The following is a 115,343-nucleotide window of genomic DNA, read 5'->3' on the forward strand; positions in this document are numbered from 1 at the left end:
GAGTACGCCCGGACGATCTCAGGACGCTGCAGATCGGCCACCACGATCGGCCCCACCGCACCGGCGCCGGTCTGAGCCAACGCCCGCACCGCCAGCTCCGGCGCCAGACCACCGCGCATACCGGCAGCCATCCCCGCCCCGGCCCAGGCTCCCCAGGCCACCGAAACGACCGGCAGCCCGGCCGCCCGCCGACGCTCGGCCACCGCATCCAGCACGGCGTTCGCGGCCGCATAACTGGCCTGCCCCGGATTGCCCAGCACTCCGGCCACCGACGAGAACACCACGAAGGCGGTCAGCAGGCGATCGCGGGTCAGCTCATCCAGGACGACGGTCGAGGCCACCTTGGACGCGAAAACCCCGGCGAAGCGCTCCGGCGTCAAACCGTCGAGAACCCCGTCGTCCAGAACACCGGCGGTATGCACCACCGACGTCACCTCGTAGTCGTCCAGCACGCGGCTCATCCGCTCGCGGTCGCCCGCATCGGCGGCCACCAGCTCGACCGCCGGGCCCAGCTCGTCCCGCAGCGCGGTGGCGCCGGGCGCGGCGTCGCCCCGGCGGCTCAGCAGAACCACCCGCGCTGCCCCGGCCCCGACGGCCCACCGAGCCACGAGCGAGCCCAGAGCACCGGTGCCGCCGGTGATCAGAACCGTCTCGCCCAAGGGCTCCCAAGCGTTGTCCGGACGAACGGGGGCCGGGGCCAGTCGATGAGCCAGGACGCCGCTCGGACGTACCGCGAGCTCCCCGTCCAGCCGGCGGGCCAGGATCGAACGCAGGCTGTTCAGGACTCGCTCGTCCACCCGCCGCGGCAGGTCGATGAGGCCGCCCCAGCGATCGACGTGCTCCAGAGCCGCAACCCGGCCCAGTCCCCAGACCGCCGCCTGTGACAGCGAACCGACCTCGTCCGAGCGGCTGACCGAGATGCCCTGGCGGGTGAGCACCCAGGCCCGGGCGCCTATCCCGGCATCGCCCAGCCCCTGCAACATCGCGGCGACCCAGGCGGAGTCCTCGGCGAGCGTGAGCGTGGGCTCCCCGGGCTCCCCGGGCTCCCCGGGCGCCTCGGCGCCCCCACCCCCGTCCGCGGCAGCCACGGCACCCGCCAACACCAGGACACCCGCCCACGTGGTGCCCGCCACCTCGGACAAGCCAGAGCGATCAACAGCCGCAACCACCGTGACATCGCCCATCCCAGCGACCAGCTCATCACGCCACCGGTCGGCCGAGGCCGTGCCAGGCACCAGAACCAGCCACCGCCCGTCCGGGGTGCCCGTTGTCCCTTGCCCGCTCCCAGCTTCCGTCTCGTCCAGCGCGCGCCACACGGATCGGTATCGCCAACCATCCAGCACGGCCTCGTCCCGGCGGCCCTTCCGCCAGGCCGCCAGCGCGGGCAGGAGGTCACGCACGGCCTCTTCATCCACCGCCAGCACCTCGGCCACCGCGCCCGCATCGCCGGCCTCGGCCGCAGACCAGAAAGCCGCGTCATCCACCGATGCGCCGCCTGAGGACCTGAGGGCCGCAGCGGCGGCCGGCCAGAACCGTTCCCGCTGAAAAGCATAGGTGGGCAGATCGATCCGCCGCCCCCGCGTCCAGGTCAGCGCAGCCTGCCAGTCGACGGAAACACCGCGCAGATGCAGTCGGGTCAGGGCTTCCAGGGCGGCCTCAGGTTCGTTGCGGTCGCCCACCGACAAGGGGACGGCGGTGGTCGCCGGACGTACCTCAGCCACCATCGTGGTGGCCACCGAGTCGGGCCCCAGTTCCAGGTGGACGTCGGCAGCGCCCGCCTGGACGGCGTCCGCAAACCGAACCGGTGCCATGACGTGCCGAACCCAGTAGTCGGCGCAGGCCACATCGGCCCCTGCCTCGACCGAGGACTCGAGCGCAACCGTGGGCGAGGCAAACTGCACCCGCCCGACCACGGACGCGAACTCGTCCATCATCGGTGCCATCAGCGGCGAGTGGAACGCATGTGAGACCCTCAGCCGCCGAGTCTTCGCAAACCGCCCGGCCACCCGCAGGACCGCATCCTCAACCCCCGACAACACCACCGACGACGAACCATTCACCGCCGCAATCGACACCTCGGCCTCAAGACCGGCCAGCAGCGGCAGCACCTCGTCTTCCGACGCCGCCACCGCCACCATCACCCCACCCGAAGGCAACGCCTCCATCAGCCGAGCCCGCGCACCCACCAGCACACACGCGTCCTCAAGCGAAAACACCCCAGCCACATGCGCAGCCGCAATCTCCCCCACCGAATGCCCCACCAACACATCCGGACGCACAGCCCACGACTCCAACAACCGGAACTGCGCCACCTGCAACGCAAACAACGCCGGCTGAACATCGCCGGTACGACTCAGACCACCCACCACCAGATCGCTCAACGGCAGGCCCAGGTGCTCGGCGATCTCGTCCCAGGCCTCGGCGAAGACCGGGAACCGCTGGTAGAGCTCGCGGCCCATGCCACTGCGCTGCCCGCCCTGACCGGAGAAGACGAACGCCAGTCGGCCGCGTGAAGCGATGTCCTGCCGGACCAAGGGCGAAGGCAGCGCCTCGGCCACAGCCTCCAGGCCTGCCCGCACCTGTTCCAGGTCCGCGGCCATCACGGCACAGCGGTGCTCCATGGCGGTGCGGGAGGTGGCCGCCGACCAGGCCAGATCCACCAAAGCAGTTTCATCGGAGAGCGTTTCCAGCAGACGGGCGGCCTGGGCCCGCAACGCCTCGGGCGAGCGGCCGGACAGCAGTACCGGAAGTGGGTGCTCGACCGGGGGCGCGGCCGGCGCCGATTCCTCGGCCGGGGGCTGCTCCAGGATCAGGTGGGCGTTGGTCCCACTGAGACCGAACGACGAGATGCCCGCCCGCCGGGGGCGTTCCTGAACCGCGGGCCAGGGCACCGGTGCCGTGAGCAGCGACACGGCCCCGGCCGACCAGTCGACGTGGGTCGAGGGCTGGTGGGCGTGCAGAGTGCGCGGCAGTTCCTCGTGTCGCAGCGCCTGGACCATCTTGATCACACCGGCCACCCCAGCAGCGGCCTGGGTGTGGCCGATATTGGACTTCAGGGAGCCCAGCCACAGAGGGTTCTCACGATCCTGCCCATAGGTGGCCAACAGGGCCTGAGCCTCGATCGGGTCACCCAGAGTCGTGCCGGTGCCGTGGCCCTCCACCACGTCCACGTCGGCGCCGGACAACCCGGCCGACTCCAGCGCGGCCCGGATCACCCGCTGCTGCGCCGGGCCGTTGGGCGCGGTCAGGCCACTGGAGGCGCCGTCCTGGTTCACCGCCGAGCCACGAATCACCGCGTGTACCCGGTGACCGTTGCGCTGCGCCGCCGAAAGCCGTTCCAGCACTAGGAGACCGGCTCCCTCTCCCCAGCCGACTCCGTCGGCCCCGTCCGCGAAGGCCCGGCACCGCCCGTCCGAAGAAAGCCCACCCTGACGGCTGAACTCCACGAACCCACCCGGCGTGGACATCACCGTGACCCCACCGGCCAGGGCCAGCCCGCACTCGTCGTTGTGCAGCGCCTGGATCGCCAGATGGATCGCCACCATCGAGGAGGAGCACGCCGTGTCCACCGTCACCGCAGGCCCTTCCAGGCCCATCGTGTACGACAGCCGTCCGGAGGCCGCACCCCCACCGGTCCCCGTCCCCACGTCCCCCGAGACGTCGTCCAGCGAGCGCAAGGTCAGGAACGAGTAGTCCTGCCCGCTCATCCCCACGAACACCCCGGTCCGGCTGCCCCGCAGGGTGCGCGGGTCCAGCCCGGTGTGCTCGAAGGCCTCCCAGCCGACCTCGAGCAGCAGCCGCTGCTGCGGGTCCATGCCCAGGGCCTCGCGTGGGGAGATGCCGAAGAACGCGGCGTCGAAGGCGCCTGCCTGGTGCAGGAATCCACCGCGCAGCCCGGCCCGGCCGAGCACGTCCGGGTCCCAGCCGCGGTCGGCCGGGGCGTCGCCGATCGCCTCGCCGCCGGCCTCCAGCAGCTGCCACAACTGCTCCGGATCGCTGATGCCGCCGGGGAACCGGCAGGCCAGACCGACGATCGCGATCGGCTCGGTGGCGGCGGTGACGAGTTGCCGATTCTGCCTGCGCAACCGATCGGCGTCTCGCAGGGAGGTCCGGAGGGCTTCGAGAACCTTGGTGTCGTCCACCGACGAAGTAGAACCGGCGATCCACCGCGTAAAACCCTAGACCTGAGTCCCGGGCCTTCTAGGGAATCCCCTGTGCCGGCCCGGCCTAGCCTCCCGGGCGGGAGCCCTCGTCCGGACGGCCCGACCAGGAAGGTGCGCTGCGATGGACCCAGGCCGCAGACCGATCATGTTCGTCAGCATGCCGGAGGCTGGTCTGGCCAATCCGCTCATGGTCGTGGCCGGCGAACTGGCCCGCCGCGGGGTGCCGGACCTGTGGTTCGCCACCGACGAGCCGATGCGGGCCGAGGTCGAGGCGCTGAGTGCGGCCGCCCCGGTGCGTTTCGGCTCGCTGGGCCCGGTGATCAGTGAGTTCTCGGCCAAGACGTGGGACGACCGGACCTTCCGCAAGGTCACCCAGCGATCGCGCTGGCGGGCCCACCGGGCGGTGGTCCGGCACACCTACGACCTGCGGTTGCGCTACCCGAAGTTCCGCGCCCTGGACGCCCTGGTCGAGCAGGTGAAGCCGGCCCTGATGGTGATCGAGAGCATGAGCACCTACGCGGTCGAGGTGGCCGTCACCCGGAACATCCCCTACGTGCTCAGCTCGCCGTTCATGCCGAGCACGTTGATGGTTCTGCAGATGGGGCTGGACTTCCCGATGCTGCACACCGGGCTGCCCCGGCGGATGAACCGCCGGCAGAAGCTCTACAACGCCTACTTCCGGGCCCGCGCCGGGCTGATGTTCCTGCATCCGGCCGTCCAGATCACGCTGCGCAAGTCCATCCCCGGGCGCACCGAGATGGGCATCCCGGCCGAGACGCTGTTTCCCCGGGCCAAGGTCGACCATGCCGAACTGGTGCTGTGCTACTCGGTCTTCGGCCTGGAGTACGAGTTCGACGTCCCCGAGAAGCTGCGCATGCTGGGGGCCGTGGTGCCGCCCCTGCCGGAGGCCGAGCCCGACCCGGACCTGAACGCCTGGCTGGACGCCCACGAGTCGGTGGTGCTGGTCGCGTTCGGCACCCTGACCCGGCTCACCCGGCCGCAGGTGCACAACATGGTCGAGGTGGCCCGCCGGCTCGGCGACCGGCACCAGGTGCTCTGGAAGCTCAGCCGCGAGCAGCAGCACCTGCTGCCACCGCGCGAGCAGTGGCCGGCCAACCTGCGGGTGGAGAGCTGGCTGCCCTCGCAGCTGGACGCGCTGGCTCACCCGCACGTGCGGGTGTTCTTCACCCACGCCGGCGGCAACAGCTTCCACGAGGGCATCTACTTCGGCAAGCCGCTGGTGAACCGGCCGCTCTGGGTGGACTGCTACGACCAGGCGGTCCGCGGGGTGGACGCCGGGGTGAGCCTGACCCTGGACCGCCCGCACGACCTGCGGGTGGCGGACGTGCTGGACAAGCTCACCCGGGTGCTGGACGAGCCGTCGTTCACCGAACGCGCCCAGTTCTTCGCGGCCCAGCAGCGGGCGGCCGGAGGCCGTGCGGCGGCGGCCGACCTGATTCTCAGCACCCTGAGCGGGAGGACCCCCGATGACGACCAGACCGATCGAGTTCCCGGCTCGCGCGCGGGGTGAACTGGGCCCGCCGGCCGAGTACGCGCACCTGCGCCAGACCCCCGGGCTGGTGCGCTCGGCCCTGCCTGGCGGCACCGACGTCTGGCTGGTGGCCCGCTACGAGGACGTGCGCACCGTGCTCACCGACCCGCGGATCAGTTCCAACCCGATGCATCCGGGCTTCCCGCAGATCGGCACCAACGGCACGGTGCCGCTGCGGGACTCGGTGCCCGGCTGGTTCGTCGGCTACGACCCGCCGGAGCACTCGCGCTTCCGCAAGGCGCTGATCCCGGAGTTCACCGTGCGCCGGATCGCCGAGCTGCGCAAGGCGATCCGGCGGGTGGTCAACCGCCGGATCGAGGCACTGCTGGCCGGACCGCCGCGGGCCGACCTGGTGCCCACCTTCGCCCTGCCGGTGCCTTCGCTGGTGATCTGCGAACTGCTGGGGGTGCCGTACACCGACCACGACCTGTTCGAGAGCCGGACCCAGGTGCTGGTGCGTTACTCGGCCACCGACGCCGAGCGCGAGGAGGCGGCCGGTGAACTGCTGGAGTACATGACCAAGCTGATCTCCAGCAAGCGCCGCTTCCCGGGCCGGGACCTGCTCAGCCGGCTGGTCGCCAAGGACGTGCTCACCGGGCCGGAACTGTCCGGAGTTGCGCTGTTGCTGCTGATCGCCGGGCACGAGACCACGGCCAACAGCATCGGGCTCGGGGTGGTGGTGCAGCTGACCAACCCCGAATGGATCGGTGCGCCGGGCGTGGTCGAGGAGGTGTTGCGCTACCTGTCGGTGGCCGACCGGGTGGCGCTGCGGGTGGCGGTGGAGGACGTCGAGATCGGTGGGCAGCTGATCCGGGCCGGTGAGGGGATCGTCCCGCTCGGCGCCTCGGCCAACCACGACGAGACGACCTTCGAGCGGGCCGGGCAGTTCGATCCGAGCCGCTCGGCCCGACACCACGTGGCCTTCGGCTACGGGGTGCACCAGTGCCTGGGGCAGCACCTGGTGCGGGCCGAGCTCGACATCGCCTTCGGCGCGCTGTTCTCGCGGCTGCCGAACCTACGGCTGGACGTGGCCCCGGAGGATCTGGCGATCAAGTACGACGGCGTGCTCTTCGGCCTGCACGAGCTCCCGGTGCGCTGGGACTGACTCTTCTCTGACCACGACGAAGCCCTCGACCCGTAAGGGCCGGGGGCTTCGTCCGTTCAGTCCTCGTTCTGCAGAGCCACCCGCACCAGCTCGTCCAGGTCCATCTGGTCGAGACCGTCAGAGGATCCGTTGCTGTGGCCGTTGCTCGACGCCTCGGCCTCGGGCGCGTCGGCCAGCTGCAGCAGGGTGTCCAGCAGCCCGCTGCGCCGCAACTGGGCCAGGCTGAGCGTGGCCAGCAGCTCCCGCACCCGGCTCTCCTCGTCCGGCTGCTCCTCGGGCATCAGCTGGCCGAGGACGTGCCGGGCCAGGGCCTGGGCCGAGGGATGGTCGAAGACCAGGGTGGCCGGCAGGGTCAGCCCGGTCGCCGCGTTCAGCCGGTTGCGCAGCTCGATCGCGCTGACCGAGTCGAACCCGAGGTCGCCGAAACTGGTCGTGGTCTCCACCTGTCCCGGCCCGGAGTAGCCGAGCACGGCCGCCACCTGAGTGCAGACCACGTCCAGCACCAGCCCCGGCCTTTCCCCCGAAGGACGCGACAACAGTCGTCCCCGAAGGTCCGCCACTACCTCGGTCGGCTCCTGGGGAGCGATGTCGAGAGCCTGGTACTCGGGCAGGTCCGCGAGCAGACGGTCGGGCCGCGGTCGGCTGAAGGCGTTGCGGGCGAATCGTTCCCGGTCGATGTCGGCCACGATCACGGCCGGCGCGGAACCGGCGCAGACCCGGTCGAGAGCCTGGGCCGCCAGTGCCGGATCCATCGGGCGCACCCCCATCCGTACCGAACCCTGCACCGCACGGTCACCGACCATGCCCGCACCTGGCGCCGCATCGCCCCACGTACCCCAGGCGATCGACACACCCGCTCGGCCCGCCACCCGGCGCCGTTCGGCCAGCGCGTCCAGCACCGCGTTCGCCGCGGCATAACTGCCCTGCCCCGGGCTGCCGAACACCGCAGCAGCCGAGGAGAAGAGCACGAACGCAGACAGGTCGGCCTCGCTCAGCAACTCGTCCAGGAGCACCGCTGAATCGGCCTTGGCCTGCCTGACCTCGGCGAATCGTTCGGGGGTCAAGGTGCTCACCACCCCGTCGTCCAGCACGCCGGCCGCGTGCAGCACCGCTCGCGGCGGGAACTGGGTCAGCACCTGGGAAAGGGCCTCTCGGTCCGAGACATCGCAACTCACCACATCGACCGTGGTCCCCTGCGCCCCCAGTTCCTTCTTCAAATCATGGACGCCCGGAGCCTCCAGTCCGCGTCGTCCCGCCAACACCAGGTGCCTGGCTCCCCGTCCGGCCAGATGCCGGGCCAGGTACTGGCCCAGGGCGCCGGTACCACCGGTGATCAGAACGGTGCCGTCCGGCCGCCACTCCGGGCCCAACTCCTGTTCATTGGCCGAGCCGGTCAGCAGGCGACGCACCAGAATCTCGTCGTCCCGAACGGCGAACTGGTCCTCCGGAGTCTCGGCGGTGAGAACGGCCGACAACGTATGCCCCTCGACCGTCTCGGGCAGGTCGATCAGGCCGCCCCAGGTTTCGGGCTGTTCCACGGCCAGAACCCGGCCCAGCCCCCAGACCCCGGCCTGCCAGACATCAGGCCCGGCCTGGAAACCACCCGCAGAGGTGGCGGCGCGGGTCAGGCACCACAGCGGCGCCCGCAGGCCGGCCTGCTGCAGGGCCTGGCTCAGAACTGCGGTCAGCGCTGGGCCCTCGCGCCCGGCCAGGGCCAGGAGGGAGACGACGGCCTCGGCGGCCTGCGGCAGGCGGTCGGCGAGGTGCTGCGGGTTTGGCTGGGCGACTCTGAGCACTTCTGCCGTTCCAGGAAGAGCGGCCGCGACGGCCAGGGCCCACGGATCGTCGGCGTGCGCGGCCGGAACCACGACCAGCCACCTCTTTCCGGCGACAGGTTCCGTCGGCCCCGTCGTTCCGGGCCGACCGGCCACCTCGGTCGGCGCCCAGGGCTGCCAGCCGGTCCGGTACTGCCAGGAATTCAGCACCGACGTGGTCTTCTGCCGCTGGTGCCATCCGGCCAGGGCCGGCAGCACCGCGTCCAGCGAGTCGCTGGGCAGGCCCAGACGCTCAGCCAGGGCATCGGTGTCGCCCTCACTCACCTCGGCCCAGAACTCTCCGTCCGCAGTGGTCGGGGCAACCTCGTGACGGGGCTCGGCGTCGGGCCAGAACCGCTGGCGGTCGAAGGCGTAGGTGGGCAGGGCCACCCGGTGCGCCCCCGGGTACAGGGCCGACCAGTCCGGGCTGATACCGGCCACGTGCAGGCGAGCCACCGCGGTGAGGAGGGCCTGCGCTTCCGAGGTCCCCGCCTTCTGCGCCGACACCACCACGCTGTCGTCGGACAGCGACATCTCGGCCTGACTACCGAGCACGGAATCCGGACCCACCTCGAGGAACCGGCTCACCCCCGCCGCCGCGAGCGATGCCACCGCGGCACTGAACCGGACGGGACGGCGCACCTGCTGCACCCAGTACTCGGGCGTGCAGAACTGTTCGGTGTCGACCGGTTCACCGGTGACCGTCGAGACCAGTGCGAGCGTAGGCGGCCGATAGGTCAGCCTCTCGGCCACGGACCGGAATTCCTCCAGCATCGGATCCATCAGGGACGAGTGGAAGGCGTGCGAGACCCTCAGCCGGCGCACCTTGCCCGGCAGTTGCCCGGCGAGGGCCAGGACGTCTGTCTCAGCCCCCGACAGCACGACCGAGCCCGGCGCGTTCACCGCGGCCAAGGACACGCGATTGTTGGTCAGCAGCGGCAGCACGTCCTTCTCGTCTGCCCGCACGGCCAGCATCACTCCGCCGGGCGGCAGCTGGGCCATCAGCCGACCGCGGGCGGCGACCAGCGCACAGGCGTCGGGCAGGTTGAGCATCCCGGCCAGGTACGCGGCGGCCAGTTCTCCGATCGAGTGCCCGGCCAGCACATCCGGGCGCAGCCCCCAGCTCTCCAGCAGCCGGAACAACGCGACTTCGGTGGCGAACAGGGCCGGTTGCGCCCAGTCCGTGCGGTCCAGCCGGTCCGGGTCGCCGCCGAACTGCACGTCGGCCAGCGGTTCCGGCAAGTGGCGGCCGAACTCTTCGAACACCTCGGCCAGGGCCTGGTCGAAGACCGGGAACCGGGAGCGCAACTCGCTGCCCATACCGAGATGCTGAGCCCCCTGCCCGGAGAACAGGAAGGCCAGCTTGCCCGAGCCGGCCCGGCCCTGCACCGCCGGGGCTTCCGCTTCACCGTTCGCCAAAGCGTCCAGCGCGACGAGCAACTGCCTCCGGTCGGCGGCCACCAGCCCGGCTCGCAACGGCAGCGCGGACCGCGTGGTCGCCAGCGAGAAGGCCACATCGGTCAGCGTCTGCTCCGGCTGCGACTCCAGGTGGGTCAGCAGACGTCGCGCCTGCCCTCGCAGAGCCGGGCCGGTGCGCGCAGCGAGCGGCACGAGCAGCGGCCACCGCTCGGATTTGGGCGCAAGCGGCTGCGGCTCAACATTTTCCAGGATGACGTGCGCGTTGGTCCCGGTCGCCCCGAACGACGACACACCGGCGCGGAAGGGACGTCCGGAGTCGGGCCAGGGCCGGGCCTCGTCCAGCAGGTGCAGGGTTCCGGACCGCCAGTCGACGTGCGACGAGGGTTGCGCGGCGTGCAGGGTGGCGGGGGCGACACCGTGCCGCATCGCGAGCACCGCCTTGATCACGCCGGCCACCCCGGCCGCGGCCTGGGTGTGCCCGATGTTGGACTTCACCGACCCGAGCAGGACCGGCTGCTCGCGGTCCCGGCCGTAGACCGCCATCAGCGCCTGCGCCTCGATCGGGTCGCCCAGGGCGGTGCCGGTGCCGTGCGCCTCGATCACGTCCACGTCTGCGGGCCGCAGTCCGGCGCTGTCCAGAGCCCGCCGCAGAACCTTCTGCTGGGCAGGCCCGTTGGGTGCGGTGAAGCCGTTGGAGGCGCCATCCTGGTTGACCGCCGACCCCCGCAGAACCGCAAGGATCTCGTGGCCCTGGCGGCGGGCGTCCGACATTCGTTCCAGCATCAGCATTCCGGCGCCTTCGGACCAGCCGGTGCCGTTGGCCCCGTCGGCGAAGGCGCGGCAGCGCCCGTCCGGCGAGAGGGCGCCCAGTTCGCCGAACTCGACGAAGGCGACCGGCGTGGACATCACGGCCACACCGCCGGCCAGGGCCATCGTGCACTCCCCCGAACGCAGCGCCTGCGCGGCCAGGTGCAGCGCGACGAGCGAGGAGGAGCAGGCCGTGTCCACGGTGACGGCCGGTCCCTGCAGCCCGAACGAGTACGACACCCGCCCGGCGATCACCGCCGCCGCCTGGGCGGTCTGCACCTGCCCACGGCTGGTTCGCGGGGGCCGGTAGTCGCCGCCGGTAGCACCGACGTAGACCCCCACTTCCGAGCCGCGAGCACTGCGCGGGTCGATTCCGGCCTGTTCGAAGGCCTCCCAGGCGACCTCCAGCACAAGCCTCTGCTGCGGATCCATGACCAGCGCCTCGGCCGGTGAGACACCGAACAAGGACGGGTCGAAGTCGGCTGCGTTGTCGAGGAATCCGCCCCGCCGCAAGCTGGTCGCGGCCGGGTCCCAGCCCCGGTCGGAGGGGAAGTCGCCGGTGGCGTCGGTGCCGTTCTCCAGCAACTGCCAGAGCTCTTCGGGCGAGTTCGCCCCACCCGGGAATCGGCACGCCATCCCGACGATCACGATCGGGTCGGTGGTCTCGGCCGAGGCGGCCGGGCCGTCCTGCGTCTCGAGGCCGCCGAGCAGTTCGGCGGTCAGGTGGGCGGCGAGTTCGCGGGCGGTCGGGTGGTCGAAGGCCAGGGTGGCCGGCAGATCTGGACCAAAGGACGGGGTGAGCTGGTCTCGTAGGTCGACTGCGGTCAGGGAGTCCAAGCCGTGGTCGCGGAAGGGCACGTCGGGATCGACCGAGGCGGCACCGGAGTGTCCGAGCACCAGGGCAACCCGCTCCAGCACCTCCGCCAGCACCTCCGCCTCCCGCTCGGCCCTCGGCAGACCACGCAGGTGTTCGCCGAGGTCGGATTCGCGGGTCTTCGAGCGGGCTGCCTCGGCGGCGGCCTTCCGGGCTGGGGGCAGATCGTTCAGCTGGGTGGTGGCGCGGCCGGCGAACAAGCTGGGCGCAACCGTGGTCCAGTCGATATCTGCGATCAAGGGCTCGGGTTCGCCGCCTCCGAGGACTCGCGCCAGTGCCCGTAGCGCCGGAGCTGAACTCATGGGAGGAAGTCCGTTCAGCCGCTGATGCCTGGCCTCGGATGCGGCGCCGGACTCGAAGGCCGCCAGGGAGACCGACACCGCCACCCGGTCCGGGCCCGTCATCTGCTGTACAAGCGCATCCCAGGCTCCGTAGCTCGCGGCATCCAGCGCCCGGCCGGTCAGGCCCCAACTTGCCGGCAACCCCGACAACACGGCCACCAGCTTCGGCTCGTGACCGGCCAAGGCTGCCTCGAACGCCGCCACCTCGGCCAACTCCTGTTCCACCTGCTCCGGCAAGAGCTCACCCAAGGCCCCGGGAGCGCCCGGTGCCACCGTGTGCAGCACCGCCTTGGGAGCGAACTCCGCCATCACCTGGCCCAGATCGGCGAAGGGCCGGCGGATCAGGCCCTCGGCCGGGGCAGCTCCAACCGGGCCTGCCTCACCCACGGGGCCTGCCTCACCCACGGGGCCTGCCTCACCCACGGGGCCTGCCTCACTCACCAGGCCTGCCGAGCCCACCGAGCCCACCGAGCCCACCGAGCCCGCCTCGCCCACCGAACTCGCCGAACCCACGGAGCTCACCGGACCTTCCTGGCTCACCGAGCGCGTCGGAACGGCCGGGTCCGTCAGGTCGCCCGGACCGGTCACCACCACCCGCTCCGCCCCCGACTCCAGCAACCACCGCACCAGCGGCCCAGCCACATCAGCGGCGTCCCCGCTGACCACGACCGTGCCTTGCGGCCGCCAAACGTCCCGGGCAGAAGCGGCGGTCCGGACCAGACGGCGTCCGAGCACCTTGCCCGCCCGGATCGCCGTCTGCTCCTCTCCCGCCCGCCCCTGTGCGAGCAGGCTCTGTAGCCGGGCGCGCCCGGCCTCATCCAATTCGGCCGGCAGATCGACCAGCCCACCCCAGCGATCGGCATGCTCCCGAGCCGCCACCCGCCCGAGGCCCCACACCGCGGCCCCGGCTCGCGGCCCGGACGGAGCGGAAGCCCCCGCGACGACCGCCTCCCGGGTCAGGCACCACAGTGGCGCGTCCAGGCCCGCGTCATCCATGGCCCGAAGCAGGGTCAGCAACGTGCCTGGGTCGGCAGCGCGCGGCAGCAACAGCACACCAACCGCGTCAGCGTGATCCCCCATCTGCTCGGTCAACGAGCCGAGTTCAACTCGCACCGCACCCGCCGGAACGGGAACGTCCGCATCACCGTCACGGCTGACAACAAGCCACTTACCCGCGGGAGTCGCCATCGTTGGCGTGGGCAGAGCGCTCCACCGCCAGGCATGGCACCACTCCTGCGCCGCCTGCACCTGGTCACGCTCGCGGCGCCAACTGCTCAGCGCCGGCAGCACGTCCTGCAAGGCCTCGGCGGGCAACCCGACCAGCTCGGCGACGGCTGGGGCGTCGGTCTGCTCCACCGCGTCCCAGAAGGCCGCATCGCGCGGATCGGCCTTGGCGGCAGCAGGCTCCGGCCAGTACCGCCGGTGCTGGAACGGGTAGGTGGGCAGCTGTCCCCAGTCCGCGGTGATGCCCGGGTAGAAGCTGCTCCACCGCACCGGGACCCCGGCCGTCCACAGGTTGGCGACGCCGGTCAGGACCGCCTCGACCTCGCCCACCTCGCGTCGCAGCAACGGCGTGACCAGGGACCGGCGGCCCGAAGAGCTCTCGTCCTCGATGACCAGTCGGGTGGAAGCAGCCAGCGCTCCCCCGGGCCCGACCTCCACGAACCAGGTGGCTCCCTGTTCGCGCAGCGTCCGGACCGCATCGGCGAAGCGGACCGTCTGCCGGGCGTGCCGCACCCAGTAGGCCGGATCGCAGATCTCATCCGTGATCCGTGATCCGGTGACCGTGGAGACCAGGTCCAGTTCCGGCGTCCTCAAATCCAGTTCGGCCACCACAGCGTGAAGTTCGTCCAGCACCGGATCGATCAGCGGCGAATGGAAGGCGTGGCTGACCGACAGCCAGGTCGCCCGGTACTGCGGCGCCGCCCAGGCCAGCGCCAGAGGTTCCAGATCTTCGCGCGGCCCGGCCAGAACCACCGACCGTGGCCCGTTCACCGCCGCCAGGCCCACCTCGGGCCGGTCAGCCAGTTCGTCGAGTGCCTCCTGCTCGCTCACCCGCACCGAAAGCATCGCTCCCCCTGAGGGAAGCGCCTGCATGAGCCGGCCCCGGGCTGCCACCAGGCGGCAGGCGTCTTCCAGCGAGAACACCCCGGCCACGTGAGCGGCCGCGATCTCCCCCACCGAGTGCCCGGCAACCGCGTCCGGGCGGACGCCCCAGGACTCCAGCAGCCGGAAAAGCGCCACCTCGAAGGCGAACAGCGCGGGCTGGGCCCACTCGGTGCGTTCCAGCACCGCCGCGTCCTCGCCCAGAATTACCTCACGCAGCCCAGGACCGAACTTGGCCAGCACCTCGTTCCACGCCGCAGCGAAGGCCGGGAAAGCTTCGGCCAGCTCTCGGCCCATGCCGGGACGCTGGCCGCCCTGACCGCCGAAGAGGTAGGCCAGACGGCCGTTCTCCACAGCACCGGCGCGGGCGACCTCGAGAACACCGTCCGGGCCGGCCAGCAGCACCGCGCGCTGAGGCAGCACCGCCCGCCGGGCCAGTCCCGCGCCCGTCTCGGCTGCCGTTTGCGGCGAACTGGTCAGCCGCTCGATCTGTTCGGCCAGCGCGGCCTCCGAACGGGCCGAGACCACCCAGGGCAACGTCCCACTCAACGGGCCGCTGTCCACGGTCGGTGCGGGAGAGTCGTCCTCAATCTGTTCGAGAATGACGTGTGCATTGGTGCCGCTGACCCCGAACGCAGAAACCCCTGCTCGCCGCGGTCTCTGATCAGAGGCCCAACCCTGCGCCTCGGTCAGCAACCGGACGGCACCCCTCGTCCAGTCCACGTGCGGCGTGGGCTGATCCACGTGCACGGTCGCCGGAAGCACGCCGTGCCGCATGGCCAGCACCATCTTCATCACCCCGGCGGCCCCGGCCGCAGCCTGGGTGTGCCCGAGATTGGACTTCACCGAGCCCAGCCAGAGCGGACGTTCCGGCGCCCGGTCCTGCCCGTAGGTGGTCAGCAGGGCGCGGGCCTCGATCGGGTCGCCGAGTTCGGTCCCGGTGCCGTGCGCCTCGACCACGTCCACATCGCCCGGTGTGAGCCCGGCGTTGGCCAGGGCCTGGCGGATCACCCGCTCCTGCGACGGGCCGTTCGGTGCGGTCAGACCGTTGGAGGCGCCGTCCTGGTTGACCGCCGACCCCTTGACCACGGCCAGCACCGGGTGGCCGAGCCGACGCGCGTCCGAAAGCCGCTCCAGTACGAGCATTCCCGAACCTTCGGACCAGGACGTTCCGTCGGCCCCGGCCGCGAAGGACTTGCAGCGGCCGTCGGCTGCCAGTCCGCCCTGGGCGCTGAACTCCACGAACGAGTCCGGGCTGGACATCACCGAAACGCCGCCGGCCAGGGCCAGGGAGCACTCACCCGAGCGCAGCGCCTGGGCGGCCAGGTGCATGGCCACCAGCGCGGCCGAGCAGGCGGTGTCCACCGTGATGGCCGGGCCGGTCAGCCCCAGGGAGTAGGCCAGTCGGCCCGAGAGCACGCTGGCCGTGGTGCCGGTGGCGGCATGACCTCGAACGTCCTCGGTGCCCGAGCGGAGCAGACCGCCGTAGTCCTGGCCGTTGGTGCCGACGAACACCCCGGCCTGGTCCCCACGCAACGCCAGGGGGTCGATCCCGGCGCGTTCCAGCGCCTCCCAGGCGGTTTCCAGCACGAGGCGCTGCTGCGGGTCCATGGCCAGGGCCTCGCGCGGTGAGATGCCGAAGAATTCAGCGTCGAAACCGGCCACTTCGTGGAGGAATCCGCCCTCGCGGGTGATCGACAACCCATCAGCCAGGGCGTTCAGGTCCCATCCCCGGTCGGCCGGGAAGGCCGAGATCGCGTCCTGCTTCTCGACCAGCAACTGCCACAGCTGATCCGGGCCGGTGATGCCGCCCGGGAACCGGCAGCCCATACCGACGATCACCACCGGGTCGTCGTCCACCGGGCGGACCGCGGTCGACGTCACCGTATGGTCGGTGTCGTACGAGGTGCCGGTCAGCGTGTCCTGCAGCATCTGGGCCAGGTCACGCGGAGTCGGGTAGTCGAAGATCACCGTGGCGGGCAAGCTCAGACCGGTGGCCGCGGACAGCGCGTTGCTCAGCTCCAGTGCGGTCAGCGAGGTGAACCCCAGCTCTGCGAAGGGACGATCGGCGGAGACCGGTACGCTGTCGTCGTGCCCGAGCACGGCGGCGGACTGGGTGCGCACCAGATCCAGCAGGTGCTCGGCGCGTCCGGAAACCGGGACGGGATCGGCCGCTGCGGTCACCGTGCGGTTCGGCGGGGCGATCTCGATGAGGGACGGGTTCGGCCGGGAAACGCTGTAAGCGGCGGCAAATCGCGGTTCGTCCAGATCGGCGACGACGACCGTGGGCTGGCCGCTGCTGATTGCTTCCCCCAGCGCGGCCACTGCGGCGGCCGGCGCCAACGGACGCAGACCACCGCGCCGCAGCCGGTCGCCGACGCCCTCACCGGCGGCCATCCCGTCGCCGGCCCAGGGCCCCCAGGCGATCGACGTGGCGGGCAGACCCAACCCGTGCCGGTGTTCGGCCAGGGCGTCGAGCATGGCGTTGGCCGCGCTGTAGCCGGCCTGGCCGGCTGAGCCGACGACACCGGAGGTCGAGGCGAACAGGACGAAGACCTCGAGGTCGGCCGTGCGGGTGAGCTCGTGCAGCAGCCAGGCCGAGGCGACCTTGGCCCTCAGCACTGGCTCCAGTCGCTCCGGGGTGAGACCGTCCAGCACGCCATCGTCCAGCACCCCGGCCGCGTGAATCACCGCCTGCAAGGGGCCGATCCGATCCAGTAGGGCTGTGAGCGCCTCCCGGTCGGACACGTCGCAGGCCACGATCTCGACCGCCGCGCCCAGCTCCTGCGCCAGTTCCTCAGCGCCGGGGGCAGCGAGCCCGCGTCGCCCGGCGAGCACGACCCGCGCCGCGCCCAGACCGGTCAGCCAGCGGGCCACCTCCTTGCCCAGGGCTCCGGTGCCACCGGTGACGAGCACGGTCCCGTTCGGCCGGAAGTCCCGACCGGAACGCGTCTGCGGCGAGCGCACCAGCCGACGGACGAACACCCCCGCCCGCCGCACCGCGATCTGGTCTTCGTCCCCGCCCAGCGCGAGGGCTTCCGAAAGCCTTTTCAGGACGGTGGGGTCGAGTTCGGTGGGCAGGTCGAGCAGTCCGCCCCAGGCCGTGGGCCGTTCGAGGGCGATGGTGCGGCCGAGGCCCCACACACCCGCCTGAATCGGGGACGACGGGGGTTGCGCGGTGTCGGTGCTGACCGCCCCTCGGGTCAGGCACCACACCGGCGCGCCGAGACCAGCGTCACCGAGGGCCTGCACCAGCGCGAGGGTGGCGAGCAGACCCTCCGACGTGTCGCTGAGGGCCAGGAAAGACACGATCTGGCCGGGAGAAGCGGCCGAGCGCAACTGCTCGGCCAGCGCCGCCCGGTCGATCTGGGCAACGGGCAGGACCGTCACGTCACCGAGCGCTGCGAGCACCGCGCCGATCCAGGGATCGTCCTGAAGAGCAGCCGGGACCAGTGCCAGCCGACGGCCTGAGGACGCCGGAACGTCGCCGTTCACGGCCGGATGCCAGCGCACCTGATAGCGCCCGGCCGAGATGAGCGTACTGGCCGGGGTCTTGGGCCAGTAGCGGCGCCGCTGGAAGGGATAGGTGGGCAGGTCGATCCGCCGGGCGCCGGTGCCGCGGTAGAACTCGGCCCAGTCCACAGCGAAGCCGCGCACGTGCAGGCCGGCCAGCGCGGTGAGCAGCGCTTCGGCCTCGCTGCGGTCGCGGCGCAGGGCCGGTAGCACCGTCAGGTCCGGATCCGGCCCGAGCGTCTCGCCGACCATCGGGGTCAGCACCGCGTCGGCCCCGACTTCCAGGAAGTCCTTCACTCCGCTGGCTGCCAGAGCGTTCACCACATCGGCGAAACGAACGGTGCCACGGGCATGCTGTACCCAGTAGCCCCGCGCGCTCAGGGTTTCCGGGGTTGCGACCTGACCGGTGACCCCGGAGACCAGAGGAAGCATCGGCGGACGGTGATCCAGTTCGGCCGCGACCGTGGCGAGCTCGTCGAGCATCGGCTGCATCAACGGCGAATGGAAGGCGTGCGAGACCGACAGCCGGCGAGTCCGGCGTCCTTCTGCGGAGAACGCCTGGGCCAGCGACACAGCCTCACCCGCGTCGCCGGAAATCACCACCGAGCGCGGGCCGTTGACCGCGGCTACCGACACCAGTCCTTCCAGTCGGGCCGAGACCTCCGCCTCGGTGGCCTGGATCGCGATCATGGCTCCGCCCTCGGGCAGGGCCTGCATGAGCCGGGCCCGGGCACTGACCAGGCGGCCGGCGTCCTCCAGCGAGAGCACCCCGGCCACGTGCGCCGCCGCGATCTCGCCCACCGAGTGCCCGGCGACCGCATCCGGCTGAACACCCCACGACTCCAGCAGACGGAAAAGCGCCACCTCCAAGGCGAACAGCGCGGGCTGCGTCCACCCGGTCTGCTCCAGGGTGGCCGCGTCGTCTCCGTGCACCACCTGTCGCAGTCCGGGATCGAGCTGGGCCAGGACCTCGTCCCAGGCCGCGGAGAACACCGGATACGTCTCGGCGAGCTCGCGCCCCATACCGAGCCGCTGTCCTCCTTGGCCCCCGAAGACGAAGGCCAGGCGGGACGACTTGGCGGTGCCCCGGAGGATGGCCCGATCCGGCGTGCCGGACGCCAGGTGGGTGAGCGCCGACAGCACCTGGTCGCGGTCCGAGGCCAGGATCGCCGCCCGCTCGGTGTGTGCGGTTCGGGTGGCGGCCAGGGAGTAGGCCAGATCCAGAGGTTCGTCCAGCAGGCGGTCCGCGGCGGACACCAGGCGAGCGGCCCCGGCGCGCAGGGCGGACTCGTCCCGCCCCGACAGCAGAATCGGAAGCGTCTGAGGGCCAACCAGTTCGCGCTCGGTGGGCGTTTCGGACGGAGCTTCCTCCAGCACCGTGTGAGCGTTGGTACCGCTGAGCCCGAAGGAGGAGACCGCTGCCCGCATCGGCCGGCCGGTCCGGGGCCACGGCTGCTCAGAAGTGAGCACCTCCACCGCGCCGGCCGACCAGTCCACGTGCGAACTGGGGGTGTCGGCGTGCAGGGTGCGCGGGGCGGTCCGATGACGCATGGCCAGCACCGCCTTGATGACCCCGGCGATGCCGGAGGCCATCTGGGTGTGCCCGATGTTCGACTTGACCGACCCCAGCAACAGAGGACGCTCGCGGTCGCCTCCGTAGGTGGCCAGCAGTGCCCGCGCCTCGATCGGGTCCCCGAGCCGGGTCCCGGTGCCGTGCCCCTCCACCAGGTCGACCTCGGCCGGGGCGAGACCGGCGTTGGCCAGGGCCTGCCGGATCACCCGTTCCTGGGCGGGCCCGCTGGGGGCGGTCAGGCCGTTGGAGGCGCCGTCCTGGTTGATCGCCGATCCCCGGACCAGCGCCAGCACCGGGTGGCCGTTGCGCCGGGCGTCGGACAGCCGCTCGAGCATGACCAGTCCGGCGCCCTCGGCCAGGCTCATCCCGTCGGCGTCGTCGGAGTAGGCCTTGCAGCGCCCGTCCGGGGCCATCGCCCGCTGCCGGCTGAAGCCGACGAAGGCGGCCGGGGTGGACATCACGGCGACGCCTCCGGCCAGGGCCAGGGAGCTCTCGCCGGAGCGCAGCGACTGGCAGGCCAGGTGCAGTGCGACCAGTGAGGACGAGCAGGCGGTGTCCACGCTGAGGGCGGGGCCCTCCAGCCCCAGCAGGTAGGCGATCCGCCCGGAAGCGATGCTCGGGATGGCCCCGGTGATCTCGTGACCGTCGGCGCCACCGCCCTCACCGGCGTAGTCCTGGTAGCTGGCGCCGACGAACACCCCGGTGCGGCTGCCCCGCATGCTGCCCGGTTCGATCCCGGCCCGCTCGAAGGTCTCCCAGGCCACTTCCAGCAGCAGGCGTTGCTGCGGGTCCATGGCCAGGGCCTCCCGCGGCGAGACGCCGAAGAAGCCCGCGTCGAAGGCGGCCGCCTCGTGCAGGAAGCCGCCGTTGACCGAGTAGGTGTGCCCGGGCCGGTCCGGGTCGGGGTCGTACAGCGTCTGGGCGTCCCAGCCCCGGTCGGCCGGGAAGGTGGAGATGGCGTCCACCCCGTCGCGGATCAGGTCCCACAGCTGTTCCGGTGAGTCCGCGCCGCCGGGGTAGCGGCAGGCCATCGAGACGATCGCGATCGGTTCTTCGGAGTCGGCCTCGGCCGGGACCACGGCCGAGCCTCCCCCGGCGCCCGGGGTCAGCAGGGTGAGCAGGTGGGCGCTGAGTGCCCCGGCGGTGGGGTGGTCGAAGACCAGGGTGGTGGGCAGGGTCGTGCCGGTCGCCGTGGCCAGTCGGGTGCGCAGGTCCACGGCGGTGAGGGAGTCGAAACCGATGTCGCGGAAGGCCTTGGTGGGTGGGACCGCCTCGGGACCGGAGTGGCCGAGCACGCTGGCCGCCTGCGCGCGCACCAGGTCCAGGACGAGCCGCTCGCGCTCGCGTTCGGGCACCTGTCGCAACCTGGTCGCGAACTCGCCCTCGACCTGGGCCGGCGCCTCCTGCGCAGCCGTGGTCAGCAGGCGCACCGCTGGTAGCTCGCTGAACAGGCGGGTGTCGCGCCCCGAAGTGAAGACCGGGTAATAGCGTTCCCAGTCCACGGCGGCCACCGTCAGCGCCACCTCGTCGTCGGTGAGCGCCCGCCGCAGCGCCGCAAGGGCCTGGGCCGCGGGCATGAAGTCCAGCCCACTGCGCCGGATCTGCTCCGGATCCACCCGGCCCAGCGCCCGGTCGTCGGACCAGATGCCCCAGGCCACCGCGGTCGCCGGCAGCCCTTGGCCGCGACGCTGTTCGGCGAGCGCGGTCAGGTAGGCGTTACCGGCCGCGTAGGCCCCGTGAGCGCCGCTGCCCCACATGCCGACCGTCGAGGAGTAGAGCACGAACCGGTCCAGGATCTCCGGGTCGAGCAGATCGGCCAGGTGCCGGGCGCCGTCGACCTTGGCCGCAAGCACCGCGGCGAACTCTTCGGGGGTGGTCTCGGCCAGCGGACGCAGTTCGATCTGGGCGGCAGCGTGCACGGCGGTGCGCACCGCCCGGCCCTCGCCGGCCAGGTGCTGCAGCAGCCGGGCCACGGCGTCGCGGTCGCTGACGTCGCAGGCGACCACCTCGGCCCGGGCGCCGGCCCGGGTCAGGTCGGCCACCAGGTCGGCAGCACCAGGCGCCTGGTCGCCGCGGCGGCTGGTGAGCACGATGTCGGTGGCGCCGAGACCGGCCAGCCAGCGGGCCACGTGCGGGGCGATGGTCCCGGTGCCGCCGGTGATCAGTACCGTGCCCTGCGGCGTCCACTCAGGCGCCGCGCTGCGGGGTGACGGAGCAGCCACCAGACGCCGGGCCAGCAGCCCACCCGGTCGCACGGCCAGCTGGTCCTCGCCCGAGCTCCCACCCAGGGCCGCCGCCAACGAACGCGCGGTTCTGGGGCCCAGATCGGCGGGCAGGTCGATCAGCCCGCCCCAACGCTGAGGATGCTCCAGGGCCGCGGTCCGCCCCAGCCCCAGGATCTGCGCCTGTTCGGGCGCGGTGAGCAGGTCGTTGCGCCCGGTGCTGACCGCGCCCTGAGTGAGACACCACAGCGGCGCGTCCAGGCTCAGATCGCCCAGTGCCTGCACCAGGCCGAGGGTTGCGGCCAGACCGTGCGGCGCGAGTCCCAGCACCGACACCACTGCCCGCAGGTCCAGTGCCTGGTCGGCCAGGGCTTCGGCGACCGCGGCCCGGCCGGTCTGTTCCGGGCCGATCGGCACCAGGCGGACAGTGGCTCCGTGATCGCGCAGCGCGGCTTCGACTGCGTCGGCCACCGCGCAGTCTTCGGCGGAGCGCACCAGCAGCCAGTTCCCTTCGAGGGGGCGCAGGTCCTCGGCGAGCGGACGCCAGACCTCCCGGTAGCGCCACGACTCGGTGAGCGAGCGTTCCCCGGCGGCGCGCCGCCAGCCGGACAGGGCCGGAAGCACCGCGGCCAGTGCGTCCGGTTCCACGTCCAGCCCGGCCGTCAGCTCGTCCAGGTCGGCCCGCTCGACTGCGGACCAGAACCGCTCGCTGTCCGGATCGGCTGCCGCAGCATTCTTCTCGACCGGCAGCGCCCAGTAGCTCTCGTGCTGGAAGGCGTAGGTGGGCAGGTCGATGCGCTGCCCGGCCGGCAGCACGGTGTTCCAGTCAACGGGCAGGCCCCGAACCCAGGCCTCGGCCAGAGTGGTCAGCACCCGGGTCTGGTCGTCCTGGTCCCGTCGCAGGGTCCCGAGCACCACGGTCGGCACGTCCACATTCGTCGGGCCGTCCTCCAGGGTCGCCTGGATGCCGACGGTCAGTACCGGGTGCGGGCTGATCTCGACGAAGGCGTGGTGACCGCCGTCCAGCAGCGAGCGCACGGCCGGTTCGAGCTGCACCGGCGAGCGCAGGTTCTGGTACCAGTAACGAGCGTCCAGCTCCGTGCCGTCGAGCCACTGCCCGGTCACGGTGGAGAGCATCGCGATCTCGGTCCGACCCGGCCGGACCCGCGAAAGTGCTCTCTGCAGCGAATCTTCCAGGGCCTCGACCTGGGCCGAGTGCGAGGCGTAGTCCACCGCGATCCGCCGGGCCCGCACCTGCTGCCCGGCCAGCTCGGCCAGCAGTTCGTCCATCGGCTCCACGTCGCCGGAGACCACCACCGACGCCGGGCCGTTGACGGCCGCCACCGAGAGCCGGCCGCCCCAGGCCGTCAGGCGCTCCTGCACCTGAGCCACCGGCAACTGCACCGACGCCATGGCTCCGGCCCCGGCCAGCGTCGCCGCGATGGCCTGACTGCGCCGGGCCACCACCCGGGCCGCGTCGTCCAGGCTCAGGGCCCCGGCCACGCAGGCGGCCGCGATCTCCCCCTGCGAGTGGCCGATCACGGCGTCCGGCTGCACGCCGTGCGAGCGCCACAGCGCCGCCAGCGACACCATCACCGCGAACGAACTGCACTGCACCACGTCCACGCGTTCCAGGGCCGGGGCCTGCGGCGCACCCCGCAGCACGTCCAGCACTGAGAAGTCCACGTACTGGGCCAGGGCGAGCGAACACTCGGCCAGGCGCTCGGCGAACACCGGCGACGCGTCCAGGAGCCGGGCCCCCATCCCGACCCACTGCGCGCCCTGGCCGGGGAAGACGAACACGACCCGGCCCGAGACGTCCGCAATTCCCTCCACGACCCCAGCTGAAGGCGCCGCCTCAGCGACCGCCCGCAACCCCGTCCAAAGCTCTTCCCGCTCACCGGCGACCACCACGGCCCGGTGCTCGTGGCGAGCCCGCGCCGTGGCCAGCGACCAGGCCAGGTCGGGGCGTTCGACGCCGGGGACGACCGCGGCCAGCCGGCCCGCGTTGGCCCGCACGGCCGGCCGCCCTCGACCCGAGATCAGGAACGGCAGGACGCCCGGTTCTGGCGCCTCGTCCGCCACACCGGTGTCGGCTGGGCTCTGTTCCAGGACGACGTGGGCGTTGGTCCCGCTGATCCCGAACGACGACACCGCAGCCCGCCGCGGGCGACCGGTCACCGGCCAGTCCTGTTCATCGGTGAGCAGGTGCACCGCTGCGTCGGCCCAGCGCACCCGCGAGGACGGCTCGCTGACGTGCAGGGTGCGCGGCAGCCGAGCGTGCTGCAGCGCCTGGACCATCTTGATCACGCTGGCCACCCCGGCGGCCGACTGGGTGTGCCCGATGTTGGACTTGACCGAGCCCACCCGCAGCGGCTGCCGCCGATCCGGCCCGTAGGCGGCCTGCAGGGCCTGCACCTCGATCGGGTCGCCCAGCGCCGTTCCGGTGCCGTGCGCGTCCACCGCGTCCACCTCGGCAGCGGTGAGTCCGGCGGCGGTCAGGGCGTCGCGGATGACCTGTTCCTGGGCCGGGCCGTTGGGCGCGGTCAGGCCGTTGGAGGCTCCGTCCTGGTTGACCGCCGATCCCCGCACCACCGCCAGTACCTGGTGGCCATTGCGCTGGGCGTCGGACAGCCGCTCGACCAGCAGCAGGCCGACCCCTTCGGCGAGGGCCATGCCGTCGGCGCCCTCGGCGAAGGCCTTGCACCGGCCGTCGGCGGCCAGGGCCCGCTGCCGGCTGAACGCCACGAACGCGGCCGGGGTCGTCATCACCGTGACCCCGCCGGCCAGCGCCAGCGTGCTCTCCCCGCTGCGCAGCGACTGCACGGCCAGGTGCAGCGCCACCAGCGACGACGAGCAGGCGGTGTCGACCATGACCGCCGGCCCGCGCAGCCCGAGGGCGTAGGACAGACGACCCGCCAGCACGCTGGGCAGGGTGCCGGTGACCAGATGACCTTCGGCGCCCTCACCCGCCCCGGCGCCGTACTCCTGGGCGCTGGAACCGACGAACACGCCGGTCCGGCTGCCCCGCAGCGCATCGGGGTCCAGACCGGCCCGTTCCAGAGTCTCCCAGGCGGTCTCCAGCAGCAGACGCTGCTGCGGGTCCATCGCCTGCGCCTCACGGGGCGAGATCCCGAAGAAGGCGGCGTCGAACTGGTCGGCCTCGTGCAGGAATCCGCCTTCGAGCGTGTACGTGTGCCCGCTGCGGTCCGGATCCGGGTCGTACAGCGCCTCCGGGTCCCAGCCGCGTCCGGCCGGGAAGCCCGAGATGGCGTCGCCGCCCTCGAGCACCAGATCCCACAGGTCTTCCGGGGATGCGACGCCGCCGGGCAGGCGGCAGGCCATCCCGACGATGGCGATCGGCTCCTGCGAGGCGGTGGCCGGACCGGAGGCGATCGGTGTCCGGGCCCGGCCGTTGAGCCGCGACTGCAGGAACTGCACCAGGTCGGCCGGGTTCGGGTGGTCGAAGACCAGCGTCGTGGGCAGGTCCAGACCGGTGACCGAGACCAGACGCTGGCGTAGCTCGACCGCGGTGAGCGAGTCGAAGCCCAGTTCCTGGAACGCTTTCCGCTCCCCGACCGCGGCGCCGGAGCTGTGCCCGAGCACGGCGGCCACCTCACTGCGCACCAGATCCAGCAGAGTGCGGCGGCGTTCGGACTCGCTCATGGTGCTCAGACGCTCGGCCCACTCACCCGTGGGGGCGCTCTCGGCCGGGGCCTGCAGTTCGCTGAAGAACGCGGACGGCCGTCCCGAGGTGTAGACCGGCAGGAACCGGTCCCATTCGACGTCCGCGACGACCACCTGCGGCTGCCCGGAGGAGATGGCGCGGCCTAGTTCGGCCACCGCCTCGTCGGGCGGCAGCAGGCCCAGGCCCCGCCGCCGGATCTGCTGGGCGAAGACGTCGTCGGCCGCCAGCCCTTCTCCGCCCCAGGCTCCCCAGGCGATCGAGGTGGCCGGCAAGCCGCGGGCGTGACGGTCGGCGGCCAGCGCGTCGAGCGCGGCGTTGGCCGCCACGTACGCGCCCTGCCCGGCTCCGCCCCAGACCCCGGCCACCGATCCGAACAGCACGAAGAACTGAAGGGCCCGGTCGGCCAGCAGTTCGTCGAGATGCCGGGCGCCGTCCACCTTGGCCTGCACGATCTCGGCGAAACGGTCCGGGGACATCCCGGCCAGCGGCTCGTCGGCCTGTCCCAGCCCGGCGGCATGGATCACCGCATCAACCGGATGCTCGGCCAGAACTGCGGCCAGCGCCTGCCGGTTGCTCAGGTCGCAGGCCACCACCTCGACCTGGACACCGTTCCCGCTCAGCTCGGCGGCAAAATCCACGGCACCCGGCGCCTGCGGGCCCCGGCGGGACAGCAGCACCAGTTTCTGCGCCCCGCGGGCAGCCAGCCAGCGCGCCACCTGGCGGCCCAGGGCACCGGTTCCGCCGGTCACCAGCACCGTGCCGGAGACGGTGAAGTCGGACGCGGCCGGAGCCGGGTCGGCCTTGCGCAGCCGGCGGCCCTCGGTCTTTTGCTCGGTGATCCGGAACTGGTCCTCCTCACCACCGCGGTGCAGGGCGGCGACCAGCCGGGTGGCGACGGCCTCGGTCAGCGGGCCGGTCAGGTCGATCTGCCCGCCCCAGCTGCGCGGGCCTTCGAGCCCGGCCACCCGGCCCAGCCCGGCCACTTGGGCGGCTGTGGGATCGGTGGTCGCCCGCCTGGTCACCAACCACAAGGGGACGTCCTCGAGGCCGGCCACGTGTCGGCTTACCAGATCGAGGGTCGGGGCCACCGGGTCCTCGCCCAGCCCGTGCAGCGAAAGTATCCCGTCGGCCGCCTCAGCAACCGTCGTGAGCTGCGCTCCGGTCGTCGCGAAAGCAGCTTCCAGAAGGGCTATTTCCTCGGGTGGCACTTGGTCCGCACCCAGCACGGCCCAGGTCTTCCCAGTGGCGTCGGTCAACCCGGCCTCGGACAGTTGGGCCCACCCGACCTGGTAGCGGCGCGTGTCGCTGACCACGTCACGCTGCCGCCAGGCCGCCAGCGCGTTCAGCATGTCGGTGGCGGCGGCCAGGTCGGACAGATTCAGCAGGGCCTGCAGCCGGGCTGCATCACCCTCGTCCACCGCTGCCCACAGCGGACCGTCCTGCCCCGAGGCCGACGCCTGCGGCCAGAAAGTCTGATGCTGAAAGGCGTAGGTCGGCAATGCCTCGTCCGGTCGACGGACCGGAACGAGCGCCGTCCAGTCCACGGTGACGCCCCGGGTGTGCAGGCGGGCCAGCGCGGAGAGGGCCGCCGTGGTCTCGTCCCGGTCCTTGCGCAGTAGCGGCACCAGCAGGGCATCGGCGGGCAGGCTGTCCTGCGCCAGGCCGGTCAGCACGCCGTCGGGGCCCAGCTCGAGCAGGCCCTGCACGCCGGATTCGGCCAAGGCCCGCACCCCGTCGGCGAATCGGACGGCCACTCGAACATGACGGACCCAGTAGTCCGGGTCGCCCCACTCGGCCTCGGTGGCCAGTTGTCCGGTGACGTTCGAGATGAGCGGAATCCGGGGCTCATGGAAGGTGAGACCCGCTGCCACGTGGCGGAAAGCGTCCATCATCGGTTCCATCAGCGCCGAGTGGAACGCGTGCGAGACCGAAAGTCGGCGGCGGCGCGGGAACTGGGCCGTGAACTCGAGCACTGCCGATTCGTCGCCGGAAAGTACCACGGAAGAGGGCCCGTTGACCGCTGCCAGGCTGACTCCGGTTGGCAGCTCACCCAGCTCACCCTCGCTCACCGGGAGAGCCACCATCGCCCCACCCTTGGGCAGTGCCTGCATCAACTCGGCGCGCGCTCGCACCAGCACGGCCGCATCGGGCAGTGAGAGCACTCCGGCCACGTGGGCCGCCGCGATCTCGCCCACCGAGTGCCCGATCAGCGCCGCCGGCCGCACCCCCCACGACCTGACCAGAGCGAACAGGGCGACCTCGAGGGCGAAGAGCGCGGGCTGGGTGGTCCCGGTGCGATCCAGTTGCTCGGCATCCGCCAGCGCCCGGCGATCCAGTCCGACCGCGGTCAGGGCCTCGTCCAGAGCCTGCGCGAAGACCGGGAACTGTTCGTACAGGCCAAGTCCCATACCTGCACGCTGAGCACCTTGGCCGCTGAAGGCGAAGGCGATGCGCGGGGCCGGGCCCTCGGCCGGGCCGGTGATCAGGTGGGGTGAAGCCTGCCCGGCGATGAGGTTCTGCAGCGCCCCGATCGCCGTGTGGCCTTGGTCGGCCAGGATCACGGCCCGGTGTTCCAGGTCGGCACGGGTGGTCACCAGCGCATGGGCGATGTCGGTCGGCTGGGCGCCGGTGCGGTCGAGATACGCGGCCAGTCGGGCCGCCTGGGAGCGGAGTGCGGGCTCGGTGTGGGCCGAAACCAGCAGAGGGACGATCGGCCCAGGTCCGGTGACGGTGGCGGGCTCGGTGGCTTCGACGGACGGAACCGGTGCGCTGGGCGCCTCCAGCACGACATGGGCATTCGTGCCGCTGATCCCGAAGGACGAGACTGCGGCCCGGCGCGGACGGCCGGCCTCGGGCCAGAGTTCCTCCCGGGCCAGCAACTGCACGGCCCCGTCGTTCCAGTCCACCTTGCCCGAGGGCTGCCCGGCGTGCAGACTGCGCGGCAGCACACCGTGCCGCATGGCCAGAACCATCTTGATCACCCCGGCCACCCCGGCCGCGGCCTGGGTGTGCCCAAGGTTCGACTTGACCGACCCCAGCCACAGCGGCCGCTCGGCCGGCCGCTCCTGACCGTAGGTGGCCAGCAGCGCCTGGGCCTCGATCGGGTCTCCGAGGGTGGTGCCGGTGCCGTGCCCGTCCACGGCGTCCACGTCGCTCGGAGTCAGGCCCGCCGCGGTGAGCGCCTGACGGATGACGCGTTGCTGGGAGGGACCGTTGGGCGCGGTCAGGCCGTTGGAGGCGCCGTCCTGGTTCACCGCCGATCCGCGCAGGACGGCCAGTACCTCGTGACCGTTGCGCTCGGCGTCCGAAAGCCGCTCCAGCACGAGCATGCCCACACCCTCGGACCAGCCCACGCCGTCCGCGTCGTCGGCGAACGACCGGCACCGTCCGTCCGGGGACAGCCCGCGCTGCCTGGAGAACTCCACGAAGGCGCCGGGGGTGGCCATCACCGTCACCCCGCCCGCCAGGGCGAGCGAGCACTCGCCGGTGCGCAGCGCCTGGGCGGCCAGGTGCAGGGCGACCAGGGACGAGGAACAGGCGGTGTCCACCGTGACGGCCGGGCCCTCCAGACCCAGCGCATACGAGATCCGCCCCGAAGCGACACTCCCGGCGCTTCCGGTTCCCCGGTAGCCCTCGAACTCCGCGCCGGTCAACAGGTTCGCGTAGTCGCTGTACATGACTCCGGCGAACACCCCGGTCCGGCTGCCCCGCAACGCCGCCGGATTCATGCCGGCGCGTTCCAGCGCCTCCCAGGACGTTTCCAGCAGCAACCGTTGCTGCGCGTCCGTGGCGAATGCCTCGCGCGGGCTGAGCCCGAAGAACTCCGCATCGAAACCACCGGCATCGGCGAGGAAACCACCGTGGCGGGTGTAGGACGTCCCTGATTGGTCGGGATCCGGATGGTAGAGGGCGGCCAGGTCCCAGCCTCGGTCGGCCGGGAACGGACCGATTCCCTCCCGCCCGTCGCGCAGCAGCTGCCACAGGTCCTCGGGCGACTGCACCCCACCTGGGTACCGGCAGGCCATGCCCACCAGCACCACTGGATCCTCCGGCGAATCGGTCTTCGCCGCGGTGGAAATCACTTCCGGGTGTTCGTCCAGCAGTTCGGCAAGAAGGAACTCGGCCAGGCCGGTGGGCGTCGGGTAGTCGAAGACGACGGTGACCGGCAGCTTCAGGCCGGTGGTGGTGCCCAGCCGGTTGCGCAGCTCGACCGCGGTCAGAGAGTCGAAGCCCAGGTCACGGAACTCGCGGCGCGGATCGACCCCGGCCGACGAGGCGTGCCCGAGCACGGTGACCACCTCGGCCCTTACCAGCTCGACCAGGTACGACTGCCGGTCCGCGGCCTCGATCCGGGCCAGCTTGCGGGCGAGAGAGCCGTCGCCTCCGCGAGCTGAGGAGGCCGGCGCGCGGCGGGTGGAGCGGACCAGTGCGCGCAGGGCTGCGGGCACGGCTCCGGAGCTGCGGAAGGCGGCCAGATCCAGCCTCGCCGCGGTGATCGCGGCGGATTGCCCACGCAGTGCCGCGTCGAGCAGGGCCAGCCCTTGGGTCTCGCCGAGGGCCGGAGTTCCTGCCCGCGCCAGACGTTCTCGGTCTTTCATGGTCAGGGTGCCGGCCATCCCTGCGTCCGCGGCCCACGGGCCCCAGGCGAGAGTCAGGGCCGGAAGTCCGTTGGCTCTGCGGTGCTGGGCGAGGGCGTCGAGGAAGGCGTTGGCGGCCGAGTAGCCGGCCTGGCCGGGTGCTCCGAGCACCCCGGCCAGCGACCCGAAGAGCACGAACGCCTGCAGGTTCAGGTCACGGGTCAGTTCGTGCAGGTTCCAGGCCCCGTCGACCTTGGGACGCAGCACCGCGGCCAGCCGCTCGGGGTTCTGGCCGGTCAGGACCCCGTCGTCGAGAACGCCTGCGGTGTGGACCACAGCGGTCAGCGGGTGTTGCGGTGGAACAGTTTTCAGGACAGCGGCCAGCTGGGCGCGGTCGGCGACGTCGCAGGGGACGATGGACACCTCAGCACCCAGCGCGGATAGCTCTTCGCGCAGTGCTTCGGCCCTGGGGGCCTGGGCGCCGCGTCGGCTGGTCAGCAGCAGGCGGCGCACACCGTGAGCGGTCACCAGGTGCCGGGCCGTCAGTGCGCCCAGGCCGCCGGTGCCGCCGGTGATCAGCACGGTTCCCTCGGTGGGCCAGGCCGGCACCTGGTCGGTCAGGACCGCTCCCGCCGCCTGATCTGCCTGGCCTGCCTGGCCCGCCTGGCCCGCCTGATCCCGCGAGGCGGTGAGCCGCACCAGCCGGGGAGCCAGCAGCGCACCCGACCGGACCGCCACCTGCGGTTCGTCACTGGCCAGCACAGCGGCCCACGGCACCTCGGTACCCGGCACCGCATCCACCAGCACGATCCGGCCGGGATGCTCAGCCTGGGCGGTACGTACCAGACCGGCCACCGCGGCACCCGCCAGGTCCCGCACCGCCTCCTCACCCGAGACCGCCACCGCGCCCCTGGTGAGCACGGCCAACCGGGCATCATCAGGCTGTTCGCCCGCCAGCCAGTCCTGCAGACCGGCCAGCACCTGGGCGCCCGCGGCGTGGACCGAGGCAACCACATCGTCACCCGGCCCGGCCGTGGTGATCACGTGCAGAGTGTCCGACTCCGGCACAGACCCGTTCTGCGGCAGCGTGGCCCAGCTGGTCTCGAACAGCGCATCCCGCACGACCGGGTCCTGCCCAGCCGTCAGCGCAGACGCCTCCCGCAGCACCAGCCCTTCGACCGTCAGCACCGGGTTCCCGGCGACGTCGAGGGCCAGTAGGTCGATGTTGTCCGGGCCGGTGCGCCTCAGCCGGACCTGTAGCTCCCGAGCACCCGCGGACCAGAGCACCACGTTGTTCCAGGAAAAGGGCAGGCGTCCGCCCGGAACGGGCTCCAGCCCGGCCCACGGGGTGGCTTGCAGGGCAGCGTCGAGCAGCGCCGGGTGCACTCCGTAGGCGCTGGCACCGGTCAACTGGGCCGGCAGCTCGACCTGCGCGAAGACCTCACCTTCGCCGACCCACACCGCTCGCAGCCCGGTGAAGGCCTCGCCGTAGGTGACGCCCAGCCCGGCCAACTGCTGCTCGATCTCGCCGGGGTCCACGGACCGGGCCTGCGGCGGTGGCCAGGTAGCCTCGGCATCGGGCGCCGGGCCACTGTCCGACAGCAGAGCGCCGGTCGCGTGGCGGGTCCAGGGCACGTCCTCGCCCTCGGCCGGGCGGGACCAGATGTCCAGCCCACGACGGCCGGACCCGTCCGGCGGGCCTACGGACACCTGTAGGGCCAGGGCGTCCTGCTCGGGGAACACCAAGGGCTCGAGCACGGTCAGCTCGGACACCTGACGGCAGCCGGTCTGGTCGCCGGCCCGGACCGCCAGTTCGAGGAAGGCAGTCGCTGGCAGGACCGCGGTTCCGGCGATCCGGTGCTCGGCCAGCCACGGGTGGCTGCTCAGGCCGACGCGGCCGACCAGCAGCACGCCGTCGGAGTCGGCCAGCCGCACGGCCGCTCCGACCAGGGGGTGGTCGGCATCGGTCAGGCCCAGCCCGCGGGCGTCCGCGTTCCACCCGGCCAGCGGCCAGAAGCGTTCCCGCTGGAAGGCATAGGTGGGCAAGGCGGTCGGGCGGGCGGGCGGCAGGACCTGGTCCCAGTCCAGCTCGACACCGTTCACGTGCAGGTGGGCCAGGGCCTGCAGCGCGGCCTCCGGTTCGTCCTGCCCCGAGCGCAGCAGTGCGACGGCCGGGGCCTCGGGCCAGGTCTCCTGCACCATGGCGGTGGCGATCCCGTCCGGGCCGAACTCCAGGAACGTCCCTTCGCCACCTTGGACGGCCTGGGTGACGGCATCGGCGAAACGCACCGGGGCAACGACGTGTCGCGCCCAGTGGTCCGGGTCGCTCAGGTCGGCGTCGGCCTGCACCGAGGACTCGACCCGAAAGTGCGGTTCGGCGAAGGTGAGTTCGCCGAGAAGGTGCGTGAACTCGTCCATCATCGGCGCCATCAGAGGCGAATGGAACGCGTGCGAGACCCGCAGACGGCGGGTGCGCGCGAACTGGCTCGCAATCCGCAGCACCTCGGCCTCGGCACCGGAGAGCACGACGGACTGCGGGCCGTTGACGGCAGCCACCGACACACGGTCGGCGACCGGCGCGATCAGGGGCGCCACCTCGTCCTCAGTTGCCTGTACCGCCACCATCGCGCCGCCCACGGGCAGCGCCTGCATCAGGCGGGCCCGGGCGGACACCAGGCGGCAGGCATCGGCCAGTGACAGGACACCGGCCACGTGGGCCGCCGCGATCTCCCCGACCGAGTGCCCCACCAGCACGTCCGGTCGCAGCCCCCACGACTCGGCGAGACGGAACGCGGCCACCTGCAATGCGAACAGCACCGGCTGGGCGTCGCCGGTCCGGGCGAGGTCACCGTCGGCGAGCTCCTGCAGGGGCAGGCCCATCTGCTGTTCGATCTCGTCCCAGGCCTGGGCGAAGACCGGGAATCGCCGGTACAGCCCGGCGCCCATGCCCGGCCGCTGCCCGCCCTGGCCGGAGAACACCGCGACCAGGGCCTGCTCGCGCGCGCGGCCCTGTACCAGACCGGGGGTCGAGTCGCCCGAGGCCAGGGCGGCCAGGCCGGCGGCCAGCTCGGCCGGCTCGGTAGCCGTCACCGCCGCCCGGAACTCGAACGAGGTCCGGGACGTGGCGGCGGCCCGCGCCACGGCGGCGACCGTGACGTCCTCGCCCACGACGTGGCTGGCCCAGCGCGCGGCCTGTGCCCGTAGCGCCTGTGTCGACCGGGCCGCGACGAGTACCGGAAGCGGCTGTCCAGTGCGGGCTTCCGGGAGTGCAGCCGGGGTTCGCGCAGGGGCTTCCTCGATCACGACGTGGGCGTTGGTGCCCGAGATGCCGAACGAGGAGATGCCGGCCCGACGCGGCTGCTCGGACCGCTCCCAGGGCACCGGCCGGTGGAGCAGCCGGACGTTGCCGGCGTTCCAGTCCACGTGGCTGGAGGGGGTCTGCGAGTGCAGGCTCGCGGGCAGTTCGCCGTGCTGCAGAGCCATGATCATCTTGATCACACCGGCCACGCCGGCCGCGGCCTGGGTGTGACCGATGTTCGACTTCACCGAGCCCAGCCACAGCGGACGTTCCTCGGGCCGGTCCGCGCCGTAGGTGGCCAGCAGGGCCTGGGCCTCGATCGGGTCACCCAGAGTGGTTCCGGTGCCGTGACCTTCGACCGCGTCGACGTCGGCCGGGGTCAGCCCGCTGTCGGCCAGGGCAGCCCGGATGACCTGTCGCTGCGACGGGCCGTTAGGGGCGGTCAGGCCGTTGGACGCGCCGTCCTGGTTGACCGCAGTGCCGCGCAGCACGGCCAGCACCGGGTGGCCGTTGCGTTCGGCGTCGGAAAGCCGTTCCAGCAGAAGCACACCGACGCCCTCGGCCCAGCCCACGCCGGCCGCGTCGTCGGAGTAGGAGCGGCAGCGCCCGTCCGGGGCCAGTCCCCCGGTGCGGCCGAAGTGCACGAAGCCGGCCGGCGTGGACATCACCGTCACGCCCCCGGCCAGGGCCAGTGAGGTCTCCCCGGCGCGCAGGGAGCGGGCCGCCAGGTGCAGCGCCACCAGCGAGGAGGAGCAGGCCGTGTCCACGGTGACGGCCGGGCCCTCCAGCCCCAGCAGGTAGGACAGCCGCCCGGTGAGGATGCTGTTGGAGGTGCCGGTCAGGCCGAAGGCGTCGAAGTCGACCGGCAGGATGTCGCCGTAGTCGGGTGACATGGCGCCCATGAAGACGCCGGTACGACTGCCGCGCAGGGTCCGCGGGTCGAGGCCGGCCCGTTCGACCGCCTCCCACGTGGTTTCCAGCAGCAGCCGCTGCTGCGGGTCCATGCCCAGCGCCTCACGGGGCGAGACACCGAAGAACGACGCGTCGAAATCGGCGGCCTCGGCCAGGAATCCACCGCGGTCGCAGCCGGCCAGGCGCAGTCGGGCCGGGTCCCAGCCCCGGTCGGGCGGGACCGGGCCGATCGCGTCCACTCCGCCGGAGACCAACTGCCACAGGTCCTCGGGGCTGCGCACCCCGCCCGGGTAGTGGCAGCTCATCCCGATCACCGCCAGCGGCTCCCGGGTGCTCTCCTCCAGTTCCCGGACCCGGGTGCGGCTGCGGCGCAGGTCGACGGTCGCGCGCCGGAGGTAGTCGCGGAGTTTGGCCTCGTTGTCGTCCACGTCAGATCAACCCATCCGTGCTAGTTCGTCGGCGCGTCGGTCCTTACCCGGATCACTCCGGTCCCGCAGTGGCTCAGCTCTGGCTGAGCCCTGGCTCAGCTCTGGCTCAGCCCTGCTCGATCAGCGCGAGGGCCCGGGCGGGACAGAGCCGGACCGCCTGGCGGGCAACGCTTTCGTGCTCCGGCGGTGGTCGGTGGGCGAGGGTGACCACGATGCCCTCGTCGTCCTGGTCGAACAGCGCGGGCGCGATCATTGCGCACTGCCCGGCGCCCACGCAGGCGTCCCGGTCGGCCTGGATGTCCGGCATCGTCACTCTCCCGTCCGCTGCTTCACCGGCGACGGCGGATCAGGGTGATCCCGTCGGCCATCGGCAGCAGCGAGATGTCCACGCGCTCGTCGTCCAGCAGCGCCTGGTTGAACCCGCGCACCGCGACCGTGTCCGGGTCGTCGTGGCCCGGGTCGAACACCCGGCCGAAGAACAGCGTGTTGTCCACCACGATCAGCCCGGCCTTGCTGACGAGACGCAACGCGGCCTCGTAGTAGGCGGGGTAGCCGGACTTGTCCGCGTCGATGAAGATCAGGTCGAAACCACCCCGACCGTAGTCGTTCTCCACTTCCTGCAAGCTCACGGCGGCGTCCCCGAAGCGTTCCTCGATCCGGTCCGCCACTCCCGCCCGCTGCCAGGCCGGGCGGGCGATGGGCGCCCAGCGGTCGGTGATGTCGCAGGTCACCACCCGGCCCCCCGGAGACAGCGCGCGGGCCAGGCACAGCGTGCTGTAGCCGGTGAAGGTGCCGATCTCCAGCAGCATGCGGGCCGGGGTCAGCCCGGCCAGCAGCCCCAGCAACTGCCCCTCCTCGGGCGGCACCTGCATGGCCTCGCCCCAGGGCAGCTCGGCGGTGGTCTGTCGCAGGTCGCGCAGCACCTCGTCCTCCCGCAGGGACACCGCCCTCAGGTAGCCGGTCAGCTCGGCCCCGGTCGCCAACTGCTCGGCCACGGCTCCCACCTCGTCTCGAACGGGCTGTCGGCTCTCGCGGAGGAACTGAGAAGGCCGACCAGCAGCGCGGTCACGTACTCGATCACGATGTGCACCCGAACAGCGTCGGCGAGCTCAGCCGCATCGTGGTCGGGGCGGGGTGGGCGGCGGGCACCAGGTGCAGGTGCTGCAGCCCGTCCGGAGCGGATCCGGCATCGAGCCCGGCCAGGCAGGCGCACGTCGCGTCCTCGAAACCGGCGAAGCGATAGGCGATGTCCATCATCCGGTTGCGCTCGGTGCGCCGGAAGTCGCCGGCCAGATGCACCCCCGCGGTGTGCGCGGCATCGATCAGCCAGTTCAGGATCACCGTGCCGGCGCCGAAGCTCACCACCCGGCAGGAGGTCGCCAGCAGCTTGAGCCGCCACAGCCCGGGCCTGCGTTCCAGCAGCAGCACGCCCACCGCGCCGTGCGAGCCGAACCGGTCCGACATCGAGACCACCAGCACCTCGTGCTCCAGGTCGGCGGTCAGGTCTTGTAGTTCGTCGCTGGTGTAGGGCACTCCGGTGGCGTTCATCTGGCTGGTCCGCACGGTCAGCTCCGAGACGCGGGCCAGTTCGGCGGCGTCGGCCCGGCGGATCTGCATCTCGATGTCGAGCGAGCGCAGGAAGTCCTCGTCCGGTCCGGGGAAGTCGCTGCGGGCCGCGTCCCGGCGGAAACCCGCCTGGTACATCCGGCGGCGTTCCCGGGCGTCGCCGGTGACCTTGGGGTCGAACTCCGGCCGGGTGGCCAGCTGGGCCAGCTCGGCCGCGTCGTAACACCGTACGTCCGGCAGCCGGGCGGAGACCTCGGCGCGCTCGGCGGGCTGGTCGTCCACGAACGCGACGGCCGAGGTGGCGAAGTTGAGCCCTTCGGCGATCCGGCGTACCGACTCCGACTTGGCACCCCAGCCGATCTCCGGCAGCACGAAGAACTCGGCCAGCCCGAGCGCCTCGAGCTGGGCCCAGGCCAGGTCCTGGTCGTTCTTGCTGGCCACCGACTGCAGGATGCCCCGGGAGTCGAGGAGGGCCACCAGCTCGCGGATCTCGTCGGTCAGCACCACCTGGTCACCCTCCAGCAGGGTGCCTCGCCACAGGGTGTTGTCCAGGTCCCAGACCAGGCACTTCACCGGCGTGGTGACGGCCGTACTCGTCGGGCTGTTCATCGGCTCACCCCGGTCAGGACGTGACCGGCCAGAAGGGTCCGGCAGATCTCGGTCGTCCCCTCGATCAGTTCCATCAGCCGGGCGTCGCGGTGCGCCCGGGAGACCACGTGCCCGTCCTGTGCCCCGGCCGAGCCGAGCACCTGCGCGGCCAGCGCCGAGCCGTGCGTGGCCCGGGTCGCCGCCACCTGCTTGGCCAGCACCGTGGCGATCACCAGGTCCGGCGACCGGTCGTCCCAGCGCCGGCTGGCCTCCTGACAGGCCCAGGTGGCCGAGCGCTCGGCCACCAGCAGATCGGCCAGATGACCGGCCACCAGCTGGTGCTGGCCGAGCGTGCGCCCGAACTGCTCGCGGGTGGCGGCGTGGGCGGAGGCCGAGGCCAGACAGGCGCGCAGGATGCCCACGCACCCCCAGGCCACCGACAGCCGGCCCGAAGCCAGGGCCGTGGTGATCAGCATGGGCAGCGCCTGGTCACCACCACCCAGGACGGCGGAGGCGGGCAGACGGACGCCGCGCAGGCTCACGTCGGCGTGACCAGCCGCCCGGCAGCCGGAGGGTGCCGGTACGGGTCGTAGAGACACCCCGGGAGCATCGGCCGGGACGACAACCGCCGCGGCGCCGTCCTGGTGCCGACCGATCACCACGATCATGTCCGCGTAGGTGGCGGCCGTCGTCCACAGTTTGTCGCCCTCGATCACCACCTCGTGCCCGTCCGTGCGGATCGTGGTGCTGATCGCCGACAGGTCACTCCCGGCCTGTGCCTCGCTGAACGCCACCGCGGCCAGGGCCCCACCACTCAGGCGGGGCAGCCATTCGCCGCGCTGATCCTCGCTGCCCAGCCGCTCGATCACCCAGGCCGCCATGCCCTGCGAGGTCAGGACGCTGCGCAACGACGAGCACTGCGCGCCCACCCGGGCGGTGAACTCCCCGTTGGCCGAGCTGGTGGCGCCGCGCCCTCCGTACTGGCGCGGGACCTGGGTGCACAGTGCTCCGGCGGCCGACATCCGGCGCAGGAGAGCGACCGGCAGCCGGCCGTCCAGGTCCCACTGACCGGCCTGGCCGGCCACCCAGTCCTCGACCTGCCGGGCCAGATCGTCCAGGTCGTCCGGGCCGTCCGATGGCTCCAGGTGATCCGGCCGCGGCCCGGGTCGGGTGAGCGCCATCAGGCCGGCTGCTCGCGCAGCCGCTGCACCAGGGCGGAGATCCGCTCGACGGTGCGGAAGTTGGCCAGCTTGAGGTCGGGGCCGGTGATGGCGATCCCGTAGGTGGCCTCCAGATGCACGATCAGCTCCATGGCGACCACCGAGGGCACCAGCCCGGAGGCGAACAGGTCCTCGTCCCGGGGCACCGGCGCCTTCACGATCCGGGACAGGTGCTCGGCCACCTCGTCACCGATCCGCTGAGTCTGCTGAGTCTGCTGGTTCGTGCCGACTCCCGTATCGCTGCTCACAGCGCCACCTCTCCGTACTCGTAGAAACCGCTTCCGCTCTTGCGGCCCAGCCGGCCGGCGCGGGCCATCTCGACCAGCAGCTCGCACGGCCGGTAGTGGGCGTTGCCGGTGCGGGCGGCCAGCACGCCCAGAGCGTCGACGAGGTTGTCGATGCCGATCAGGTCGGCGGTGCGCAACGGCCCGGTCGGGTGCCCCAGGCAGCCCTGCATCAGCTGGTCCACCGCCTCGACCGGCGCGGTGCCGGCCGCGACCAGGCGGGCCGCGTCGTTGATCAGGGGGTGCAGCAGGCGGCTGGTGACGAAGCCGGGCGAGTCCTGGACCACTATCACCCGGCGCCCCAGCCGGCCGAGCAGCTCACTGACCCGCTCCAGGGTGAGCTCCGAGGTTCGCGGGCCCCGGACGGTCTCGACCATGCCGATCAGGTACGCAGGGTTCATGAAGTGCGTGCCGATCACGTCCTCGGGACGGGCGGTCGAGTCGGCCAGCTCGTCCACCGGGATCCCGGAAGTATTGGTGATCAGCGGGGTTCCGGGGGGCACCCGGTCGGACAGCTCGGTCAGCAGCTTGGTCTTGGCCGCCGCCTCCTCGACGATCGCCTCGATCACGGCGCTCGCCCCGCTCACCGCCTCCAGGTCCTGCGTCAGCACCAAGTCACCTGGACCGGTGGGATCGGTGGGCTCGGAGAAGGCGCCCAGCAGGTTCCCGTGCCGGATCTGGCGGTGCACCCGATCGGCCGCCGTGCCCAGAACGGTGGCGTCCTGGTCGACGAGGACCACCGGCAACCCCTGCCCCAGCACCATGGCGGCGATGCCGGTGCCCATCACCCCGGCTCCGACGATCACCAGCCGGTCCACCGGGCCCCGGGCGTCCGTGTTCGTGTCCACCTTTGCCTCCGCGTGAGTGTCGGACGACCTCCCACGAAGCCTGGGACACCGCGGCCGGGCCGGACAACGCCTCAACGAGTTCTCTAGGGAAACCATCACGGGCCGGGCGGACCTGGTGAATCTAGGGGCATCACGGCACCCTGGACGCTTGGCTGGAGGATCCACCCGACACCCCGACAAGGACGGCGACTGACGTGATCGATTCCGAACCGGACCCCCGGCTCTGGCTGCGCCGGTACGTCCCGGCCCCCGAAGCCCGCACCCGGCTGGTCTGTTTCCCGCACGCCGGCGGTGCGGCCAGCTACTTCCACCCGATCGCCACCGCGCTGGCCCCGCAGACCGACGTGATCTCGCTGCAGTATCCCGGGCGGCAGGACCGCCGGCACGAGCCGCTGCTGCCGGACGTGGCCACGATGGCCGACCAGATCACCGCGGTGCTGGCGACCCAGGAACCGTTGCCGACCGTCCTGTTCGGTCACAGCCTGGGCGCCACCCTGGCTTTCGAGGTGGCCTGGCGTCAGGAGCAGGCCGGCCGCGCTCCGGTGTCGCTGGTCGCCTCGGGCCGACGAGGACCGGGCACCACGCGCGACGAGGCGGTGCACCGACTGGACGACGAGGGCCTGCTGGCCGAGATCAGGTCGATGGACCCGGGCAATGCCGCGCTGCTGAACGACGAGATCATGCGGATGTCGTTGCCGGCCATCCGCAGCGACTTCCGGGCGGCCGAACTGTACACCCTGCCGGGCGAGCGCCGGCTCTCCTGCCCGATCACGGTGCTGGTGGGTGACCGCGACCCCAAGTGCACGGTGGACGAGGCCCGCGAGTGGCAGGAGCACACCCGCGACCGGTTCCGCATCCGGGTGTGGCCCGGTGGCCATTTCTACCTGACCGAACACGCTTCCGCGGTCACCGAGGAACTGCGCACCGCGGCACTGGTCGAACACTGACCAGAAAGGCCGGTCCGCCGAGGGAGAACCTCGGCGGACCGGCCTTGTGCGGAAGTGTTATTCGGCGATCCGGGTACGGCCGCACCAGGCGAACACCGGCATCTCCTGGCCGTCGACGTGACGCACCTCGCCGTGGTGGCGGAAGTGCTCGTACCCGGCGGCAAAGGCGATCTTCACGGTCTCCGCCAGGTTCTGGACCTCGACGATCCCGCTTCCCATGGCTGTCTCCGGGCCACCTGTCAGCAAGGCCTTCATCGTGTGCATGACCTGTCCTCCGATTGCGTCGTCCGGCCCGGCACCGCTGCCGGGATCCTCTGTGGGGTGGACCGATTGGGGTACGTCACCAGCCCGCGTCCAGAACCATCTCGCTGTACCGGCGCTCGTCACTGGCGCGGCGCAGGTCGGACTCGACCATCATCCGGATCAGCTCGGGGAAGTCGACCGACGGCGCCCAGCCCAGCTCGGCCCGGGCCTTGCCGAAGTCGGCGCACAGCGTCTCCACCTCGGCGGGGCGGACCAGGGCGGGATCGATGACGACGTGGTCGTGCCAGTTCAGGCCGGCGCACTCGAAGGCGATCCGGACGGCGTCGCGCACCGAGTGCATCTGCCCGGTTCCGATCACGTAGTCGGCCGGGTCGTCCTTCTGCAGCATCAGGTGCATGGCCCGCACGTAGTCGCCCGCGAAGCCCCAGTCGCGCACCGCGTCGAGATTGCCCAGGAACAGCTTGTCCTGCAGACCCAGCTTGATCTGGGCCACCGCGATGGTGATCTTGCGGGTGACGAACTCGGCTCCCCGCCGCGGTGACTCGTGGTTGAACAACATGCCGGAGACGCCGTACATGCCGAAGGACTCGCGGTAGTTGCGGGTGATGAAGTGCCCGTAGGCCTTGGCCACCCCGTAGGGGCTGCGCGGGTAGAACGTGGTGGTCTCGCACTGCGGGCTCTCCGCCACCATGCCGAACATCTCCGAGGAGGAAGCCTGGTAGAAGCGGATCCGGTTGCTGCGCTCGGGGGTTCGCGAGGTGTCGTAGCCGCTGACCGTGCGGATCGCCTCCAGCATCCGCAGCACCCCCATCCCGTTCACCTCGGTCACCAGTTCGGCCTGGCGCCAGGACATCGGGACGAACGAGATCGCGCCCAGGTTGTACACCTCGTCGGGCTGGATCCGGTCCACCGCCGAGGTCAGGCTGGCCTGGTCGAGCAGATCGCCCTCCAGGAAGGACAGTTCACCGGCCAGTCGGCTGACCCGGGAGCGGCGGGGGTTGGCCTGCCCGCGCACCAACCCCCACACCTCGTACCCCTGGGCCAGGAGATGCTCGGCCAGATACGAACCGTCCTGTCCGGTGATTCCCGTGATCAGTGCCCGTTTCGTCATCAGGACCTCTCCCTCGCCGCGGTCGCCGGGCCCGCACCGCGGGCGCTCAGGCCCTTCGGGGGAACCACCGAAGTGAGACCAATGTCGCAACCTCGTGGCGGCCGGGCAACGAAATCCGCTATTCGCTAGGGGAAGACACAAAGATGAGGACGGCGCCCGGCTCAGGCCCCGAGCCGGGCCCGGTCGTCCCGGGCCGGCCGCGGCCCGGGCCCGGCGAGACCGGCCCGGCCGGTGATGCCGAGCTTGCGGTAGACGCTGGTGAGGTGCATCTCGACGGTACGCAGCGAGATCACCAGGGTGGCGGCGATCTCGCGGTTACTGGTGCCGGCGGCGGCCAGCCGTGCCACCTGCTCCTCGCTGGGGGTCAGGACACCGCCGCGGCGGGAGCGCGGAAGCACCCGGGACTGGGTGGCCAGCTGGGCCGCAAGCCGGATCCAGGGCCTTTCCTGTTGCAGCACGGTCGGTTCGGCAACCACCCGGGCCTGCCGCCGTTCGCACCTGAGCAGGGCCGGCGCGGCCGCCGTCCACCACGGCAGCTGTTGCGGCCCGCCCGGTCCGGCCTCGGGCATCATCCACCCGCACTCCCGGGCCCGGCCCAGCGCCACGGCCAGGTCGCTGACGGTCGGGGCGGGCCGCGGGAACTGGGAGCCTCGATCAAAAGGGGACGCTACGCCGTCCTCAATGGTCTGCTGCTGAGAGGTGTTTCGGCGGTGGGCGCTGCTTCCCGGCCGCACCGGGGCCTCGTGGCAGGCCAGAATGAGCAGGGCCGACTCCACCTGGATGCGCTCGGCACCGCTGCCGGGCGCACCGGCCAGGTCGTTCAGCACCGACCTCAGCTCGGCCATCGCCTCCGCGACGGTACCCAGCAGGATCGCCGACTTGCCCAACTGCACGGCCAGAGCGGCCCGCACCCGTACTCCCGGCCCGGTGCGCAACGCCTCCTGCACCAGGCGGTGGGCGCGGCCGGGTTCCAGATGGGCCAGGACCCGGGCGTAGGCCACCAGGTCCTCGACGTCACGCTCGCCGGTCTCGACCAGACGGGCCCGGCAGCGCACCGCCCCGGTCACGTCGCCGGCCCGTTCGGCCTGGTCGGCGACCTGCCGCAGGATCTCCTTCATCCAGGGCTCGGCCACCGTGGGAAGCCGCAGCAACACCTCCCCCACCTGCTCGGCGGCCGCTCCGGTGTCGTTCAGCAGCCGCGCCGCCCGTTCGTGCCGGGCGGTGCGGGCGCTCGCTCCCATGCCCTCGAGCACCGCCTCGCGGACCTGTTCGGGCATCCTGGCCCGGCTCTCGAGCAGGCCCTCGTGCTGCAGCAGTTCCAGTGAGCCGGGGATCAGAGCGGCCGGCACGGGAGCCAGCAGGGCGAGCACTTCGGTGTCAGGCTGTCCCAGCACCGCCAGCGCCTCGGCCAGGCGTCGCACGTGCGGGGGATGGCCCCGCAGTACCGATTCGGTGTGATCGGCCAGCAACTGCGCGCCGACCTCGGCCAGGGTCTCCATCCCGGCCGGGCCGGGCGGGCAGGCGACCTCCTGCAACCGCGTGAGCAGGCGATGCAGCAGACCGGGCAGGCCCACGCTGAGCCGCCGGCACTCGTGGGCGAAGAGCACGTCGACGGCCGGTGTCCAGGACCGCACCAGCCACTCGTAGACATCGTTGTCCTCGACCGCGTCAAGGACCAGGCTCCGCCGCTGCACGGACGGGCCGGCCGCGTCCAGCAGGCGGTGCCACTGCGGCAGCAGGGCCGGTCTCTGACTCATGACCAGCAGCAACGGCAGCCCGCGGCACCGTCTGAGCAGAAGCTCCAGCCAGCGCAGGGACGCCTCGTCGCACCAGTGGGCCTGTTCCAGGACCACCACCACCGGACCCTGCCGCAGGTGGTCGGAGAAGATCCGGAAGTACGACTGCGAAAGTCGTTGCGGTATGAGAGGACCCTCGACCGTCTGCCCGGTGAGCCGCTGCAGCGCCTCGTAACCCAGGTCCGCCTCGACGGCTCGGCAGGAGTGGCGGCGCACCTGGGCACCGGCCGCTCGCACCTTGCGCACGAACGTGGCCAGGAGCTCACCGGCACCGCCACCGGACGGCCCCTCGACCACGACGCACCGGGTCTCCCCACGCGCCGCGGCCGCGTACTCGGCCATCAGGAAATCCAAATCGCCCGCTCGCACGGTATTTTGGACAGAGGTCCGAATCTGGCTGGACCAACTGTCGGCGTCAGGTGACAACACTGTCATTCGACGGCCTCCCACGTGGTTGGCTGAGCGTCAGCAGGTCGGGCAGCGCGCTCGCAGACCGGCCGGGCCTTGGCAGTTTCTCTGAATCAGACTGTCGCGCACAACATTGCACACACCGCGTACGACCGCAGGTTCCCGGTGATGGTCCACCGCCTGCGTCGGCGACAGCTTAACTGCGGCAAGCACGCCTTCGACGATAAAACTTGTTCAAGAGCAAATCATTTCGTCGACCGGGCGGACATCGGGTCCGGCCTCGACCGGGCTGCGGAACACGCGCCGGGCGGTCGTCACGAACGGCCGGCGGCTCGGCCCACCGATCAGCATCCTGACGGAAGGCCCGGGCCGGCGACCTGGTGCCGGGGGCACGGCCACACCGGCGACCCAGTCCGTCGCCATGGACATCACGACCTCCTCCGCCTCGTTGCGGACTTCCGGCAACCGTCACATCAGTCCCTGGGGTCCCGGCGCTAACCAACATAAATTGGTACAAGCGCTTGCGCAAGCGCTTGTCTGCCGTCCAGTCTCAAACGGGTTTCATACGGATATCGACAGACCTGGACCCGGGCAATGGATACGGACATGTATCCGGGCCAGGATGGAACGGCCGCGTAAGATCGACTGAGGAGCCTTCCGATGGTGACCATGGCAGATGTCGCCCGCCTGGCGGGGGTGCACGCCTCCACGGTGTCCCACGTCCTCAACGGCACCAGAGCCGTCAACGCGGACACCCGCGAGCGGGTGATGGACGCGATCATCGCCACCGGCTACCGCCACAACGCGGTCGCCCGGTCCCTGGCCACCTCCAGCACGATGGCGCTGGGACTGGCCATCTCCTCGGCGGCCAACCCGTACCTGGCCGAACTGATCCGCTCGGTCGACGCCGGGGCCCGGGCGGCCGGCTACATGCTGATGCTCGGCGACACCCACGACGACGCCGAGGTGGAGCGCCAGATCGTCGAGCAACTGGTCGACCGGAGGGTGGACGGGGTGATCCTCGCCCCCGCACCGGCGACCACCACCGCCGGGGCCCTGCCCTTCCTGAGCACCGCGGCCGTCCCGACCGTGCTGATGGACCGCTTCGCCGACGCCGACCTGGACCAGATCGCCCCGGAGAACTTCGAGGCCACCGCGCAGCTGACCGCCCACCTGGCCGACCTGGGCCACCGGCGCATCGCGATGGTCACCGGCCTGAAGGGTCTGCACTCCACCGAGGAACGGATCGCCGGATTCCGGCACGTGGTGGCCGAGCGTGACCTCGATCCCGATCCCGCCCTCCTGCTGGACGGCGCCAGCGAGAGCATGGTCGCCGAACAGGTCGTGCTGGAGGCGTTCTCGGCCCGCAACCGTCCCAGCGCGGTGGTGGTGGGCAACAACGCGATGACGATCGGGACCGTGCGGGCCCTGCGCACCCTGGGCCTGAGCATCCCCGAGCACGTGGCCATGGTCTGCTACGACGACTTCGACTGGGCTGACCTGTTCGAGCCCCGGCTGTCGGCGATGCGCCAGGACACGGCTCAGATGGGCTGGCGGGCAGTCGAACTCATGGTGAAGCGAATCGCCGATCCGTCTGCGCCCACCTCTCGTCACCGGGTGCAGCCGACCTTCCAGCACCGTGCGTCCTGCGGTGACCGGTAGCCGGGGTCTCAAGGTACAGCCGGCTGCACCACCGACGTTCCATCGGCGGCGAACCGCGTCACCTGCACGGTGAAATCGTCGAGGGGGCCTTTCCGCATCGCCGCCACGTAGACCGTCCAGTCGTCGATCCCTGCCACCGGGACCAGCCGGGCCTCGGCGGACTGCCCGTCCCCCAGATCCACCCGCACCCGAGTCGTCCCGACAGGGACCAGGCCGACCACATTGACCACTTCGGCCTGAGGGGACTCGACGGCCGGGGTCTGGTCCCCGGGCAGCAGAGTCAGGAACCCCTGCTGGTTCGTCAGGCACACCACGTCATGGTCGGCGAACACCGAGTAGCCCTCGACCTCGGTGACGGTGGCGGGTGGCACCTCGCAGTAGTTCACCCCCGGTTCGAGGCCCGGCCGCGGCCCGGCCAGCAGGGCCAGGGCGACGACGCCGGCCGCGACCGGGGAGCCGAGCAGCACGGCCCGCCCCGCAAGGCCGGGTCGGAACGAGAACCACTGGTTGGCGACGGAGAACAGCAGGAGACCGAGCAGCGCACCGAGGTCGTTGGCGATCAGGTCGTTGACGTCGATGCTCCGGTAGGCCCAGCCGGCCAGGAGCGAGGCCGCTGCCTGACTCGCCTCCAGCCCGGCGCCGAACAGCAGGCACGCTGCGATGAGCCACCGTCCCCCTCGCCGCAGCAGGAACGGCAGACCGAACCCGAACGGCACACCCAGCAGCAGGTTCTGCAGATTCTGGTCGCCCAGGCCACTGGTCAGCAGCCCGCGCAGCTCGACCTCGGTGGAGATCTGAAGCAGCGGCACGGCCGGGGCGCCCGGGAACGCGGGTTCGGGTGCCGGGCCGGGAAGGGGACAGAGAATGATCAGCGCCAGGACGACCAGGTACCCGCCGAACGCTCCGATCCCCAGCAGCCTGCGCGCCCCGGCGCCCCGCCGGGCGACGAACACCAGTACCGATACGAGAGCTGCGAGCAGTGCCGCCCCGAAGAGGAGGTCAGCAGGGCCCAGCCGGGAGATCCACGATGCCACGTCCGGCACTGTAGACAGGCTCGGACGCCCGGCCCGGCCTCAGGCCCGGATCCGGTACCACAGGTCAGTTCTTCGGTACCTGAGGACGAGTGGGGCGGGCTCAGCGCACCACGGTCACCGGGCAGCGGGCATAGGCGGCGACGTGCTGGCTGACCGACCCCAGGACGAGTCCGGCGAAACCGCCGTACCCCCGGGTGCCCACCACCAGCAGGTCGGCCGAGGCCGACTGCTCGATCAGCACCTCGGCCGGGTTGCCCTGCTTCACCTGAGGCTGGGCCACGACCGGAGGACTGGCGCCCAGCTCTTCGTGGATCACCTGGACCAGGTCGGCAGCAGCCTGCTCGCCCGGCACCGGCAGGCTGCCCACGGGCACGCTGCCGCTGCCCACCGGCGGCAGCAGGGCCGGCTCCCACACGCTCAGTACGACCAGCTCGGCCCCGTGATCGGCGGCCTCGGCCGCGGCCCAGGCCAGTGCCTTGCGGCTGCCGGGCGATCCGTCGACGCCGACCAGGACGGACTTCCATCTGCTCACCGTCAGCTCCTCATCGTCGAGTGCCGGGCCGGGCGATCCACCCGAGCAAAACGCTAAGGCACGGTTCGCGCGCCGTCGAGAGGTGGACGGAGATCCAGAAGTCGTTGATCAACAGGAGCTTTGCAGAAATCGATGTCAAATGCGCCAGGTCGACTTCCCGACCTCAACTGTCTTGCGGCGCACCCGGAGCAGGCTTAGCGTCAAAGGGAGATCTGCGTCGGATCGCGTCGGCAAAGGGGCCGCCATGACCACCACGACTGCACCCTCCGCCTCCTCGGACTCCTCGAACTCGGAGGGGATCGATCGCAAGCCCCTGATGAGCACCCAGGCCCTGCTGCTGATGAACCTGGGTTTCTTCGGGGTGCAGTTCAGTTTCGGCCTGACCCAGTCGGCGGTGAACCCGCTGTTCCTGCTGATCGGGGCCGACCCCGACCAGCTGCCGATCCTGAACCTGGCCGGCCCGATCACCGGCCTGATCATCCAGCCCCTGATCGGGGCGATCAGCGACCGGACCTGGCACCCGCGCTGGGGCCGACGACGCCCGTTCATCGTGGCCGGCGCAATCCTCTGCGCCATCATCCTTTTCGCGTTCCCGTTCGTGGGCGCGCTGTGGCTGGGCGTGATCTGCTTCTGGCTGCTGGACGCCGGCAACAACACCTCGATGGAGCCGTACCGGGCCTTCATCTCCGACCGCTTGCCGAAATCCCAGTTGGCACGCGGGTTCCTGACCCAGAGCATGTTCACCGGGGCCGGGGCCGTGCTGGCCAACGTGTCGCTGTTCGCCCTGCAGAAGGTCGATGCACTGAACGAGACCGCGGGCAACGGCGTGCCGTACTGGATGTACGTCGTGTTCATGTTCGGCACCGTGTGCATTCTGCTGACGGTGCTGACGGCGATGTCCCGCACCCGCGAACTGACGCCCTCGGACGAGGATCTCGAGGAGATGCGGACGGCTCCGCGCGGCGTCTCGTACGCGGTGCGCGAGATCGCCGACGCCGTGCGCACCATGCCGGTCGCCATGCACAAGATTGGCGTGGTCTTCGCCTTCCAGTGGTACGCGATGTTCATCTACTGGCAGTTCCTGGCCGTCAGCCTCGGCGAGACGGTGTTCGGGGCGGCGCCCGGAGAGGCCGGCTCGGGCGGCGACGAGATCGCCTGGACCGGCCTGATGAACGGCACGTACAACTTCGTCACCATGATCTCCGCGCTGTTCCTGGTCGGCCTGGCCCAGCGGATGGGCGCCAAGCGGGTGCACGCGGCCGCTCTGGGTCTGGCCTCGGCGGCGCTGATCTGGCTGGCCAACATCGACAACCAGTACCTGGCCCTGATCCCGATGATCGGCGTGGGTATCTTCTGGGCCAGCGCGGTCGGGGTGCCCTACCTGATGGTCGCCAGCATGGTCCCGGCCCGCCGCACCGGGGTCTACATGGGCATCCTGAACATGATGATCGTCGTGCCGATGCTGGTGCAGACCCTCACCTTCGGCTGGATCTTCAACCATCTGCTGGACGGCAAGGGTTCCAACGCGATGGTCCTGGCCGGGGTGCTGCTGGGCATCGGCGCCGTGGCCATGCTCTGGGTGGACCCGCCCGACGAGGCCGACGAGTCGCCGATCGTGCCGCTGGGCAGCCGGCGCAGCATCACCGTCTACGACCAGGTCGTGGTCGGTTCCGACGGCACCGCCACCAGCCTGTACGCGGTGGACCGGGCGGCCGAGGTGGCGCAGGCCGCGCAGGCCCGGCTGGTGGTCGTGACCGCCTACCGGGAGGGCGAGGTCGCCGCTCCGGTGGCCGGCGAGCACCAGCATCTGTACGGAGCCGACGCCGCCCGGCAGGCGCTGGAGAAGTCGATCACCAACCTCACCCGGGAACGGGCCCGGCACATCGACCAGCGTCTGGTGGCCGGCGACCCGGCCCAGGCCCTGCTCGAGGCGGTGGGCACGAACCCGGCGAACCTGATCGTCGTCGGCAACCGCGGACTGGGGGCCAGCGACGGGCAGCAGCTGGGTTCGGTGCCCGGCGAGGTGGTCAGGCACGCCCGGTGCGACGTGCTGATCGTGCAGACCTCGGCGCTGGACGAGGACCGGCTCTTCGGCCCGGCCGAGAACTCGGTGGACACCGGACCTTCCTCGGGCAGCACCAAAGAGGTTTCCGGCTGACCACTTCGGGAAGGAGGCCGTCCAGGCCGGACGGCCTCCTTCCCGGCAGGGCCGGCGGGATCAGGGCGCTCCACCGGGTGTGCCGGAGGGCGCAGCCTGAGGTTCGCGCAGGTACCGCCCCGTGATCTTGTCGTACTGATTGCTCAGAACCAGCGCGCCGTCGACGACCGCAACCTTCGTCGACGTGTACAACGTCCGGTCGTTGGGCACATTCGCGCACCCGATGGCCGTCTGCGGCCCCGGCCTGGTGGCGCTGAAGTCGCCGTCCGCACCGACCTCGTACTTGCCGCCCGCCCCGTTGCAGCCGTCGCTGGCCGACCAGGTGCCGTCGTCGCGGAACTCGATCCAGGCCTCGTCGAACGTCTGCAGGCCGAATTCGGTGGCCTGGTAGCCGGGGATGTCCCAGGCGTACCAGGTTCCGATCATCTGTTCGCCCAAGGAACTGGGCCGGTCCTCCGGCGCGGCCCCGTCCTGGCCCGACCCGCAGCCGGCCAGCAAAATCGCCAGCGCCGTCAGCGCCGTCAGCGCCGTCAGCGCCGTCAGTACCCCGAACCCCGTCCTGGTCCTCTTCACCCGGCTTGGACGCAGGCCCACCCGATCGGGTTCCGGGCCGACCGCGCTCAGACAGCCGGACCACCACCTCGGTCGACACCCACCCCGTAAGGGCTGCGGCTGCTCGGCCGGACCAGGCAGACGTATCCCACGACTGAGAGCAGACTGGCACTGAGCACGACAACGGCGGCCGGTTGCATGCTGGAAGAGCCACCCAGCCCGACCAGAGGGGCCGCCAGGCCGCCGGCGGCGAACCGGGCCAACCCCAGAATTGCGGACGCTGTACCCGCGTACTGCGGATAGTCCACCAGGGCGAGGGTTGTGGAGGGCGGCGAAACCGCGGCGGCACCCGCCGCGACGCAGAAGAAGGCGGCGACGGTCACCGGCAGGGAGACCGCAGAGACGAGCGCTGTTCCCAGGAGCATGCCGCCAACCGTGATGATGGCCAGGCCCACCACGAAAACCTCCCGTTCGCCGTACTTCTCGGCCGCCCGGCCGGCCAGGAAGCCGAAGCCTGCGAACCCGGCTGCGTTGAGCCCGAAGACGAACGAGAACTGCCCGGGTGAGAGTCCGTGCACCTCCTGCAGGACGAACGGCGCCGCGGCCAGATAGGCGAAGTAGGCCGCGGAGGTCAGGGAGCTGACCAGGGTCACCCCCAGGAAGAGGCTGTCACGCCCGAAGACCTGCAGGTGCGTCCAGGTCTGCCTCAGTCCACCGGAGACCCGCAGGACCGGGTCGAGGGTCTCGGGGAATCCTAAGGCGACCGCAATCGTCACCAAAAGACCGATGGCCGACAGCAGGACGAAGAACCCGCGCCAGCCCATGAACGAGGCGAGGAAGCCGCCGAGCACGGGGGCGACGATCGCGGCCAGCCCGGAAAGCACCACGATGCGCCCGTAGTACCGGGTCAGTGCGGCCCCCTCGTACCGGTCCCGGCCGGCCGACTGGGCAATCACCAGCCCCACTCCCCCGGCCAGGCCCTGCAGCAGACGCGCGAGGACCAGGATCTCGATCGATGGGCTCACCGTGCACAGCAGTGAGGCCAGCGTGTACACGACGAGCCCGGTGATCAGCGGGGGCCGGCGTCCGAGCCGGTCGGACACCGGCCCGGCGATCACTTGGCCGAACGCCAGCCCGAGCAGGCATGCGGTCATGGTGAGCTGCGCCGCCGGGGCCGAGGTGCCCAGATCGGCGGCCAGGGCGGGCAGGACCGGCAGGTAGAGGTCCATGGACAGGGGCCCGAACACGGTCAGTGTGGCCAGCAGCACGGCGAACCAACGGTGGGCCGTGTCCCTTCGAAGATGCATGGGAGAACCGAATCGGGTCGGGCCCGGATCCGGGAGTCCCGGCCCTGACGTGCCCTGACCGGGCACCCCAGACCGCCCCCGTCCGCCGCGGGACCGGCCTAGCCTGAGGGACATGGATCACCGTTCAGAGGTCCGCGAGTTCCTGATGTCGCGGCGGGCCCGGGTGGAGCCGGAGCAGGTCGGCCTGCCGCGTGGAGGTGACCGCCGGGTGCCGGGTCTGCGCCGCGGCGAAGCCGCCACCCTGGCCGGGGTGAGCGTGGAGTACTACGCCCGCCTGGAACGGGGCGCCCTCGCCGGCGCCTCCGAGGCGGTGCTCGACGGGCTGGCCCGGGCCCTGCTCATGGATGACGCCGAACGCGAGCACCTCCACCGGCTGGCGCGGCAGGCCCCGGCGTCCTCCACGTCGAACCGCCGCCGCAAGGCGGCGCAGACGTGGCGGCCGTCGGCGAGCCTGCAGTGGTTCATGGATTCGGCGAATTCCTCGGTGGCGCTGATCGGCAACGGCCGCACCGACCTCCTGGCCTGGAACCCGCTGGGCCGCGCCCTGATGGACGAGATGATCAGCACGGCCACCACGCAGCCGCCCAATTTCGCCCGCTTCCTCTTCCTGGAACCGGTGGCCCGCCGGTTCTACCCCGACTGGGAGAGCGCCGCCGGGATGAACGTGGCCATGCTGCGCACCGAGGCCGGACGCGATCCGCACAGCAAGGAGCTGCACGACCTGGTCGGCGAGCTGTCCACCCGCAGCGACCATTTCCGGCGGTTGTGGAGCCGTCACGACGTGTGGCACCACGAGAGCGGCGTCAAGAAGTACCACCATCACGCCGTCGGCGACCTGGCCCTCAGCTTCGACGGACTCGACGTGGTCGGGCATCCGGCGATCCAGCTGACCGTCTTGACCGCGGAACCGGGATCGGCGGACCACCAGGCCCTGCAGTTGCTGGGCTCCTGGTGGGAATCCCAGATCGTGCCTCGGCGCTGATTGAGCTGATGGAACGGGGTGTGCACGCTCCCCCTGCTCGACCCCGCAGGAGGCGCGACTGGCCGCCGACGCCGACGTAGACGGCCTCGTCGTTCAGGGCGTCGCCCCGGTCCGGCTGGCGGAGCGGGACCTCAGTGCCTGGCTGGAGCTGCGTTTGGCCGAGCACGGCTGGTCCTGGGAGGCGAACGGCTCGCGGTCCGGCCAGGCCGCGAGCCGGCACCTCATCGATCGTGATCAGTCGTGCTTGATCAGGTCCTTGCCCGGACCACCCGACAGGGTGTCGCTGCCCGGGCCGCCGTACAGCTTGTCGTTCCCGCCGTTGCCGTAGATCTCGTCGGCGCCCGTGCCCCCGTACAGCAAGTCCTGCCCGGGACCGCCCCAGACCAGGTCCTTGCCGGCACCGGCCCGGATCACGTCGTCACCGGCCCCACCGTTCAAGCGCTGCTCACCGGCACCGCCGTAGATCGTGTCGTTGCCGTCCTGCCCCTGGACGCCGGCGTAGCCGTAGGAGCCCCAGGTCCGGATCGTGTCGTTACCGGTGCCACCCAGGATGCCGCTCACGTCACCGATCTGCTCACCGGTGGTGATCGTGTCGCGGCCCGCTCCGCCGATGATGTAGCTGGCGTCCTGAGCCTTCTGGTTGCTGGTGTAGGTGTCGTTCCCGGCCCCGAGATGAACCCGGTCGTTGGCGTAGTAGTCGCCGGGGTTGACGAACTTCACCGTGTCGTTCTTGTCCCCGAGATTGAAATAGCCGACCTCGCCCGGGTCCTGCCCGTAGCCGTGGACGAAGGTGCAGACGACCAGGGTGCGGTCGGAAGCGTCCGGGTAGGTGCACTCGTCCTCGTCCGTATCGATCTCGACCCGGTCGTCCAGCCGATAGGTGTACTCCCCGCCGCCGTAGCCACCGGGGTCCTTCTCGGGTGCGGCCCAGCTCTTGGTGATGGTCAACTGGTTGACCTGGCCCGGGGCCGCCTGGAACACCAGGTCGTTGCCGATGCTCACGGTGGCCGGGCGGCTGCCCGCCTCGGCGGAGCCGGAGAACATCACGGCCGAGGTGCCGGCGGCCATCACCGACGTGGTCACGGCCAGACCGGTCACCAGACGCCGGTGTTGAATAAGGGTCATCGGAGGACCTCCAGTCCGATTGCTTGGTCGCCTCTGAATTTACGCAGGACACCGCGCCCGGGGTGGCGTTTCGGGCTCGGTACATCCGGCGTCTGTCTCCGATCTCCTACGTCGTCGGACGCGTCCGCGCCCCCGACCCAGACCGTGTCTCGACGCTGATAGAACAAGGTGTGCCCGCAGCCCCGCTGAACTCCACGCTCCCGATCGTCGCCGCGCCCATGGCCGGCGGGCCCTCGACCGTAGCTCTGGCCCACGCGGTGGCCTCGGCCGGCGCCTTTCCGTTCCTGGCCGGCGGATACAAGTCCCCGCAGGCCCTTTCCGCGGAGATCGAGCAGCTCCGGGCAAGCGGGACGGGGTTCGGCGTGAACCTGTTCGTCCCGTCCACCGCCCCGGTCGATGCAACCGCTTTCGCCGCCTACGCAAGGGAACTCGAAGAAGAGGGCGTGGCTCATGGGCTGCAGCTGGACCCGTCGCCGGTCATCGACGACGATCACTGGCGGGAAAAGATCGCCCTGCTGGTCCGGCATCCCGTTCCGGTGGTCTCGCTGACCTTCGGCCTACCTGATGCCGCTGACATCACCGCCCTGAAGAACGCCGGAAGCAGCGTGCTGGCCAGTGTCACGACCCCGCAAGAGGCACGGCTGGCCGCCGACGCCGGCGTAGACGGTCTCATGGTGCAAGGCCTCGCCGCAGGCGGGCACAGCGCCACGTTCGATCCCACCCAGCTCCCGGAACCGGTCGACACTGACGTCCTGGTTCGGCGGGTGCTGCAGACGGTCGACCTGCCGGTGGTCGCGGCCGGTGGCGTCGACGGCCCCGAGGCGGTGCGCCGCACGTTGCAGGCCGGGGCGCAGGCCGTCGCGGTGGGCACACTGCTGCTGCGCACCGACGAGGCCGGTACCTCCGCCACTCACAAGCAGGCGCTCGGCGACCCGGCGTTCGCCGAGACGGTCCTGACCCGGGCCTTCACCGGACGGCCGGCACGGGCGCTGCGCAACGGGTTCACCGACCGACACCCGCAAGGGCCTAACGCCTACCCCGCTGTGCATCATCTGACCCGCGCACTGCGGCAGGCTGCCGGGAAGGCCGGCGACGCCGACCGTCTGCACCTGTGGGCCGGCAGCGGGTGGCGCAACGCCCCCACCGGCCCCGCGGCCGACGTCATCCGCCGTCTTGCCGAAGGAGCCGGGTTGACGTGACATCCGGCTCCGGCGCGGCCAGATTCGGCCGATCAAGCGGTCTGTAGGCTGACGGCATGGTCCTTGTGCGGGCAGCCACCGCCGACGACGTCGCGCCGGTCGCCGACCTGTTCGCCCGGGCCTTCGAGCACGATCCGCTGTGGGCCGCACTGATGCCTCGCGCCGAGCGGCGCGCCCGTAACATCCGCTGGCTGATGCTCGCCGATCTGTCCGGCGCCGGGGTCAACGCCCTCGACGTCGCGGTGGACGAGACCAGTGGACTCCTCGTCGGGGCTCTGCGTTTCACCACTCCCCGCCCCGACCGGCCCGCCTCGTGGTGGCGCCGGACCGCCGGATCAGCGGCGGCCCGACTGGGCGGCACGATCGGCCGGGGCCTACGCCAGGAACGGGCCGTTCGAGAACACCGCCCGGCTGAGCCGCACTGGTTCGTGCAGGACGTGGCGGCCGATCCCCGCCGGCAAGGTCGCGGAATCGGCTCGGCCCTACTGGCCCACCGACTGAACCTGATCGACCAGAGCCCCGCCCCCACCGCGCTCGAGGCCACCACCTCCGGCAGCGCCCGGCTCTACGCCCGGCACGGCTTCGCCACGGTGGGAACGGTTCGCCTCCTGCCCGGCACCGAGTCGCAGGTCATGATCCGCCCCGCCACCTGAGGTTTACGCCCTTGCGGCGCCGAAGCGCCAGACCACCTGCTGCACGAGAAGCGTCAGAACCCCGGCCAGGACGATTGCGGCAAGGTTGATCACCAGCTGCAAGAACGAGCCGACCGCCTCGTCGCGCACACCGTAGGCCAGGGCCACCGCCGCGTTGGCCGCCGCCGGGACGGTGGTGACCGAGATCAGCACCCCGACCAGCGTGCCCGCCTTGGCCGAGGTCAGCGAGAGGATGCCGGCCACACCGCCGAGGAAGCCGATGACCCAGCTCAAGGCATCGGGACGCCAGATGAAGTCGGTCAGCGGACGCTCGGCCGTCAGCATCGAGCGGTCCACCAGGTCGGCCGCGGTCAGCAGCCAGACCGCCACCACCGTCAGCATCATCCCGACCGGGAAGCCGACCCCGAGCGCTGCTGCGGAACGGCGCACCAGCGCGCCGCGGCGTTTCACCAGCCCCACGCACAACGCCGCCAGGGGGCCGAACTCCGGGCCGACCACCATCGAGCCGACGATCAGGATGGGCTGGTCCAGCAGCACGCCGACGGCAGCGATGACCATGGCGATCACCATGAACGCGAGGAAGGACACCGACAGCCGCGACTCCTCCCCGGTCTGCTGCTCGATCTCGCGCCACACCACCGCGTCGACCCCCAGCCCGGGGGCACTGCGCGCGGCCCGGTCGGCCGCCGCCGAGATCGAGGTGTCGATGCGTTCCAGCACGATCGCGCCGTCCTGGTGCAGGCCCAGCTCGTTCAGGTCGGCCAGGATGCCGTTGGCGCCCTCCCGGACCACGTCGAACTCGATCAGGTCGCCCGGCGGCGAGAGCGCGACCGAGGGCAGGACCACCACGTGCGTGATCGCCTCGTCCCGGTCCAGCCGCTCCACGACCCTGTCGGTCAGTTCGGCCGGTGCGATGACCCGTACGTGCAGCATGGTGATCCTTCACTCGTCGGTGGCCCGGCGAGTGTAGGGACTGGGACGCCCCAGTCAGAACCCAGTCAGAACCCGGTCAGAACCCGGTCAGAACTCGGTGTTCATGATGGCCTCGACCAGCACCGCTCCGGGCGCGGTCAGCCGCACCGAGCCTTCGGCCCGGTCGGTGACGACCAGCTCGCGGCGCTCCAGGTCGAGCCAGCGCCGGTTCCAGGGCTCGTCGAACAGCGAACGCCCGCCGAACCTTTCGCGGTGCAGGTCGTCGCGCAGAGGCTGCAGGGTACTCAGGGCCATCTTGATCGCCCGGGCCTCGGTGGCGGTCGGGCCGAAGCGGGTGGCCGAGGTCAGCGGCAGCTGCCCGGCCTGCACCAGCTGGGCGTAGCGGCCCGCGTTCACCTCGGTCATCGCCTCCGAGCGGCGGCAGCTGGAACTACCGCCCAGCCCGATCGCCACCTCCGCGTCCTGCCGGTCCTGATCCACCATGATCGACTTCCAGGTCTCCGGCGGCTTGTCGGCGCGGTGGAAGTACATGGTCGGGTGCTCCCCGTACCCGTCGGCGCGTAGCCCCTCGGCCAGCACCTCGCGCATCTGGTACTGCTCGCCGAGGGTCGGCCAGCGGTGCCCGGCCTCGGCCAGACGGTTGCGGTAGCTGGGGAACTGCCAGGCCGCCGGCCGGTCGCCGGCGACCCCGGTGCGGGTGTCGGTGTAAGAACGCAGGTGCAGCTTGGTGCAGACCACCCCGGGAACCCGGTGTCGGCGCACCTGTTCCAGGTCACGCTGCACCCCGGCGACGGTCTGGTCGAGCAGGCCGTACATCAGGTCGATGGTCACCCAGTCGAACCCGAGACGTTCGGTGGCGTCGAGGAACTCGTGACACTCGGTCTCGGTGTGCTCACGTCCGCTCAGCTTCAGCACCTGGTCGTCGAACGACTGCACCCCGCAGGAGACCTTGTCACACCCCAGCTCCCGCAGCCGGGCCAGCAGGTCGGGGGTGAGCGTGGTCGGGTCGCCCTCGAAGCGGACGGTGGTCTCCGGGCCGAAACCGAAGTTCTCCCGGTAGAAGTTCAGCAGCCGGGACACCGAGTCCAGGCCCATGAGCGACGGGGTTCCGCCGAAGACGTTGAACTCCCCCACCGGGGCCTCGCGCAGCCGGGGCACCCGCTGCAGCCACAACTGCGCCTCGCGAATGTTCAGATCCACCCAGTGGTCGATCTTTTCCCGAGTCACGTCGGCCGGGCCCTTGACGATGACCACCGGGTACTGGCAGAAGCGGCAGCGGTAGCTGCAGGTCGGGATGTACGACCACAGATGGATGGGACGGGTGTCGGCCAGTTGTGCGTCCAGGTCGTCCAGGAACGCTTCCGGTGCCACATCAGGGATGTCGCCGGGAAAGACGTGCGCACCGAAGGGGTCGCTGGCCACATACTCCAGCAGGCGCTCGTTGTGCGGGGCGGCCAGCAGATTGAGGACGGCTGGGCGCGGGTAGTCGGGGTCGAGTCGGGTCAGCGATTCGAGTGGGTTCACCTCAGAACACTCCCCCGTTGCCGAAGTAGTCGTGGGCCGCTCCGGATTCGCGGTCTTCGCAGTAGTGGCGCACGAACTCGCGGAATCTGTTCTCGTCACCGGTGTCGCGGATCTCCTGCAGGCACTGCGGCAGCGGGGGCGGATATCCGATCTCGGGACCGACCTTGGCGCGCAGCCGGGCGAACAACTCGTCCGCGAACTCGAAGTACAGCCGGAAGCAGGGCGTCTTGTACGAGTGGATGGGGGTGTAGTCGACCAAGCCGGTCTCGGCCGTGATCTGCGGGATGCGTTCGGCCATCCGTCGGGCCAGGGCCGGTGAGAGCAGGTCGATCACGCCCTCGTCGTCCAGCAGCGAGGGGGTGAGCACGGCGGCCAGGATCATGTTCTTGGGCATGAAGTCCTTGACCGAGAACTCCCAGGCCTGCAGTGCTTCCGCCTCGGTCAGGTCCCGGCCGGTGACCGGTCCCGGCTCGCTGGGCCGGATGTCGCGCATCGTGATGATCCCGCCCGAGCCGTAGGCCTGACCGGCCACCACCTCGTCCAGGGCGTGGTCGACGCGGCGCGGGTTGATCTCCACCCGGGAGTTCGGCACGTAGACGATGTCCTCACCACTGGCCCGCACCAGGATGCCGAAGTCCCAGTCGTCGGAGAGGTGACTGACGAATCGTCCGTGCTCCAGCTGGTACGACAGTTCGATCCCGCCGACCCGCTGGTACGAGCGCCGGTCCACCGCGAAACCCTTGCCGTCGGGGAAGCCACCGAAGCGCGACCACGCGACCTGCCGACAGCGGATGGTGCGGTCGATCGCATCCCACAACAACGGACGTCCATTGAAATGATCTGCGTCGTAGTAGTAGTCGCACACCCCGATCGCGGCCTTCTCACCGTCCATGGCCTTCAGCAGTTCCCACAGCCAGTCCGGCGCCACCCGGCAGTCGGCATCGGCCGAGACCAGATAGAAGCGCTGCGTCGCATCGTCACCGTCGCGCTGCTGGGCTCGCTGCGCCGCCAGGTCCATGCCGGCGCGTCGGGCACACGAAACTCCCTGCTCCGGCTCGCCGATCACCCACAGCCGCAGTCCCTCGTGCTGGGCGGCCAGACCCCGGGCCAGGCTGACGGTGTTGTCGCGGGAGTTGTTGTCCACCAGCAGAACATCGAACAGGTCACGGTCGAGCAGGCCGTCCGGGCCCTGTTGCCCGGCCAGCGACTCGATCACCGCAGGGAGGTTGGCGGCCTCGTCACGCACCGGGATCACCACCGTCATCCGCGTGCGCGCGCTCAGCGGCGGAACAGCCGCCCTACCCGCCTCCCCGTAAACGCTCTCCTCGTGACCTTCGTCGCCACGGACGTCCATGGTCAAAAGCTCTTCGACCACCTCGGCGGCCCGGCTCTGGGCGAAATACTGCTGCCCGCAACGACGGTTGTGAGCCACCACCCGGCTACGCAGCAGAGGATCGGTCAGGAGTGCGACCACCTCGTTCACGAAGTCGTCGTTCAGCGGCGCCTGGTCATCCGTAGAGATCGGAAGGACCGGCGCCTGCAGTCCTTTCCGGCCGTAAACTGTGTCGTAGAGGGCGTATCGCGTGGCCAGGAAGGGAACTCCGGACGCCACCGCCTCACCGACCGGATTGCCGTAGCTCTCGTAGTCGTACGAGGTCAGGAACGACACCAGATCGGCCTCGGCGAGCAGGTCGGCCACGGAGAATCCATGGCTCGACGCCACGTCCCGAGGAGCCAGACGGCCACCGAACACCACCTGCCCGGCCACCCCCAGCCGCTCGGCCTGGGCTCGCAGGGACATCACCGTGGCCGGATGCTCCGAAGGATCGCCGGCCAGGAACAGGTATACCGGACGGTCGTGAATGCGGTGCCGCAGCTTGGCCAGCAGATCGATCTCACGGTCGGCCCTTTTCTGCGGGATCAGCCGGGTGCAGCGTGCAATCAGCGCAGCCTCGGCCGGGATACCGTACGTCTCGCGGAATCCCGCTTGCACGGCGGTGTTCTCGAAGTCGAAGGTGTTCGGCAGCACCTGCAGATCGCGCAGGCCAGGCACCCATTCCAGGGTGCGGCGCCGCGCCTCCTCGTGCAGGGCCAGGTAGCGGATGTACGGCGAGTTGCGGGGTTTGGGCGCCAGCGGGTACGGCGGGCGGCCGTACTTGCCGGTGGAAGGCTCACTGTTCCACATCAGGTCGTGATCGCGCCACAGCACGAAGGGCCTTTCATGGCCCAACTGCTTCCCGTACCGCTCGATCGCCCGGTACAGCGCCTCGCTGTAGGCGATGTTCTCGGGCAGCGTGCCGTTCTCGACCAGTACCGCCGTGACCCCGTACTGCTGCCAGGTGGCCACGATCCGCCGGGTCAGCGCCTCGACCACGGGTTCGTAGCAGCCACCCGGCCCCTGGCCCCGCGCCACCCCGGCCAGCGTGGATCGCACGAAAGCGGCGTTGTACCAGGGAATGCTGTCGATACCGGCGACCCGGACCAGTTCGACCCAGCCCGGCAGGCTGGTGACCTCGTCGGTGTAGGGCGCGAAGAAACGTCCTTTGTCGGCCTTGATGTCGTACCCGATGTCCAGCAACACCCGATGCCCGCGTTGCCGGAAGGCGTTGGCCAGTTTCAGCGACTCGACCACCACGCCGGACAGCGGCGCCCCGTCGAAGGAAACGCACCAGAGAACAGGCTGCGACATCCGGATCTCCCCCAAGGTCACATCGTTGTCACCCGTAGAGATCCTTTTTAACCCGATTCGGCCCTCTCCCGCACGTTGAGGGGGCCACCCACCGGCCGGCGCGACCTTCGCGATCCGAACGCGCTCGGGGTGCTGGTGGCCTCCGGCCGGACCCGGGCCCGGACCTATGGGGCTGGTCCGGCTTTTCCCGAGTCCGTGCTGGAGACCGCCCGCACCCCGACGCTGCTCGTCGATCCCTACCGGCAGTAGGCCTCAGCCGCCGGATCTCACCGCGCTCTTACCGGTGACCACCCGCTGCAGCACGATGAAGGCGAACAGCAGCACGCCGACCACGATCCGGGTCCACCAGCTGCTCAGGTCGCCCTGGAAGGTGATGATGGTCTGGATCAGGCCGAGCACCAGCACGCCCAGCACGGTGCCGAAGAGGTAGCCGGAGCCGCCGGCCAGCAGCACGCCGCCGATCACCACCGCGGCGATCGCGTCGAGCTCCAGGCCGTTGCCGTGCAGGCTGTACCCGGACAGCGTGTAGAAGCTGTAGATCACCCCGCCCAGGGCGGCGCAGAACCCGCTGATGCCGTAGACCGCGATCCGGGTGCGGGCCACCGGCAGGCCCATCAGCAGGGCCGAGTCGGAGTTGCCGCCGATCGCGTACACACAGCGGCCGAACCGGGTCCAGGTCAGCACAACCGCCGCGATCAGCACCACCACCAGGGCCAGGATCACGCTGGAGGAGATGAACACGCCGCGGTCGAAACGGATCCGCTGCTGGGCGATGCTGACCCAGAAGCCGTTGTCGATCGGGATCGAGTTGCGGTCGATCAGCAGGGCCAGGCCGCGGGCCAGGAACATCCCGGCCAGCGTGGCGATGAACGGTTCCACCTTGAAGTAGTGGATCACCGCGCCCATGGACAGGCCGAGCCCGGTGCCCAGGACCAGCAGCAGCGGCAGCACCACCCCGGCCGGCCAGCCGGCCTGCAGCAGGGTCGCCCCCAGGGTGGTGGTCAGGGCGACCACCGCACCCACCGACAGGTCGATCCCGCCGGTCAGGATCACGAACGTCATGCCGACGGCGACGACCAGCAGGAAGGCGTTGTCGACGAAGATGTTGAGGACGACCTGCGGGTGGTCGAAGCCGTCGTAGTTGACCACGCCCAGGCCGTACATGAAGGCCAGCAGGCTGAGGGTGGCCAGGACGGGCACGTGGCGGCGGCTGATCTGCACGTTGCGCCGGCTGGTGACGGTGGGCCCGGGAGCGCTCAGGTCCACGTCCGGTTCGGCCCGGGTGGTCTCGGTCATGCCGCGGCCTCCTTCGTGGTGAGCGCGGGCTGGGGCTTGTTGCCGCGCCCGAGGACCCGGGCGCGGAAGGCGGCGGACTGGCCGAGGCACAGGACGACCACGACGACCGCCTTGAACAGCAGGGTGGCCTCGACCGGGATGCCGACGCTGAGGATGGTGATGTTCAGGGTCTCGATCAGGATCGCGCCCAGGGCGGTCCCGGCGAGGGAGAAGCGCCCACCGGTCAGTGCGGTGCCGCCGATCACCACGGCCAGGATGGCGTCGAGCTCGATCAGGTTGCCCGCGGCGTTGCTGTCGGCGCTGGCCACGTTGGAGCTGTAGATCAGCCCGGCGATGCCCGCGCAGACCGCCGCGATCACGTAGACCAGCCAGGTGAGGCCCCGGGCGTTGATGCCGGCCAGGCGGGAGGCGTCCGGGCTGCCGCCGACCGCCTGCAGCAGCAGGCCGAGGGCGGTGCGGGTGGTCAGCAGGATGGCCACGACCAGGACGGCGGCGGCGATCAGCACCGAGACCGGCAGGCCGAGGAAGTACCCGGCGCCGATCACCCGGTAGGGGTCGGAGGTGACGTTGAGGATCTGCCCGTCGGTGATCAGCTGGGCCAGACCGCGCCCGGCCACCATCAGGATCAGGGTGGCGACGATCGGTTGTATCCCGATCACCGACACCAGGAACCCGTTCCACACCCCGAGGACCAGACACAGCAGCAGGGCCAGGAGCACGGCACCGACCACTCCGGCGACGCTGTGCGGATCGCCCAGGTCACCGATCAGCAGGCAGGCCAGGGCCCCGGAGACGGCCATCACCGAGCCGACCGACAGGTCGATGCCGCCGGTCGCGATCACCAGCGTCATCCCGATCGCCACCAGGGTCAGTGGCGCCGCCCGGCGGAAGATGTCGATGATCGTGCCGAACAGGTGCCCGTCCTGCACGGTGATCCGGAAGAAGTTGTTCGAGAAGAACAGGTTGAGCACCAGCAGCAGCACCAGGACGGCGAACGGCCAGAACAGCCGGTGCCGGGTCAGGTTCGTGATCATGACGCGGCCTTCCCTTCGGTGTCCGCGACCGTGCCGCCGGCGATGGTCTGCATGATCCGGTCCGCGTCCACGGCGTCGGTGTTCTCCAGTTCCTCCACCAGCCGCCGGTCGCGCAGGATCTCGATCTTGTGGCTGAGCCGCAGCACCTCTTCCAGCTCGGCGCTGACGAACAGCACGGCCATCCCGCCGTCGGCCAGTTCGGCGACCAGCCGCTGGATCTCGGCCTTGGCCCCGACGTCGATGCCGCGGGTGGGCTCGTCCACGATGAACAGCCGGGGCTCGGTGATCAGCCACCGGGCCAGCAGCACCTTCTGCTGGTTGCCGCCGCTGAGGTCGCGCACCCGCCGGTCAGGGTCGGCCGGGCGGATCTGCAGGGCCTTGACGTACTTGTCCACCAGTTCGTCGGCCCGGCGCCGGGAGACCGGCCGCATCCAGCCGCGGGAGGCCTGCAGGGCCAGGATGATGTTGTCGCGCACGCTCAGGTCGCCGACGATGCCCTCGGTGCGGCGGTTCTCCGAGGAGAAGGCGATACCGCGGTTCATCGCGGCCCGGGGGGTGCGCAGCGTGACCGGCTTGCCGTCGACCTTCAGCCTGCCCTCGTCGGCCCGGTCGGCGCCGAACAGCAGGCGGGCCAGTTCGGTCCGCCCGGAGCCCAGAAGACCGGCCAGACCGACGATCTCACCGGAGTGGATGCGCAGCCCGAACGGCTCGATGCCACCCTTGCGGCCCAGGTCCTCGGCCTGCACCAGCGGTTCACCGCGCTCGATCCGGGCGGTGGCCTCGCGGGGTTGCTGCTCCAGGTCCTCCAGGGTGGCCAGGTCCTTGCCGATCATCTTGGAGACCAGTTCCATCTGCGGCAGTTCGGCGGTGCGGTACTCCCCCACCAGCCGGCCGTTGCGCAGAACGGTCATCCGGTCGGCGATCTCGTAGACCTGGTCGAGGAAGTGCGAGACGAAGACGATGGCCACGCCCTCGGCCTTGAGCCGGCGCATCACGGCGAACAGCTGGGCCACCTCGGAGGCGTCCAGGCTGGAGGTCGGCTCGTCGAGGATCAGAACCTTGGCGTCGATGTCGGTGTTGCTGAGTGAGCGGGCGATCGCGACCATCTGCTGGATGGCCAGCGAGTAGGAGCTCAGCGGGGCGCTCACGTCCAGGTCGAGGTCGAGCCGCTTGAGCAGTTCGCGGGCCCGGCGCCGGGTCTGGCTCCAGCGGATCTTGCCGAACTGCCGGGGTTCCCGGCCGAGCAGGATGTTCTCGGCCACCGAGAGGTTGGCGCAGAGATTGACCTCCTGGTACACGGTGCTGATACCGGCCTGCTGCGCGGGCAGCGGGCCGGAGAAGCGCACCGGCTTGCCGTCGAGCCGGATCTCACCGCCGTCGATGTCGTACACGCCGGTGAGAACCTTGATCAGAGTCGACTTCCCGGCGCCGTTCTCGCCCATCAGGGCGTGCACCTCACCCGGCATCAGGCGCAGGTCGACCCCGTCCAGGGCCACCACACCGGGAAAGACCTTGCGGATACCGGTCATCTCCAGGACCGGGGCATCGTCGCCCATGGTTACTCCGTTTCTGCGGGCGTCGGCGGTTCCACCGTGAGAGTGCGCGGCCGGTCCGTCGGGACCGGCCGCGCACTCTCACGGGCGTGATCAGTACTTGCGGTCGGGCAGAGCCTCCTTGGCCTGCTCCTGGGTGAAGGTGGTCTCCTCGGTGAGCACGCGCTTCTCCACGCTCCCGCCGTCGGCCACCGTCTGCGCCAGCTCCATCAGTTGCGGCCCGAGCAGCGGGCTGCACTCCACGATGAAGTTGATCTTCCCGTCGGCCAGCGCGGTCATGCCGTCCTTGACCGCGTCCACCGTGATGATCTTGATGTCCTCGCCCGGCTTCAGGCCGGCCGCCTCGATCGCCTCGATCGCGCCCAGGCCCATGTCGTCGTTGTGGGCGTAGAGCACGTCGATGTCGTCGTGCGACTTCAGGAAGGTCTCCATCACCTGCTTGCCGTCGGTCCGGGTGAACTGACCGGTCTGCGAGGCGATGACCTTGAACTTCTCCGGCTCCGCCGCGATGACCTCGGCGAACCCGGCCTTGCGGTCGTTCGCCGGGGCGGCGCCGGGCGAGCCCTGGAGCTCGACGATGTTGACCGGACCGGTCTCGTCCTTGTACTCCTCGACCAGCCACTCACCGGCCTTCTTGCCCTCGAGGACGAAGTCCGAGCCGATGAAGCTCTCGTAGAGGCTCTCGTCCGGGGAGTCGATCGCCCGGTCGGTCAGGATCACCGGGATCTCGGCGTCCTGGGCCTCTTTCAGCACCGTGTCCCAGCCGGACTCGACCACCGGCGAGAACGCGATCACGTCGACCCGCTGGGTGATGAAGGAGCGGATCGCCTTGATCTGGTTCTCCTGCTTGCCCTGGGCGTCGGAGAACTTCAGCTCGTAGCCGGCCTCCGCGGCCGACTCCTGGATCGACTTGGTGTTCGCCGTGCGCCAGCCGCTCTCGGCCCCGACCTGGGAGAACCCGAGCACCAGCTTGCCGTCGCCGCCACCACCGCCACCACCGGCGGAGCCGCTGCCCTCGTCGTCGCCACAGGCAGCCAGCGCCGACACCATCAGCGCCGCCGCGAGCAGTGCGCCAGCCCTTTTCTTCAACATCCGTACCTCCTGGGGACCACGTCAACACCGTTGTTAACGTTCACATTTTTGATCACGGCGATGGGGGAAGCGATAGAATTCGAAATGTTTTCGGCGATCGAATCCCGCCGCTGATTCAAGCCCCCGCTCCCCGGCCACCGTCCGGTTCGTTCATGGAGTGTCGCCGGTGACCGGGCATGCGTCAATGGCCGAATTGAAACACCTAGACCCGAACCTGGGTATCGCCTTTCGGTGGCGTCTAGTGATATTCAGCAAGGGCAGTGAGACCGCCCGGCGCATTGCCGGGTCATTTCCCTTGCCCATTTCCGAGCAGGCGATGTATCACGCGAAAAGGGGCTCGCCGCCGCCCAGGGCGGAGCGAACCCCTTTTTCCGTCAAGCGTCGGTCGATCGCAGGCGCGGGAGTGCACGGAGGCCCTTACGCAGGGCTGTCTGGAGCTGCGCTGACCGGACAAGAACAACGGCCATGACACACACGACGGTGAGGCCGACGAACACGGCCCCTGGTGGGTCTCAGCCGCGCACACGAGCCAGCACGGTGCAGAACTGCCGCCTAGCAGCCAGTTCGCGCTCGACCGGTGCCAGCACCGTCTCGTCGGCAAGCCGGCTGATCCGTTCTTCCAGCCGGCGACGTGCCTGCTGCGCCCGCCGCCGAGCTCCGGTACGGGCGAAGAGCCCGCAGGCCTGAGCGAGCAGGAACCCGGTCAGTAGCCCGGCCACCAGCAGGACGGTGGGTACCGGCAGCGGACCCCAGTGCGGCAGTGGAGGATCCGGTAACTGCAGCCAGGCCACGGCGAACAGCATCACCAGCCAGACCAACCCGGCCGTGGCGGCGGCCAGGAGCAGCCACTGCAGGGTTCCGGCGACCCGCCACCAGAGGGGACGCCGGCCCAGGCCGAGGTCGGTGCCGGCCACGGCCTGGTCCAGCAGGTCGGCCATGCGCTCCTGAGAGCTGCTGGCGGCCCGGCGAATTGCCTGCGGCCAGGGCTGGGGCAGCCCGCCCGCCGCCCGGTCGCTGATCTGACGCAGCGCATTGTCCACGTGCGCGCGTTGCAGGGCCGAGGGTGCCGGTAGCGAGGTGCGCACCAACTCCGACGGTTCGTCGCGCAGGCGAAGGCGCCGGGCCGGGTCCAGACGCAGCCGTGACGTCCAGGCGGTCACCGGCCAGCCGGTGGCCCGGCGCGCCCGCAGCCGGTACGCCCCGGCCACGGCCTCGCTCACCACGTCCACGCCCGCCGCCGCCCCCAGGGCACGCGTCAGGGCCTTACGGTCGGCGGCCGTGATGGCCTGGTCCGCGGCACCGGCGCAGCTGTCGTCCAGGCGTTCGGCCATGACTGAGAGGTCAGCTGACAGTCGGCGCATCGCACCCTGTTTGGCATCGACATTCTTGGCCAGCACGTCCCGCAGAGCCTGGATGCCGTCACCCGTGCTCGCCGATGCGGGCAGAACCGTTGCTGCGGCGAGGCCCTCGGACTTCAGCAGGGTGCGCAGGTCGTCCAGGCACCCGGCGCGGGCCTGCGACGGCAGGCGGTCGACCTGGTTCAGGACGACGAGCATCACGTCGGCGTGCGCGGCCAGCGGGGCCAGGTAGCGCTCGTGCACGGCGGCATCGGCGTACTTCTGCGGATCGAGGACCCAGACCAGGAGGTCCACCCGCTCGATGAGCCGCTCGGCCTCCAGCCGGTTGCCCTGCTGGACCGAGTCGACGTCGGGAAGATCCAGCAGGACCAGACCGTCCAGCTCAGGCACCGATTCGGCGCCCAGCAGGTGACGGCGGGGCACTTCCAGCCAGTCCAGCAGCGCCGTCGCGTCGCTACTGCCCCACACCGCCGCATGTGCCGCCCCCGTTGTCGGGCGGCGCATGCCCACCTGCGAAAGTGGTTCTCCTACGAGCGCGTTGAACAGTGACGACTTGCCGCTGCCGGTGGCTCCCGCCAACGCCACCACCGTGCGCGACTCCCCGAACCGCAGCCGATCACTCGCTTTGGCCGCGATCTGTTCCGCTTCCGCGACGACCGCCGGATCCAGGCGCCCGTGCGAGAGGGTAAGCACCTCCTGCAGGGCATCGAGCCGCTCAGCGAGACCGGAACGTCGCCCGGTGAGCAGCATCAGTTACTCCCCGGAATGCCGACCGCGCCCGGACGTGTCGTGGAACGAGCGCTCCGGCGCACCTTTTCGAAATCTTCCAGAGCTCTACGCAACCCCGTCGACGACTCGACATCCGGGGATGCGCCCTCAACGACGTCCAAAAACCGCTGTTTTTCGTTGCCCAACAGGAATTCTACGCGTTCGAGAAGATCCGCGCGGGCCCGGGTGGCGAGCGCGCGTACGGCGCTGTCTCCGAATACCGCCTCGAGCACCTTCTGGCTGGCGGCGGAAGTTCCTCCAGCGACCAGGAACTCGATCCCGCTGAGTCCGCCGGTCTGGGCAAAGACCGCCAGCATGAGCACCAGCCCGGCGCCATTGGTGCCGAAAGATGCCAGCCGGGCCATCGAGCGTTTCTGTCCGCCTTCGGCACTGACCAACTCCAGCACGCGGCCCTGCCAGGCCCGGATCTCCTGTTGCAGAGCGGCGGAGAACTCCGGCGAGGTGTGCCCGAGAGTGGGCGCGCGGTCGGCGAGCAGGGCGCGTCCGGCCGGGCTGTCGCCCCAGGCGTCGACGGTGCGTTCGGCCGCGCGCTCGGCGGCCGAACGCAGCAGCGTCTGCACGCTGCTTTCAAGGGCTTCTTCCACGGCTGCGGTGGGAGCCTGGCGGCCGGTGACGAATGCGGTGAGGCGATCACGCAACCGGCCCACTTGTTGTTCGAGGTTGCGGGTCAGCTGGCCGGTTCCGACGAATTCCTGCCAACGGCTGAGCACCTCGCCGCGCAACACGCTGCCGCTGCGGATGCCGTCGTCGAATTCCCGCACGGCCTCGGCGTAGAAGTCCTCGGCGGTGTCGCGCAGCACCGCTGCCGCCGCCAGTTGCTCGTCAACTTCCCGGGCCAGCAACGACACTCGGGCGCGAACGCTCTGCAGGGCACCGTCCAGGGTGGTGCGGATGACCTCGGAGCGGGCGTCGGCATCGCCGGCCAGGCCGTCCAGCCAGGCCCTCAGGGGTGCGACGATCTGTTCGGGCAGCCGGTCGTCGGCGTTGTGCAGGCCGGTCTCGGGGATCGCGAACAGGGTGGCCCGGGCCAGGCCGTTCTGGTCGAGCATGGCCGCCAGGTGCGAGCTGATCTCGCGCAGCCCTTCGGGCGGCACGCGATTGATCACCACGGCCAGTGCGGTACTGCGTTGCTGGGCGGTGTGCAGCATCTCCCAGGGCACGGCGTCGGCGTAGCGGGCGGCGGTGGTGCAGAAGATCCACAGATCGGCGGCCGACAACAGCTGGGCGGCCAGCTGGCGGTTCTCGGCGACGACCGAGTCGATGTCGGGGGCGTCGAGCAGGGCCAGCCCGGCCGGGACGCCCGGGTCGGCGACCACGTGCAGGCTGCGCCCACCCCCCTGGCTGCCGTCGCCGCTGGTGCGGGCCAGTTCGGGCAGGATCCGGTCCTCGGTGAACCAGCGCCGGTCGTCGGGGCTGCAGACCAGCACCGGCCCGCGGGTGGTCGGGCGCAGCCAGCCGGCCTTGGTGACGTTGGCGCCGATCAGGGTGTTGACCAGGGTGGACTTACCCGCGCCGGTGGAGCCGCCGACCACCGCGAGCAGTGGGGCGTCGAGTTGGCGCAGCCGGGGCAGCAGGTAGTCGTCCACCTGACCGGCGAGCTCGGACCGGGTCTGCCGGGCCTGCCCGGCTCCTGGCCCGGACAGGTCCAGCCGCAGGTCACCGACGCGTGAGCGCAGCGTTTCCAGCGCTTCGGCCAGAGAGGGGACGGTCATGGGCCTCATCATGGGCACCCGGGCTGATTGCACCAGTGCAGCCGTCCGCGCGGGGACGGGTCCTCAGCGGTCGGCCAGGCGTTCCAGCAGCAGGTCCATCCGCAGCGAGTGGATCTTCTTCAGCACGATCGAGGTGCTGGTGCGCACGATTCCGGGCATGTCGAGCAGGCTCTCGGTGACCCGGTTCAGGTCGGCGGTGTCGCGCGCCACCACCCGGGCCAGCATGTCGCCGTCGCCGGTGGTGGCCAGCAGCTCGACGATCTCCGGCAGGCCGGCCAGGGCCGCGTTGGCCTGGTCGCGCATGCGCTGGCTGATGGTCACGGTGACGAAGGCCATCAGCGGGTACCCGAGGGCCTCGGGCTCGACCCGGCGGCTGGTGGAACTGAGGACGCCGCTGGTCTCCATCCGCCGCAGCCGGGCCTGCACGGTGTTGCGGGCCAGGCCCAGGTCGTTGGCCAGCGCCACGACCGTCGCCTGGGGGTTGCGGTCCAGGGCGAGCAGGATGCGGGCGTCCGTGCCATCCAGAGGTGTCATGTTGCTCAGTCTCTCACCGCCTCGTCGGGGCAGTTGCGCAGAATGCTCAGCCCGGCTCTCGGGTCTTGCGCAGTCTGCTTCCAAGATCGCATGTTGATGCCCATGAGGATGAATCTCGCTGAGTACCTGGGCCGGCGGCTGCGGCAGGCCGGTGTGGAGCACCTGTTCGGTGTGCCCGGCGACTTCAACCTCACCCTGCTCGACCACCTGAACGAGGTCGAGGGTCTGGCCTGGGTCGGCTCACCGAACGAACTGGGCGCGGGGTACGCGGCCGATGCCTACGCCCGCACCCGGGGGCTGGCGGCGCTGGTGACCACCTACGGTGTGGGTGAACTGAGCTGCATCAATGCGGTGGCGGGCAGCGCGGCCGAGGACGTGCCGGTGGTGCACGTCGTGGGCAGTCCCCGCACGGCCGCGGTCCAGGCCGGCCGACTGGTGCACCACACCCTCGCCGACGGCGTCTTCGACCGGTTCGAGCACGCCTACCGACAGATCAGCGTGGCCGTGGAGACGGTCACCGCCGAGCGCGCCACCGAGCAGATCGACGCCGTGCTGTTGGCCGCGATCACCCACCGCAAGCCTGCCTACCTGAGCATCCCGCAGGATCTGGCCACCCTGCCGGTCGACCCCGCACCACTGGCCACTCCCCTGGCCCCGGTTCGGGACGAGGCAGCCGCCCTGCGTCTGCGAGAGGCCCTGGCCAACCTGTTTGAAGACGCTGTCCGCCCCGTTCTCGTGGTCGGTCACCTGGTGGCCCGGTTCGGTCTGGGTGCGCAGGTACTGCAGGCCGCCCGCTCGGCCGGCATCCCCATCGTGACCACGCTGGCCGCCAAGGGCGTGATCGACGAGTCCGACCCGCTGAATCACGGCGTGTACGCCGGAACAATGGTGGACGCCCGCAGCGCCCAGTTGGTCGCCCAGGCCGACCTGGTGCTGGAACTGGGCACGGTGGCCTCGGACGTACTGTCGGGCTTCTTCACCCACCGCCCGGCCGACGAACGCACCCTCCAGGTGCACGCCACCTTCTCGCAGATCGGCGAGACCTCCTACCCTGTCCATTTCGCAGACGCAGTGCAGGAACTGGCGGCGCTGTGCTCCGGCGTGCGCTTCGAAAGCGTTGCTGCACCAATCAATCCGCTGCTGCCAGACCACGAGGACGAGGAACTGACCCAGGAAAATCTCTGGCGCGCGGTGCAGTCGTGGCTGCCCGAAGGCACCGCCCTGCTGGCCGACACCGGCACCGCCTTCTGGGGCGCGGCCTCCCTGGCCTTCCCCGACGACACCGTCTTCCACGCCCAGCCGATCTGGAACTCGATCGGCTACGCCCTGCCCGCCACCCTGGGCCAGGGCCTGGCCGATCCCTCCCGGCGCCCGGTGCTGCTGATCGGCGACGGGGCCGCCCAGATGACCGTGCAGGAACTGAGCACCATCGCTCGCTACGGCCTGAACCCGGTGATCCTGCTGCTGAACAACGCCGGCTACACGATCGAGCGGGCCCTGCAGAGCCCCAAGGCCGGCTACAACGACGTGGCCCCCTGGAACTGGACAGCCCTGGCCGAATCCCTGGTCCAGACGCCCATTCACACCCGCACGGTGAAGACGACGACCGAACTACGGGCCGCCCTCGAGGAGGCTCCGAGCGACCAGATGGTGCTCATCGAGGCCGTCCTGGACCCGTTCGACGCCCCGCCCCTGCTGCGCAGGCTCGCCGAACTCAACAACGCCGGGGCCGAGTAGCGAGGTCGGCCGGGCCCACGCGGATACGGGACGGCGACGAGTGTCTCGGCCGTCCGTCGCTCACCGTTTCAGCACGCTGAGCCCGGCCGACCATTGCGGTAGGGCACCCCGCTATGTCATGTTCTGTACCCTCCGGCAGCTCAAGGATGAGGAGTGCCTGTTGTTCTCCGACGTGACCATCGTGGGTGCCGGCGCGGCCGGCCTGGCGGTGGCGGCTCAGCTGAAGCGCCACGGCGTGGACAGCGTCGTCCTCGAGCGTGGGGACGCCGTCGGAGCCAGTTGGCGCGGCCGGTACGACCGCCTGCGTCTGCACACCACGCGGCGACTTTCAGCGCTGCCGGGGCTGGCGATGCCTCGCGAGTTCGGCCGGTGGGTACGCCGCGACGACCTGGTCAGCTATCTGCAGGCGTACGCCGAGAAGTTCGACCTCGACGTACGGACCGGCACGACGGTCGAACGAGTCGAGTCGGCCAGCGACGGTGGCTGGTCGCTGCACCTGGCCGGCGGCGCCACCCATCGCACCCGCACGCTGGTCATCGCCATTGGCTACCTTCACACTCCCCTGATCCCCGACTGGCCCGGCCGCGAGTCCTGGAACGGTCAGCTCATCCACTCGTCCCAGTACCGCAATGCCGAACCGTTCCGGGGCAAGGACGTTCTGGTCGTCGGACCCGGCAACAGCGGCGCCGAGATCGCCAGTGACCTCGCCGAGGGCGGTGCTGCCTCGGTGAGCCTGGCGGTGCGCACCCCGCCGCACATCGTGCGCCGCACGGTCGCGGGCTGGCCGGCCCAGATGAACGGCCTCCTGCTCGGCGGGCTGCCGGAGCGTATCTTCGATCCCGTCGCAGCCGGCCTGGCCCGGGTCGAGATCCCGGACCTACGGCCCTACGGTCTCTCCCGCCCGGTCGTGGGCCTGAAGACACGGTTGCGCACCTCGCGCTACGTGCCCTTGCAGGACGTGGGGATCGTCGCGGACATTCAGCAGCGGCGGGTGAAACCGGTCGCCGCCGTGCAGAGTTTCACCCTTGACAGCGTGGAGCTGGCCGATGGGACGAGCCTGCGACCCGATGCCGTGGTCGCGGCCACCGGCTACACCACTGGACTAGGCGAACTTTTCGATGATGCAACGCTGTTCGACAGTGACGGCCTTCCGGTGGCGCATGCGGGAGTCCCGGCTTGGCCCGGGCTCTACTTCATCGGCTACGACGTGACGCTGGGCGGGATGCTGCGCCAGATCCGGATCGAGGCGCAGCGGGTGGCCCAGCACGTGGCCCGTTCGTCACACCACGGGCAACCCGCCGACCGCGGGCTCTGATCCCGGCGCACCCTCAGCAGTCGGACAGAAAGCTTTGCAGGACGGCGGTTCCGAACTCGAGCGCGTCGGTCGGGACCCGCTCGTCCACCCCGTGGAACAGGGCGGTGAAGTCCAGGTCGGGTGGCAGCCGCAGGGGGACGAAGCCGAAGTTGCGAATGCCCAGCTGCTGGAACGACTTGGCGTCGGTGGCGGCCGACAGCATGTACGGCAGCAGCCGGGCCGTCGGGTCCTGCGTGCGGATCGCGGCCGCCATCCGGTCGACCAGGTGGCCGTCGAAGGTGGTCTCGACCGCCGGCAGCGAACGGACCTGCAGCTCGATCTCGGGCCCGAGCACCGCTCGTACGTCCCGCTCGAGGATCTCGCGCTGACCGGGCAGGAACCGCCCGTCCACGACGGCGTGGGCCACGGAAGGCACGACGTTGTCCCGGTAACCGGCCTGGAACACGGTCACGTTCGCGGTGTTGCGCAGGGTGGCCCCGATCATCCGGGACAGGCTGCCCAGCCGGGCCACCGCCGCCTGCGGGTCGTCCTCGTCGAACGGGACGCCGGAGATCTCCCCGACGACGGTCAGGAAGTCGCGGACCGGGCCGGTCAGGACCAGCGGGAACTCGTGCTGCTCGAGGCGGGTGACGGCGGCCGCCAGCTTCGCCACGGCGTTGTCGTGCCCGATCATCGAACCGTGCCCGGCCACCCCTCGGGCGGTGAGCCGCAGCCACATCGAGCCCTTCTGGGCGGTCTCCACCAGATAGCCGCGCACGTCGTCGGCCAGGGTCACCGAGAACCCGCCGACCTCGCCGATCGCCTCGCTGACGCCCTCGAAGAGCTGCGGGTGGTTCTTCACCAGCCACTGGGCCCCGAACACCCCGCCGGCCTCCTCGTCGGCGACGAAGGCGAGTACCAGGTCGCGTGGGGGTACCGTGCCGTCCCGCTTGAACTGCCGGGCGACCGCGAGCGTCATGGCCGCCATGTGCTTCATGTCGACCGCTCCTCGACCCCACAGGTAACCGTCGTCGACGTCGCCGGACAGCGGGTGCACCCGCCACTCCGAAGCATCGAAGGGGACCACGTCGAGGTGTGCGTGCACCAGGAGGGCCCCGCGGGCCGGGTCGGCCCCCGGGATGCGGGTGATGACGTTGGCCCGCCCGGGAGCCGACTCCAGGTACGTGACCTGGTAACCGACGTCTTCCAATTGGGCGGCAACGTATTCGGCGGCCGACCGCTCCCCCACCGTCGTGTCGGGGTCGCCGGTGTTGGTGGTGTCGATCCGGATCAGGTCACTGGCCAGCGTCACCACCTCTGCGCCGGCGGGGCTGCTGTTCGTGTTCACGCGGCCGGCCGAAGCAGAGCCACAGGGCGGTCGAGAACCAGAGCCTTCATGGACGTCGATTCTGCCGTGCCCGGGAGATGCCGAGGGCGGTGCCCCGGTCAGTCGAGATCCACCTGCGAGCGCGCAGCCCGGGTGACGGCGCCCGAGGCGATCAGCTGCACCACGGCGTCTATCTCGGGGGTCAGGAAGCGGTCCGGGCCGGGCCCCGGTACGTGCTCGCGCACCACGGCGAGCACGGCCGCGGTGGCCGGTGCGGCGGTCAGGGGTGCGCGCAGGTCCAGGGCGCGGCTGCTGGTGAGGATTTCGATGGCCAGGACGCGGGTGAGGCCGTCGACGGCCTTGCGCAGCTTGCGGGCGGCGGCCCAGCCCATCGAGACGTGGTCCTCCTGCATGGCCGAGCTGGGGATCGAGTCGACCGAGGCGGGGTTGGCCAGGCGCTTGAGTTCGCTGACGATGCCGGCGGCGGTGTACTGGGCGATCATCAGCCCGGAGTCGACGCCGGCGTCGTGGGCCAGGAAGGCGGGCAGGCCCTGGTTGCGGGCCGGGTCGAGGAAGCGGTCGGTGCGGCGTTCGGAGATGCTGGCCAGGTCGGCCACGGCAATGGCCAGGAAGTCGAGCGCGTAGGCCACGGGGGCGCCGTGGAAGTTGCCGTTGGACTCGACCCGCCCGTCCGGGGTGACGACCGGGTTGTCGATCGCCGAGGCCAGTTCCCGGGCGGCCACGGCGTCGGCGTGGGCCAGGGTGTCACGGCCGGCGCCGTGCACCTGCGGTGCGCAGCGCAGCGAGTAGGCGTCCTGCACGCGGGTGCATTCGGGGCCCTGGTGGCTGGCCACGATCGGGGAGCCGGCCAACAGACGGCGCATGTTCCCCGCGGCGATGCCCTGGCCGTCGTGGGGGCGCAGCTGGTGCAGGTCGACGGCGAAGACGGCGTCGCTGCCGAGAAGCCCTTCGACGCTCATCGCGGCGGCGACGTCGGCGACGCTGAACAGGTTGGTGAGGTCGTGCAGGGCCAGGGCGAGCTGGCCGAGCATGCCGTCGGTGCCGTTGATCAGCGCCAGCCCTTCCTTCTCGGCCAGCACCACGGGCTGCAGACCGGCCTCGGTCAGCGCCTGGGCCGCGGGCAGCTCGACGCCTTCGCGGGTGCGCACCACGCCCTCGCCCATGACCGCCAGAGCGCAGTGTGACAGCGGGGCCAGGTCGCCGGAGCATCCCAGCGAGCCGTATTCGTGCACGACCGGGGTCAGGTGGGCGTTCAGCAGGTCGGCGTAGGCCTGGGCGGTGGTGGGGCGCACGCCGGTGCGGCCGGTCATCAGGGTGGACAGGCGCAGCAGCATGAGCGCGCGCACGACCTCGTCCTCGACCGTGGGCCCTGATCCGGCCGCGTGCGAGCGCACCAGGCTGCGCTGCAGCTGGGTGCGGGCCTCCGGAGCGATGAAGGTGGTGGCCAAAGCGCCGAAGCCGGTGGAGATGCCGTAGTGCGGTTCCGCGTCCACGGCCAGGGCCTCGATCCGGGCGCGGGAAGCCTCGACCTCTTTCAGCGCGATCGGGTCCAGGGCCACCCGGCGGCCGTGGCGGGCCACCGCAACGACGTCCGCGACGCTCACCGGTCCCGTGCCGATCAGGACGTCGTGCTCGCCGAGGGGTGCGTAAGCGTCTGTCATGGCCGCTATCTCACTGCTGCGCAGGGTGCGGTCTCTAGGCCTCGGACCAGGCCGGTGTCTAGGATGCTGGACATTGGCTTATGCGGGAGGAGCACGTGATGGGCGGCACAGCACCGGCTCCGACCGTTGATGCGGCTCTGCGCATTTTGTCCTTTCTGGGCCTGCAGCGGGGTCCGGTGGCGGCGGCCACCCTGGCTCGCACGCTGGATCTGCCCCGCTCGAGCGTCTACCGGCTGCTGGGGGTGCTGGAGGAGAGGGGTTTCGTCCTGAGATATCCCGAGGACAAGCGGTACGGGCTGGGCATCGCGGCCTTCGAGCTGGGCTCGGGGTACACCCGGCAGGAACCGGTCACCCGGCTGGGCCGGCCGGTGCTGGCCAACCTGGTGGACAAGGTGCGCGAGAGCGGGCACCTCGCCGTCCTGCTGGGCCGGGACGTGGTCTATCTTGCAGACGAGCGTGCGCCCGGTCGGCCGGTTCTGGTCACCGATGTCGGGGTGCGGCTTCCGAGCTCGCTGACCGCGAGCGGGCGGGCCCTGCTGGCCGTGCTGCCTCGTGAGCAGGTGCGCGCCATCTTCCCCGGCCCGGAGGCCTTCGCCGCCAATCCGCTTCCGCCGCAATCGTACTCACAGCTGCGCGAGGAACTGCTGGCCACCCGGGCCCGGGGTTACGCGGTCGAGAACGGTGAGATAGCAGAAGGTCTGGCGTCGGTCGCCGTGGCCGTGCGCGATCGCAGCGGCTGGCCGGCGGTGGCCCTGGCGGTGACCTTCCGGGCCGATCAGGCGACACCGGAGCGCTACCGCGAGCTCGTGGCCCAGGTGCAGCAGCACGCAGTGACGCTGGAGCGCAGGCTGTACGGCTAGGTCCTGTCCTGCGGAGGAAATGTCGGCAACACCGACACACTGTTGTCGCCCGGGCGGTCCAGGGTTGCCTGCATGACCCAGAACCCGAACCCCACGGTCACGACCACCTCCGCCCGGCACTCGCTCGACCTGTGGCTGACCATGTGGAACAGCGACGGCGACCTCGCCCGTCAGATCTGCTCCGACGACTTCCGCATCCACTTCGCGGTGACCGAGCCCGACGGGTCGACCCCGGCGGACGACATTCGCAGCGCCGAGGACTTCGCGCAGTACCTGGACTGGTGGCACGGCCAGAACCCCGAGACCGTCTTCACCCGCATCGCTGACGCGATCGACGGCGAGCACGGGCGACTGCTGTGGGACGTGGAGGCGGGCGGGCAACGCGCGGGCGGCGTGGACGTGTTCGACTTCGCCGAGGACGGCCGGGTCCGCCGGGCGTGGTCCGTCGGCGGTCAGCGGAGCATGCGCAGCTGAGGCCCATCGGTTGAGGGCCATCGGCGCCGGTGGCGGCCTCTGCCACACTTGCCGGATGAAGCGCGCCGAGCGGCAGTACGCCCTCGTGGATCTGCTGCGCGGGGCGCGCCGGCCCTGGTCGGCCGCTCGGCTCGCCGCGGAGTTCGGGGTCTCGGCCCGCACCATCGAACGCGACCTCAGGTCGCTGCAGCTGGCCGGGGTCCCGATCTACGCCGAGCAGGGGGCGGCGGGCGGTTACTCGATCCTGCGCGAGTACACGCTGCCGCCGCTGAACCTGTCTGCCCCTGAATCGCTGGCGGTGCTCGCCGGCCTGGCGCTGCTGGAGTCCTCGCCGTACCAGGCGGCCGCCCGCCGGGCCCGCGCCAAGATCGCCGCGGTCATGCAGGAGGAGCACCGCGGCGCCGTGCACGAGATGCTCGGGATGATTCAGGTCATCGACGCCGTCGCCCCGACGGACGATGCGGTGCCGTTGGGGTTGCTCTCCGACGTGATCGCCGCTCGCCGTCTGGTCCGGTTGACCTATCTGGGCGAGAACGAGGACGGCGGCCCCGATCTGTCCACCAGCACCGTTCGTGACGTGGAGACGATGGGTCTTCTGCGGGCGGGTGATGCCTGGCTGCTGGCGGGCTGGTGCCGGCTGCGTGATGCGATCCGCGGCTTCCGCATCGAGCGGATCACTCGCCTGGAGATCCTCGGCGAGGTGCCGGAACCACGCGACCCGGCGCTGCTGGAGGCCGACCTCGCGCGGTGGCCGACGCGGCGCCTGGCCTGAAGCGTGGTACTGGCCGTAGGCGCAGCGAGCCCGGCAGTTGCCGAATCCTGATCACCGATGTTGGTTGGGTTCTCACGCCCGCCCGGCGGCTTCGGTGGTCACGGGTTCAAGACCTTCCGTTCCGTGAACTGGAAGGTCAGCGGGCTGGGCGATCTGCTGGGCTGTTCGCACGAACGCCGCCACTGCGGCCGAACGGTTTTCGGCCAGCCAGACCACCGACAGTGTCACCGGTTCCAGCCCTTCCACCGGACGGTAGGTGATGCCGGGCCGGGGAAGGCGGTCGGCCACCCAGGTCGGCAGGAACCAGACAGCGTTCCCGACCTCGATGAGGTTGAAGATCTGCGAGTGGTCCAACAGCGGCAGGGACGGGGTCGAGGACTTGGGGAACCCCTCGTCTGCCGCCTGCCCGTCCGGCAGACGCCGTCCCGCCAGGTCGGCCAGCCCTATACGGCTACGGGCGGCCAGCGGGTCTGAGGCGGCCAGGGCGACCACGCGGGGGCCGGTGATCAGTGGCTCGCTGTCCAGCCCGCGTTCCTCGAAAGGCGTGTGTACGAAGGCCACGTCGGCCCGCCCCTCGTGCAGGGCCGGAAGCTGCTCGCCGTAGACGCCCAGCAGTAGTTCCACCGGTAGGACGGTGTAGGCGTCCAGAATCCTGCCCAGGAGGCCACCGTCGTGGTCGGCCTTGAGGGCAAGCCGCAGTCGGGGCTGGTCCTGACCGGCCTGACGGGCTCGGTTGGCAGCCCGGGTCACCGCGTCGAGGGCCGTGCGACTGTCTTCCAGCAGGGCCTGGCCGGCCGGGGTCAGGGCCACCTGACGGGTGGTACGCACCAGCAGTTGGACGCCCAGTTGCCGTTCCAGGTCGCGGATTGCGCGCGAGAGCGGTGGCTGCGCGATGCCCAGGCGTTGCGCGGCGCGACCGAAGTGCTGCTCCTCTGCCACGGCGACGAAGTACCGGAGTTGACGCGTTTCCAACTCACTCATATGCGCAAGGTATCAATCGAGAGCCAGATGATCCTTCCCCGTTCATCCTCCGCGGACCTTGACTAGGGGGCGATTCACCGGACCAGAGCAGGACAAGAGCAGGAGCAGAACAACAGTGAGCGACACCCTCGAGGACAAGGTCATCATCGTCACCGGAGCCTCTTCCGGGATCGGCCGGGCGACAGCCCGCCTGCTGCATGACGCGGGGGCTCATCCTGTGCTGGCGGCCCGTCGGGCCGACCGTCTGCAGGTGCTGAGCGAGGAACTGGACGGTGCGCTGGCCGTGCCCACCGACGTCACGGTCCCGGATCAGGTCAACGCACTGGCCCAGGCCACGGTGGAGCGGTTCGGACGGGTGGACGGGCTGGTCAACAATGCCGGCGCCGGGTCGTTCCACGCCCTGGACGGGCTGGAGCCGGCCGCGTTCCTGGATCTGCTGAACCTGAACGTGGTCAGCGTCGTGAGCGCGATCCAGGCAGTCCTGCCGCACATGCGGGCGGCCGGACGGGGACGCATCGTCAACATCAGTTCGGGCGCCACCCAGATGCCGATGGCGGGCAACTGCCTCTACCCGGCCACCAAGGTCGCGGTGAACTGGCTGAGCCAGGTCGGGCGCATGGAACTGGCCGACGACAACGTCCAGCTGAGCCTGGTCCTGCCGTCGGTCACCGACACCGAGTTCTATGCCGGGGGTGAACTTCCGGCCGGTCTGGTCGCGCACTCCCCCGAATACGTGGCCCGGGTGGTGCTGCGAGCCCTGCGCACCGGTGAAGAACGCATCGACATCCCACACGGTCCGGAGCAGCCGGGCTTTCCCGAGGTGCCCTGAAACCTCCTGAGCGTTCCAGCGTCGGTCCTCACAAGCGTCCTCAATCGGGGTTTTCGGTGAAGACCTACTTACCTCGGCCGAGGCTCTGGGCGGCGAGGCGGACGGGGGCGTTCGCGGCGCCGTAACCGTCGTAGCGGGACCGGCGCTCGACCACCTCGAAGAACACGTCGCCCTCGGTGCGGGTGTAGAAGTGGACGAACTCGCCTGCCGCATCACGTTCGTAGAGCAGATCGAGCTCACGCAGATCGGCGATGACGGCGTCGGGAAGGCCGTAGCGGGCCGCGAGGTCGTCGTAGTAGTTGGCCGGCACGGGCAGGAATCGCAGGCCTGCGGCGCGAGCGCTACGGGCTACCGCGGCTACGTCGTCGCAGGCGAACGCCACGTGCTGGGCCAGCTCCGAGGACGCGGCCGGAGCGACGTTGAGAGGCAGGCGGACGGCGCCCTCCACCGAGCGCATCACCTGGCTGCGGACCAGGCCGTGGGGGCCGGCGACCTCGACACCGGTCTCGGCGTCCAGTCCCAGGGCGGAGGTGTAGAAGAGGACCGCCTCGTCGAAGTCCTCCCAGGGCTGGACCATGTTGACGTGGTCGACCCGGCTGATCGGGCTGATCGGGCTGGTGGGGCTCGGCCCCGGTTCGGCGCCGCCCTCGAACTCGGCCACCCACGGGGCGTCGGTGCCCGCGGTCGAGTCGCAGAGGAAGATTTCGGTGCCGTCGGGGGCGGCCACGCCCTGGAGCGGGAGTTCCGAGGCGTAGGTGCGGCGGTACACGCGGGGTGCCATCAGCTGCTGGGCCCGATCGACCGTGGCGGCAGGGTCGTCCACGTCGAAGCCGATGGCGGCCAGGTGCGGTGCACGGTCGCGGGCCTGCTCCTGGTTGAGCACGACGCGGGCGTCTCCGGCGCTCCAGAGTCGTACCGGCTTGGACCGGTGGCGTCCGCGGAACGTGAATCCGAGCTGCTCCAGCAGGGTCTCGACCGCCGCGGTGTCCTCGGCGCGGATCTCCACGAAATCGAACCCGGTCGGGGCCTTGGCCTCGGGCAGGCGCAGCAGGTCGGTCCGGTCCTGGAGCCGGAGCGCGGCGGCGTCCTCCAGCCAGACCAGCGAGCGCAGGGCGTGCGCGGCGGTGCGGGTGACGTCGGTCTGCCGGAAGACGTCGTTGAAGACTTCCAGGGACAGGGGCCCGTCGTAGCCGGTGCGCAGCACGTGGGCCACGAAGGTGGCGAGGTCGAACGAGCCTTCGCCCGGGAAGAGCCGGTGGTGGCGTGACCACTGGAGCACGTCCATCGACAGGGCCGGTGCGTCGGCGAGCTGGACGAAGAAGATCTTCTTCCCCGGGATCTCCTCGATCTGGGCCGGGTCGTGGCCGCGCGAGAGGATGTGGAAGGAGTCCAGGCAGATCCCGACGTTCGGATGGTCCGCCAGCTCGACGATCCGCCAGGCGCGCCGGTAGTCGTCGACGAAGCGGCCCCAGGCCAGCGCCTCGAACGCGATCCGGACGCCGTAGCGGGCCCCCAGCTCGCCCAGGCGGCGCAGCTGGGCGGCGCTGACCTCGTCGGAGTCGACCACTGCGGTGGCGACGTTCGAGCAGACCAGGACCAGGTCCATGCCCAGGCGGCGGATCAGCGCGAACTTGGCCTCGGCGCGGCGCAGGTTGTCCTCCAGGGTCTCCGGGTCCACACCCTCGAAGTCCCGGAACGGCTGGTACAGGTCGAGGGTGAGACCCAGCCGGTCGGCCAGGGCGCGGATCTCCTCGGGTGACTGCGCGGCGACCACGAGGTCGGGCTCGAACACCTCGACGCCGTCGAACCCGGCCTCGGCACAGGCGTGCAACTTCTCGGTCAGTCCGCCGCTGAGGCAGACCGTGGCGATGGACCGCTTCATGGCAGCCTCCGGAGCTCGACAATGAACTAACTAGTACATTAACGGCGACGCTGCTTCAAGGCCTGTCCGGGGACGCACTACAGTGCTGCCGTGAGCAAGTCGCCGGCCGAACGAACCCGTGACGCCGAGCGGACCCGGGCGGAACTGCTCGAGGTGGCCACCGCAGTGTTCGCCGAGGACGGCTTCTCCGGCGCGCGGGTCGACGAGATCGCCGAGCGCACCCGCACCACGAAGCGGATGATCTACTACTACTTCGGCGGCAAGGAGCAGCTCTACGTCGCTGTTCTGGAGAACGCCTACGCCGGTATCCGCGCCGCGGAGCAGGCTCTCGTGGTCGGCGATCTGGAACCGGTCGAGGCGATGCGCCGGCTGGCCGAGCTCACGTTCGACCATCACAACGCCCACCCCGACTTCATCCGCCTGGTCTCGATCGAGAACATCCACCGGGGTGAGTTCCTGCGCCGGATCGAGTCGGTGCGCGAGCTGGCCACGCCGGTGGCCGGGCTCCTCGAGGACCTCCTGGCCCGGGGCCGGGCCGCGGGGGTCTTCCGGGCGGACGTCGACGCGATCGACGTGCACCTGGTGATCAGCTCCTACTGCGTCTTCCAGGTCGCCAACCAGCACACCTTCGGCTACCTGTTCGGCCGTGACCTGCAGTCCCCGCTCCAGCGCAAGCACCTGCGCGCGATGATCGGTGACGTCGTCGTGGCCTGGCTGACCGCTACGGCGGACTGAGCCGCATCCCCTTGCCCGGGCCTGCGGCCACGTGCTGTACTCCCAACGTACGAACCATTTAGTACATACCGATGGGAGCGGTCCCCCATGACTCGTGCCTACCTGGCCGGCCTGATCGGCGCCGGGGTCGGCCCCTCCCTGACCCCGGCCCTGCACATGGCCGAGGCCCGCCACCACGGGATCGAGTACCTGTACCGGACCATCGACCTGCCCGCGCTCGGCCTACCGGCCTCCGACGTCGGCGACCTGGTCCGGTACGGCCGGCTGCTCGGCTACGACGCCTTCAACATCACCCACCCCTGCAAGCAGATCGTGGTGCCTCATCTGGACCGGGTCGAGCGCCGGGCGGCCGACCTCGGCGCCGTCAACACCGTGGTGTTCGAGGACGGCCGGGCGGTCGGGTACAACACCGACCTCACCGGTTTCGAGGCCGCCTTCACCACCGGGCTGCCCGGGGCCGACACCCGGCACGTCGTCCAGATCGGGGCCGGCGGGGCCGGAAGTGCAGTCGCCGCAGCCCTGCTCGGGCTGGGCACCCAACGCCTGAGCATCGTGGACGTCGACCACGAACGGGCCACCGCCCTCACCCAGGACCTGTCGGCCCGGTACCCCGGCGCACAGGTCGAGACCAGCAGCCCGGAGAAACTCTCCGCGCTGCTGTCCGAGGCCGACGGCCTGGTGCACTGCACCCCGACCGGAATGGCCGACCACCCCGGACTCCCCCTCGACGCCACCTTTCTGCACGCCCGACTCTGGGTGGCCGACATCGTCTACCGGCCACTGGAGACCGCGCTGCTGCAAGCAGCCCGCGCCGCCGGCTGCCGCACCCTCGACGGCGGCCACATGGCCGTCCACCAGGCCGTCGACGCCTTCCATCTGATCACCGGCCGAACCCCGGACGCCGCCCGCATGCTCCAGCACTTCCGGTCCCTGGTCGCCTGACCGGGGCTCATTTCCAGATTGCAAGGAGGCAACTCGTGGAAACACCGGACCCCACCATCAAGACCCCCAGAAAGGCCGCCCTCGCCAGTTTCATGGGCAGCGCGGTCGAGTACTACGACTTCTTCGTCTTCGGCACCGCCGCCGCGCTGATCTTCCCGCAGGTCTTCTTCCCCGACGACGACGCCTCCGCACAGGTGATGTCGTTCGCCACCTTCGGTTTCGCCTACGTCGCCCGCCCGGTGGGAGCGGTGATCCTGGGCCACTTCGGCGACCGGGTCGGACGGCAGAGGGTCCTGATGTTCACCCTCGTCCTGATGGGCGTGGCGACCTTCGCGATCGGCTGCCTGCCCTCCTTCGACGCCATCGGCTGGACGGCCCCCGCCCTGCTCGTGCTCTGCCGCCTGCTGCAAGGCCTTTCGGCCGCCGGTGAGCAGGCCGGCGCCAGCTCGCTCACCCTCGAGCACGCGCCCGACGACCGTCGCTCGTTCTTCACCTCCTGGACCCTGACCGGCACCCAGGGCGGTCAGATCCTGGCCGCGCTCGTCATGCTGCCGGTCGTCGCGATGCCCGACGACATCAAGTTCTCCTGGGGCTGGCGCATCCCGTTCTGGCTCAGCGCCCTGGTCGTGGTGGTCGCCTGGGTGATCCGCCGAACCCTGCACGAGCCGCCGGAATTCGCCCGCAAGCAGGCCACCGGCCAGATCGCCAAGATCCCGCTGGCCGATCTGCTGCGCCACCACTGGGCGGACGTGTTGCGCGTGGTGTTCTGCGCGTTCATCGCGGCCGTCTCCACCGTGTTCGGCAACCTGGCCATCGCCTACGGCAAGGAGGTCGGGGTCAACGAGTCGATCACCCTGTGGCTCGTGGTGGTCGCCAACATCGTCGCCCTCGGCACGCAGCCGGTGTTCGCGACAGTGGCCGACCGGATCGGGCGCAAACCGGTGTTCATCTACGGCGCGCTCTCCAGCGCCGCGTTCATGCCGTTCTACCTGCTGTCCATGAGCTCCGGCAACGACCTGCTGACCTTCGCGCTGGCCGTGCTGACCTTCTCGTTCGGCTACGCCGCGGCCAACGCCGTCTGGCCCTCGTTCTACGGCGAGATGTTCAACTCCCGGGTCCGCTTCTCCGGCTTGGCCATCGGCACCCAACTCGGCTTCCTGATGGCTGGTTTCGCGCCGACCATCGTCACCGCGCTCGGCGGGGTCGAGGAGGGCGGCTGGAAGGTCACCGCCGGCTTCACCGCGGTCATCGCCATCACCGCGGCGATCTCCGCCGCCACCGCCCGCGAGACCAAGGACATCCCGACCGCCCAGCTCGGCGGCCCAGCCCTCGACCCCGCGCCGATCGGCGCGACGATCAACCGCTGAGTCCTGCTCCGCTCCCGCCGGATCGCCCGTGCCGTCAGCCGACGACGCGGGCGATCTGCTGCACGGCGAAGGCATAGCCGTGGATGCCGGCACCGACGACCACGACCTCGGCGATGTCCGAGACGTAGGAGTGGTGCCGGAAGGGCTCACGCTTGTGGACGTTGCTCAGGTGCACCTCGCCGACCGGCAACTCGGACGCGAGCAGGGCATCGCGCAGGGCGACCGACGTGTGGGTCAGCGCACCCGGGTTGATCACGATCCCCGCGCAGTCCGACCGGGCCGCGTGGATCGCGTCGATCAGCACACCCTCGTGGTTGCTCTGCACCGCCCGGACCTCGAACCCGAGCCCGGCCGCCACCTCGACGACGCTGGCCTCGACATCGGCCAGGGTGTCGCTGCCGTACAGCGACGGCTCGCGGGTACCCAGCATGTTCAGGTTCGGCCCGTTGACGAGCAGGAGCCGGCGCGGTGCAGAGTCAGGCGCAGTCACCGGCGCAGCCTAGTCGATCACCCCGTGCCTGACGGCCACCTCTGACGTCCATTGCTCGTGCTCTCTGCGGGCAGGATCGACCGGTCAGGAGCCGATCACTGTCCACGATTGCCCGAATGGGCGCCTCAAGAGACTGAGCAATCTACGAAGGCTCCGTCGGCGAGCGACGGGGACGCGGGACCAGGAAGGCCCGCCCGTGTGACCGCGTGCGCCGCGCCCGCCCCACGACGCGCTCGTCGGCCGGAGCGTTACCGAGCGGAAGGCGGGGACGCGGGATGACGAAACTGACGAACGAGTCGGGGGCAGGTGGTTCGGCCGACTCCTGACCGTAGGCACTGTTCCGTGGCTCGTTCGGCATCGCTGTCCCATCGATTGCGAGCGGGGGGAAAGCGGTGCGGACCGGGCTCCCCCCGTGGAAGTCCGGCCAGCACCTGCTTCAGCAGCCCTGGTCGGGCTACTCGCAAGAAATCCTGACAAATGGCCTGGCTGTCTGACTACCTGTCACGATGCCAGGCCTATATGACAGGTATGCAGGGGTTTTCCCTCATGGTGGCTTTTCTACGTATCAGTAGGCTGACGTGGTGGTCGAAACAGGGGACGAACCATCGCAGGACGGGAGGGAATGGCCCGGCATCACACGATGGCTATTGGTGCAGCAGATCCAGGCGTACCGTCTGCGCGCCGGCCTGACGTACAAGCAGATGGCCGGCGTGGGTCTGGGTTCGGAGTCGCGGTGGAACCGGATCGAGGGCAACAAAGGCGGCTTCGCCCTGCGCCCAGGCGACATCCAGCAGATGCGCAAGGTCTTCCGGCTCTCGGACGTGGAGGCCGACGAACTGGAGGACATGCGGGCTCGAGCCGGTGCGGAGGTCAACTCGCAGGTTCCCGCGGTACAACCGACTTTCCGCGAGTACCTGGCCTTCGAACGACATGCCGTGGGGGTGGACTCGCTCGGCGGGATGCACGGGCTGATCCAGACTCCCCACTATGCCGCGGCCACAGCGCGACTGGACGGCGCGCACGGAGCTGCGGCTGATGTGGTGGTCGCGTTGCGCATGGAACGTCAGCGCCTGACGCTGGGGCGCGCGCAGCTGCGCGTGGCCCTGGACGAGGAAGTCCTCCTGAGGGAGGTCGAGTCCAAGAAGGTCATGGACGAACTCAAAAGCCACTTGCTGCGCCTGGTCCGGGAGGAGTACGCACAGATCCGCGTCCACCTGATCTCCTCGGGAGCTCACTCGGCGGTGCGGGGTGCCGCGACGATCCTGCGTTTCCGGGCCGGGGGCCGGTCCCGTGCCATCGTCTACACCGAGAGCTGGGTGGGCGGTGCGCACACCGACGACCGCCAGGTGGTGGCGAGCATGAACGACAAGTTCCAGAGCGTTTTCGACAGCTCAACACCGATCGAGGAGTACCTGTGAGCGCCACCGACGGCAACGACCTGACCACCGGCGCGGTCCCCGACATTGCCTTCCACAAGTCGACTTTCAGCGAACAGGGAGCGTGCGTCGAGGTGGGACGCAGCGACGGCATGGTCCACGTGCGGGACACCAAGAACCGCGCCCTCGCCACCCTGAGCTTCACTGTCCCGGAGTGGCGCGCCTTCGTTCAGGGCGTGCAGGCCCACGAGTTCGACGACGAGGCCCAGCTGTGAGCTGACGCGGCTCGCCGAGCGGCAACCTCTCAGCTGGCGGGGAAGGTCGGCCAGTTCACCGATCTTCCCCGCATCCGGCGGCAGGTGCGGAGTGCCGACCTGGATCAGCACCGGAACCGGCGGGGTGACGAAGGTGCGGTTGCCGGGTTAGAGATCGGCCAGGTCTATGCGGACCAGAACTGCTCCATCGGCGTCGCGGACGGTCAGGGTGGAAGGATCGGTTCCGGTGCCGGTCTCGCTCAGCCGGATCCCGGTGAGCAGGAAGGTGTCCCCGACGACGCGGGTACTCAGCAGATCTGATCGTGGGCGGGTCACCTCGACGGTGGCTGCACCGGTGGGCAGGCCCGCTCCGGCCAGGGCCACCGTGTCGCTGGACTGGCCTCCGGAGTCGGGCTGGAAGTTGAAAAAGATTTCCCGGGTCGCGCCAAGGTCCTTGGCGGCAGCGAGTTCTGGTTCGGTGGTGGTCGTGGGGTCTTCCTTGGTCACCACCTCCACCGAGCCGATGCCCGAGGCATCGGTGCGGCAGATCGCCAGCATCCCGTCGTAGCTCCACAGCTGCAGGTGTTCGCCGTCGAGGTCGTGCCCGGCGCCGCGTTGCCAGCGGCCCGGATCAGCCACGGGCAGGTCGGTTTCCCGCGTGCAGTTGGCCAGGTCGTTCGTCTTCAGGTTGGGATCTTCGACAGCGTGGCTCTGGCTGCTGGACGGCGCTTGCTGGGTCTGGAGCGCGCCGTTCACCTTCACCTGGAACGACGTGCTGCCCGCAGGAACCGAGTTGGGACGCAGAAACACCCCGTTACTGATCACGGCCGCATCCGTCGGATCAGGGTCGGAACCGGGAGCCAGGAGTACCTGGGTGACGTCGGCTGAGGCCAGACCAGCGACTGTGCCCAAGGGAGAGACCATTTCGATGGTGGCCTCGCCCGCGCTCTTCTTCGCGGGAACGGGCCGGGACAGGGTGAGCGAGTCGGCCGTCAGCTCGCAGAAGATCCGCTCGTCGCCGTCGGCGAAGGCGACCACGGTCACGCCCCGAGCCGAGGCAGTCAGTAAAGGTTTCCAACCTGGACGGTCGGCCGCGCACCGCTGAATCGCTTCCGTAGGAGCCCAGTTCGCGGTCGCGTCGTAGCGTTCCGCAGCCGTCCAGAAGTGGTTGCCCTTCCGCAGATCCTCCTGCGTCCACCCACCCTGCTCGGCCAGGTCCGAGTCGCCCGCAGCCACCGACAGACCGGGGCCACCGTTCTGCAACTGCGCGCTCCCCAGCATCGCCAGCACCGCCACCCCAGCGACCGCGGTGGCACTCAGGCCGGTGGCCAGATAGGTGCGGGGTGATGTCGATCGGGGCGAGACCCGGGATCGCAGCCGGCGGCGCACATCATCCGGTATCACCCGGTCCGGTTCGAGCGCCGCCTGGTCAAGAGCGTCCGTCATGTCAGTCCTCGTCGTTCAGGTCGGTCATCGTGTGCAGACGGGCCCGGGCGCGCGACAGTCGCGAGCGCACGCTGGCCTCGGTGATCCCGAGCAGTTCGGCGACATCACCGGTCGCCATTCGCCCCAGGGCGCAGTACTCCACGGCCTCCCGCTCGGCCCGGGGCAGCCGGCGCACGGCGTGCAGCACCCGCTCGAGTCGGGCCCTGGCCGCCGCCTGCTCGCTGAGCTCCTCAGCGTGGTCGCGGTCGGCCTGGTGTGAGGCGATCCGGGGCAAGGCCCGCAGATACCTTGCCAATCGACGGCGTTCGTTGCGCACCAGCGTGTTGGTCACCTTCAGCAGCCACGGCAAGGCGCTGCCGTTGACGATGCGCACCTCGTGCCTTCGTCGCCACAGCACCAAATACACTGCGCCGGCGATGTCCTCGGCCTCGGCCCACGACGCGGTCAGCCGGTAGGCGTAGTTCCAGACAGTCTGCGCATACCGTTCGAAGAGCTCGGTGAACGCCTCCTGATTCCCTGCGCGGATCGACGCCAGCAGATCGGCATCGGCCGCCGGGCCGAGGCCGAGCCGTTCGTCAACAATCACCACACCATCCTTCCCTCACTCTTGTTCTCGCCGTAGTGGTCGCTGAGGGAGGAACGCTGCATCAGATGCGGCAATGTGACGGGCGCCATAAGTTCTGGGCGAAGCTCTGGCACCAACTGGTCCTACTGACCACCGGGCCGGGTCACGGCCGGTGCGCGGCGACGAACCGTCCGGGGGTCGTCCCAGTGATGTGCACGAAGTCGCGAATCATGTGCGACTGATCGACATAGCCCACGGCAGCGGCCAGTTCGGCCTGCGTGACCGCCTGCGAGCGCAGCCTCTCGGCGGCCTCCTGCAACCGCCGACGTTGAATCAGGCATTTCGGTGTGAGTCCCAGGCGGCGGCGCAGCAGACGTTGCAGGGCTCGCTCGCCGATGCCGAACTGCTCACAGATCTGGGCCACCTGCAGCAGTTCCAGATCGTTCTCGACGGCCTCCACCACGGCGTTGACGAGTTCACTCTCGGCGTCGAAAGGCAGGAACCGACGTAAGGCGCCCTCGCACACGTCCATGACGGCTCGATGGGCCGCAGCGTCGTGCGGATCCGGTGCCATGAGGTTCTGCACCCGGCCGGCCAGGGCCCGGCCGTCGTCGCCGAGCACCTGCGCCAGATCGAGGTACCGGTCGTTCAGGCCGTCGATCTGGCCCGCCATCCGGAAGCCCGTGGCCGGGGCCAGCACCATTCCGACCGCCCACCCCTGCCCGGTCAGCGTTGTCGCCGACAGTTCGGGCGCGACGCCGTAGAAACGGGCATCGTCCCCAGTGATCACGATCAGGCAGGCCGGGTCCTGCAACATTCTCTGCGGCGCCTCGGCGCCGGAGGGCACCGACCACACCGGGATCCAGAAGCGGCGCAGCACACCCCCGAGGTCGCTGCTCGCGGCGTACCGGTACACCGGCCCAGCAGTGTCGGTCAGATGCGCCAGTTCCTCCGGCGCCCTACGTACCGTGCTCACCACGACACCGGTGTCGGTGTCGGGGTCGGTGTCGGGTTTCGCCAATCCCTGCCCCAAGACCTGCTCATAGCGTCCATCCATGACGCACATCCTGGCGCAGTACCGAACCGCTGTGATCCCGCTGACCGCCGTCGTGACCGCTGTGCCGCCGCAGAACTGGGACGCCCCCTCCCCCTGCGAGGGCTGGAGCGCGCGGGACGTCCTTGCCCACCTCATCCAGACTCAGAACGAGACGCTGACCACGAACGGCGTCGTCCTGGGGGACGCCCCGGACACCGCCCCTGATCCCGTCGGCGCGTGGGCTCAGCACACCGACGGCGTGCTCCGAGCCCTGGCCGACGCCGACCTCGTCGACCGGCCCATCGACTGGTTCTTCGGGCCCACGACGATCGGGGCCACCTTCGGACAGTTCTACGTCTGGGACATGTACGTCCACCGGTGGGACCTGGCCCGCGCGGCCGGGCTCGATGCCCCCTTCAGCGACGCCGAACTCGACAACATCCAGGAGGGGGCGGACCTTCTGGGCAAGGCACTGCACATGGACGGCATGTGCCGACCGCCCATCGTCCCCGCCTCCGGTGACCGCACCACCCAGGTCCTCGCCCGCCTAGGCCGAACTGCCTGACAAACAGAAACTGGGGACGTCGGTGGGCACCCACCGACGTCCCCCTGGTTTCGCGTTCGGGTCGCGTGTCGGGCTGGCCACCGGATTCCGGCGCAGCCCGAAGTTCGAGTGCTACAGGTCGACGACCTTGTTCTCCCCCACCTCGGCCCGCTCCCCCTTGACCTTGGCCTTCACGTAGCTGATCAGCGTGGTGACCTTGCTGCCGGGGGCGTCCCAGTACTCGGCCGTGTCGGCGTGGATCTTCACCAGGGCGATGCCGGGCGTGTCCGGCCCGTCGGGGAACCAGGCCGACAGAGCCGGGTTCCACAGTTCGTCCAGCTTCTGGCGATCGTTCAGCACCTGCGCGTCTCCGGCGACCGACAGCCAGGCCCCGTTGCTGGAGAAGGACACGTTCGTGCGGGCACCGTGGCGGATCTGGTTCACCTTGCGGGCGTCCCCGTCGGAGACGAACCACAGGTCGCCGTCGAACTCGACCTGCTGCACCGCCATCGGCCGGCTGACCAGGTGCCCGTCGTCGTCGATCGTGGTCAGCATGGCGATCTGAACATCCTTGACAATCTCGGCCACCTTGGCCCGTCCGGCCTGGTTCTCGTCGCTCGTCATGATCCCTCGTCTCTTTCGCCGTCTGGCCCGTTGCTGCGGTACCTGCCCATCGGTATCAGGCGAGGTGGCCCGGCGCCTGCCGAGATCCAGGGGGCCAGCCGGCGTGGGGTGCGAGGTCAGGAACTGAACGGATTACGGACGAACACCCACCACAACGCCTGCAGCACTCCGGCAACCACCACTAGTGCAACGGCTTTGACGAAATCGTTGCGGTCGCGCGCCGAATGCCGCAGCAGTCCCCCGGCCCCCATGACACCGAAGCCCAGTACGGGGGCCTGGAACAGCAGACCGAACGCTCCCAGCACGACCATGACGAGCCAGATCCGCCGGCCCCAGGTGCTGAACGTGACCAGGGGGATGCCCTCGGGCCGGTCGTCGACCTGCACGGTGGGACTGAGCTGGCGCATGCTGTAGCTGACCTCGATGCGGTGCCGCACACCGTCGGCGCCGACCAGAAGGGTGTTGCCCCAGCGGTCCCGCGGCAGCTGCTCCCCGTCCTGGAAGAACCTTGCCTGCTCACGGTTCTCGGCGTTCTCCACCACCAGGTCGATGCCTTCGACGGTGACCGTGTACCGTTTCCGGCTCTTCGCCTCCATGCCGCCCACCGGCCCATGATCACTCAGCCCCGTGCGTCCCGCATACCGAGCGGCGAACGCGATACCTGCCCACGGACGTCCTCTGGTTGGCGGTTTCGTGGTCGTGATGCAGGATCGGCCTGTCGTCGTCGGGAGGGGCGCCATGTTCGACGGGTTCGTGGACGAGCAGATCGACGTGGGTGAGGTGCGGCTGCGGGTCCGTCACGCCGGTCGTGGTCGGCCCGTCCTGCTCATCCACGGTCATCCCCGCACCGGTGCCACCTGGCACCGGGTGGCACCGCAGTTGGTGCAGCGGGGCTTCACCGTGGTCTGCCCAGACATGCGCGGCTACGGCAGCTCCGGCAAGGCCGAGGTGCGCGCGGACCACTCGCAGCAGTCCAAGCGGGCGGTGGCCCACGATCTCGCCCGGCTGATGAAAGCCCTGGGGCACGAGCAGTTCGCCGTGGTCGGCCACGACCGCGGCAGCTACGTGGCCCTGCGCCTGGCCCTGGACCATCCTGGTTCGGTCAGCCACCTGGCCGTTCTCGACGGCGTGCCGATCAGTGAGGCGCTGGCCCGCTGCGACGCCAAGTTCGCCCACGACTGGTACCACTGGTTCTTCTTCGCCCAGCCGCAGCGGCCTGAGCGGGCGATCAACGCCGACCCGGACGCCTGGTACGAGGCCGATCCACAGAGCATGGGCGCGCAGAACCACGCCGAGTTCCGGGCGGCGATCCACGACCCGCAGACGGTGCGGGCGATGCTCGAGGACTACCGGGCCGGGCTCGGGATCGACCGCGAGCACGAGGAGGCCGACCGACGGGCGGGCCGGACCGTGGCCTGCCCGACGCTGGTGCTGTGGTCCAGCCGCGACGACATGGAAGACCTGTACGGCGACCCGCTCGACATCTGGCGTTCCTGGGCCGGCGACCTGCGCGGGCACTCGATCGAGTCGGGCCATCACGTGGCCGAGGAGAACCCGGACGACCTCGTACGGGCGCTGACCTCGTTCTTACCTACCTGAGACTGCGGTCACGCCTCGTGACCGCTGCTTCGGCCGAACGGGTGGCTCTGCCTCACAACGAGGTCCGGCATGTCGACCCGCCAGGAGTGACCCCTACCCGTCCTGACGCCTTCTTCCGCATCCACCTGGTGGTAGGGGTGCTGCTGTCGATCATCTGCACCCTTCTGCCCATCAGTGTCGGTCGCGACGTCCTGTACACCGTCATCAGCTACGGCTGTGTGGCGATGATGTGCGTGGGGATCCGGCGTAACAAGCCGACCCACAGCCGCGGTTGGTGGCTGGTGGCCGGCGGTATGGCGATCTGGGCCATGGGTGACCTCCTGTGGGCGGTCTACACCTGGGGCTTGGACATCTCCCCGGAATTCTCCCTGGCCGACGTCTTCTACCTGGCCAGCTACGTCGTCATGGCGGCCGGTTTCTGGTCCTTCGTGCAGGCCCGGCGTCGGGACAGCGACCGGGAGGGCCTGATCGACGCGGCCATCTTCACTGTCGGATCGGTCCTGATCAGCTGGGTGGTGCTGATGCGGCCGGGGCTGGAGGCGGCCGAGGCCTCGGCCGGCGCCCAGGTTCTGGCGACCGCCTACCCGCTGGGTGACCTGCTGCTGCTGGCGCTGCTGGTGTGCCTGCTGACCAGCCAGGGTGCCCGCACTCCGGCGTTCCGCTGGCTCGTCGCGGCCAACGCCCTGCTCCTGGTCGCGGACAGTGCCTACCAGTACACGGCGATGCGGGAGACGCCCTTCGGCCCGTACGTCAGCCTGGCCTGGTTGCTGGGGTACGTGTGCTTCACCGCGGCAGCCCTGCACCCCTCGATGCGTCAGCTCACCGACAGCAAGAGCGGTGACTTCGACACCCGCTTCACCCGAGGCCGGCTGGCCGCCCTCACGGCCGCCAGCCTGGTGGCGCCCGGCACGCTGCTGCTGCAGCTGGCGCTGGGCCTGCGTCTGGAGGCCTGGGCCGTGGCCCTGTCCTCGGTGGTGCTGTTCCTTCTGGTGGTCTGGCGCATGTCCGGGCTGCTGCGCCACCTGGACGCGCAGGCCTCCCAGCTGGCCGACCTGGCCCGCACCGACGCCCTGACCGGCCTGCCCAACCGGCGCACCAGCGATGCCGAACTGGCCCGGATGCAGAACCGCGCCCGCAGCGAGGGGATCCCCCTGTGCGTGGCCGTCCTGGACCTGGACCACTTCAAGAAGTTCAACGACACCTTCGGCCACCAGGCCGGCGACAACCTGCTGATGGCCACCGCAACTGCCTGGCAGGAACGCCTCGGCCAGGCCCAGGCCACCGCGGGCCCGGGCCACCAGGCCCTGCTGGGACGCTGGGGCGGCGAGGAGTTCGTCCTGCTGCTCATGGGCCATGACCAGCAGGACGCGGTGAGGCTGGTCGAGGCGCTGGCCCCGGCCACGCCTGCCGGACAGAGCTTCTCGGCGGGTGTGGCCCGCTGGGACGGGCTGGAGTCGGCAACCGACGTGTTCGCCCGCGCGGACCAGGCCCTGTACGCCGCCAAGACCGCCGGCCGTGCCCAGGTGTGCGCTGCCGAGTCCCTGAACGACTGGGCCGTCGCCTGAACCGTCTGACCTCTGGCCTTCGGTCAGGCGGTGAAGACCTCCACCCGGCCGCGCCCGTTCTGCTTGGCCCGGTACAGCGCCGTGTCGGCGTTGTGGATCAGTAGGGCCGCCTCCTGCCCCTCGTCGAGGACGGCGATCCCGATCGAGACCCCGATGGTGACGGTGTGGCCGTCCACCGTGAAGGGCTCGCTGAGATCGGTACGGATCCGGTCGGCGACGGCGTTGGCGTCGTCGATGTGCCGGACGTTGCGACACAGCACCAGGAACTCGTCCCCGCCGAAACGGCTCACGAAGTCGTCGGGCCGCACCGCGTCGGCCAGGCGCACGGCGACCTCCCGCAGCAGAGCGTCGCCGGCGGCGTGGCCGTAGGTGTCGTTGACCGGCTTGAACCCGTCGAGGTCCAGGAACAGAGCCGCGACGCTACCCTCCGCGCCGGTCTGCTGTTTTCGCCGCCACTCGGTGATCGCTGCTTCGGCCTCCTCCATGAACAGGGCCCGGCTGGGCAGACCGGTCAGGGTGTCGTGCAGCCGGGCCCGGGCCAGACGGCTGGCACTGGTCGACAGCGAGACGCCGATGACGAGGATCAGGAGGATGGCGGCGGTCAGGGCCGCGAACATCTGCCAGGCCACCCGCCCGGTCGCGGTCACCGGCCCCAGCAGCGTCGAGCGCGGCTCGGTCATCACGACCTGCCAGTGGCTGCCGGCCACCGGGTGCGCGGAGAAGTAGGTGCCGTCGACCGTACCGTTGCCCTCGGTGCCCAGCGCGGCCTCGAGCCCGGCGTTGCCCAGCGCGTCACCCGGCTCGAGTTCGGGTGCTGACGAGGTGGAGGTGATGATCTTCTTCTGGCCGTCCAGCACGTACGACCTGCCGCTGGTGACGTTGATGGCCCCCATGAAGAGCGGGTCCAGCTGGGCCAGGGGCGCCGGGATCACCATGATCCGTGCCCCTTCGGGGGTGTTGAACCACTGATAGGCGCGCACGCTGGGACTCTCACCGGCGAGGACGTCACCGAAGGAGAGGCGGCGGGTCTGCCTGACCAGCGCGAAGCCCGGGTCGGAGGTCAGAACCGTGGTCTCGGGGACGGCCGCCGGCGGGTCGGCCAGCAGCAGGCTGCCCTCGGCGCTGAGCACGGCATACCAGTCCGTGTCCAGGTCGACCTTGCCCCGCCGTTTCTGCAGCTGCGCCGGCGTACCGGAGAACTCCTGCTCGGCGGTGGCCCGCGTCTGGGCATCGCTGCCGGCCAGGGTGCCCCCGAGCAGACCGGCCGCGACAGCGCCCCGCGCGTCGAAGTCGGCCAGCGCCTTGTCCCGGGCCGCGGACGTGGTGTGGCTGACGTAGACGCCGGCCCCGGCCACGGCGAGCACGCTGAGCAGGACCGCCGTGGCCAGGCTCAGCGAACGCAGCAGGCCCGGCCGCAGTCTGGCCGTCACGGCCTCACTATCGGCAGCGCGATGCCAGATATCAACCCTGCTGGCACCCGGTCCTGCGAACGGCGAAACTTCGACAACTCCGGCGCCGATACCTGAGCTGGAGACCGCCGGTCCCGCGGATACCGAAAGGCACCTCGCTGTCCATGTCCTTCTTCACGCTGTTCGTCATCGCGGTCGGGGTGTCCGCCGACGCCTTCGCCGTGGCCGTCGCCAAGGGCCTGCACCTGCGGCGGGTCACCGCCCGGGACGCCGCCTCACTGGCGCTGGGCTTCGGCTTCTTCCAGGCCCTCATGCCCCTGGTGGGCTGGCTGCTGGGCCGCAGCTTCTCCAGCTACATCACCGAGATCGACCACTGGATCGCGTTCTTCCTGCTCGGCCTGATCGGGCTGAAGATGATCTGGGAGGCGGTCTCACCGCCGGACGAGGAGGACGACTCCGACGGGATCAGCCTGCGCGAACTGCTCCTGCTCTCGGTCGCCACCAGCCTCGACGCCCTGGCCGTGGGCATCAGCTTCGCCTTCCTCAGCGTCTCGATCCTTCCCGCCGTGGCCCTCATCGGCCTGACCACCACCGTCCTGACCCTGGTCGGGGTGATCATCGGACGAAGAGCCGGTGGACGCATCGGCCGCCCCGCAGAGATCGCCGGCGGCATCATCCTGATCCTGATCGGCACCCGCATCCTGCTCGACCACCTGGGCATCATCTGAAACGCGCATGACCTGAGTCACACCGGGCCGCCGCTCCTTCAGTGGCCGGCAGAACCGTCGAAGGGAAGGATCCCGACCACAAGGAGTTCCGGTGTCGCCTGCGCCGAGCGTCGCTGCCCGTCCCGCACCACCCGCTCCGGCTGCCCGGGCCGGCCGGCTGGGCGCTCTCAGCGTCAAGACCAAGATCGTCGCGCCGATCCTGGTCATGTCGCTCGTCGCGGTCGGCGTCGGCGCCGTCTCGCTCCAGCAGATGAGCTCGATGAACAACCGGATCCACACGCTGCAGGAACAGCGCCTGGCCGGCGTGCAACAGCTGAACGACCTCAATCACCAGCTCAGCCAGATGTTCCGCGCCCAGTTCCTGTACCTGGTGACGAAGCCCGGCGACGGTGACGAGGCGGCCAAGGCCACCTGGCTCCCGGCGGCCGAGACCGCCGACACCGCCATGGACGACGCTCTCGCGCAGTACCAGAAGGTCGCCGGCACCGGCGACGGACGAGGTGCCCAGATCGAACAGGTCACCACCGCCGCGCAGACCTACCGGACGCTGCGCGACGTGATCATCTTCGGCGAGGCCCCGCCCAGCGGGTTCGAGATGCCCAGCGACCTGGGCAAGGCCTTCGGCGACGCGGAGACCCAGCTGAACGAGGGCGTGGTGGCCCTGGCCGAGCTGGAGATCCAGGCCTCGCAGGCGGCCACCGCACAGGCCGACGCCGATTTCGCCAGTGCTCGGACCACCGTCCTGGTCTCTCTGGTGCTCGGGCTCGCCCTGGCGGCCGCCCTGGCCGTGACCGTGCTGCGGATGCTGCTGCGTCAGGTGCGCGCCCTGTCCGGGTCGCTGGCCCGGCTGGCCGAAGGTGACCTGACCCAGGAGGCCGAGGTCACCTCGCAGGACGAGCTGGGGCGGATGGCCGCGATGGCGAACGAGGCGGTCCGCGCCTTCCGCAGCATGCTGACCACTCTGGTCGGCCAGGCCGAGACGGTCTCCAGCAGTGCCCTGCGCCTGAACGAGGTGACCGGCCGGATCGGAGCGGGCGCGCGGCTGGCGAACGAGCGGGCCGCAGTGGTCAGCTCCGCGTCCGAGGACGTGTCGTCGAACGTGCAGACCCTGGCCGCCGGCGCCGAGGAGATGGGGGCCTCGATCGGGGAGATCGCCCGCAACGCGCAACTGGCCGCCGACGTGGCGGGTACCGCCGTGGCCCGGGCCGAGAGCACGAACGCGACCATCAGCAAGCTGGGCGAGTCGTCGGCCGAGATCGGCAACGTGGTGAAGGCAATCACCCAGATCGCGGAGCAGACCAACCTCCTGGCCCTGAACGCGACGATCGAGGCGGCTCGGGCCGGGGACGCGGGCAAGGGCTTCGCGGTGGTGGCCGAGGAGGTCAAGCAGCTGGCCCAGGAGACCGCCCGGGCGACCGAGGACATCGCCCACCGCGTCGAGGCCATCCAGGCCGACACCGGTGACGCGGTCAGCGCGATCAGCGAGATCGGTACCGTGATCGCCCAGATCAACGACTTCCAGACCACCATCGCGGCGGCGGTCGAGGAACAGAGCGCCACCACCACGACGATGAGCCGCAGCGTGGGTGACGCGGCTCAGGGCGCCACCGGGATCGCCGGCAACATCGCCTCGGTCGCCGAGGCCACCCGCACCACGACCGCCACTCTGACCGAGGCCGACACCGCGGTGCAGCAACTGGACCAGGTGGCTGCCGAGCTGAGGACCGCGGTCGGGCGCTTCCGGTTGTGACGGTGCCGGTGCACCGAACCGGTGCACCGAATCGGTGCGCTGAATCGGTGCGCTGAATCGGTGCACCGGGGTCCGTGGTGGTCAGATCGCCTGGAACCCCTGAAGAACCTCGAGCACCCGGTCGTTGGTCGCCGCGTCGGCCAGAGTGATCCGCAGCCCTTCGCCGGCGAACGGCCGCACCAGAATGTCCGCCTGGTCAAAGGTTTCCAGAAGGGGGCCGGTGAGGGCCGGGCCGGTGGGCAGCCAGACGAAGTTGGCTCCGCTGGTGGGGATCGGCCAGCCCAGCGCCCGCAGTTCGGCCGTGACGCGGGTGCGCTCGGTGGTGACGGCGGCGACGCGCTGGGCCAGTTCGTCGGCGGCGCCGAGGGAGGCGATGGCGGCTTCCTGGGCGATGGTGCTCACGCCGAAGGGCAGGGCGGTCTGGCGAAGGCCGTGGGCCAGTTCTTCGGAGGTGACGGCGTAGCCCACGCGCAGGCCGGCCAGGCCGTAGGCCTTGGAGAAGGTGCGCAGGACGCAGACGTTGCTGCGCTGCTGGATCCGGTCGAGGGGGTTCACGTCGCGCCCGTACTCGGCGTAGGCCTCGTCGACGACCACGAGGACGGTGGGCGGTACCTGGTCGAGGAACGCTTCCAGGGCCGCTTCGTCGAGGGCGTTGCCGGTGGGGTTGTTCGGCGTGCACAGCAGCACCATGCGGGTCTGCTCGGTGATCGCGGCGAGCATGGCCGGCAGGTCGTGGTCGAGACCGGTGGTGAGCGGCACCGGGACCGGGCGGGCGCCGGCCAGGCGGGTCAGCAGGGGGTAGGCCTCGAAGGAGCGCCAGGCGAAGACCACCTCGTCGCCGGCGTCGCAGAAGGTGGCCATGAGCTGCTGGATCGCTCCGACGCTGCCGGGGCTGACCGCGATCTGCTCGGGTGAGGCGGCCAGGTGCCCGGCGATCACGTGGCGCAGCTCGGTGCTGGCCGCATCCGGGTAGCGATTGGCTGCCGAGGCCGCGCGGACGATGGCCTCCTGCACCGAAGGCAGCGGGGAGAAGTGACTTTCGTTGGCGGCCAGCGGCGCGGTGCGCTCCGACTGGGCCCGGCGGCCCGGGCGGTAGGCCGGCACTGCGGACAGCACCGAGCGCAGGGCCGGGCGGGCTGGGGCGGCAGCAACGGTTGTCATGATTCGAAGAATCCGGCCCCGTTCCCGTTCGGGCAACATCTGATCTTGCGGTTGAGCATTCTGACGCGAGACAGGCCCGCCCGGCCGCAGAATGCTCAGGCAGCCGACCGGCGGGGCCGGGGAAATGCCGGTCGGTGAGGATCTGGCAGGCTGGCCGGTATGAGGTTCAGCCTGGGCCAGTGGCCCACTCCCCTGGAGCCCATGCCGCGCCTGGCCGCGGCCCTCGGGCTCGGGGCCGACGACCTGTGGCTCAAGCGCGACGACCTGAGCGGTCTGGGTGGCGGCGGGAACAAGGTGCGCAAGCTGGAGCACCTGATCGGCGAGGCCCTCGAACGGGGCGCGGACACGGTGATCACCAGCGGGGCCGCGCAGAGCAACCACGCCCGGCTGACGGCGGCTGCGGCGGCCCGGGCCGGGCTGAGCGCGGTGCTGGTGCTGCGCGGCCACGAACCCGAGCACTCGACCGGGAACCTCATTCTCGACGAGCTTTTCGGCGCCGAGATCGTCTGGTCCGGAGACGGCGACCTGAACGAGCGGGTGGCCGCTGAGGCCGAGCAGCGGGGTCCGCGGGCGATGGTGATCCCTTTGGGAGGTTCCAACACCATTGGCGCGCAGGGCTATGTCAGCGCCGGTGAGGAACTGCTGCAGCAGCTGCCGGACCTGGATCTGGTTGTCACGGCGGCCGGTTCGGGCGGGACGATGGCCGGTCTGGTGCAGGCGCTGGGCGCGCAGCGGGTGCTCGGGATCGATGTGGGCGCCTTGCCCGACCTCGAGACCGCGGTCCAGTCGATGCTGCCGGAGCCGGCCACCCTGCAGATTCGCGGCGACCAGATCGGTTCGGGCTATCCGTCTTTCACCCCGGCCGCGCGCGAAGCCCTGTCACTGGCGGCCCGAACCGAAGCGGTGGTGCTGGATCCGGTGTACACCGGGCGGGCGGCGGCCGGGCTGATCGCGGCCGTGACCGACGGAAGCATTCAACCCGGGCAGCGGGTGGTGTTGCTGCACAGTGGCGGCCTGCCCGGGCTTTTCGGTCATCCGGAGATCAGCTGACCACCAGCTGACCGAGCTCCTGGGTGCACCGGGTCAGCGCCACGTACAGCCCGTTCCAGCCCCGCGGTTCGGCGGCGATACCGTCGGGGTCGACCACCAGCGCAGCGTCCCACTCCAGGCCCTTTGCCTGCGGCGCACTCAAACAGGGGACGTTTTCCAAGCCTGCGGCGGCGAGCTCGCCGAGGCGGTTGGTGGGGGCTACGACACCTACGGTGCCGCCGGCCCAGCGGCCTTGCAGCTCCAGCACAGCGGTCTTGACGGCAGCGGGCAGGTTTTCGGCGTCGACAGTTTGCTGCCAGGGAGCGACGCCGGAGGAACGGACGGCGCGGGGCGGGTCGTTGTGGCTGCCCGCCTTACGCAGGATCGGCGCCGTAAGTTCCATGACCTCGCGCGGAGTCCGGTAGCAGATGGTCAGCTCGGCCGCGGTCCAGCGGTCGCCGAAGGCGCCGTGCACGGCCTGGGCCCAGGTGGTGTGCCGGTGTGAGGCCTCGGCCTGGTCGATGTCGCCGACCGCGGTGATCGAGCGGGTGGGGCACCGGCGCACCACCATCTGCCACTGCATCTCGGACAGTTCCTGGGCCTCGTCGACCACCACGTGCCCGTAGACCCAGCCGCGGTGGCGGCGCGCGCGGTCGGCCACGAACTCGCCCTCGATCTGGCTGATCTGGATCTCGCCGAGCAGATCGGCCACGGCGTCGAGCAGAGGGATGTCGCTGGAGGCCCACCCCCGGGGTTCCCCGGCGACCAGCTCGGCCTCCTGATCCGACAGAAACGCGAGCCCAGAAGCGTCTTCAAGCAGTTCTTGCAGTACCTGACCGGGATCGAGCGAGGGCCACCAGCCGGTGACCGCGGCGGCCACGAGCGGGCTGGCCGAGATCCGGTCGCGCAGATCCTCGACCTCCTCCTCCGACAGCATGCCGTCCACGTCCTGGCTGGAGGCCCGGGTGACCGGGCCGACGTCCTGCTCGGCGCCGCTCTTGTCCACTCCGGCCAGGATGTCCTCGAAACCCTCTTCCATCCCGGCCATGATCGCCTCGCGCCGTTCCACCACGGCGTCGGTCAGCAGCCGGTGCAAATGCTCGGTGAACACTGCCCGGCCAGCGTGATACGAGCGGCCCGGCGCCGAAGCCCTCAGCGCCTGGGCGATCTGGCCCGGGCTGAGCTGGTATTCCTCGCCCTCCCAACGGATCGTCAGTTCCCGCTCCGAAGGCCGCAACGACGCAACGCGCGCTTCCAAGACCGACTGCCACACCCCTCGTCCTTTGATTTCTGAGACCACCCGTGACTCCGCGCGGGTGACGGACACCCCCGGAATCAGGGTGTCGCAGGTCGCCGAGACCACGGCCGTCTCTCCCAGTGCGGGCAGCACCTGGGCGATGTAGTCGAGGAAGCGCGGCGACGGTCCGAGCACCAGCACCGCCTGTTCACTCATCTGGGCGTGGGTGAACAGCAGGTAGGCCACCCGGTGCAGCGCCACGACCGTCTTACCGGTGCCCGGGCCGCCCTGAACGATCAGCGGCCCGGCAGCGTCGGCGCGGATGATGTCGTCCTGCTCGCGCTGCAGGGTGGCGATCGCGGTGGTCATCTGCCCGGTGCGGCGCCGGTCCAGGGCGGCCAGCAGCGCGCCCTCACCGACCAGATCGGTCTGGGCGCCGCCGTGCAGCGGCTCGTCGTTCACGTCCAGAACTGTTGTGCCGGAGGTGCGTACGTGCCGGCGCCGGGCCTGGCCCTGCGGGTCGAGCGGGGTGGCGGTGTAGAACGGCCGGGCCGCCGGAGCCCGCCAGTCCAGCACCAACGGCTCGGCGTCCTCGTCGACCTCCCGCACGCCCAGCCGGCCGATGTGCCGGGCGGTGCCGTCCAGGGCGTCCAGACGTCCGAAGATCAGGCCGTCGTGGGCCCGTTCGATCTCCCGGTGGCGCTGCTGGAGGGCTCGGACCCGGACGGCCTCCGTACGGTCCTGGGCCGCGCCCGCGATCTCGGCCCTGATCTGCTGGAGGATCTCGGCCTGTCGGGCCAGGGCGGTGTCGAGGACGTGCTGTTCCTCGGCCACAGCACCGGCTGCAGCATCAGCCACAGCATCGGCGACGACATCGGAGGAGGGCTCGGAAGGCATACTCCGGAGGTACCACAGGTCGGCTGAGATTCCGCGACGATCGGCAAGGTGCGAGATATGGCTCAGTCGTGTCTCAGCCCACGTCTCACCCCACGGCCTCGCCCAGGCTGACCTCGGCGGCCGCCTCGCGCACCAGGGACGCGGCGACGTCGACCGCCTCGGGCACCCCGCGGCCCTCGTAGCGGCGCAGCACGATCCGGCGGGTGCCCAGGCCGGGCACCTCCAGCGGGCTGATGTTCGGGTAGGTGGCGTCGATCAGCGCCAGCGAGGGCACCAGGGCCATCCCCTCCCCCGCCCCGACCAGGGCGAGCGCGGTCTGGATGTCCTGGTAGGTGTGCACCGTGGGGGTGGAGATGTTCAGGGCGCGGCGGACCCGGTGGGTGGCCTCGAACCCGGCCGCCCCGGAGACCAGGCCCAGCCAGGGCAGGTGCTGGCGGGCGTGGTCGAAGGCGTCCACCTGGGCCGCGCTGGCCGGGACGACCAGGCGCCAGGGTTCGTCCAGCAGCGGGGTCTCGGTCATGTTCCGGGGCAGGCGGGGCGAGGCCTGCTGGGCGTCGAACTCCAGGGTGACCATGTCCAGGTCGCCCGAGCGGAGCATCCGCAGCAGTTCCTCCTGGTCGTCCTCGTAGACCTCGAACCGCAGCCGGGGGTGGCGGCGCTTCCACTCGGGCAGGTGCGGGGCCAGGACCACGCGCAGGAAGGTCTGGAAGATGCCGATCCGTACCGTTCCGACCGGGTCGATCTCGTCGGCCATCAGCTTGGCCCGCACCAGGTTCAGCGCCCGCTCGATCTCCTCGGCGGCCTCCACCAGGGCCTGCCCGGCCTCGGTCAGCACCACCCCGTGAGTGGTGCGCGTCACCAGCGCGCAACCGGTTTCGGACTCAAGCCGGGCCAACTGCTGGGAAACGGCCGACGGCGTGACACCCAACTCGTCGGCGGCCGCCAGCACCCCGCCCTCCCGGGCGATGGCGAGCAGGAAACGCAGGCGCCGGGGATCGATCCGCATGTTCAGAAACGCTAAACGGCCGATGCAGTGAATTGCAATTGTGCTGAAGTCCGCCGTGCCTCATAGTCATCCGCGGGGCCGGCGGTCCGGTCTCTCCCCCACGTGTGAAAGGGCTGCTGAAATGGCGGCATTGCTCGGCTGGCTGGGCACGATCGGCACGATCGGCGCCTACGTCCTCCTGAGCCGGGGGCGTTGGAGCTCCACGTCTCTGCGGTACTCCCTCCTGAACGGCCTGGGTGGTGTGGCCGGCGCGATCGGCAGCGGCCTGTACGGCGCCTGGCCCAGCGCCGCGTCCAACCTGGCCTGGGCGGCGATCGGCCTGCACGCGGTGGCCGTGGAGCTGCTCGAGCGCCGCCGCACCCGCGCGGCCGCGCAGCAGCTGAACTGCCACGCGGCCGACTTCGTACCTGCCTCCTGACTCGCCTAGCCGGCCGGTTCCAGAGCTGGGCAGTGCGTGTCCGGTGCGGGCACAACAAGGTTGATCAGGTAGTCGTCGATCGCCTGCTGCGCGCACGGGCTGCTGTTGTACGTGCCGTGGCCCCAGCCGTCGTAGGTCAGCAGCACAGCCTGCTTGCCCAGCTGCCGGGCGACGTTCGTGGCCCAGTTGTAGCCGCTGGCCGGGTCGTAGCGGGCGTTGGTGAGCAGGATGGTCGGGGCGCCGTGAATCTGCGGGACGTGCTGCGGGTTGCTGACCTTCTGCGGTGATCCCAGGCAGGTGGAGATGGCCAGCAGCGAACGCGGGTAACGCATCTGGGGCGCCAGCTCGGTAATGCGCCGCTGCAGCTTCTCGTAGGCGGCGTAGTTGCGCACCGGCAACGACCAGTCGTCGCAGAACGCCGCCATCGGGTAGGCCGAAGTAGCCTGCTGCGACTGCTTCGAAGCGGCGACTGTCGGCAGCTGGGCCAGGAACTCGGCGAACTCGGCCCAGTCCGGATCGTAGAACGCCTTCTGGGCGCGCACGGTGAGGGTGAAGGCGTTCAGCCCCGGCAGCTCCCCCGCATCCGCCCGGGCCAGCAGCCGCTCCCACAACGCCTTCACGTCCTGCCCGTGCAGGGCGCAGCTCGCGGTGCGGCCGCACCAGGCCACGAACTGCTCGAACGCCTCCTGCTCGGTGACGGCCTGGGCCTGCATGAACGCGCTGGTGCCGAGGCTGTGGTCGACCACGCTCTCCAGCACCAGGGCCCGCACCCGCCGCGGGTACTGCTCGGCGTACTGCTGCCCCAGCAACGTGCCGTAGGAGCTGCCGTGGAAGGTCAGCTTCGCCTCACCCAGTGCCTTCCGCAGCGCGTCCAGGTCGTGCACGGTGCTCAGGGTGTCCAGGTGCTCGTAGACCGGGCCGGTGTGCTCCCGGCAGTCCGCCGCCAGTTTGCGGTTGAAGCTGATCGTGGCCCGGAAGTCGGCCTTGCTGCGTATCACCGGCGACGGCTGCTGCCCGAGCAGGCTGGTGGAGCAGCGCACCGGGCTGCTGCCGCCCACCCCGCGCGGGTCGAAACTCACGATGTCGAAACGCTTCTGCAGTTCGGTGCTGAACCGGCTCATGCCGGTGACGACCCGCTCCACCCCGGAATCCCCCGGCCCACCCGGGCCGAACACCAGCGTGCCCACACGCTGCTGCGGGTCGGTGGCGCTGCGGCGGGCCACCGCCAGCGAGAACTTCTCGCCGTTGGGCTTTTTCCAGTTCACCGGTAGTTCCAGCGTGCCGCACTCGGCGTTCTTGTCCTTGACACACGGCTTCCAGTCGATCGCGTACTCCTGGCTCGTTGCGGCCGTGGCCGGGCCGGCCGCCAGCACCAGGCCGGCGGCCAGCGCGAGCGTGGTCAGACTTCGCACGATCATCAGGTGCTCCTTCGGCAGAGATCCACCCTGCGATCGTGCTGCGGCGGGCCGGGCGGGCACATCGTCGCCAGGGAGGAGTACTCAGGGAGGAGAGCGCGACAACTCCTGCGGCGAACAGGCCATTTCACCCATACTGGATGGCTCGCACTGACAACGCGTGTCTCCTACCTGACAAGGCGGCCGGTTGCCCGTACGGTCCGACCTGCCCTCCGCGAACGGAAGCCGTCTTGATCGCTGTACCGACCGCCCGCCGCACCGGCCCTGAGTCCGGCAGCGATCAGGCGCTGCCCGACGCCGTCAACGCGCTGCTCGTGACGCTGGCCCTGGTCGCGCTCGCGTTCGGGGTGCGGGCCACGTCCGGGCTGTGGGAGGCGCCCGGCGGGCGGATCATCGCCCCCAACACCGCCGACGCCTTCCACTACACCTGGTGGCTCGGGCACACGCCGCACGCGATCAGCCAGGGCGAGAGCCCGTTCTTCACCCGGGACATGAACTGGCCCACCGGGGTCAGCGCGATGAACAACACCACCCTGCTGCTGCCGGCGGTGCTGCTGTTCCCGGTCACCTGGCTGGCCGGGCCGCTGGTCACCCTGAACCTGCTGAACCTGCTGGCCGTGCCGCTGTGCTTCGCCGGCGGTTACTGGGCGCTGCGCCGGGCCCTGGGGCTGCCCGCCGGGCCGGCGGCGATCGGGGCGGTCTGCTTCGCGATCAGCCCGGCCGTCGTGAACTCGCTGGTCGGGCACATCACCATGTCGCTGGCGGCCACCCTGCCGGTGCTGATCGGGCTCAGCGTGCAGGCCTGGCGGGCCGAGCCGACCGTCTCCCGGCCCGGGGTGTGGCTCGGGCTGGTGGCGCTGCTGCAGGTCTTCACCGGTGAAGAGGTGCTCTTCCAGGCCGGGTTCGGGGCGCTGCTGGTGGCTCTGGTGGCCGCCGTGGGCCGGCCGCGCGAGACGCGGGCCGGTTTCGGGCGCCTGCTGCGCAACCTGGGGGTGGCCTTCGCGGTGTTCCTGCCGGTCGCCGCCTACCCGCTGTACCTGCAGTTCCTGGGCCCGATGAAGCATCACGGCAGCCCGTTCCTGCTCGACTACTACGCCGCCGACCTGCTCGGGTTCACCACCCAGACCAGCGGCCTGCTGCTGCATTCGGAGGCGGCCGCCGAGCAGTCGTCCAAGTTCCCCGGGGGCATCGAGGAGCACCTGGCCTTCCTGGGCTGGCCGCTGATCATCACCGGGGCGGCAGCGCTGGTGCTGGGCCGCCGCAACCTGGCCATCTGCTGCGCGGCGGTGGGGCTGCTGGTCTCGGGGGTGCTCTCGTTGGGGGCCAAGATCTGGGTCGACGGTCTGCAGACCGATGTCCGCGGGCCGTACTGGATACTGCAGAAGCTGCCGGTCACCGAGGCCTCCCTGGCCAGCCGGTTCGGCCTGCTGACGGTGCTCTTCGCCGCGGCCCTGCTGGCGCTGGCCGTGCACGAACTCCGCCGGGTCGGCTACCCCTTCGCCGCGATCACCGCCGCGGTGCTGTGCCTGCTGCCGCTGCTGCCGGCCAAGGTCACCACGGTCGACGCCCCGCAGGTGCCGGCGTACTTCACCACCGCCGCCACCCAGCTACCCAAGGGCACAAACGTCCTTTTGTTGCCATACCCGTGGGCCGGGGCCGCGCAGACCATGTACTGGCAGTCGGCCGCCGACTACCGCTTCCAGATGCCCGGCGGCTACTTCCTCGGCCCCAACGAGCGGGGCGAAGCGCGCATCAGCGGCGCCCAGCCGCTGCCCACCGGCCGGATGCTGCTCGAAGTGCAGCGCTCCGGCCAGATCCCGGCGCTCGACGAGGCCACCCGGGCCCAGGCCCAGAAGGACCTGCAGGCCTGGCAGAGCGAACTCATCGTGCTCGGCCCGGACAACAACCACGAGGCGCTCAAGCAGGTGGTGACCTACCTGCTGGGCCGACCACCCACCCAGCAGGGCGGCGTCGCCGTCTGGGACCTGCGCTGAAACAGCAACTTTCAGCCTGACAGAGAGCCGAGCACCGTGGTGTTCCGCCCGGCCCGCTTGCCCCGGTACAGGGCCGCGTCGGCGGCGTTCAGCACGTCCTGGGCATTCTGGCCGGGCTGCCACTGGGCGATCCCGATCGTGCAGGTCTGGGCCCGGGGCACCGAGGCCCGCACCCGGTCGGCCACCACCGCCGCCTCCTGCGCGGTGCAGCCGGGCAGAGCCATCGCGAACTCCTCCCCGCCCCAGCGGGCCAGCGTGTCCACCACGCGCATGTGCTGGCGGGCGGCCTCGGCGAAGTCACGCAGCAGCGCGTCGCCGGCCAGATGCCCCCGGCTGTCGTTGTAGCGCTTGAAGTGGTCCAGGTCGATCAGGGCGAACGTCAGGGGCAGCCCGTGACGCTCGGCGCGGGCGACCTCCTCGGTGGCGGCCTCGTCCCAGCGCAGCCGGTTGGGCAGGCCGGTCAGGGCGTCCTGCTTGGCCGCGGTGGCCAGCCGGACCAGCAGGTCACCCCGCTCGATCGCGATCGCCGCCTCCCCGGCCAGCGTCTGCAGCATCGGCGAGACCTGCGCGGGCAGCGAGCGCACCGGGTGGTGCCAGGCCAGGGCCAGGACGGCGATGGCCTGTTCGGCGTGGGTGTGCACGGGCTGCCAGGCCGCGGCTCCCACCCGCAGCCCTTCGACCACCCGCAGGGAGGCGTCCGAACGCGCGCCCATGTCGCCGATGAACACCAGTTCCCGCCCATGGAAGGCCTTGACCGTCAGGGAAGGCTCGCCGTTGGTCAGGCTGAAACCCACCGGGGGAACCTGGGCGCCCAGGGCTGCCGAGGAGGCCGCGGTGGAGGCCAGGTCACCCGCGCCGGTCGGCTCCAGCAGGTAGGCCATGTCCGCGCCGGTGATCTGCCGGGCCGCCACACAGATGTCGGTACGCACGTCGTCGGAGGTGTACAGCTGCCGCGACAGGCGGGCCAGGATCTCCACCTGCTCGGCCCGTTCGGCCGCCTCCTGCGCGCGGCGACGTACCTCCCCCAGCAGCACCTCGCGCTCGTCCCGGCCCAGCGCCAGGGCCATCCCGACCAGGGCCACCAGAGCCACGAACGCCTGCACGATCAGGGCCCGGGTGCCGACGTCGTCCACCGAGGTGAAGGGGCCGTGCCCGGCCAGGGTGAACACCACCGCAGCGGTCCCGGCCAGGAAGTCGTGCATGACCACGATCGTCGTGTCGAACCGCAACGCCGCCCAGACCGTCAGCGCGATCAGGGGATAGGCCACCGGCAACTGGGGCAGCAGCACGAACACCAGCAGATAGGCCGTGACCGAGACCACCACGAGGGCCGCCAGCTCGACCCGGCGCGCGCCGTCCAGCCGCATGAGGGGCAGCAGGACGGCCGGGCTGGGCTGCCCGAGGCCCACCTCCTCCTCGCCCCGGCGCGGCCGGGTGAGCAGGTATCCCACCCGCAGGCCGAGCCCGAGGATCAGCAGGATGCAGGCGGTGTTGCGGACCATCCACACCACCACGCTCACCGGCGACCACTCGCCGGTGACCATTCCCACCGCGAGCGGCCCCAGCACAGCTCCGGAAGCAGTCGCCAGTACCGTGGCCAGCAGGACTCCCGACAGTTGCTGGGTCCCGGTCAGCGGCTGGTCGCCACCGGCACCCCAGAGGCTGGGATGCCATCGGTGCAACAAGTACTGCAACACGGCGACCTGCACCACGTTGGCCACCCCGAAGCACAGGGCCAGCAGGGCCGGCGCCCCCATCCCCGCCGTGATGACGAACGTCAGCGCGCCCACCAGGGCATGGTCCAAGGACCAGGTCCCGGTGCCCCGCTGGGCAGCCAGCCACAGCGCGGCCACTCCCGCGGCCGGCCAGACCAGGCTGATGCTGGTGCCTTCCAGCACGGTCAGGCGTCCCAGGAACACGGCGAAGGCGTAGACCGCCGCGAACGCCAGGCTGCGCAGCACGGCCGCACCGGACGACGGCCCGGCGGGTGAGAACCACTGCCGCAGTGCGCTCACACCCTTCGCCCTCCTGCCGCTCACGCCCACCTGGCGCAAACGGGGTATCGGCCGGAGCCTGGCCCGATTGACCTTCGGCCCGGCTGGCCGGGCGGTTTCACCCGTGCGGCCCAGCCAACGGTACTAGCCTGTCGCAGTGTCCCGGCTGATCCTGCTCAACGGCGCTCCCGGCAGCGGGAAGTCCACCCTCGCCAAGATCTTCGCCCAGCGGCATCCGCTCACACTGGCCCTGGACATCGACACCGTACGCGGCCTGCTCGGCGCCTGGCTGGAGCAACCGCACGAGTCCGGGCTGGCCGCCCGGAAGCTGGCCCTGGCCATGGCCCGGGTGCACCTGCAAGACGGGCACGACGTGCTGGTGCCGCAGTTCCTCGGGCGCATCGACTTCGTCCTGCAGTTGGAGGCCCTGGCTCAGGAGGTCGGCTTCCCTTTCGTCGAGGTCGCCTTGATTTCGACTATGGACGATGTACTCGACCGATACTCCCGGCGCGCCAAGGCGCCCGAGACTCAGGAACACCGGGACGCGGCTGCCCTGCTGGAGCGTTCGGGCGGCACCGACGAGCTGCGCCCGATGTACGAACGGCTGCTGACGGTGGTCGCGGCCCGGCCCGCCACCCGGCAGGTGCTTACCGTCGAGGGCGAGATCGAGCAGACCTACCAGCGTCTGCTGGAAGCGATCGGGGACGTCGGGGGCAAGTGACCGGGCGGGCGCGAGGAGGTGCCCATACGGTGCGAGGGTGAGCGAACGGGAGAACCTACGACGCCGGGAGGTGCTGTCGGGGTTGCTCTTCGGCTGCGGCATCGCGGCCGCCGTGATCGACCTCTTCATCTTTCACCTCGGGCTTCAGTGGCACCACTTCTACGACCTGTCCACCCCACGGGTGGCGATCACCACCGACGGCTTCTTCCACGCCTTCTCCTGGTTCATCACCGTGTGGGGCCTGTTCCTGCTGGCCGACGTGCGCCGCCGGGGTGAGGTGCACTGGCCGCGCTGGGCCGCCGCCGTGCTCACCGGCGTGGGCTTCTTCCAGCTGCTCGACGGCGTGGTCAACCACAAGATCCTGGGTATCCACGAGATCCGTTACGGCGTGGACCTTCTGCCCTACGACGGGGCCTGGATCGGCGGCGCCGTGATCGCCCTGCTGGCCGGCCTGTTCCTGCTGTACCGCACCGCCCGGGCCGACTGACGGTGCACCACCAGAGCGAACAGATCCAGGCCGGGGCGGGCGGCTGGTACGAGATCCTGGCCATCGCCCTGCTGCTGGTGCTGGCCGTGGGCTACGCGGAAGCACTCTGGTTCTCCCGCCATCGCGGCTCCTGGCCTCTGCACCGCACCGTGCTCTGGTACGCCGGCCTGGCCTGCTGTGCCGCCACCGTGATCGGCCCGGCCGACCACACCTTCACCCGGCACATGCTCACCCACCTGCTGCTGGGCATGCTCGCCCCGCTGCTGCTGGTTCTCGCCCGGCCCATCACCCTGCTCCTGCGCGCCCTACCCCTGCGCCCCGCCCGCAGCCTGTCGCACCTCCTGCAGACCTCTCCCCTGCGCCTGCTCCTCCACCCGGTGACCGCGGCCGCCCTCAACGGCGGCGGCCTGTGGCTGCTGTACGGCACCGAGCTCTACTCCCTCATGCACCGCTCAGAACTGGTCTACGGCCTGGTGCACCTGCACGTGCTGCTGGCCGGCTACCTGTTCACCGCCGCCCTGGTGGGCCGGGACCCGAACCCTCACCGATCGTCCATTGGTGTGCGCTCGGCAGCTCTGGTCGCCTTCATGGCCGCCCACTCGATCCTGGCCAAACAGCTCTACGCTTTCCCGCCCGAGGAAGTGACGGCCGCCGACGCCCGGGCCGGGGCCCAGCTCATGTACTACGCCGGCGACGCGGTCGACGTGACGCTGATCGTGCTGCTGTTCGCTGGCTGGTACGCCGCCACCCGGCCACGGGCACCCCAGCCGCCCTCAGGCCAGCGCCTGAGCGAGCATCTGCGGCCGGCCAATGATTTCGAGCCGCCGCAAATCTGACCGCACATGTGACTGAAGACCGGCAAATATAACCGGGGGCGGCCACATCTACGGCAAATCTTCGACCCATGCGACACGAGCACGCGACCGGCGATGCATTGGCCACCATCGACCGGTCATTTCCGGAAATCTGAGAGCAACAATCCCTCCTTCCCCGTAACTTACCGGCACCATTTGGACGCTCTGGGTGAAATGGTGCGCTCGTAGGTTCCTGTCTGGATCCAGGCCCGTACTGCCCCGGTCACCAGCCAGTTCCCACGAAAGGCACGCCCTTGCCGCATATTCTGAAGTCGTCACCCCGGCGCGCGGTCACGATCGCGCTGGCCACCGCCCTCGCCCTCAGCGCCTGCGGGGCGAAGGCCGGGGAGGAGGGGGCCGGGTCCGCGGCCGCGGTGGAGAGCTGCGTCGACACCTCCGGCAGCGCGGTGAAGATCGGCTTCCTGAACTCGCTGTCGGGCACGATGGCGATCTCGGAGCAGACCGTGCGCGACTCCCTCGACCTGGCCGCGAAGGAGATCAACGCCGACGGCGGGGTGCTGGGCAAGCAGCTGCAGATCGTCGCCGAGGACGGGGCGTCCGAGCCGACCGTGTTCGCCGAGAAGGCCGAGAAGCTGATCTCGTCCGACTGTGTGGCAGCGGTTTTCGGGGGCTGGACCTCGTCTTCCCGCAAGGCGATGCTGCCGGTGTTCGAGTCGCGTGACTCGCTGCTGTTCTACCCGGTGCAGTACGAGGGGCTGGAGGCCTCGAAGAACATCTTCTACACCGGGGCCACCACCAACCAGCAGATCATCCCGGGCATGGACTACCTGAAGGAGGAGGGCAAGAAGAAGGTCTTCCTGGTCGGCTCCGACTACGTCTTCCCCCGCACCGCCAACAAGATCATCAACGCCTACGCCGGGGCCAACGACATCGAGATCGTCGGCGAGGAGTACGCACCGCTGGGGCACACCGACTTCTCCACCATCGTCAACAAACTCAGGGCCTCAGGCGCCGACGCGGTGTTCAACACCCTCAACGGCGACTCGAACGTGGCCTTCTTCAAGGAGTACCGCAACGTCGGCCTGAAGGCGGCCAGTACTCCCGTGGTCTCGGTGTCGATCGCCGAGGAGGAGGTCGGCGGGATCGGGGTGGAGAACATCGAGGGCCAGCTCACCGCCTGGAACTACTACCAGACCGTCGAGTCCGCCGAGAACGAGACGTTCGTCGAGGCGTTCAAGACCGAGTACGGCGCCGACCGCCCCACCTCCGACCCGATGGAGGCCGCCTACACCTCGCTGTACCTGTGGAAGGCGATGGTCGAGAAGGCGAAGTCGTTCGACGTGGCAGCCGTGCAGAAGGCCGCCGACGGCGTCACCTTCGAGGCGCCCGAGGGCACGGTCACGGTGAACGGCGAGAACCACCACATCGCCAAGACCGCCTACATCGGCCGGATCGACCAGGACGGCCTGATCTACCCGGTCTGGGAGTCGGACGGGGCGATCGAGCCCGACCCCTACCTGAAGGGCTACGACTGGGCCGCCGGCCTTTCCTGAGACGTGCCGCCCGGCCGGGTTTCCCCGGCCGGGCCCCTACCCGGAAAGGCAGTCATGGACGCTCTGTTCTCCCAGCTCTTCGCCGGGGTCAGCCTGGGCTCGGTGCTGCTGCTGGTCGCGCTCGGCCTGGCCCTGACCTTCGGGCAGATGGGCGTGATCAACATGGCTCACGGCGAGTTCATGATGGCCGGCGCCTACACCGCCTTCGTGGTCCAGCACGTCGTCTCGAACGCCGGGCTCTCGCTGCTGATCGCCCTGCCGCTGGGCTTCCTGGTCGGCGGTCTGCTCGGTCTGCTGCTGGAGGCAACTCTGCTGCGGCGCATGCACAGTCGTCCTTTGGACACCCTGCTGGTCACGTTCGGCGTGGCGCTGGTGCTGCAGCAACTGGCCCGCGACGTGTTCGGCGCGCCCAACGTGGACGTTCGCGCGCCCTCCTGGCTGCAGGGCGCGGTCTCGGTGTTCGGTACCGACCTGCCCAAGACCCGCCTGTTCATCCTGGTGCTGGCCGTGGTCTCGGTGGCCCTGCTCGCCCTGGCGCTGCGGATGACCCCGCTGGGCCGGCGGATCCGGGCCACGGTGCAGAACCGCGACCTGGCCGAGGCCTCCGGAGTGAACACCGGTTCGGCCGACCGCATCACGTTCTTCCTGGGTTCGGGGCTGGCCGGGATCGCCGGGGTTGCACTGTCGCTGCTCGGCTCGATCGGCCCGACGCTGGGCACGAACTACATTGTGGACGCCTTCCTTGTGGTCGTCGTGGGTGGTATAGGCCAGCTCAAAGGCGCCGTCATCGCGGCCTTCTCGTTGGGCGTGGTGCAGGCGACCTTCGAGTACTCCACCACCGCCAGCCTGGCCAAGGTGCTGCTGCTGGTCGCGATCATCGCCTTCCTGCAGGTCCGCCCCCAGGGTCTGGTGGCGCTGCGTACGAGGAGCCTGGCATGAGCCCTACCATCAGCCCGGCGCTGAGGACCTGGGGCGGTTTCGCCCTGGCCGCGGTCGCCCTGTTCGTGCTCGCTCCGGCCACATTGTCGGACTTCCGGCTCAATCTGCTGGCGAAGTTCCTCTGTCTGGCCATGGTTGCGGTCGGTATCGGCTTCGCCTGGGGCCGAGGCGGCATGCTGGTGCTGGGCCAGGGCGTGTTCTTCGGGCTGGGCGGCTATCTCATGGCCATGCACATGAAACTCGCCGACGCCGGGCCGGACGGGGTGCCCGACTTCATGCTGCTGTACGGCGACGGGGTGCTGCCGGGCTGGTGGGAGCCGATGCGCAGCCCGGTGGTCACGCTGCTGGCCATCCTGGTCCTGCCCGCCGGGCTGGCCCTGGTGCTGGGCTACGCCGTGTTCGCCCGGCGGGTGCGCGGGGCCTACTTCGCCATCCTCTCCCAGGCCCTGGCCGCGGCCTTCGCGCTGCTGCTGATCGGCCAGCAGACGGTCACCGGAGGAACCAACGGGCTCAACGGTTTCCGCTCGTTCTTCGGCTACGACCTGGCCGACCCGCTGAACAAGCAGACGCTGTACTACATCTGCGCCGGGGTGCTGCTGGCCATGGTCGCCGCGGTGCGGTTGCTGATGAACTCCCGCTACGGCGAACTGCTGGTGGCGGTGCGCGACCAGGAGAACCGGGTGCGTTTCCTGGGCTACGACCCGGCCCTGGTCAAGGCCGGGGCCTACGCCCTGGCCGCCGGTTTCGCAGCCGTCGGCGGCGCGCTGTTCACTCCCGTGGTGGGCATCATCTCCCCCGCCGACGTGGGCGTGGTGCCCTCCATCTCACTGCTGATCGGTGTGGCCATCGGTGGGCGCGCCACCCTGCTGGGCCCGGTGCTCGGCTCGATCGCCGTCTCCTGGGCCGAGACCAGCCTGTCCGAGCGCTTCCCGTCGATCTGGACGTACTTCCTGGGCGCCCTCTTCATCGTCGTGGTCGCCTTCCTGCCCAACGGCCTGGCCTCACTGTCCCTGCCAAAACGCCGCAAGGAGCAGACCGGTTCCTTGATTCCTGCTACGGAAGTGCCGGTAGGTGAGCGATGAGCGAAAACCCGCCTGAGACGTCCGAAAGCGTGCACGTCGATGTCGAAGCCCTCGACAACGTCCTGGCCGCACCGGCAGAAGACTTCAAGCGCGACTACCTCGAGATCCGCGGCCTGCGGGTGGTGTTCGACGGATTCGTCGCCGTGGACGGGGTCGACCTCACCGTCACCAGCGGCGACCTGCGCTTCCTGATCGGCCCGAACGGCGCGGGCAAGACCACGATGGTGGACGCCGTCACCGGGCTTGCGCCGGCAACCGGCTCGGTCCGCTTCGGTGGGGTCGAGCTGCTGGGCAAGAGCTCGCACCGGATCGCCCGGGCCGGGGTGGGGCGCACGTTCCAGACCGCCAGCGTGTTCGAGGAGCTCACCGTTCTGCAGAACCTGGACATCGCCGCCGGATCCGGGCGCGGCCTGAAAACACTGCTGCGTAAGCGTTCAGCGGTGCCGGCCGAGGTCGAGGCCGCCTTGGAGACGATCGGCCTGACCCGGGTGGCCCAGGTGCCGGCCGGGGTGCTGGCACACGGGCAGAAGCAGTGGCTGGAGATCGGCATGCTGCTGGTGCAGAACGCGCACGTGCTGCTGCTGGACGAGCCGGTGGCCGGGATGAGCCAGGCCGAGCGGGAAGAGACCGGCCTGCTGCTGCAGCGCATCGGTCAGCAGCGCACGGTGATCGTGGTGGAGCACGACATGGAGTTCATGCGCACCTACGCCTCGTCGGTGACGGTCATGCATCAGGGCAAGGTGCTCGCCGAGGGTTCGGTGGGCGAGGTGACCGCCGACGAGCGGGTGATCGAGGTCTACCTCGGAAGCCGCTCGCACGGGCGGGGTTCTGCAGGTTCGATGGCCGAGGAGGCGAGATAGTGCTCGAGATCGATGGGCTGAAGGTCGGTTACGGGCGGACCGACGTCGTGCACGGGGTGAGCCTGACCGTGGGGGCCGGCGAGATCGTGGCCGTCATGGGCCACAACGGTGCCGGCAAGACCACCCTGCTGAGGGCGGCGGTGGGCCTGCTGCCGGTCTCGGCCGGCTCCATCCGGCTCAACGGTGAAGACGTCACCCGGGCCAGGCCGCACCGCCGGGTCCGGCTCGGCCTGGCCTACGTGCCCCAGGGGCAGCAGTCGTTCGGCCAGCTCAGCGCCCGGGAGAACCTGCAGCTGGTGGCCGACGGCCAGGGCGCGGCCGGCGT

77 protein-coding genes and 1 pseudogene (2 of these 78 only partly in view) are annotated in these 115,343 nt (G+C 70.5%); 36 read left to right on the forward strand and 42 right to left on the reverse strand.

Going from position 1 to position 115,343, the window contains the following annotated elements; all coding sequences use genetic code 11:
• Positions 1–4,130 (reverse strand): annotated as a pseudogene (locus QSK18_RS11120) (type I polyketide synthase); its annotated part reaches 10,324 nt to the left of the window's first position; the annotation flags it as partial.
• A gap of 154 nt (positions 4,131–4,284) precedes the next feature.
• On the opposite strand from QSK18_RS11120, the gene QSK18_RS11125 reads away from it, so the two are divergent.
• Positions 4,285–5,694 carry a glycosyltransferase gene (locus QSK18_RS11125; RefSeq protein WP_502894177.1) on the forward strand — a complete coding sequence of 470 codons (1,410 nt, stop codon included), beginning with the start codon at positions 4,285–4,287 and terminating at the stop codon, positions 5,692–5,694.
• On the forward strand, positions 5,651–6,820 hold the full coding sequence (locus tag QSK18_RS11130) for a cytochrome P450 (protein WP_285618516.1): 1,170 nt from the start codon (positions 5,651–5,653) through the stop codon (positions 6,818–6,820). The genes QSK18_RS11125 and QSK18_RS11130 overlap by 44 nt, the downstream gene beginning before the upstream one ends.
• A gap of 56 nt (positions 6,821–6,876) precedes the next feature.
• Here QSK18_RS11130 and QSK18_RS11135 read toward each other — a convergent pair whose 3' ends face one another.
• From QSK18_RS11135 to QSK18_RS11165, 7 genes are all read right to left on the reverse strand, one after another.
• On the reverse strand, positions 6,877–34,392 hold the full coding sequence (locus QSK18_RS11135; RefSeq protein WP_285618518.1) for a type I polyketide synthase: 27,516 nt from the start codon (positions 34,390–34,392) through the stop codon (positions 6,877–6,879).
• A 106-nt stretch (positions 34,393–34,498) separates the two neighbouring features.
• Positions 34,499–34,699 (reverse strand): ferredoxin, encoded by a 201-nt coding sequence (locus tag QSK18_RS11140; protein WP_232810497.1) that lies wholly within the window; start codon positions 34,697–34,699, stop codon positions 34,499–34,501.
• 22 nt (positions 34,700–34,721) lie between these two features.
• Complete coding sequence (locus QSK18_RS11145) at positions 34,722–35,387, reverse strand: O-methyltransferase (RefSeq protein WP_232810496.1); 666 nt, start codon at positions 35,385–35,387, stop codon at positions 34,722–34,724.
• Positions 35,388–35,469: 82 nt separating this feature from the next.
• Positions 35,470–36,567, reverse strand: a complete 1,098-nt coding sequence (locus QSK18_RS11150) for an HAD-IIIC family phosphatase (protein ID WP_285618520.1) — start codon at positions 36,565–36,567, stop codon at positions 35,470–35,472.
• Positions 36,564–37,727 carry an acyl-CoA dehydrogenase family protein gene (locus QSK18_RS11155; RefSeq protein ID WP_285618522.1) on the reverse strand — a complete coding sequence of 388 codons (1,164 nt, stop codon included), beginning with the start codon at positions 37,725–37,727 and terminating at the stop codon, positions 36,564–36,566. The genes QSK18_RS11150 and QSK18_RS11155 overlap by 4 nt, the downstream gene beginning before the upstream one ends.
• Positions 37,727–38,014, reverse strand: coding sequence for an acyl carrier protein (locus QSK18_RS11160; protein WP_232810493.1), 288 nt, complete (start codon positions 38,012–38,014; stop codon positions 37,727–37,729). The genes QSK18_RS11155 and QSK18_RS11160 overlap by 1 nt, the downstream gene beginning before the upstream one ends.
• On the reverse strand, positions 38,011–38,898 hold the full coding sequence (locus tag QSK18_RS11165) for a 3-hydroxyacyl-CoA dehydrogenase family protein (protein ID WP_285618524.1): 888 nt from the start codon (positions 38,896–38,898) through the stop codon (positions 38,011–38,013). The genes QSK18_RS11160 and QSK18_RS11165 overlap by 4 nt, the downstream gene beginning before the upstream one ends.
• Before the next feature lie 194 nt (positions 38,899–39,092).
• Between QSK18_RS11165 and QSK18_RS11170 the strand changes: the two genes are divergently transcribed.
• Entirely contained in the window at positions 39,093–39,845 is a 753-nt protein-coding gene (locus QSK18_RS11170) for a thioesterase II family protein (RefSeq protein WP_232810491.1), read from the forward strand.
• A 57-nt stretch (positions 39,846–39,902) separates the two neighbouring features.
• Here the strand turns inward: QSK18_RS11170 and QSK18_RS11175 are convergent, their stop codons facing one another.
• The 3 genes from QSK18_RS11175 to QSK18_RS11185 all read right to left on the reverse strand — a co-directional run bounded on the left by QSK18_RS11175 (position 39,903) and on the right by QSK18_RS11185 (position 43,451).
• Positions 39,903–40,109, reverse strand: a complete 207-nt coding sequence (locus QSK18_RS11175) for a DUF5988 family protein (RefSeq protein WP_352396514.1) — start codon at positions 40,107–40,109, stop codon at positions 39,903–39,905.
• Positions 40,110–40,185: 76 nt separating this feature from the next.
• Positions 40,186–41,220 (reverse strand): GDP-mannose 4,6-dehydratase, encoded by a 1,035-nt coding sequence (locus QSK18_RS11180; protein WP_232810489.1) that lies wholly within the window; start codon positions 41,218–41,220, stop codon positions 40,186–40,188.
• Between the two features lie 161 nt (positions 41,221–41,381).
• Positions 41,382–43,451 carry a helix-turn-helix transcriptional regulator gene (locus QSK18_RS11185; RefSeq protein ID WP_352396515.1) on the reverse strand — a complete coding sequence of 690 codons (2,070 nt, stop codon included), beginning with the start codon at positions 43,449–43,451 and terminating at the stop codon, positions 41,382–41,384.
• A gap of 633 nt (positions 43,452–44,084) precedes the next feature.
• Between QSK18_RS11185 and QSK18_RS11190 the strand changes: the two genes are divergently transcribed.
• Entirely contained in the window at positions 44,085–45,086 is a 1,002-nt protein-coding gene (locus tag QSK18_RS11190) for a LacI family DNA-binding transcriptional regulator (protein ID WP_232810487.1), read from the forward strand.
• An 8-nt stretch (positions 45,087–45,094) separates the two neighbouring features.
• On the opposite strand, the gene QSK18_RS11195 is transcribed toward QSK18_RS11190, so the two are convergent.
• Both QSK18_RS11195 and QSK18_RS11200 read right to left on the reverse strand, forming a co-directional pair.
• Positions 45,095–46,120 carry a VanZ family protein gene (locus QSK18_RS11195; protein WP_285618545.1) on the reverse strand — a complete coding sequence of 342 codons (1,026 nt, stop codon included), beginning with the start codon at positions 46,118–46,120 and terminating at the stop codon, positions 45,095–45,097.
• Between the two features lie 100 nt (positions 46,121–46,220).
• On the reverse strand, positions 46,221–46,652 hold the full coding sequence (locus QSK18_RS11200) for a universal stress protein (protein WP_232810485.1): 432 nt from the start codon (positions 46,650–46,652) through the stop codon (positions 46,221–46,223).
• 244 nt (positions 46,653–46,896) lie between these two features.
• Here QSK18_RS11200 and QSK18_RS11205 point away from each other — a divergent pair, with 244 nt between their 5' ends.
• Positions 46,897–48,810, forward strand: a complete 1,914-nt coding sequence (locus tag QSK18_RS11205) for an MFS transporter (protein ID WP_285618548.1) — start codon at positions 46,897–46,899, stop codon at positions 48,808–48,810.
• A gap of 60 nt (positions 48,811–48,870) precedes the next feature.
• On the opposite strand, the gene QSK18_RS11210 is transcribed toward QSK18_RS11205, so the two are convergent.
• Both QSK18_RS11210 and QSK18_RS11215 read right to left on the reverse strand, forming a co-directional pair.
• Entirely contained in the window at positions 48,871–49,383 is a 513-nt protein-coding gene (locus QSK18_RS11210) for an META domain-containing protein (RefSeq protein WP_285618550.1), read from the reverse strand.
• 47 nt (positions 49,384–49,430) lie between these two features.
• Entirely contained in the window at positions 49,431–50,669 is a 1,239-nt protein-coding gene (locus tag QSK18_RS11215) for a multidrug effflux MFS transporter (protein ID WP_285618552.1), read from the reverse strand.
• A 112-nt stretch (positions 50,670–50,781) separates the two neighbouring features.
• Between QSK18_RS11215 and QSK18_RS11220 the strand changes: the two genes are divergently transcribed.
• Complete coding sequence (locus QSK18_RS11220) at positions 50,782–51,651, forward strand: helix-turn-helix transcriptional regulator (protein ID WP_285618554.1); 870 nt, start codon at positions 50,782–50,784, stop codon at positions 51,649–51,651.
• Positions 51,652–51,885: 234 nt separating this feature from the next.
• On the opposite strand, the gene QSK18_RS11225 is transcribed toward QSK18_RS11220, so the two are convergent.
• Entirely contained in the window at positions 51,886–52,776 is an 891-nt protein-coding gene (locus QSK18_RS11225) for a calcium-binding protein (protein ID WP_285618556.1), read from the reverse strand.
• Between the two features lie 170 nt (positions 52,777–52,946).
• Between QSK18_RS11225 and QSK18_RS11230 the strand changes: the two genes are divergently transcribed.
• Both QSK18_RS11230 and QSK18_RS11235 read left to right on the forward strand, forming a co-directional pair.
• A complete protein-coding gene (locus tag QSK18_RS11230) occupies positions 52,947–53,975 on the forward strand; it encodes an NAD(P)H-dependent flavin oxidoreductase (RefSeq protein WP_285618559.1) in 1,029 nt (342 codons plus the stop codon).
• A gap of 56 nt (positions 53,976–54,031) precedes the next feature.
• On the forward strand, positions 54,032–54,628 hold the full coding sequence (locus QSK18_RS11235) for a GNAT family N-acetyltransferase (protein ID WP_232810480.1): 597 nt from the start codon (positions 54,032–54,034) through the stop codon (positions 54,626–54,628).
• Positions 54,629–54,631: 3 nt separating this feature from the next.
• On the opposite strand, the gene QSK18_RS11240 is transcribed toward QSK18_RS11235, so the two are convergent.
• From QSK18_RS11240 to QSK18_RS11250, 3 genes are all read right to left on the reverse strand, one after another.
• The gene (locus QSK18_RS11240; RefSeq protein WP_232810479.1) at positions 54,632–55,561 is read right to left on the reverse strand and encodes a DUF389 domain-containing protein; all 930 of its coding nucleotides are present in this window, start codon (positions 55,559–55,561) and stop codon (positions 54,632–54,634) included.
• A gap of 87 nt (positions 55,562–55,648) precedes the next feature.
• Positions 55,649–57,085 (reverse strand): radical SAM protein, encoded by a 1,437-nt coding sequence (locus QSK18_RS11245; protein ID WP_285618561.1) that lies wholly within the window; start codon positions 57,083–57,085, stop codon positions 55,649–55,651.
• 1 nt (position 57,086) lies between these two features.
• The gene (locus tag QSK18_RS11250; RefSeq protein ID WP_285618565.1) at positions 57,087–59,774 is read right to left on the reverse strand and encodes a glycosyltransferase; all 2,688 of its coding nucleotides are present in this window, start codon (positions 59,772–59,774) and stop codon (positions 57,087–57,089) included.
• A gap of 75 nt (positions 59,775–59,849) precedes the next feature.
• Between QSK18_RS11250 and QSK18_RS11255 the strand changes: the two genes are divergently transcribed.
• A complete protein-coding gene (locus QSK18_RS11255; RefSeq protein WP_285618567.1) occupies positions 59,850–60,023 on the forward strand; it encodes a hypothetical protein in 174 nt (57 codons plus the stop codon).
• A gap of 3 nt (positions 60,024–60,026) precedes the next feature.
• On the opposite strand, the gene yjfF is transcribed toward QSK18_RS11255, so the two are convergent.
• The 7 genes from yjfF to QSK18_RS11290 form a co-directional block, all read right to left on the reverse strand.
• Entirely contained in the window at positions 60,027–61,070 is a 1,044-nt protein-coding gene (yjfF, locus tag QSK18_RS11260; protein WP_285618570.1) for a galactofuranose ABC transporter, permease protein YjfF, read from the reverse strand.
• Positions 61,067–62,104, reverse strand: a complete 1,038-nt coding sequence (locus QSK18_RS11265) for an ABC transporter permease (protein WP_285618572.1) — start codon at positions 62,102–62,104, stop codon at positions 61,067–61,069. The genes yjfF and QSK18_RS11265 overlap by 4 nt, the downstream gene beginning before the upstream one ends.
• Complete coding sequence (locus QSK18_RS11270) at positions 62,101–63,660, reverse strand: sugar ABC transporter ATP-binding protein (protein WP_285618574.1); 1,560 nt, start codon at positions 63,658–63,660, stop codon at positions 62,101–62,103. Before QSK18_RS11270 ends, QSK18_RS11265 begins: the two co-directional genes overlap by 4 nt.
• 90 nt (positions 63,661–63,750) lie before the next feature.
• On the reverse strand, positions 63,751–64,749 hold the full coding sequence (locus tag QSK18_RS11275) for an ABC transporter substrate-binding protein (RefSeq protein WP_285618576.1): 999 nt from the start codon (positions 64,747–64,749) through the stop codon (positions 63,751–63,753).
• Positions 64,750–65,261: 512 nt separating this feature from the next.
• Entirely contained in the window at positions 65,262–66,857 is a 1,596-nt protein-coding gene (locus QSK18_RS11280; protein ID WP_285618577.1) for a GTPase, read from the reverse strand.
• A complete protein-coding gene (locus QSK18_RS11285; RefSeq protein ID WP_232810470.1) occupies positions 66,857–68,608 on the reverse strand; it encodes a GTPase family protein in 1,752 nt (583 codons plus the stop codon). Before QSK18_RS11285 ends, QSK18_RS11280 begins: the two co-directional genes overlap by 1 nt.
• 63 nt (positions 68,609–68,671) lie before the next feature.
• Entirely contained in the window at positions 68,672–69,142 is a 471-nt protein-coding gene (locus QSK18_RS11290; RefSeq protein WP_285618580.1) for an Lrp/AsnC family transcriptional regulator, read from the reverse strand.
• A 102-nt stretch (positions 69,143–69,244) separates the two neighbouring features.
• Here QSK18_RS11290 and QSK18_RS11295 point away from each other — a divergent pair, with 102 nt between their 5' ends.
• Both QSK18_RS11295 and QSK18_RS11300 read left to right on the forward strand, forming a co-directional pair.
• A complete protein-coding gene (locus tag QSK18_RS11295; RefSeq protein ID WP_285618581.1) occupies positions 69,245–70,879 on the forward strand; it encodes an alpha-keto acid decarboxylase family protein in 1,635 nt (544 codons plus the stop codon).
• A 160-nt stretch (positions 70,880–71,039) separates the two neighbouring features.
• Positions 71,040–72,194: a flavin-containing monooxygenase gene (locus QSK18_RS11300; protein ID WP_285618583.1), complete on the forward strand. Its 1,155-nt coding sequence runs from the start codon at positions 71,040–71,042 to the stop codon at positions 72,192–72,194.
• A gap of 13 nt (positions 72,195–72,207) precedes the next feature.
• Here the strand turns inward: QSK18_RS11300 and QSK18_RS11305 are convergent, their stop codons facing one another.
• Positions 72,208–73,521: a M20/M25/M40 family metallo-hydrolase gene (locus QSK18_RS11305; protein ID WP_285618585.1), complete on the reverse strand. Its 1,314-nt coding sequence runs from the start codon at positions 73,519–73,521 to the stop codon at positions 72,208–72,210.
• 98 nt (positions 73,522–73,619) lie between these two features.
• Entirely contained in the window at positions 73,620–75,182 is a 1,563-nt protein-coding gene (hutH, locus tag QSK18_RS11310; RefSeq protein ID WP_285618591.1) for a histidine ammonia-lyase, read from the reverse strand.
• Positions 75,183–75,280: 98 nt separating this feature from the next.
• Between hutH and QSK18_RS11315 the strand changes: the two genes are divergently transcribed.
• The 3 genes from QSK18_RS11315 (at position 75,281) to QSK18_RS11325 (ending at position 77,288) form a co-directional block, all read left to right on the forward strand.
• The gene (locus QSK18_RS11315; protein WP_232810464.1) at positions 75,281–76,042 is read left to right on the forward strand and encodes an IclR family transcriptional regulator; all 762 of its coding nucleotides are present in this window, start codon (positions 75,281–75,283) and stop codon (positions 76,040–76,042) included.
• 72 nt (positions 76,043–76,114) lie between these two features.
• Complete coding sequence (locus tag QSK18_RS11320) at positions 76,115–76,516, forward strand: nuclear transport factor 2 family protein (RefSeq protein ID WP_285618595.1); 402 nt, start codon at positions 76,115–76,117, stop codon at positions 76,514–76,516.
• Between the two features lie 55 nt (positions 76,517–76,571).
• On the forward strand, positions 76,572–77,288 hold the full coding sequence (locus QSK18_RS11325; protein WP_285618596.1) for a helix-turn-helix transcriptional regulator: 717 nt from the start codon (positions 76,572–76,574) through the stop codon (positions 77,286–77,288).
• A 72-nt stretch (positions 77,289–77,360) separates the two neighbouring features.
• Here the strand turns inward: QSK18_RS11325 and QSK18_RS11330 are convergent, their stop codons facing one another.
• On the reverse strand, positions 77,361–78,269 hold the full coding sequence (locus tag QSK18_RS11330; RefSeq protein WP_285618597.1) for a LysR family transcriptional regulator: 909 nt from the start codon (positions 78,267–78,269) through the stop codon (positions 77,361–77,363).
• A gap of 115 nt (positions 78,270–78,384) precedes the next feature.
• Between QSK18_RS11330 and QSK18_RS11335 the strand changes: the two genes are divergently transcribed.
• A complete protein-coding gene (locus tag QSK18_RS11335) occupies positions 78,385–79,098 on the forward strand; it encodes an SDR family NAD(P)-dependent oxidoreductase (RefSeq protein ID WP_285618600.1) in 714 nt (237 codons plus the stop codon).
• A 64-nt stretch (positions 79,099–79,162) separates the two neighbouring features.
• Here QSK18_RS11335 and QSK18_RS11340 read toward each other — a convergent pair whose 3' ends face one another.
• Positions 79,163–80,980, reverse strand: a complete 1,818-nt coding sequence (locus QSK18_RS11340; protein ID WP_285618603.1) for a bifunctional sugar phosphate isomerase/epimerase/4-hydroxyphenylpyruvate dioxygenase family protein — start codon at positions 80,978–80,980, stop codon at positions 79,163–79,165.
• Positions 80,981–81,070: 90 nt separating this feature from the next.
• On the opposite strand from QSK18_RS11340, the gene QSK18_RS11345 reads away from it, so the two are divergent.
• From QSK18_RS11345 to QSK18_RS11355, 3 genes are all read left to right on the forward strand, one after another.
• Positions 81,071–81,715 (forward strand): TetR/AcrR family transcriptional regulator, encoded by a 645-nt coding sequence (locus QSK18_RS11345; protein WP_285618605.1) that lies wholly within the window; start codon positions 81,071–81,073, stop codon positions 81,713–81,715.
• 87 nt (positions 81,716–81,802) lie between these two features.
• Positions 81,803–82,657: a shikimate dehydrogenase gene (locus QSK18_RS11350; protein WP_232810457.1), complete on the forward strand. Its 855-nt coding sequence runs from the start codon at positions 81,803–81,805 to the stop codon at positions 82,655–82,657.
• A 92-nt stretch (positions 82,658–82,749) separates the two neighbouring features.
• Positions 82,750–84,024, forward strand: a complete 1,275-nt coding sequence (locus QSK18_RS11355; protein WP_352396528.1) for an MFS transporter — start codon at positions 82,750–82,752, stop codon at positions 84,022–84,024.
• Between the two features lie 34 nt (positions 84,025–84,058).
• Here the strand turns inward: QSK18_RS11355 and aroQ are convergent, their stop codons facing one another.
• Positions 84,059–84,514: a type II 3-dehydroquinate dehydratase gene (gene aroQ / locus QSK18_RS11360; RefSeq protein ID WP_232810455.1), complete on the reverse strand. Its 456-nt coding sequence runs from the start codon at positions 84,512–84,514 to the stop codon at positions 84,059–84,061.
• A 650-nt stretch (positions 84,515–85,164) separates the two neighbouring features.
• Between aroQ and QSK18_RS11365 the strand changes: the two genes are divergently transcribed.
• Entirely contained in the window at positions 85,165–85,932 is a 768-nt protein-coding gene (locus QSK18_RS11365) for a Scr1 family TA system antitoxin-like transcriptional regulator (RefSeq protein ID WP_232810454.1), read from the forward strand.
• Positions 85,929–86,165, forward strand: coding sequence for a DUF397 domain-containing protein (locus QSK18_RS11370; protein ID WP_232810453.1), 237 nt, complete (start codon positions 85,929–85,931; stop codon positions 86,163–86,165). Before QSK18_RS11365 ends, QSK18_RS11370 begins: the two co-directional genes overlap by 4 nt.
• 147 nt (positions 86,166–86,312) lie before the next feature.
• Here the strand turns inward: QSK18_RS11370 and QSK18_RS11375 are convergent, their stop codons facing one another.
• From QSK18_RS11375 to QSK18_RS11385, 3 genes are all read right to left on the reverse strand, one after another.
• Positions 86,313–87,590: a hypothetical protein gene (locus QSK18_RS11375; protein WP_285618615.1), complete on the reverse strand. Its 1,278-nt coding sequence runs from the start codon at positions 87,588–87,590 to the stop codon at positions 86,313–86,315.
• A 1-nt stretch (position 87,591) separates the two neighbouring features.
• Positions 87,592–88,176 carry an RNA polymerase sigma factor gene (locus QSK18_RS11380; RefSeq protein WP_285618617.1) on the reverse strand — a complete coding sequence of 195 codons (585 nt, stop codon included), beginning with the start codon at positions 88,174–88,176 and terminating at the stop codon, positions 87,592–87,594.
• 142 nt (positions 88,177–88,318) lie between these two features.
• Positions 88,319–89,212, reverse strand: coding sequence for a helix-turn-helix domain-containing protein (locus QSK18_RS11385; RefSeq protein ID WP_285618619.1), 894 nt, complete (start codon positions 89,210–89,212; stop codon positions 88,319–88,321).
• On the opposite strand from QSK18_RS11385, the gene QSK18_RS11390 reads away from it, so the two are divergent.
• Positions 89,211–89,756: a maleylpyruvate isomerase family mycothiol-dependent enzyme gene (locus tag QSK18_RS11390; RefSeq protein ID WP_285618621.1), complete on the forward strand. Its 546-nt coding sequence runs from the start codon at positions 89,211–89,213 to the stop codon at positions 89,754–89,756. The two genes, QSK18_RS11385 and QSK18_RS11390, sit on opposite strands and share 2 nt — an antisense overlap.
• Before the next feature lie 111 nt (positions 89,757–89,867).
• Here the strand turns inward: QSK18_RS11390 and QSK18_RS11395 are convergent, their stop codons facing one another.
• Together QSK18_RS11395 and QSK18_RS11400 are read right to left on the reverse strand one after the other, a co-directional pair.
• Positions 89,868–90,359: a pyridoxamine 5'-phosphate oxidase family protein gene (locus tag QSK18_RS11395; RefSeq protein WP_285618622.1), complete on the reverse strand. Its 492-nt coding sequence runs from the start codon at positions 90,357–90,359 to the stop codon at positions 89,868–89,870.
• A 116-nt stretch (positions 90,360–90,475) separates the two neighbouring features.
• The gene (locus QSK18_RS11400) at positions 90,476–90,955 is read right to left on the reverse strand and encodes a hypothetical protein (RefSeq protein ID WP_285618629.1); all 480 of its coding nucleotides are present in this window, start codon (positions 90,953–90,955) and stop codon (positions 90,476–90,478) included.
• Between the two features lie 142 nt (positions 90,956–91,097).
• Between QSK18_RS11400 and QSK18_RS11405 the strand changes: the two genes are divergently transcribed.
• Together QSK18_RS11405 and QSK18_RS11410 are read left to right on the forward strand one after the other, a co-directional pair.
• The gene (locus QSK18_RS11405) at positions 91,098–91,958 is read left to right on the forward strand and encodes an alpha/beta fold hydrolase (protein WP_285618632.1); all 861 of its coding nucleotides are present in this window, start codon (positions 91,098–91,100) and stop codon (positions 91,956–91,958) included.
• Positions 91,959–91,975: 17 nt separating this feature from the next.
• Entirely contained in the window at positions 91,976–93,523 is a 1,548-nt protein-coding gene (locus QSK18_RS11410) for a GGDEF domain-containing protein (protein WP_285618634.1), read from the forward strand.
• A 23-nt stretch (positions 93,524–93,546) separates the two neighbouring features.
• Here the strand turns inward: QSK18_RS11410 and QSK18_RS11415 are convergent, their stop codons facing one another.
• On the reverse strand, positions 93,547–94,953 hold the full coding sequence (locus QSK18_RS11415; RefSeq protein WP_285618637.1) for a GGDEF domain-containing protein: 1,407 nt from the start codon (positions 94,951–94,953) through the stop codon (positions 93,547–93,549).
• A 143-nt stretch (positions 94,954–95,096) separates the two neighbouring features.
• Between QSK18_RS11415 and QSK18_RS11420 the strand changes: the two genes are divergently transcribed.
• Both QSK18_RS11420 and QSK18_RS11425 read left to right on the forward strand, forming a co-directional pair.
• Positions 95,097–95,660 (forward strand): manganese efflux pump MntP, encoded by a 564-nt coding sequence (locus tag QSK18_RS11420; RefSeq protein WP_285618639.1) that lies wholly within the window; start codon positions 95,097–95,099, stop codon positions 95,658–95,660.
• A gap of 91 nt (positions 95,661–95,751) precedes the next feature.
• Positions 95,752–97,410 carry a methyl-accepting chemotaxis protein gene (locus QSK18_RS11425; protein ID WP_285618641.1) on the forward strand — a complete coding sequence of 553 codons (1,659 nt, stop codon included), beginning with the start codon at positions 95,752–95,754 and terminating at the stop codon, positions 97,408–97,410.
• An 81-nt stretch (positions 97,411–97,491) separates the two neighbouring features.
• Here QSK18_RS11425 and hisC read toward each other — a convergent pair whose 3' ends face one another.
• On the reverse strand, positions 97,492–98,571 hold the full coding sequence (gene hisC / locus QSK18_RS11430) for a histidinol-phosphate transaminase (RefSeq protein WP_285618643.1): 1,080 nt from the start codon (positions 98,569–98,571) through the stop codon (positions 97,492–97,494).
• Between the two features lie 159 nt (positions 98,572–98,730).
• Here hisC and QSK18_RS11435 point away from each other — a divergent pair, with 159 nt between their 5' ends.
• Positions 98,731–99,621 (forward strand): 1-aminocyclopropane-1-carboxylate deaminase/D-cysteine desulfhydrase, encoded by an 891-nt coding sequence (locus tag QSK18_RS11435; RefSeq protein ID WP_285618645.1) that lies wholly within the window; start codon positions 98,731–98,733, stop codon positions 99,619–99,621.
• On the opposite strand, the gene QSK18_RS11440 is transcribed toward QSK18_RS11435, so the two are convergent.
• A complete protein-coding gene (locus tag QSK18_RS11440) occupies positions 99,614–101,734 on the reverse strand; it encodes a HelD family protein (RefSeq protein WP_285618648.1) in 2,121 nt (706 codons plus the stop codon). The two genes, QSK18_RS11435 and QSK18_RS11440, sit on opposite strands and share 8 nt — an antisense overlap.
• 85 nt (positions 101,735–101,819) lie before the next feature.
• Positions 101,820–102,740 carry a LysR family transcriptional regulator gene (locus tag QSK18_RS11445; protein ID WP_285618650.1) on the reverse strand — a complete coding sequence of 307 codons (921 nt, stop codon included), beginning with the start codon at positions 102,738–102,740 and terminating at the stop codon, positions 101,820–101,822.
• Between the two features lie 121 nt (positions 102,741–102,861).
• Here QSK18_RS11445 and QSK18_RS11450 point away from each other — a divergent pair, with 121 nt between their 5' ends.
• On the forward strand, positions 102,862–103,158 hold the full coding sequence (locus tag QSK18_RS11450) for a CBU_0592 family membrane protein (RefSeq protein WP_232815077.1): 297 nt from the start codon (positions 102,862–102,864) through the stop codon (positions 103,156–103,158).
• 5 nt (positions 103,159–103,163) lie between these two features.
• Here QSK18_RS11450 and QSK18_RS11455 read toward each other — a convergent pair whose 3' ends face one another.
• Positions 103,164–104,576: an alpha/beta hydrolase gene (locus QSK18_RS11455; RefSeq protein WP_285618653.1), complete on the reverse strand. Its 1,413-nt coding sequence runs from the start codon at positions 104,574–104,576 to the stop codon at positions 103,164–103,166.
• Between the two features lie 227 nt (positions 104,577–104,803).
• On the opposite strand from QSK18_RS11455, the gene QSK18_RS11460 reads away from it, so the two are divergent.
• Complete coding sequence (locus QSK18_RS11460; protein ID WP_285618655.1) at positions 104,804–106,567, forward strand: hypothetical protein; 1,764 nt, start codon at positions 104,804–104,806, stop codon at positions 106,565–106,567.
• A gap of 11 nt (positions 106,568–106,578) precedes the next feature.
• Here QSK18_RS11460 and QSK18_RS11465 read toward each other — a convergent pair whose 3' ends face one another.
• Positions 106,579–108,582 (reverse strand): sensor domain-containing diguanylate cyclase, encoded by a 2,004-nt coding sequence (locus QSK18_RS11465; protein ID WP_285618657.1) that lies wholly within the window; start codon positions 108,580–108,582, stop codon positions 106,579–106,581.
• Positions 108,583–108,718: 136 nt separating this feature from the next.
• On the opposite strand from QSK18_RS11465, the gene QSK18_RS11470 reads away from it, so the two are divergent.
• From QSK18_RS11470 to urtE, 8 genes are all read left to right on the forward strand, one after another.
• Positions 108,719–109,282, forward strand: coding sequence for a P-loop nucleotide/nucleoside kinase family protein (locus QSK18_RS11470; protein WP_285618660.1), 564 nt, complete (start codon positions 108,719–108,721; stop codon positions 109,280–109,282).
• A gap of 37 nt (positions 109,283–109,319) precedes the next feature.
• Positions 109,320–109,769: a DUF2243 domain-containing protein gene (locus tag QSK18_RS11475; RefSeq protein ID WP_285618662.1), complete on the forward strand. Its 450-nt coding sequence runs from the start codon at positions 109,320–109,322 to the stop codon at positions 109,767–109,769.
• 2 nt (positions 109,770–109,771) lie between these two features.
• A complete protein-coding gene (locus tag QSK18_RS11480) occupies positions 109,772–110,605 on the forward strand; it encodes a cytochrome c oxidase assembly protein (RefSeq protein WP_285618664.1) in 834 nt (277 codons plus the stop codon).
• Positions 110,606–110,886: 281 nt separating this feature from the next.
• Positions 110,887–112,137: an urea ABC transporter substrate-binding protein gene (gene urtA, locus QSK18_RS11485; protein ID WP_408624576.1), complete on the forward strand. Its 1,251-nt coding sequence runs from the start codon at positions 110,887–110,889 to the stop codon at positions 112,135–112,137.
• Between the two features lie 54 nt (positions 112,138–112,191).
• On the forward strand, positions 112,192–113,076 hold the full coding sequence (gene urtB / locus QSK18_RS11490; RefSeq protein ID WP_232815069.1) for an urea ABC transporter permease subunit UrtB: 885 nt from the start codon (positions 112,192–112,194) through the stop codon (positions 113,074–113,076).
• Positions 113,073–114,158 (forward strand): urea ABC transporter permease subunit UrtC, encoded by a 1,086-nt coding sequence (urtC, locus tag QSK18_RS11495; RefSeq protein WP_232815068.1) that lies wholly within the window; start codon positions 113,073–113,075, stop codon positions 114,156–114,158. The genes urtB and urtC overlap by 4 nt, the downstream gene beginning before the upstream one ends.
• Positions 114,155–115,018, forward strand: coding sequence for an urea ABC transporter ATP-binding protein UrtD (gene urtD, locus QSK18_RS11500; RefSeq protein WP_232815067.1), 864 nt, complete (start codon positions 114,155–114,157; stop codon positions 115,016–115,018). Before urtC ends, urtD begins: the two co-directional genes overlap by 4 nt.
• A protein-coding gene (urtE, locus tag QSK18_RS11505; protein ID WP_232815066.1) for an urea ABC transporter ATP-binding subunit UrtE crosses the window boundary here: on the forward strand, positions 115,018–115,343 show its beginning. Its footprint extends 370 nt past the window's final position; the window shows 326 of its 696 coding nt (coding positions 1–326); it begins with the start codon at positions 115,018–115,020; its stop codon lies off the right edge, out of view. The genes urtD and urtE overlap by 1 nt, the downstream gene beginning before the upstream one ends.

The sequence above is a fragment of the Kineosporia sp. NBRC 101677 genome (assembly GCF_030269265.1).
GTDB lineage: Bacteria > Actinomycetota > Actinomycetes > Actinomycetales > Kineosporiaceae > Kineosporia > Kineosporia rhizophila.

Coding starts and splice junctions, on each gene's coding strand:
- QSK18_RS11125 (WP_502894177.1), top strand. CDS start 4,285: ATGGACCCAGGCCGCAGACCGATCATGTTCGTCAGCATGCCGGAGGCT.
- QSK18_RS11130 (WP_285618516.1), top strand. CDS start 5,651: ATGACGACCAGACCGATCGAGTTCCCGGCTCGCGCGCGGGGTGAACTG.
- QSK18_RS11140 (WP_232810497.1), bottom strand. CDS start 34,699: ATGCCGGACATCCAGGCCGACCGGGACGCCTGCGTGGGCGCCGGGCAG.
- QSK18_RS11150 (WP_285618520.1), bottom strand. CDS start 36,567: ATGAACAGCCCGACGAGTACGGCCGTCACCACGCCGGTGAAGTGCCTG.
- QSK18_RS11155 (WP_285618522.1), bottom strand. CDS start 37,727: ATGGCGCTCACCCGACCCGGGCCGCGGCCGGATCACCTGGAGCCATCG.
- QSK18_RS11175 (WP_352396514.1), bottom strand. CDS start 40,109: ATGCACACGATGAAGGCCTTGCTGACAGGTGGCCCGGAGACAGCCATG.
- QSK18_RS11180 (WP_232810489.1), bottom strand. CDS start 41,220: ATGACGAAACGGGCACTGATCACGGGAATCACCGGACAGGACGGTTCG.
- QSK18_RS11185 (WP_352396515.1), bottom strand. CDS start 43,451: ATGACAGTGTTGTCACCTGACGCCGACAGTTGGTCCAGCCAGATTCGG.
- QSK18_RS11190 (WP_232810487.1), top strand. CDS start 44,085: ATGGTGACCATGGCAGATGTCGCCCGCCTGGCGGGGGTGCACGCCTCC.
- QSK18_RS11205 (WP_285618548.1), top strand. CDS start 46,897: ATGACCACCACGACTGCACCCTCCGCCTCCTCGGACTCCTCGAACTCG.
- QSK18_RS11215 (WP_285618552.1), bottom strand. CDS start 50,669: ATGCATCTTCGAAGGGACACGGCCCACCGTTGGTTCGCCGTGCTGCTG.
- QSK18_RS11220 (WP_285618554.1), top strand. CDS start 50,782: ATGGATCACCGTTCAGAGGTCCGCGAGTTCCTGATGTCGCGGCGGGCC.
- QSK18_RS11225 (WP_285618556.1), bottom strand. CDS start 52,776: ATGACCCTTATTCAACACCGGCGTCTGGTGACCGGTCTGGCCGTGACC.
- QSK18_RS11235 (WP_232810480.1), top strand. CDS start 54,032: ATGGTCCTTGTGCGGGCAGCCACCGCCGACGACGTCGCGCCGGTCGCC.
- QSK18_RS11240 (WP_232810479.1), bottom strand. CDS start 55,561: ATGCTGCACGTACGGGTCATCGCACCGGCCGAACTGACCGACAGGGTC.
- QSK18_RS11250 (WP_285618565.1), bottom strand. CDS start 59,774: ATGTCGCAGCCTGTTCTCTGGTGCGTTTCCTTCGACGGGGCGCCGCTG.
- yjfF (WP_285618570.1), bottom strand. CDS start 61,070: ATGACCGAGACCACCCGGGCCGAACCGGACGTGGACCTGAGCGCTCCC.
- QSK18_RS11265 (WP_285618572.1), bottom strand. CDS start 62,104: ATGATCACGAACCTGACCCGGCACCGGCTGTTCTGGCCGTTCGCCGTC.
- QSK18_RS11270 (WP_285618574.1), bottom strand. CDS start 63,660: ATGGGCGACGATGCCCCGGTCCTGGAGATGACCGGTATCCGCAAGGTC.
- QSK18_RS11275 (WP_285618576.1), bottom strand. CDS start 64,749: ATGTTGAAGAAAAGGGCTGGCGCACTGCTCGCGGCGGCGCTGATGGTG.
- QSK18_RS11280 (WP_285618577.1), bottom strand. CDS start 66,857: ATGCTGCTCACCGGGCGACGTTCCGGTCTCGCTGAGCGGCTCGATGCC.
- QSK18_RS11285 (WP_232810470.1), bottom strand. CDS start 68,608: ATGACCGTCCCCTCTCTGGCCGAAGCGCTGGAAACGCTGCGCTCACGC.
- QSK18_RS11290 (WP_285618580.1), bottom strand. CDS start 69,142: ATGACACCTCTGGATGGCACGGACGCCCGCATCCTGCTCGCCCTGGAC.
- QSK18_RS11295 (WP_285618581.1), top strand. CDS start 69,245: ATGAGGATGAATCTCGCTGAGTACCTGGGCCGGCGGCTGCGGCAGGCC.
- hutH (WP_285618591.1), bottom strand. CDS start 75,182: ATGACAGACGCTTACGCACCCCTCGGCGAGCACGACGTCCTGATCGGC.
- QSK18_RS11315 (WP_232810464.1), top strand. CDS start 75,281: ATGGGCGGCACAGCACCGGCTCCGACCGTTGATGCGGCTCTGCGCATT.
- QSK18_RS11320 (WP_285618595.1), top strand. CDS start 76,115: ATGACCCAGAACCCGAACCCCACGGTCACGACCACCTCCGCCCGGCAC.
- QSK18_RS11325 (WP_285618596.1), top strand. CDS start 76,572: ATGAAGCGCGCCGAGCGGCAGTACGCCCTCGTGGATCTGCTGCGCGGG.
- QSK18_RS11330 (WP_285618597.1), bottom strand. CDS start 78,269: ATGAGTGAGTTGGAAACGCGTCAACTCCGGTACTTCGTCGCCGTGGCA.
- QSK18_RS11340 (WP_285618603.1), bottom strand. CDS start 80,980: ATGAAGCGGTCCATCGCCACGGTCTGCCTCAGCGGCGGACTGACCGAG.
- QSK18_RS11350 (WP_232810457.1), top strand. CDS start 81,803: ATGACTCGTGCCTACCTGGCCGGCCTGATCGGCGCCGGGGTCGGCCCC.
- QSK18_RS11355 (WP_352396528.1), top strand. CDS start 82,750: ATGGGCAGCGCGGTCGAGTACTACGACTTCTTCGTCTTCGGCACCGCC.
- QSK18_RS11375 (WP_285618615.1), bottom strand. CDS start 87,590: ATGACGGACGCTCTTGACCAGGCGGCGCTCGAACCGGACCGGGTGATA.
- QSK18_RS11390 (WP_285618621.1), top strand. CDS start 89,211: ATGACGCACATCCTGGCGCAGTACCGAACCGCTGTGATCCCGCTGACC.
- QSK18_RS11385 (WP_285618619.1), bottom strand. CDS start 89,212: ATGGATGGACGCTATGAGCAGGTCTTGGGGCAGGGATTGGCGAAACCC.
- QSK18_RS11395 (WP_285618622.1), bottom strand. CDS start 90,359: ATGACGAGCGACGAGAACCAGGCCGGACGGGCCAAGGTGGCCGAGATT.
- QSK18_RS11400 (WP_285618629.1), bottom strand. CDS start 90,955: ATGGAGGCGAAGAGCCGGAAACGGTACACGGTCACCGTCGAAGGCATC.
- QSK18_RS11405 (WP_285618632.1), top strand. CDS start 91,098: ATGTTCGACGGGTTCGTGGACGAGCAGATCGACGTGGGTGAGGTGCGG.
- QSK18_RS11420 (WP_285618639.1), top strand. CDS start 95,097: ATGTCCTTCTTCACGCTGTTCGTCATCGCGGTCGGGGTGTCCGCCGAC.
- hisC (WP_285618643.1), bottom strand. CDS start 98,571: ATGACAACCGTTGCTGCCGCCCCAGCCCGCCCGGCCCTGCGCTCGGTG.
- QSK18_RS11435 (WP_285618645.1), top strand. CDS start 98,731: ATGAGGTTCAGCCTGGGCCAGTGGCCCACTCCCCTGGAGCCCATGCCG.
- QSK18_RS11440 (WP_285618648.1), bottom strand. CDS start 101,734: ATGCCTTCCGAGCCCTCCTCCGATGTCGTCGCCGATGCTGTGGCTGAT.
- QSK18_RS11445 (WP_285618650.1), bottom strand. CDS start 102,740: ATGCGGATCGATCCCCGGCGCCTGCGTTTCCTGCTCGCCATCGCCCGG.
- QSK18_RS11450 (WP_232815077.1), top strand. CDS start 102,862: ATGGCGGCATTGCTCGGCTGGCTGGGCACGATCGGCACGATCGGCGCC.
- QSK18_RS11455 (WP_285618653.1), bottom strand. CDS start 104,576: ATGATCGTGCGAAGTCTGACCACGCTCGCGCTGGCCGCCGGCCTGGTG.
- urtB (WP_232815069.1), top strand. CDS start 112,192: ATGGACGCTCTGTTCTCCCAGCTCTTCGCCGGGGTCAGCCTGGGCTCG.
- urtC (WP_232815068.1), top strand. CDS start 113,073: ATGAGCCCTACCATCAGCCCGGCGCTGAGGACCTGGGGCGGTTTCGCC.
- urtD (WP_232815067.1), top strand. CDS start 114,155: ATGAGCGAAAACCCGCCTGAGACGTCCGAAAGCGTGCACGTCGATGTC.